This is a genomic window from Mycobacterium montefiorense, from assembly GCF_003112775.1.
Taxonomy (GTDB): domain Bacteria; phylum Actinomycetota; class Actinomycetes; order Mycobacteriales; family Mycobacteriaceae; genus Mycobacterium; species Mycobacterium montefiorense.
In genome coordinates this window covers 16,828-132,170 of sequence record NZ_BFCH01000008.1, presented here as the reverse complement: position 1 = coordinate 132,170, position 115,343 = coordinate 16,828, and the positions used below count along the sequence as shown (strand labels likewise).

Below are 115,343 nucleotides of genomic sequence, written 5' to 3'. Positions count from 1 at the left end.
ACATGGCGTTCTACGGGCAGGGCGGCGGCATCGCGCACCGGCTAGGGTTGCGACCGTCCTGGGTGCTCGACCTGAACAACGGCGGGTGTGCCGCGTTTGTGTTGGCGCTCAACGTGGCCCGCAAGCTGCTGTCGTCGGGTGAGGGGCGCACCGCGCTGATCGCGATCGCGCAGAACGCGGCCGGTCAATTCTTCGATCAGCCCACGATTCGCCGCAAGGCGCAGTCGGCGGTGCCCGGCGACGGCGCCGCGGTCGGACTGGTCACGGTGAGCGATCAGTCGCCGATTTTGGATGTCGAGTGCCGTACCTACGGCGAATTTGCGGGTGAGATGACGCTTTCCTACGACCCGCCGCGTAAGTGGTGGGAGGCGGGGCCGGGCGAGGGGAGCATCGGCTTCACCGAAAGCAAGATCACCAAGGTGCTGGCCCGTGGCAACCGGCAGGTTCCCGAGGTGGCATTCGCGGTATGCGACCGAATCGGCCTGCCCGCCAAGAACATCGATCTGATGGTGACCAACCAGCCCAACCGGGCGTTCCTGCGCAACTGGCGCGACGCGCTCGAGCTGCCGCCGGAACGACATCGGGACACCTTCGAAGAGTGTGGAAACCTGTTCGGCGCCGGGATCCCGATCAACCTGGATCGTGCGATATCCGACGGGCAGCTCAAGTCCGGTGATGTGGTGCTGATGGCGGGCTTCGCCCATGCCGGTGACTTCGCCGGTGCGGCGGCGGTGCGCTGGGGCGGGCGAGGCTGATGCAACCTTTGGTAACTTCTGTGGCGGCGGAGGTCGACGAGGCGATCGCGCCCGGGATCGACCCATTCGCCCTGTCGCTCAACGAGAATCCGTTTCCTCCGCTTCCGGCGGTGCGGTCGGTGTTGGTCAAGTCGATCGATGCGGCCAACAGGTACCCGGAGTTCCTGCCCGAGCGGTTGCGCAACCTGATCGCGAGTCGGATCGGGGTCGGCGCGGGTCAGGTGGTGCTCGGTGCCGGTGCGACGGGTGTGGTGCTGCAGACCCTGCAGGCACTGACGGTTCCGGGTGACACGATGGTGATGGCAACACCGACCTTCGACGGTTACCCGATCATCGCGCAGATGGCACGGCTGAATTCGGTGACGGTGCCCCTGGACACGGGCGGTCACAACGACCTCGACCGGCTGGCCGACGCGGCGGCGAGCGCCCGCGTCGTGGTGGTGTGCCGGCCGCACAACCCCACCGGCACCCTGGAGCCGGCGACGCACCTGTTTCGGTTCCTGCGCCGGGTGCGGCGCGAAACCATCGTGCTGCTCGACGAGGCCTACATCGAATTCGCCGCACCCGAACATCAGATTGACGTCTCGGCGCTGGCGCGGCGATTCCCCAACGTGGTGGTGGTGCGGACGTTTTCCAAGGCGTACGGGCTTGCCGGGCTGCGGATCGGTTACGGGGTGGCAGCCGACGAGTTGGCCGCGACGATGTGGTCTCACCAGTTGCCGTTCGGCGTCGCGATGACCAGTTTGCCCGCCGTTGCGGCGTCCTACAACGCTGAAGACGAACTGCTACAACGGATCCGAATGATCACCTCCGAGCGGCGCTATCTCCGGATGCGATTGAGCGCGCTCGGGGTATACACCACCGATGCGCACGCAAACTTCATGTACCTGCCGTCAAGGGATGGGCAGGATCGCCAGTGGAGTGAGATGTTCGCCGACAGCGGGCTTCGAGTGCGCTGCTATCCGGGTGGCGGCGCGCGGATTACCGTGGGCAGCCGCGCATCCACGCTGGCGGTGCTGGCCGCAGTGGGTAAATGATCACACGCTGAATCGGGCTGGGTTGACGCGTTTTGACCGCAAGTGCGGTATGAAAAGGCGTGGCCCCGGATGACAAGCGTGACCCGATCGCCGCGGCACGGACCAACTGGGACCGTGCGGGCTGGGGTGATGTCTCGCAGGGCATGGTCGCTGTGACCTCGGTGATGCGTGCGCATCAGATCCTGCTGGGCCGCGTGGAGGCGGCGCTGCGACCCTACGACCTGAGCTTCTCGCGCTACGAATTGCTGCGGCTGCTGGCGTTCAGCCGGACCGGAGCGCTGCCCATCGCCAAGGCGTCCGACCGGCTGCAGGTTCACGTCACCAGCGTGACCCACGCGATCCGCCGATTAGAGGCCGACGGGCTGGTCCAGCGGGTGCCGCACCCCACCGATGGGCGCACGACGCTGGTGCAGATCACCGACCTCGGCCGCTCCACGGTCGAGGACGCCACCGTCACGCTCAACGAGCAGGTGTTCGCCGATGTCGGCATGGGCAGCGCCGAATCGGAGGCACTGGTGGAGTCGATTGAAACGTTGCGCCGCAACGCCGGTGACTTCTGACTTAGCTGTTGCGCAGCATCTCGATGACGGCGCTGAAATCCTTGTCCGCGTGGGAGGCATCGGACGCGACGAACTCGGCGTAGATTTCGGCGGCGTGGCTGCCCAGCGGCGCGGTCGAACCGGTTGACGTGACCGCATCCATCGCCAGACCCAGATCCTTGTTCATCAGCGCGGTGGCGAAACCAGGCTTGAAGTCATTGTTGGCCGGCGATGTCGGAACCGGTCCGGGCACTGGGCAATTGGTGTGCACTGCCCAACAGTTGCCGGTCGCGCCGGTGATCACGTCGAACAGCGATTGCGCCGACAGGCCCAGCTTCTCGGCCAGCACGAACGCCTCGCCAATCGCGATCTGTTGCACCGCCAGCACCATGTTGTTGCACACCTTGGCGGCCTGGCCGGATCCGGCGTCGCCACAGTGAATGATCTTGCCCGCCATGGGTTCCAGCACCGGCCGCGCTCGTTGCACCGCGGACTCGTCGCCACCGACCATGAATGCCAGCGTGCCGGCGACGGCACCCTTGACCCCGCCGGAGACCGGTGCGTCCAACTGTGAAACTCCGTGCGACTGCGCCAGCGCATGCACCTCGCGGGCGTCGTTGACCGAGATTGTGGAACTGTCGATGAACAGCGCACCGGCGTGCGCGGCCGGCAGCACCTCGGCGTAACAGCGTTTGACGATATCCCCGTTGGGCAGCATGGTGATCACCACGTCGGCCTGTGCCACCGCGTCGGCAGCGCTGTCGAAGACCTCGACGCCGCCTTCGGCCGCGGCTGCCGCCGCCGCGGGCACCGGATCGAACCCGCGAACGGTGTGGCCCGCGTTTCCCAGATTCGCCGACATCGGCCCGCCCATGTGCCCCAGCCCTAAGAAGGCGATCTTAAAAGGCTCTGTCATTGCTGCCCTTCTAAGCGGTGACTCGAAATCGTCCGGCCTCGGCGCGACCGACCACGACCCGCATGATTTCGTTGGTCCCCTCGAGGATTCGGTGCACCCGAAGATCGCGGACGATCTTTTCCAGACCATACTCGCGCAGGTAGCCGTAGCCCCCGTGTAACTGCAAAGCCTTGTCCGCGACCTCGAAGCAGGTGTCGGTGACATAGCGTTTGGCCATCGCGCACAGCTCGACCTTGTCGGGGTCGTTAGCGTCCAACGCACTTGCCGCCCGCCACAACATCATTCGCGAGGTCTCCAGGCCGGTCGCCATGTCGGCCAGGGTGAAGCGGATGGTCGGTTCGTCGAGCAGTGCGGAGCCGAACGCCTGCCGATCCCGCACATACGCCCCCGCCTTGTCGAAGGCCGACTGCGCACCGCCGAGCGAGCACGCCGCGATGTTGAGCCGGCCGCCGTTGAGGCCGTTCATCGCGATGCCGAAGCCGGTGCCCTCGCCGTCGGCGCCGCCCAGCATCGCCCCGGCGGGAACCCGGACGCCCTCCAGAATCACCTGTGCGGTGGGTTGGGCGTGCCAGCCCATCTTGTCCTCGAGCGCGCCGAAACTCAGTCCTGCAGTGTCCTTCTCGATGATGAAGGCCGAAATCCCGCGCGGGCCCTCACCGCCGGTGCGGGCCATCACCACGTACACGTCCGAGGCGCCCGCGCCGGAGATGAACTGCTTGACGCCGTCGAGCACGTAGTCGCCGCCCTGCTTGACAGCGCGGGTGCTCAATGCGCTGGCGTCGGATCCGGCGCCGGGCTCGGTCAGGCAGTAGCTGGCGATGACATCCATTGGCGCCAGCCGCGGTATCCACTCTTTGCGCTGTTCGTCGGTGCCGAAGCTGTCGATCATCCACGCGCACATGTTGTGGATCGATAGGAAAGCGGCGGTGGTGGGATCGGCGATGGCGAGCTGCTCGAAGATCCGAACCCCGTCGAGCCGGCGCAGGCCACTGCCGCCGACGTCATCGCGGCAATAGATCGCCGCCATCCCGAGTTCGGCGGCCTCGCGCAACACCTCGGTGGGGAAGTGCTTGGCCGCCTCCCATTCCAGCGCATACGGAGCAATCCGCTTGGCGGCGAATGCGGCTGCCGTCTCGGTGATGACGCGCTCGTCGTCGTTCAGGGCGAACATGAACCTAATCCATTGTCGGGATGGAGAATTCGGCGCCATCCTTGATGCCGGACGGCCATCGCGACGTCACGGTCTTGACCTTGGTGTAGAACTGGATCGATGCCGGGCCGTGCTGGTTGAGGTCGCCGAAGCCGGAGCGCTTCCAGCCGCCGAAGGTGTGATAGGCCACCGGGACCGGGATCGGCACGTTGACGCCGACCATGCCCACCTCCACGCGCGACACGAAGTCGCGCGCGGCGTCGCCGTCGCGGGTGAACACCGCGACGCCGTTGCCGTATTCGTGCTCGGACGGCAGTCGCAACGCTTCTTCGTAGTCGTGGGCCCGCACAATGCACAACACCGGGCCGAAGATCTCTTCGGTGTAGATCGTCATGTCGGTAGTCACGTGGTCGAACAAGGTCGGCCCGATGAAGAAGCCGCCTTCGAGGTTGGCGTCACCGAATGTCAGGTCGTCGCTGCGCCGCTCGCGACCGTCGACCACGATCTCGGCGCCCGCCGCCACACCCTGGTCGATGTAATTGCGCACCCGCGCCAGTGCTGCCTCGGTGACCAGTGGGCCGTAGTCGGCCTTGGGATCCAGGCTGTGGCCGACCCGCAGCTGGTTGATCCGCTCAACCAGCCTGGCGCGCAACCGGTCCGCGGTCTGTTCACCGACGGGCACCGCGACGCTGATCGCCATGCAGCGCTCGCCGGCGCTGCCGTACCCGGCACCGATCAGCGCGTCGACGGCCTGGTCGAGATCCGCGTCGGGCATCACGATCATGTGGTTCTTGGCGCCGCCGAAGCACTGCGACCGCTTGTCGTGGGCCGCGGCCGTCGAATAGATGTAGTGCGCGATGTCCGAGCTGCCGACGAAGCCGACCGCCTTGATGTCGGGGTGGTGCAGGATCGCGTCCACGGCTTCTTTGTCACCATGGACGACCTGGAATACCCCGGGCGGCAGACCGGCTTCGAGAAAGAGCTCGGCCAGGCGCACCGGCACCGACGGGTCGCGCTCACTTGGCTTGAGTACGAATGCGTTTCCACAAGCCAGGGCGGGACCGGCCTTCCACAACGGAATCATCGCCGGGAAGTTGAACGGGGTGATTCCCGCGACCACGCCCAGCGGCTGGCGCAGCGAGTAGACGTCGATACCCGGGCCGGCACCCTCGCTGTATTCGCCCTTGAGCAGGTGCGGGATGCCGATAGCGAACTCGATCACCTCGATGCCGCGCTGAATGTCGCCGCGGGCGTCGGGAACGGTCTTGCCGTGCTCCAGGGACAGCAGCTCGGCCAGCTCGTCCATGTTCTTGTTGACCAGCTCGATGAACTTCATCATCACCCGCGCGCGGCGCTGCGGATTCGTTGCGGCCCAGCCCTTTTGGGCCTCAACCGCCGATGACACCGCGGCATCGATGTCGGCCGCCGACGCCATCGGTACCTTTGCCTGCACCTCGCCGGTGCTGGGGTTGAAGACGTCGGCCGTGCGAGTTGACTGGCCGGCGACGCGCTTCCCGTCGATGAAGTGCGGGATCTGTGTGGTCATGGGTGCCCTTGGGTGTCGTCGCGTATGAAAGCGGATACTTGCATATCCTAGTAACCGGGCTCTGACCTTGGCAAGGTGGGTTACCTGTCGCTACCGCGCGGGCTAGCGTTGAGGCTGGTATGCACATTATCGAAGCCGATTACCTGGTCATCGGCGCGGGTGCCATGGGCATGGCGTTCGTCGACACGCTGGTCTCTGAGACAGAGGCCAGCGTCGTCGTGGTGGACCGCAACGACGCGCCAGGTGGCCATTGGACCGCCGCTTACCCGTTCGTCCGGTTGCATCAGCCTTCGGTGTTCTACGGCGTCAACTCGCTTCGGCTCGGCCGCGACACCGTCGACCAGGCCGGTTGGAACGAAGGGCTTTACGAGTTGGCGACCGCCGGGGAAGTCTGCGCCTATTACGACCACGTGATGCGCCAGCAGCTGGTGCCGACCGGGCGGGTCCGCTATTTCCCGATGAGCGAATACCGCGGCGCGGGCCGATTCGTCACGCTGGCGGGTGGCGACTACACCGTTGACGTGGCACACCGGGTCGTCGATGCCACCTACATGCGGGTGACGGTGCCCGCGATGCGGCCGCCGCCCTACCCGGTCGCGCCGGGTATCGCCTGCGTCCCACCCAATGACCTGCCCAGCCGCACCGCCCACAAGCGCTATGTCGTGGTCGGGGCCGGCAAGACCGGCATCGACACCTGTCTATGGCTGCTGGGCCATGGCATCGCGCCGGAACGGCTGACCTGGGTCATGCCCCGCGACTCCTGGTTGCTGGATCGCGCGACAATGCAGCCCGGCTCGATGTTCGCCGATCGGATCAAAGCCGGCTTCATCGCACAGCTGCGCGCGATCAGGGACGCCACGTCATCCGACGATCTGTTCGCCCGGCTCGAGGACGCCGGCACCCTGCTGCGGATCGACCCGGCGGTCCGGCCCACCATGTACCGCTGCGCGACGGTCACCCAGGCCGAGCTCGACCAGCTGCGTCGCATCGACGACGTCGTCCGGATGGGTCACCTGTGCAAGGTCGAGAGCGACCAGATGATTCTCGAGGGCGGCGTACGGGCAATGGACAGGGACGCTCTCTACGTCGACTGCACCGCCGACGGAGCCGAAAAGCGCCCTGCTGCTCCGATTTTCGATACCGGCCACATCACGCTGCAAAGCGTGCGCGGATGCCAACAGATATTCAGCGCATCGCTGATCGCCCACGTGGAGGCGACGTACTCGGATGACCTCACCCGCAACCAACTGTGCGTGCCGTTGCCGCACCCCGACACCGACCTGGACTGGCTGCGCCTGGCCCTGGCCGACTACGGCAATCAACTGCGCTGGTTCCACGACCCCGGCTTGACGGCCTGGCTGTCCGCCTCGCGCCTGGATCTGTTCGGTCATCTGGTGGGCCAGCTGCTTCCGCCGGCCTCGGCCAAGCCCCGGGTGCGCGATCGGATACTAGGGGTCGCCAAAACCGTCCTGTCCGCCACCGCGGCGAAGCTCGACGAGCTGGTCGTCGACGAAGCATCCGTGTCGCACTAAAGCCGGCGCTTGCAAAGATAACTCGCGAGGTCTAACTAGCCGGACCCCGGAACTTTTGAAACTGGCTGACCGGCGACGCGGATCGCCACATCGCGGTCATCGGTGGCCCACTTGTGCTTGAGGTGAGACTTGCACAATAGCGCCGGCTTCTCCACCAAGAACCAGCTCAGCGCGGCTAGCGGCAGGGTAGTGATCACGCCAAGGACAAAGAACGCCAACGTATTCAAGCCGGCAAGCCCGCAGACGGCCAGCATCTGTTGAGCGGGATATGAGTAGATGTACATGCCATAGGACAGATCCGTACGCAGACTCAAGCGCCTGTTGTGGATGAGCGATCCCGAAACGACGATGGCGTACGCCAGCGGAATGGCAGCGGCTACCCGGTAATTGGGCAGCAGGCTCGACACCAAAACGATGAGCACGCTCACCGCGACGAGACACCACCGTGCGGGAATCAAGTCTTTCCACTGATACATGATTGCCCCGGCCGAAAACGTGATGGCGGAGCGCGCAATGAGCTGCGGGATGCTCCATTCCCCGGGGAATGCGAGAGGTGCCACCAATGTCGACCCGACCAGCGCGAGCACAAAGACTGCCGGAGAGATCCACCGGCGACTCGCGAGTCCGACGATGCCCAGGACGGCAACGGCGAGGTAGCACATCACCTCCCAGATGAGCGACCACAGGGCGCCATCCCAGATGCCCGGTTCCGGGACTCCGTGCGGTGTTCCGTCGACGCCACGCTGAAATATCGACACCAGGGTGGCGTTTTTCAGGACGTATTCGAACGGTGCGCTGGACAGCAGTAGTTTCGCGGGCGAACCGCCCTGAATGGCCACACTGACCGGGGCGAAGACGAACGCGATGAGGAGCAGGCAGACGTAGAGCCCGGGGAGGATGCGAAGCGCGCGAGCGACCAGATAGTCACGCAGTCGAGGGTCGCGCAGCCAACTCGAGGCGATGAGAAATCCGGAGATCGCGAAGAATCCGTCGACCCCGACGCACAAGAGGAGTTGTAGAACCGCCTCGGACGACACGGTGCGACCGGGGATCAGGTAGGAGTGAAACACGATGACTTCGATCGCCAGCGCGAGCCGAAACGCGTTCAACGCATTTCGTCGTGGATCGAACACCTCACCCAATTTCATCCGATTGCACACTCCTCGTGCGTCGTCCGCGTCGGCGCCAGGTCAAGCTAAGTCGATTAACTTTGCGGTGCAACACAATTGGCCAATCTCTAAGGGAGTGCCGGGGTCGACCCTGAACAGTTTTTGAGTTTGCTGTGTGCCGGATTCGTTCGGGTGACCCGCCGCCGGACACGCTCGACCCAGTGATGGTCGACGACGCCGCGAACTGTAAGCCGCCGCCTCGGTCGTCCGCGCCACATGGTCGACGGTCTTCACGTAGGCCTCCCGGCGTCGTGCGGTTGAGCACGCACGATAGGCCTGCCGCCGGGTTCGCGCAGCCGTAAGACCCTTTTGCTAGTCCAATGCATAGAGGACGCCGACGACGTTCGCTTGCCAGACCCCGACCCCGGGTGTAACCCAAGGGGATATTGATCGGTGAGGAGGCACGTGACGCCACACCACGAACCCGCGGACCCGCGCCCGCTGCGCGCGGTGCCCAACGACGGCTACACCGACTGGGAGGCCGTGTACCAGGACAACGCCGACTGGGTGTATCGGACGTTGTTCGCCCGGGTCGGTAATCGGGCGGACGCCGAGGACCTCACCGCCGAGGTGTTCCTCGCCGCGTTGCGGCCGTTGCGGCTGACCGCGAGCGTCGGCGAGGTGCGGTCATACCTGCGCGCCACAGCGCGAACCGTGCTGGCCGCGCACTGGCGTGAGACCCTGGGGCGGGAGATAACCTCGATTGAGGACGACATCGAGCAACCACCCGATTGCGAGGCGGCGATCAGCACCGCTCCAGCGCGTGTCGCCGAGGTTCTCGACAATCTGCCGGACCGCTATCGTCACATTTTGGAACTTCGTTTCCTGCAAGGTAATTCGATCAAAGAGTCTGCCGCGGAACTCGGAATCAGCGTCGCCAATGCCAAAGTGCTCCAGCATCGGGCTCTGCGATTGGCGGCGCAGGTCAATGATGGGGGTCAGTCATGAACGCGCGAGGGTTGCGCCGCTACGTCGACGATCTGTTGCGAGGCCGCCGGCCAAAACCGTTTGCGCCCGACGACTTTGAGGCCGCCCAGATCCGCACGGCGATCGAGCTACGCGCGGCCGGGCAGGGTGACGACGCCCCGCGCCAGGAATTCCTTGACGACCTGCACCGCCGTCTCGCCGAACAAATGGCCGGCGCACCCCCGCAACCGGAGCCCAAGCCGAACACAACGCGCCGCCAGGTCATCCTCGGCACGTCGGCTGCCGCGGCGGCCGCGGTCACCGCAGTGGCCGTCGATCGCGCCGTGACGAGAAGCGTCACCGAAGGCCCCGCCGTCGCAGGAGAATTGAAGCCCAATAACGGAAGCTGGCAGCGGGTCGCGGCCAGTTCGGACGTGCCGGACGGGCGCATGCATGCGTTCGATCTGGGGTCAGTCAGCGGATTCATTCGCCGTGTCGAAGGCAAGCCGCAGGCCGTCTCCGGCGTGTGCACTCATCAGGGATGCCGGTTGTGGTTCGACGCGCCCGATGACAGGTTGCGTTGCCCCTGTCACTCGACATCGTTCTCTCCCGCGGGGGAAGTACTTACCCATCAACTGCCGATCGCGCCAAAGCCGTTGCCCGCATTGATGGTTCGCGAGGTCGACGGGGTCATCGAGGTGTTCGCTCCGCCGAACCCTGAACGGTCTGCCTAAGCGGTCTCCGTGATGCCGTGGACACTAGGGCATCAGGTTCGGCCGGCCTCGGCGGTAGCCCACTTCTTCTTGAGTCGAGATTTGAGAGACATTGCGGGCTTTTCGATGACGAACCAGCTCAGTGCGGCCAACGGCAGGGTAGCTATCGTCGAAATGACAGCGAATGCAAACGGATTGAGATTGATCAGCCCGCTGATCACCAATACCTGCTGGACTGGGAATCCGTAAATGTAGAAGCCATACGACAGATCCGTTGGCAACCTCAAGTGCTTGTTGCGGATGAGCGCGCCAGGAACGACGACGGCATACGCCAGCGGAAGAGCGCCGACAAGACGATAGTCGGGCAGCAGGCTGGCCGCGAGAACGATAATCACACTTACTGCGACGAGCGACCATCGGGCGGGAATGATGTGTTTCCACTGGTACATCACGGCACCGGCGGCGAACATGAGGGCGAAGCGTGTCAGGACTTGGTAACCGTTGATAGCCCCGGGCGGGGTCGGCGGTAAGAGTTGCAAGAACGGAACGCATAACGTTGCTACTGCCACTATTGCCGCAGAAGTCCATCGGCGACTAGCCAGTCGCGCTATTCCGAGAGCGGCCACAGCGAGGTAGCACAGCACCTCAAAGAAGAGGGTCCACAGATTTCCGTTCCAATACCCCGACATCGGGATCCCTGTGGGCGTTCCACCGACGTCCAACTTCGTAATGAACACTGCGCTGTTCGCCGCCACGAAGTCGAATGGCGCGCTGGATCGGAGCAGCTGTCCGGCGGGTCCGCCCTGAATCGCCACGCCGATCGGGGCGAACACGAATGCGGTGACGACTAGGCAAACGTAGAACGCGGGGAGGATGCGCAGAGCCCGAGCTATGAGATAGTCACGGACTCGTGGGTGGTTGAGCCAACTTGCGGTGATGAGGAAGCCCGACAGCGCAAAGAATCCGTCGACGCCGACGTCAGACATGAGTTGTAGTAGTGGCGCGGGCGGAAGGACGTGACCGGGAAGCACGAAGGAATGACAGAAGATCACTTCGGAGGCCATGATCAACCGCATCGCATTCAATGCATTGCGGTGTGAATCAAATATCTGCCCAAGCTTCATCCGTCGTTACCAGCCTTCATTCGTTGTTACTGGCCGTCCCTGCCACCCGGGTAATCGTGCCCGCACCCATCCTCCGCCACCAGGTCAGTTCCCGAGTGCCTCAGACAGTCGATTCCGGCTTCGACGGTAAAAGCGGGTAGAGAGGCTTACCAGCTGCCCCGCTGGTGTCGGGTTCGGCGGCTTCGGAGAGCTGGGCCTCAGACCACCTCCTCGTGAGTCGAGATTTGAGAGAGAGTGCGGGCTTTTCGATCAGAAACCAGCTCAGTGCGGCCATCGGCATGGTCGCGATCGTCGCAATGATCGTGAATACGAATGGATTCAGACTGGCAAGACCGCAGATAGCCAGCAGCTGTTGGATCGGGAATGCGTAGATGTAGGTGCCATAGGACAGATCCGTCGGCAACCTCAAGTACTTGTTGTGGATGAGCGCGCCGGAAACGATGAGGGCGTACGCCAGCGGTATAGCGCCGATTAGACGGTAGTCGGGCAGTAGGCCGGCCGCGAGAACAACAACAACCACACTCACCGCGACGAGTGACCATCGAGCGGGAATCACGTCTTTCCACTGATACATGACAGCGCCGGCGGCAAACATGATGGCGAAGCGCGCAAGGCACTGCGGCATGCTCCAAGTTCCGGGGAATGTCATGGGCGGCAAACACGCAGCCAGTACCAGTGCCAGTGCCAATACCACCGCAGAAGTCCATCGGCGATGAGCCAGCCCCGCAATTCCCAGGAGTGCGACGCCGACGTAGCAAAGCACCTCGAAGATGAGGGTCCACAGAGATCCGTTCCACATGCCCGGATATGGGATTCCGGCCGGCGTTCCGCCCACGTCGAACTTGAGCACCACTATTGCGCTGTTTTCCAAGACGAATTCTAACGGCGCGCCGGACGATAGCAGCTTTGCGGCTGAACCGCCCTGAATCGCCACACCGATCGGCGCGAATACGAAGGCGACGACGATCAGGCAAACGTAGAACCCGGGAAGGATGCGCAGACACCGAGCTATGAGATAGTCACGGACTCGTGGATGGTTGATCCAGCTGGCGGTGATGAGGAAGCCCGAGATCACAAAGAACCCATCGACGCCTAACGTGAACAGCATTTGCCGTACCTGCACCGGCGCCACGACGTTACCTGTGATGCCGAAGGAGTGCCAGAAGATCACTTCGGCGGCTAGCATCAGCCGCAATGCATTCAGTGCATTTTTTCGTGGATCGAATATCCGCCCGAGTTTCATATGCCGGCACCAGCCATTTTGGCTCTCGGATTCAGCGCCGTGAATCTAGGCCTTGTCTTCAGTGCATCAATTCGGACATCGAAAACTTGAGCCCTTATCATCCACCCCGCCTCTATCCGTCGTCCCCCGCCGGATGAGTTTCGGCGCCGATCGTCGATCATATACGATCCGATCATCGTATACGGTCCTTGTCCCGGGGATCAACCACCGATCCCCAGAAGCGTTGCCCCTCCGGCCTAACGGTGTAACCACTCCTCCTATCTGTTGGCGACAGTTCCACAGCCCCCGGGAGGGTCGTTATGCCTATCTCCATGTTGCGAAAATGCCGGGCGTTGCTCGCGACCGGCCTGCTATTGCTGGCCGGCTGCTCGGTGACGAAGCCCGAGGCGCATCCGTCGGTCATGATGGCCCCGGATGCCGGTGCAACGCCGTTGATCACGGCACCGCCGTCAGCGGCGAATGGTGACGAGGTCGCTATCGATGGTTTCGCGTTTGCACCCGCGACCCTGACGGTCAGCGCGGGCACCACGGTCACGTGGACCAATCGCGACGAAGAACCCCACACGGTGGCTGCAAGCGACGGCTCGTTTCATTCGCCCGGCATGGGGACAGGGGCCACCTTCGCCCACGTCTTCTCCACCGCAGGAACTTTCGACTATGTCTGCTCGATTCACCCGATGATGCACGGCACCGTGGTGGTGACCCAATGAACCACGGCCCGAACGCGATGAATCGCCGCCAGTTGATCCGGCACACGGCATGGTTCGGCGCGGCGGTTGGGTTCGCCGTGGCCGCCGGTGAGGTGATCTCGCAGGTCGCCGGTGCCGAGGCGGCCGAGCGCGCAAAAGTCCTGCCCGCCTTGCGGTTCGCTCAGATCAGCGACAGTCACATCGGCTTCACCGGCGCACCCAACCCGGACGTGTCCGACACGTTCGGCCACGCAATCGACCAGGTCAACAACCTCGGCTACACACCGGATTTCGTGATTCACACCGGCGACCTCACCCACTTGTCCAGTCCCGGCCAGTTCGATCAGGTCAAGCAGATGATGAGCGGCCTGAGGACGCCGCACGTCTTCACCGTGCCGGGCGAGCACGACTCGGTCGACGATGCGGGGCAGAAGTACCGAAGCGCCTTCGGTGCGGGATCGGTGGGGGATGGTTGGTACAGCTTCGACACTGCCGGCGTTCACGTGATCGCGCTGGTCAATACGTTGAACCTGCGCAAGCTCGGGCACCTTGGGGTCGATCAGCTGGAGTTTGTCGAAAAGGATGTCGCGCGGCTGTCGAGCGATACACCGATCATCGTGTTCAGCCACATCCCGTTGTTCGCGATGTACCCGGATTGGGGCTGGGGTACCGACGACGCCACCCAGGTGCTTAGTTATCTGCGCCGATTCGCCTCGGTGACGTGTATCAACGGGCATGTCCACCAATTGTTTTCCAAGACCGAAGGCAACGTCTCGTTCTACAGCGGGACGACAACCGCCTATCCGCTGCCCCATCCCGGCGACGGGCCAGCACCCAAGCCGATCACGCTGCCGGCCGGAAAGCTGTACGACGCGCTGGGTATTCGCGAGGTCAGCTACACCAAGGGTGAGACCGCATTGGCTTTGAAAGAACGGCGGCTGCAATGAATCTCCCGCTCCGGATCGGCTTCGCCGTGTCTTTGCTCGGCAGCGCCGAAAGTCACGCGTACCTCTATGTCCATGGTTACCGGCACATTCCAATGATCGGCATGGGCTTTCTGGTCCAGGCCAGTGTCTCTTTCGCGGTTGCCGTGCTTATCGCGCTCGGCGGTCCGTGGTGGCTGCGCTGGGCTGCGGCGGCGGTGGCCGGCGGATCTCTGGTGGCCTTCGCTGCGTCGAGAACCGCCGGACTGTTCGGATTTACCGAGCATGGTTGGGACCCAACGCCCTACGCGACGATCAGCGTGGGAGCCGAAGTGCTGACCGTGCTGCTCTGGATGCTGGCCGATTACCCCTGGGGCGTCAGGTTCGGAAGGTTTCGGAGAGCTCGGGAGCCGACCACTTCGGCTTCGATGTGAGCCGGGATTTGAAAGACTGTGCGCGCTTCTCGATCAGGAACCAGCTCAGCGCGGCCAGCGGCAGCGTCGCGGTGGTGGCAATGACGAAGAACAGCAAGGGGTTCAAACCGGCAAGGCCACTTACGGCGAGCAACTGCTGAGTCGGTGATGCATATATGTAGGTGCCGTAAGACAGGTCCGTGCGTAATCTCAACCGCTCATTGCGGATCAGCGACCCCGAAACGATGATGGTGTACGCCAGCGGAAGAGCACCGACCACCCGATAGTCGGGCAGCAGGCTCGACACCAAAACGATGAGCACGCTCACCGCGACGAGTGACCATCGAGCGGGAATCACGTCTTTCCACTGATACAGCAGCGCCCCAGCCGAAAACATGATCGCAAAGCGCACGGCCAGCTGTAAGTTGGTCCATTCCCCGGGGAATGTGAGTGGCGGTAACAATGTCGCCCCAAGCACTGCGAAGGCGAAGACTGCAAGGGAAACCCAACGGCGATTTGCAAGTCCGATCAGCCCGATTCCCGCAACGGCGAGATAGCACAGCACCTCCCAGATCAGGGTCCAGACCGAGGCGTTCCAGACGCCGGCGTCGGCAACGCCCCTCGGTGTGCCGGCGACACCCAGCGCAAGCGCCGACAACAGTGTGCTGTTTTTCAAGACGTACTCGACTGGCGCACTGGACAATAGAAGCTTGGTCACCGGGCGACCCTGAATCGCCAGACTGAGCGGGGCGAACACGAACGCCGTTACCACCAGGCAGACATATAGCCCGGGCAGGATGCGCCGAGCTCGAGCCAGCAGATAGTCACGCAGTTGCGGGTTCCGAAGCCAACTCGATGTGATCAAGAATCCGGAAAGCGCAAAGAAGCCGTCAACCCCGACCGAGAAGAGAAGCTGGAGAACCGGCTTGGACGACACGCTATGGCCCGTGACGGGGAAGGAATGCCACAGGATCACCTCGGCCGCCAACGCCAATCGGAAAGCGTTCAGCGCGTTGCGTCTTGGATCGAATACCTGCGCCAGTTTCGTCTGCGGTCGCGCCACGGTCCCAGCCCCCATGTGACGCCATCATAACGTCACTTTAGGGATGGGTTCGGCGACCGCACAGAGGCTTTGGCACAGCAACGACAGCGACTAGGCGGGGCGCCTGACTTCGGTGAGCTCAGCGCCGGACCGCTTGCGCTTGAGTCGCGCTTTCAGCGACTGCGACGGCTTCTCTATCAGGAACCAGCTCAGTGCGGCCATCGGCATGGTAGCGATCGTCGCGACGATCGCGAACACGAATGGATTCAGACTGGCAAGACCGCAGATAACCAGCAGCTGTTGGATCGGGAATGCGTAAATGTAGGTGCCATAGGACAGATCCGTCGGCAACCTCAAGTACTTGTTGCGGATGAGCGCGCCGGAAACGATGAGGGCGTACGCCAGCGGAATAGCGCCAAGCAGACGGTAGTCGGGCAGTAGGCCGGCCGCGAGAACCATGACCATGCTCACCGCGACGAGCGACCAGCGGGCGGGAATCACGTCTTTCCATTGATACAGCAGTGCGCCGGCCGCGAACATGATGGCGAAGCGGGCAATGCACTGCTGATTGGTCCACGTCCCCGGGAATGTCATGGGCGGAAGCGACGCAGCCAAACACAACGCTAGTACGAACACCACCGCAGAGGTCCAGCGGCGACGAGCCAGTCCCGCAAGTCCGAGAAGCAGAACCGCGACATAGCACAGCACCTCATAGATGAGGGTCCACAGCGAACCGTTCCACAAACCCGGATACGGGATTCCGGTCGGCGTTCCACCGACATCGAACTTGAGCACCACTACCGCGCTGTTTTCCAACACGAACTCGAATGGCGCGCGGGACATGAGTAACTTTGCGGCCGAACCACCTTGAATCGCCACGCCAATCGGTGCGATGACAAACGCGGTCACCACCAGGCAGACGTAGAGCCCGGGCAGGATGCGAAGAATCCGAGCTATGAGATAGTCACGGACGTTGGGGTTGTTGACCCAACTCCGGGTGATGAGGAACCCCGAGATCGCAAAGAATCCGTCGACCCCCACCCCGAACAGTAATTGGCGTACCGGCGCGGACGGCGGGATGCGACCCGTGACGGCGAAGGAGTGCCAGAGGATCACCTCGGCGGCCATGGCTAGCCGCAACGCATTCAACGCATTTCTTCGCGGATCAAGTACTTGCCCGAGTTTCAAAGGCTGTCACCAGTCGTCCGTGTTCCCGGCGCTATTCGTCTTTGCATCTAAGCGTATTCGCCCCTTGTTTGCACTCGCGTCACCGGAGTGGCGCCGCCGTTTTCTACCGCGGCACCACCAGGATCGGCCGGACTTGGACTGTTCAGAGCCGAACCGGTTTCGTTTGAGTGCAGGCCGGCCGGGCTACCGTGTGCCATGGCTACCTGGAGTCGACTGCCCGGCAGTGGGGTCCGCCACCGAGGGGGCGTCAGCTTGGGGGCGGGCTCGAGCAGACCACTTCTGTTTAAGACGAGACTTCAGCGCCATCGAGGGCTTTTCGATGCTGAACCAGCTCATCGCGGCCAGCGGCAGGGTAGTGCAAAGTGCGACGACGAAGAACACGGCCGGGTGCAGGCCACCGAGCCCAAGCACGACCAGCAGCTGCTGAGTCGGAAATGCGTAGATGTAGACGCCGTAGGACAGGTCCGTACGCAATGTCGTGCGTGTGTTGCGGATCAGCGAACCCGAAACGATGACGGTATATGCCAGCGGAAGGGCGGCGACCACGCGGTAATCGGGCAACAGGACGCTCGCGGCGACGACGACGACCACGCTCGCAGCGACGAGGGACCAGCGGGCGGGAATCACGTCTTTCCACTGATACATCAGGGCGCCGGCGGAAAACATGATGGCCGAGCGCACCGCGAGCTGAGGGATGGTCCATGACCCGGGGAAGGTAAGCGGCGGCAAGAACATCGCTGCAACGACCGCGAGCGCCAGGATCGCCGGTGTAACCCATCGGTGATTGGCGAGGCCGAGGATGCCGATAACGGCAACCATGAAGTAACACAGGACTTCCCAGATGAGGGACCACAGCGAAGCGTTCCAGACTCCCGGCGATGCGACCTGCAGCGGCGTCCCGGCGACATCGAACTGAAGCACCGACACCAGAGTGGCGTTTTTCAAGACATATTCGAACGGCGCGGTGGACAGCAGTAGTTTCGCGGGCGAACCACCCTGAACCGCGACGCTGAGAGGGGCGAACACGAACGCGGTGATGATCAGGCAGACGTAGAGCCCGGGCAGGATGCGTAGAGCTCGGGCGGTGAGATAGTCGCGGACGCGCGGGTCGCGGAGCCAACTTGCGGTGATCAGGAATCCCGAGATCGCAAAGAACCCGTCAACACCGACCGCGAACATCAGCTGGAGCAGTGCGTGCGGCGGCATGTGGCCCGTGATCGGCCAGGAGTGAAACAGCATGACCTCGGAGGCCAGCCCCAACCGAAAAAGGTTCAGCGCGTTACATCGGGGATTGAAGACCTCCGCAAGCTTCATCTGCACTATCCGTATCTGTTGTCGACCCCCCGCGCAGTCGGGCAGATTTTCCGCACGGAATGCCCAAGGTAGCCGATGAACCCCCGACAATCTCGGGTTTAATACCAACCCGATGTCGCTGTTTCGCTAAGGGCGGGTGGCGACAACGTGGAAAGCCTGATGGCCGGTTGTCTTGCGTTATTCGTAGCGCTGCTGCCTCAGGCGTGACCGCGCAGGTCCGCGACAAACTTCTGCGTCTCGTCCCAGCTGGGCAGTAGACCCGCCGCGCGCACTTCGTCGAAGCTGGGGGCGGCGGCATCGCGGTCCGAAAAGCTGGGTGCGGCTCCATCGACCAGCGGCCAGTCGATGCCCAGCGCCGGGTCGGTGGCAAGGATGGTGTGTTCGCGTTGTGGGGTGTATTCCGCCGAGCACAAATACATCACCGTCGAATTATCCTGCAGAACAAGGAAACCGTGCCCAAGACCTTCCGAGACGTAGATCGTTCTGTGATCCTTGTCGTCGAGCAGCACCGCGTCCCACTGGAGGAACGTCGGAGAGCCCACCCGAATATCGACCACCACGTCGAATACCGCGCCGCTCACACAGGTCACATATTTGGCCTGGCTAGGGGGCACCTGGGCGAAGTGAATACCCCGCAGGACGCCGGCGGACGACACCGAGCAATTGGCCTGCTGCACATTCAACCCATGACCGGTGACGGAGCTGAAATCGCTGTCTTTGAGCCATTCGAAGAAGATGCCGCGGGAATCGCCGTGAACTTTCGGAGTGATCTCCCAAGCCCCGGGCACTTTGAGTTCGCGAACATCCATCTCACTGCCCTCGTTCTTCGTAACGGGCTTCCGAAGCGTCTTTGAGCGGACGCCACCAGGATTCGTTGGCCCGATACCAGTCAATAGTCTCGCGCAATCCCTCTTCGAAGTCGGTATGCTTTGGCGCCCAGTGCAATTCGTCATACAACAGGGACGGGTCGATGGCGTAGCGCAGGTCGTGACCGACGCGGTCGGTGACATGGTCGAAGTCGTCGGGTTCGCGACCCATCAGCGCAAGCACCGTGCGCAGCACGGTCAGGTTGTCGCGCTCGCCCTCGGCGGAGATCAGGTAGGTCTTTCCGATCTGACCCTTGTCCAGGATCTGCCAGACCGCACTGTTGTGGTCGTCGACGTGGATCCAGTCGCGGACGTTGGCGCCGGCGCCGTACAGCTTGCACCGTCTGTCGGTCAACACATTGGTGATCTGCCGCGGGATGAACTTCTCGATGTGCTGATACGGCCCGTAGTTGTTGGAGCAGTTGGACAAGGTTGCGCGCACGCCGTACGACCGTACCCAGGCCCGGACCAGCATGTCGGCGGCGGCCTTGGTGGCCGAGTAGGGGCTCGACGGGTTATAGGGCGTCGACTCGGTGAACCGCTGGGGGTCGTCGAGTTCCAGGTCGCCGTAGACCTCGTCGGTCGAGATGTGGTGCAGCCGCACCCCACGGCGCCGCACCGCCTCCAGGATTGTGTACGTCCCGACCACATTGGTGTGCAGAAACGGCTCGGGGTTGTCCAGCGCGTTGTCGACGTGGCTCTCGGCGGCGAAATGCACGACCGCGTCCGATTCGGCGATCAGCTGGGACACCAGCTCGGCGTCGGTGATGTCGCCCTCGACCAGCCTGATGGCATCGTCGACGTCGGCCAGCGACTCGCGCCGTCCTGCATATGTCAGGGCGTCGAGCACCGTCACAGAAACGTCGGGACGCTCGCGCACGGTGCTGTGCACGAAATTGGCGCCGATGAAACCGGCGCCACCGGTGACCAGCAGTTGCATGGTCAAACCCTATCCGAGGGTCGCGATCAGCTTGCGGGGGTCAGCCCAAGCGGCTTGGCAAGTTCACTCAGCGCAGGCAGCAGTGTCTCTTCGTTGTAGCCGCCCAGCACCTGGATCGCGACGTGGTCGGCGCCGGCCTCGAGGTGCTCGTTGAGTCGTTTCACGATGGTCTCCGGGGTGCCGTAGGCCACCACCGCCTCGATCAGCCGGTCGCTGCCCGGCTTGCGCACGTCGTCCTCGGTGAACCCCAGTCGCAGCCAGTTGTTGACGTAGTTACTCAGCCCCAGATAGTGCTCGACGAGCCCGCGGCCGGCGGCAAGCGCTTCGTCGCGGTCGGTCGTCAGCACCACCTTGTGTTCCGGGGCCAAGAACACCGAATTGCCCAGCTGTTTGCGCGCCTTGGCGGTGTGTTCCGGTGTGGTCAGGTACGGGTGAGCCCCGGCGCTGCGCTCCGCGGACAGCGCCAACACCTTGGGCCCGAGCGCGGCGAGCACCCGCCGGCTGGTCGGCACCAGCGCCTCGTCGAGAGCATCGAGGTAACCGACCAGCGCGGCGTAAGGCTTGACGTACTCCTGGGTGTGTTCGGGGTGGCCAACTCCGAGGCCAAGCAAAAACCTTCCGGGGTAAGCACTTTCGATGCGCTTGAAGGATTCGGCGACGGGTTTGGCGGCCGCCGTCCAGATGTTGACGATGCCGGTGGCCAGCTGCAGCGAGCTGGTCTGCGCCAAAGCCGGTTCCACCCAAGCCAGTTCGGCGTCCGGCGATCCGCCGATCCAAGCGCTCGGGTACCCGAGCGCTTCGATCTTGGCCGCCAGCTCGGGTGTCACCGAACGAGTGGGCAGCCACGCACCATAGCGGCCGAGGTTGGGCTTCAGTGCTGCGGCGTCGTTCATCGAGGTTCCCCTCCGCGGTTGGTTACGAGCGGTTCAGTCCAAGCGGCCCCGCCAATTCGGCAAGTGCCGAGACCAGGTTTTCATCTTTGGTCAGGACCTGCACAGGCACATGGTCGGCACCGGCCGCGACGTGCTCGTTAAGCCGTGCGGCGATCGCGTCGGGGGTGCCGTAGGCCACCACCGCATCGACCAGCCGGTCGCTGCCCGGCCGCACGACCTCGTCGTCGGCAAAGCCCGACCGCTTCCAGTTGTTGCGGTAGTTGACCAGGTTGAAGTACATGTCCAGGGCCTTGCGCCCGACTGCGCGGGCCGCGTCGGCGTCGGTCGTCAGCACCACCTTGTGCTCGGGCGCCAGAAACGCCGACGGGCCGATCAGCTCACGTGCGTGCGCGGTGTGCTCCGGAGTGGTCAGATACGGGTGCGCGCCCGCACTGCGTTGCGCCGAGACTCCCAGCACGCGCGGGCCCAGGGCGGCCACCACCCGGCGATGGGCGGGCACCCCGTAGTCGTCAAGGCGGTCCAAGTACTCCACCAGCGCGTCGTAGGGCTTCTGGTATTCGCTGATCACCTCGCGGTGGCCGACACCGATACCGAGCAGAAAGCGGTCCGGGTACGCCTTGTCGATCCGGTGGAACGACTCGGCTACCTCCTTGGCGGGCGCGGTCCAGATGTTCACGATTCCGGTGGCCACCTGCAACGTGGTCGTCGCTTTCAGGATGGGCTCCACCCACGCCAGCTCAGCGGGCGGGGAACCCCCTACCCAGACGGCTCCGTAGCCAAGGGACTCGATTTCTTTGGCCTGCTGGGGCGTTACGCCCCGTCCGAACGATCCGAACCGGCCGAGATTGGGTTTGCTTGCAGCTGCATCGGTCATGACGTCTCAAACCGCGCCGATCGTGACGCTATTCCTCGCTATTGCGAGTCGGCTTCCTCGATGTCGTCGTCCGTGGCGGCGACATCCGCAGCGGCCGGGCGCTGCAGCGGCAGCAGCACGATGAACCGGGTATCGCCGGGCTTCGATTCCACCCGCAGATCCCCGTGATGTTTCTTCACGACGATGTTGAAGGCGAGGTCAAGCCCGAGGCCGGTGCCTTCGCCGAACGGTTTGGTGGTGAAGAACGGCTCGAAGATGTGCTCGCGGATTTCTGCGGGGATTCCCGGCCCGGTGTCACAGATCTCGACCCGGGCCATGTTCTCGCCGTAGCGGCAGGTGCGGACGGTCAGCGTGCCACCCGTGTCACGCATCGCGGCGATCGCGTTGTCGATGATGTTGGTCCACACCTGGTTGAGATCTGCTGGATAGCAAGGGATTTCGGGAAGTGATTTGTCGATATCCTTGACGACGTTGATCGCCTTGGAGTCCTTGTCCGTGTCCTTGGTCAACCGGTCGGCGAACATCACCAGCGTGCTGTACAGCAGGTCGTGCACGTTGGTCACCTGGAATGGCGCCCTATCCATTTGCGAATACTGCTTGGCATCGGCGACCAGCGCCGAAATCCGCTTGCTGGCTTCCAGAATCTGGTTCATCAGCAGTTCGCCTTCGATGGTGTAGTTGATCCATCGGATCGCCTGCTCCAGCGATGTCGACGCGAGTTCCTCGGTAACCGTGGAAATCCGCTCCAGCCAATCGGTGTCGATGCCACCCTCGACGAACGTCGGCGCGATGTCCCAGCCGCCGTCGATGCCGTGGTCGTCCAGCCAGTCGCCGACGGCGTCTTCACGGTCGGAGGTCTCGATCGCGCTCAAGTGCTGCGACGCGACTTTGGCGACCTGCTCGGCGACCCGATCTTGCAGGCGCACCAGGGCGCTGAGCGCCTCGGGTGAGACGGTGCCGTCGGCAAGCATGGCCAGCTTGTGCCGCATATTGGCCACTCGCTCGCGCAGATCCGACGCGGCCCTAGAGATCGCCGCGGCCGGGTTGTTGAGCTGATGGGTCAGCCCGGCCGAGAGCCGGCCCAGCGCCAGGAGCTTCTCCCGGTTGTCGATGATCCGGCGGGTCCGGTCGGTGCCGACGGCGATGCCGTCGAGCAGGTGGACTGCCATCGGGAACTGGTCGCGCATGAACTGGGCGAAGACGGGCGCGTCCATCACGAAGAAGCGCGACGGCTTGGTCACGTGGACCGAGGCGTCGTAGTTCTTCTGCTTCCCGCCGGTGAACGCCCGCCACGCGCCGCAGTAGACGCCGCGCTGCGAGGTGCGATTGGTTTCGATGTCCTGCCCGCCGGAGAGCTTGGACATCATCAGCTCGCCGGAGATCATTACGTAAAAGCACGTCGCCGGTTCGCCTTCGACGCAGATCGGGCCCGGCTGGTAGTCCTCGATGTGGCCCTGGCTGCACAACACCGCGAGCTGTTCGTCGGTCAGGGCCTCGAACAGGAACAGGCTGCGCAGCTCGTCGGGCTGACACGGCATGTTGGCGGTCATGATTCCGCCAAGTAGCGGTGGACCAGCATCACGGCCATCGACCCTTCACCGACGGCGGCCGCCACCCGTTTGGCAGACGTGGAGCGGACGTCGCCGGTGGCGAACACGCCCGGCACGCTGGTTTCCAGGTGATGCGGTGGGCGATCCAATGTCCAGCCGCACACGTTGCGCAGATCCGGGCCGGTCAGGATGAAGCCGTGGTCGTCGCGGGCGAGCACCCCGTCCAGCCAGTCGGTGCGCGGGGCGGCGCCGATGAAGATGAACATCCGGGCGCAGGAGACTTCCTCGATTTCCTCGGTCCGGTTGTTGACCAGCGTCAGCTTCTCCAGGTGGCCGTCGCCGGTGGCGCGCTGCACCTCGGTGCAGGTCAGCACATTGATCTTGGGGTTCGCCTCGATCTGCTGGATTAAGTAGTACGACATCGACGCCTGCAACGACGGGGCGCGCACCACGATGTTGACCGACTTGGCCGTCCGCGACAGGTACATCGCGGCCTGACCCGCGGAGTTGGCCCCGCCGATCACGTAGACCTCTTCCTCCTCGCAGTCCGACGCGATGGAGATGGCCGCACCGTAGTAGACGCCGCAGCCGGTCAGCTCGTTGCACCCCTCGGCGTCGAGATTTCGGTAGGCGACGCCGGTGGCGAGGATGACCGCGTGCGCGTCGACGAAGCCGCCGTCGGCGAACCGCACGGTGCGCTTGGGTCCGTTCACCTCCAGGGCGATCGCCTTACGGGCGGTGATGAGCTCGGCGCCGAACTTCTCGGCCTGCCGGCGCGCCCGCTCGGCCAGCTGGCCACCCGAGACCCCGTCCGGAAAGCCCAAGTAGTTCTCGATCCGCGAGCTCTGTCCGGCCTGGCCGCCGGTCGCGGTGCGCTCGATGAGCACCGTGCGCAGGCCTTCCGACGCGCCGTAGACCGCGGCGGCCAGTCCCGCGGGACCGCCGCCGATGACGATTAGGTCGTAGAACTCCTGCGACGGCGTGGTGGTCAACCCCAGCTTGTCGGCCAGTTCCGCATCGGACGGTTCCACCAGCGGGTCGCCGTGTTCGGTGACCACGACGGGCAGCCGCAGGCTGTCGGCGCCGGCGGCGTTGAGCAGCCGCTCGCCCTCGGGTTCGTCGGCCATGAACCAGGAGTAGTGCAGCCCATTGCGCGCTAGGAAGTCGCGGACCTCCCAGGACCGCGCCGACCACCGATGCCCGATCACCTTGGTGTGCGGGATGGGGTGGTCGGGCGCCGCGCGCCAGGCTTCCAGCAGCGCGTCGATGACGGGGTAGAGCTTTTCCTCCGGCGGATCCCATGGTTTGAGCAAGTAATGGTCGAGATCGACGACGTTGATCGCATCGATCGCGGCGTGGGTGTCGGCGTAGGCGGTCAACAGGATGCGCCGCGCCGACGGGTACAGGTCCATCGCATGCTCGAGGAACTCGATACCCGTCATCTGCGGCATCCGGTAGTCAGCGACGAGTGCCGCGACCGTTTCCCCGCGCAGTTTGAGCTGCTTGAGGGAGTCGAGCGCCTCGGCGCCCGACTCCGCGCGCACGATGCGGTGATCCTCGCCGTATTTGCGCCGCAAGTCCCGGGCCACGGCGCGGGATACCGCGGGATCGTCGTCGACGGTAAGGATCACCGGTTTACGCGACTGCGCGGCGCCATCAAAGGGACGTGTCATCGGGGTCAAGTATGCGCTTGTCAGGCCCGGTATGGTGGGCCGAGGTGGGGCGCGCGAGCGCTCTGATCGCGGATTTTGGCCACACCGTTCCAGCGGGTAACATGGACCGACGGTGCGTCATTCCGCGCCGGCTTTTTTGTGTGTCCGTTCCCGAGGAATTTCCTGTCACCGGCTCACGTTCCAAAGTCGGTGTGAATGCTGTGCCGTTGTTGGCGCAGACGAACACGAAACTAAACGACGAGGATTTGACGAGAAGTTATGGCCAAGAAGGACGGCGCCATCGAGGTCGAGGGCCGGGTGGTCGAGCCGCTGCCCAATGCGATGTTCCGCATTGAGCTGGAAAACGGTCACAAGGTGCTTGCCCACATCAGCGGCAAGATGCGGCAGCACTACATCCGCATCCTGCCCGAGGACCGGGTGGTGGTGGAGTTGTCTCCCTACGACCTGTCCCGGGGCCGCATCGTGTACCGGTACAAGTAACCAACCAACAGACGAGAACAGGATCGAAAAGCCGTGAAGGTCAACCCCAGCGTGAAGCCGATTTGCGATAAGTGCAGGGTGATCCGTCGGCACGGGCGGGTCATGGTGATCTGCTCCGATCCGCGCCACAAGCAGCGCCAGGGCTAACAGCCAGGCTGAGCAATACCCACAACTGAATGCAGACCTCCCAGTACCACTGAGCGGCTGGCATCTATAGAGATGGACCGCTCACCCACGCCCGGTCGGAGGCCGGGCCCCGACACATCGGGAACGGACTGGGATAAGACCTCCGCCTAGAAAAAGAGGAAACGCCACCTATGGCTCGACTAGTAGGCGTCGATCTGCCGCGTGATAAGCGGATGGAGATCGCGCTGACTTACATCTTCGGTGTCGGCCGCACCCGTTCCAACGAGATTCTGGAAGCAACGGGGATCGACAAGGACCTGCGTACCAGGGACCTCAGCGACGACCAGCTGACCCATCTGCGTGACTACATCGAAGCCAACCTCAAAGTGGAGGGTGACCTGCGCCGCGAGGTGCAGGCAGACATCCGCCGCAAGATCGAGATTGGCTGCTACCAGGGTCTGCGGCACCGTCGCGGCCTGCCGGTGCGTGGCCAGCGGACCAAGACCAACGCGCGTACCCGCAAGGGCCCCAAGCGCACCATCGCCGGCAAGAAGAAGGCCAGGTAACCGACCATGCCACCAGCCAAGAAGGCAGCAGCGTCGGCCCCTAAGAAGGGGCAGAAGACCCGCAAGCGGGAAAAGAAGAACATCCCGCACGGCGCGGCGCACATCAAGAGCACGTTCAACAACACGATCGTGACGATCACCGACCCACAGGGCAACGTCATCGCGTGGGCGTCGTCGGGCCACGTCGGCTTCAAGGGCTCGCGGAAATCGACTCCGTTCGCGGCGCAGCTGGCTGCCGAGAACGCCGCTCGCAAGGCCCAGGAGCACGGAGTGAAGAAGGTCGACGTGTTCGTGAAGGGCCCGGGTTCGGGCCGCGAGACCGCCATCCGTTCGCTGCAGGCCGCGGGCCTGGAGGTCGGCGCGATCTCCGATGTCACCCCGCAGCCGCACAACGGCTGCCGCCCGCCCAAGCGACGCAGGGTCTAGGAGGAGAATCATGGCTCGTTACACCGGACCCATCACTCGCAAGTCGCGCCGGCTGCGCACCGACCTCGTCGGTGGCGACCAGGCGTTCGAGAAGCGTCCCTACCCGCCCGGCCAGCACGGCCGCGCGCGGATCAAGGAAAGCGAATACCTGCTGCAGATGCAGGAGAAGCAGAAGGCCCGCTTCACCTATGGCGTGATGGAAAAGCAGTTCCGCCGCTATTACGAAGAGGCCAACCGCGTCTCCGGCAAGACAGGTGAGAACCTGCTGCAGATCCTCGAGAGCCGGCTGGATAACGTCGTGTACCGCGCCGGGCTGGCGCGTACCCGCCGGATGGCCCGCCAGCTGGTCAGCCACGGCCACTTCAGCGTCAACGGCGTGCACGTCGACGTGCCCAGCTACCGGGTGTCGCAGTACGACATCATCGACGTGCGGGAGGGGTCGCTGAACACCGTGCCGTTCCAGATCGCGCGGGAGACGGCGGGCGACCGTCCGCTCCCGAGCTGGCTGCAGGTGGTGGGGGAGCGTCAGCGCATCCTCATCCACCAATTGCCCGAGCGGGCACAGATCGACGTGCCACTCACTGAGCAGCTCATCGTCGAGTACTACTCGAAGTAACACGACTTCCGCCACTGCACCCGCAGTGGCGGAACACCTAACGGCATCAAATAGCGGGTGCCGAGAAGGAGAAAAGAAACACCATGCTGATTTCTCAGCGACCCACACTGGCCGAGGAAATCCTCACCGACAGCCGGTCCCAGTTCGTCATCGAGCCGCTGGAGCCGGGATTCGGTTACACCCTTGGCAATTCGCTGCGGCGGACGCTGCTGTCGTCGATCCCCGGCGCGGCCGTCACCAGCATTCGCATCGACGGCGTGCTGCACGAGTTCACCACCGTGCCCGGCGTCAAAGAGGATGTCACTGACATCATCCTGAACCTCAAGGGTCTGGTCGTGTCGTCCGAGGAGGACGAGCCGGTCACCATGTACCTGCGCAAGCAGGGCCCGGGTGAGGTCACCGCGGGTGACATCGTGCCGCCGGCCGGCGTCACGGTGCACAACCCCGGCATGCACATCGCGACGCTGAACGACAAGGGCAAGCTCGAGGTCGAGCTCGTCGTCGAGCGTGGTCGTGGTTACGTGCCGGCCGTGCAGAACCGCGCTTCCGGTGCCGAAATCGGCCGCATCCCAGTCGATTCCATCTACTCGCCGGTGCTCAAGGTCACCTACAAGGTGGACGCGACCCGGGTCGAGCAGCGCACCGACTTCGACAAGCTGATCCTGGACGTCGAGACCAAGAATTCGATCACCCCCCGTGACGCCCTGGCGTCGGCGGGTAAGACCCTGGTCGAATTGTTCGGTCTGGCACGCGAACTCAACGTCGAGGCCGAGGGCATCGAGATCGGGCCGTCGCCGGCCGAGGCCGACCACATCGCCTCGTTCGCGCTGCCGATCGACGACCTGGACCTGACCGTGCGGTCCTACAACTGCCTCAAGCGCGAGGGTGTGCACACCGTCGGAGAGCTGGTGAGCCGCACCGAGTCCGACCTGCTCGACATCCGCAATTTCGGCCAGAAGTCCATCGACGAGGTGAAGGTCAAGCTGCATCAGCTGGGCCTGTCGCTCAAGGACAGCCCGCCGAGCTTCGACCCGTCGGAGGTCGCGGGTTACGACGTCGCCACCGGCACCTGGTCCACCGAGGGTGCTTATGACGACCAGGACTACGCCGAAACCGAACAACTCTAGAGAATTCCGTCCCGGCCCTACCTGATACGGGGGCCGGCCCCAATTAGGAGATAGCGCAATGCCCAAGCCCACCAAGGGCCCTCGCCTCGGCGGGTCGTCTTCGCACCAGAAGGCTCTGCTGGCCAACCTGGCCACGTCGCTGTTCGAGCACGGTCGCATCAAAACGACCGAGCCGAAGGCACGTGCGCTGCGGCCGTACGCGGAGAAGCTGATCACGCACGCGAAAAAGGGCACGCTGCACAATCGCCGAGAGGTGATGAAGAAGATCCGCGACAAGGACATCATGCACGCCCTTTTCGCGGAGATCGGACCATTCTTCGCCGATCGTAACGGCGGCTACACCCGCATCATCAAGGTCGAGGCGCGCAAGGGCGACAACGCCCCGATGGCCGTGATCGAGCTGGTGCAGGAAAAGACCGTGACGTCGGAGGCCGACCGCGCGCGTCGGGTGAAGTCTTCGAAGAAGACTGAAGCACCTGCCGCGGCGGCGGTACCGGCCGAAGAGGCTGAGGCCGAAGAGGCCGAGGTCGTGGAGGCCGAGGTAACCGAAGCCGAGTCCGAAGAGACGACCACCGAGGCAGCTGAGCCTGCCGCCGAGGCCGAAGCGGCCGAGGAGCCCGAGGCTGAGGCCGCCGACGAGGGTGACGAGTCCACCGACAAGTAGCGAAGACGTCCGTCTTAGGCTCGACATTGCCTACGACGGAACCGATTTCGCGGGCTGGGCAACTCAAGCCGGACAGCGCACTGTCGCCGGCGTTATCGACGATGCGCTGACGACGGTTTTCCGCACGCCGGTACGGCTGTGGGCGGCCGGGCGCACCGACACCGGAGTGCACGCCACCGGACAGGTGGCCCACGTCGATGTGCCCGCCGCCGCCTTGCCGAATGCCTATCCACGCTCCCCGCGCGCCGGCGATCCGGAATTCCTGCCGCTGCTGCGCCGCCTGAGCCGCCTTTTGCCCACCGACGTTCGGGTGCTCGGAATTGCGTGCGCCCCATCGGGTTTCGACGCGCGATTCTCGGCACTGCGGCGTCATTACGAGTACCGGTTGTCGACAGCGGCTTACGGCGTGCAGCCGCAGCAGGCGCGCTACATCACCGCCTGGCCCCGTGATCTGGACGTGGACGCGATGAGCGTCGCGTCACAAGACCTGCTGGGGCTGCACGACTTTGCCGCCTTCTGCCGTCATCGCCCCGGTGCCACCACGATTCGCGACCTGCAGCGACTGGACTGGACGCGCGAGGGCGATCTGATCACCGCTCACGTCAGCGCTGATGCGTTCTGCTGGCAGATGGTGCGCTCACTGGTTGGGGCGCTGCTGGCCGTCGGTGAGCGTCGGCGCACGCCACAGTGGTGTGGTGAATTGCTCAGCGCGACAAACCGATCCAGCGATTTCGCGGCCGCGCCGGCGCAGGGCCTGACGTTGGTGGGGGTGGATTATCCGCCCGACGACCAGCTCGCATCGCGCATCCTGATCACCCGGGATCTGCGCACCCGCTAGTCTCGGGCGTCCAGCAGGTGCTCGGCGTGCTTGTCGGTGGACAGGCACAGCGAACAGATGTATGCGTCGTGGGCCTGGCAAGCCAGCATGTCGGGGCGTTCGAAGTCGTGATTGCAGACGTGGCAAGTCAATTGATCGGCCGTCGGGTTACCGTGCTCGTCGTACATCGGCAGCTCGATGCCGTCGTGGGTGCGCCGCAGGTAGTAGCGGCCCCGGGTCGCGATCGCCAGGATCGGCGGCATCACCAACGCGACGATGATGGCCACCAACGGCGAATACGGTCGCAACGCCTCACCCAGGCCGCCGAAGAACGCGACGATCGAGAGCCCCGCGGCCAGCAGCATCGAGCCGAAGCCGACCGGGTTGACCGGGTACAACATGCCGCGGCGGAACTCGGGTGCCTTCGGCGAGAGCCCCAGCAAGTACTTGTTGAAGACGATGTCGGAAGCCACCGCCACCACCCACGCCATGCCGCAGTTCGCGTAGAAACCCAGGATCGTGTTCAGGAAGTCAAACATGTTGGCTTCCATCAGGATCAGCGCAATCGTCAGGTTCACGCCGAGGAAGACGACGCGGCCCGGATAGTGCTTGGTGATCCGGGTGAACGAGTTGGTCCACGCCAGCGAACCCGAATACGCGTTCGTCACATTGATTTTGATCTGGCTGAGCACCACCAGGATCACCGCCAGCGTCAGAGCCAGCCAGTCCGGCATGAAATTACCGTAGATCTCGTCGAATTGGTGCACCGGCTGATTCGCGATCGAAATCGAACCCGCCAAATGAAAGACCAGATACACGGCCAGGAACAGCCCGACGATCTGCTTGATCGCGCCGAACAACACCCAACCGGGGCCGGCCAACAGCACCCACGTCCACCAGCTGCGCGAGTTCTTTCGCGTGCGCGGCGGCATGAACCGTAGGTAGTCGATCTGTTCGGCGATCTGGGCGATCAGCGCCAGGCAGACACCGGCGGCCAGCAAGGCCGACCCGGCGTCCACGCCGCCGTGGCCTTGCTTACCGGTGTAGGAGAAGAACTCGCCGACGGATTCCGGATGGCTGGTGACCAGATAGATGAACGGGGCGACCATCAGCAGCAGCCACAGCGGAGTTGTCCAAAGCTGCAGCTGCGAAAGGACTTTCATGCCGTAGATCACCAGCGGGAAGATGACCAGCGTGGAGCAGGCGTAACCGAGCCACAGCGGAACATGCAAACCCAGCCGCAGACCTTGCGCCATGATCGAGCCTTCGAGTGCGAAGAAGATGAACGTGAACGTCGCAAATATCACGTTGGTCACCACGGAGCCGTAATAGCCGAAACCGCTGCCGCGGGTGATCAGATCCAGGTCGATGTTGTAGCGCGCGGCGTAGTAGGCCAGGGGGAGTCCGGTCGCGATGATCACCACCGCGAAGATCCCAATCCCGCACAACGCATTTGAGGTGCCATAGGTGATGCCGAGATTGGCGCCGATCGCGAAGTCGGCCAGATACGCGATGCCGCCCAGCGCCGAGATCCCGACCACCGCCGTAGACCACCGGCGGTAGCTACGCGGAGCGAAGCGAAGTGTGTAGTCTTCGAGCGTTTCCCGGGTGGCCGGCAATGTGTCGCGATCGGTCGCGGCGGTGGTCGTCACGACAGTATTCTGCGGTCACGCGACCGCCACCGCCACTTGGGGCGTCTTAGAATTGCCTGTGCGCCTGTGGATCACGGCTACAGCTTGCCGGCAGCGAAGGCCGCCGCCTGATCCACCAGCCCGGAGTCGATGTAGGAGGGCTGCAGATGCGAGGCCCATACCGCCTTGCCGGTGCCCGAACAGATCGGGTCGCCGGGCGCGCACTCCTCGATCGTCTTACCGGCGAAGGCGGGGCTGAAGCTGGGGACCGGGCCGAGTACGCGCTGAGTGCCGTTGCCGAACAGCGCGACGGCCGCGACGTGTTGATCCATGCCCGGCGGCAGCGGGTTCTTGAACCCGAACGAGGGCTGCGTCACCGCGACCACCAGGTCGGCCGACACGGCCCCGAGCGAATAGCCGCCGAGCACCTCGCGGGTGTTGGGGCAGTGTTTCGCCATGTACTGAACATGAGAGCTCATGTCGATGGCGCCCTTGGCGGGATCGACGTCGGCGGGGTAGTTGACCCCGTAGACGCCGACCGGCAGCTGCGTCTTGGAGCGCAGCGAATTGGCGAACGCGTCGCCCACCAACCCGGCGCCGGGCGGTTCCTCACGGCCCCGGGCGAACACCACTTCGGCGCCCGGACACGCCGGCCCGGCCGATGCGACCGGAGCCAAAGCCACGGTCGGGGCAATCATCAACGTCCCGGTGAGCGCAGCGGCACCCGCTACTCCGGCAAACTTGCTACCCATCTGTCCAACCCCCATCAGCCGATGGTACGCATTTTCGTCGGGCGCTAGTGAACGGCTGTGACCACTGTGCGACCCCGATGTGACCGGATCTTTGCGTCGCTACATCTTGCCGGCGACGAAATGTGCGGCTTGGTTGGTCAATCCGGGCACGTAGCCGAGGTGGGCTTGCCATGAGTTGCCGTCGGAGCAGATCGGGTCGCCCCGGTTGCACAGGTTGATGATCTTGCCGCCGAAATCCGGGCTCAGCGCGCTCATCAGACCGCCGGCCCGCCCCGACGGGTTCCCGAACAGGGCGACCGCGGCGACGTGATCGGCGGCGTTGGCCGGCAGCGGCTCGTGAAAGCCGAGGGCGGGCAGCGGGGCGGCGGTGACGATGTCCATCACCGCGGCGCCCTGGGAGTAGCCGCCGAGCACCAGCGTGGTGTTGGGGCAGGCGTCGGCCATGTGCTGGATGTGGCCGCTGGCGTCGTTCGCGCCGTCGGTGGCGGCCAGGAAGTCGTCGTTGGCGGGGTAGTTGACCCCGTATGCCCCCACATTTCGGCTGGTCTGCTGGCGCAGGGAGTTGATGAAGGCTCCGCCCACCTTCCCGACGCCGGGCGGCTCGTTGGTGCCCCGGGCAAATACCACCTCGACGTCCGGGCACGATGCGGACGCCCGCGGGATCAGCGGGGCTGCGAACAGCATGGTGGCCGCCGCGAGCAGTGCGATGGCCGCCAAGCTGGGGTATCTGTGCGCCCGCGGTCTTTTTGCGGCAAGGCTCATGCCGCGATGGTACGTGTTACTGACTGTGCGTCAGTGAACTGCAGCAACCACGTCGGTCTGCGGCGAGGTCGGGCCGGGTACCGACGGGGTGGGCGTCTGCGGGCCGTATCCCGGGGTCAGCGGGCCAGGAGTCTGCGGGACGGGGCCGGGCGCTTGCCCGGGCGTCTGCGGGCCGTAGCCGGGGGTCTGCGGGCCAGCGCCCGGGACCGACGGCCCGTATCCGGGCACCGATTGTCCGGTGCCGACCAGTTTGGATGCGACGAACGCCGCGGCCTGAGTGGTGTAGACGGGGACGTAGCCCTCGGTGTGCCCACTCCACTCGTTGCCGGGGCCGGAGTGGCAGATCGGGTCGTTGGGGTTGCACAGGTCGATCGCTTTGGAGCCCAGCATCGCGCTCTGGCTGGGCAGCGTCCCGCCGGCGCGGTCGGCCACGTCACCAAAGGTGGCGACGGCGACGATGTTGTTGGCGTACTGCGCCGGGAGCGCGCTGCCCCAGCTGATGCCGCCGATCGGGACGCCGGCCACGATGTCCATCACCGACGCGCCCTGGGAGTAGCCGCCCAGCACGATCTTGGTGTTCGGGCAGGTCTCCACGCTCTTCTTGACGCGGTCGATGGTGTCGTTGGCGCCGTCGCCGCCGTGCAGCTGCAGCTTGCTGGCGGCATAGTTCACGCCGTAGGGCAGGATGTTCAATCCGCCGGTCTGCTGGCGCAGCGAGTCGACGAAGGCGTCGCCGACGCGGCCCAGGCCGGCCGGCTCATTGGTGCCGCGGGCGAAGATGGCCTCGACGTCGGGGCAATCGAAGGCGTGCGCGGTCGGGGGACTCGGCGTGGCGAGCAGGCCCGAGGCCGCGACCAGGGCGGCAGCGCCCAGGCCGAGCCAGCGACCGGCTAACCGCACGCTGCCCGCCCGACGGGTACGAATGCGGTGAAAAATCACGCGGTAATTTTACTGCGGTGAAAAATCACGCGGTAATTTTACCCATTTTGAGACCTTCCGAAACGTGTGCGCCTGTGAATAACCGGCGACGGGGGTGCCGATTAGCGGTTTAACGTGGCACAACGATTCGCGGATCTTGGGAGGTCAGTGCCCCACCAACCGACGACTTGGGTGCACGTCAGCGGTTACCGATTCCTGCTGCGTCGCATCGCGCGCGCATTACTTAGCGGGGATACCTGCGCGTCCAGCGAACCCCTTCGGTCGCGAACCGGGCCCCTGAATGTTGGCTGCGTGCTGGCGGCCATCGGGCTGGCGGGATGTGCGTTTGTTGGGGTGCTGCGGCCCCAGGTACAGCTGGATCACGCTCAGATCGTCGTCGGCAGGGCAACCGGAGCGCTGTATGTGCGAGTCGGCGATATCTGGCACCCGGCGATGAATCTGGCCTCGGCGCGGTTGATCGCGGCGACTGATGCCAATCCGCAGCCAGTGTCCGAGTCAGAACTGAGCCACACCAAACGCGGTCCGCTGCTGGGCATTCCGGGCGCACCGCAGCTTCTCGGCCCGCTGCTATCGGGCGACGAAGCGGCCTGGACGATCTGTGATACTGACGGCGGAGCGGCCACGACCGTCGTCGTCGGGTCGACTCGGGGGTCGTCGGCCCATCGTCTAGGCCGCGATCAAGCCCTCCTGGTCACATCCGGGACAGGTCCGCCGGCCTACCTTCTCTACAACGGGCTGCGCGCCGTGGTGGACCTTGCGGACACCGCCGTGCTGCGTGCCCTACGACTGGAGGGTCGCGGGCCGACCGTCGTCTCCCAGTCATTGCTGAACGCGGTTCCGGAGGCGCCGCCAATCACGGCTCCACGGATTCGCGGCGCGGGCGGCAAGGCGGCTGGACTTCCCGCCTTTCCGGTCGGCAGTGTGCTGCGCGTCACACGCGCAGATGGTGACGAGTATTACGCCGTCCTGAGCACCGGGGTGCAGCGGGTGGGCCAGGTAGCCGCGGATCTAATGCGTTTCAGTGACTCAAGGGGCGTCGCCAACGTCATCGCGGTGGCGCCAGACGTGCTCCGGGGCGCGCAGATCTCGAACACGCTTCCGGTGCAGACGTTTCCCGAGCGCGCTCCCGGGGATGGCAGTTCGAACGGCACTACTACCACCGTGTGCGCGAGTTCGGCGCCCACGGCGTCCGGCCCGGCCGGAGTCGCGTTCGTTGTCGGGAGTGGTCTGCCGCTGCGGGCCGACCAAACGCCGGTGGTTCTATCGCAAGCCGACGGTCGCGGTCCTGCACTCGACGGCGTCTACGTGCCGCCCGGCCACGGCGCCTACGTGCGGGGGAATAGCGGGGCCGGCGCGCGCTATCTCGTCACTGACACCGGTGTGCGGTTCGCGATTCACGACAACGACTCCGCACATGACCTCGGTCTGCGGACGGAAGCAGTACCGGTGCCATGGCCGATGCTCGCGGTGTTGCCATCCGGACCGGAACTCAGCAGGGCGAATGCGTCAGTTGCCCGCGACGTTGTCCCTTGACTTCCGTAGCTGCCGCTTGGCTGCACCGGCGACTAGCGCGCACATCAGGACGACCAGACACAGGGCTGCGCCGCGCAACGCGGTGTCGCGCGCACCAGAACTCGTGGGCGTGCGGGGCGGCGGTGCGCCGATCGGCACATGTGCCGGCGGTGGCTTGGCGATGTTGCCGGGAGCACTCGAGTCGGTGCTTACCGCCGCTAGGGCATCGACTGTGCCGTTGCCGACCAACGAATTCCATCCCGCGGGTGGGTGATGGGCAGTCGACTCGATGCGCTGCATCACCTGCCGCGCCGTCAGCACCGGAAACCGGGCCCGGATCAGGGCGGCGAGCCCGCTGACGACTGGCGCGGCGTAACTGGTGCCGGACAACGATGTAGAACTCAGTGACATCACCGCCTCGCCGGTCGCCGCGACGTCGACCCACGGGCCGGCCAGAGTGAACGCCGACGGTGCCCCTTCGGCGTTTACCGAGCCGACGGTCAGCACGTAGTCGTCATACCAGGCCGGACTGACCGCGACCGAGATGGTCTGCCAAGTCGCATCCGGGCGCTGCGGCGGGCATTGCCCGCCGCCACCGGTATTTCCGGCCGCGGCAACGACAACGGCATTCTTGACGTCCACCGCGTAGGCCAGCGCGGCGCCTAGCGCCCGGTCGTCGAGCGCTGAGGTAGCCAAAACGCAGGCCACCGACGAAATATTGATGACCGACGCGCCCAGGTCCGCGGCGGTGCGGACCGCTCTCGCCATGGTGTCGACATCACCGATCCCCGGCCTTGACGGGTCGGTTGCGGGTGCAAATTTCCCGCTGGACTGGCGGATGCTGATCAACGTGACATCGGGCGCCACACCACTGAAGGTATCGGCTTTGGAATCGGCTGCGGCGGCGATGATTCCGGCGACCAAGGTCCCGTGCCCGTCGCAATCCTGGGTGCCGTCGCCGGTGAACACATAGTCGCCTCCCGCCACTACATCGGGCAGCCGGCGGTTTCGCGACACACCGGTGTCGATGACCGCGACCCGTTGGCCCGCGCCGCGGGTGAGCTGCCAGATGCGCGGAAGGTCGAAAGCTGCGAGCTGGTTACGGCCGGGGCCCGGGTCTCCTGTCACCATCGTGCAGACCTCGCGTTGCGCCGTCGGCCACGGAGGTGCCGGCAACGCCGGCTTGGGCAGCAACCTATCGTCGATCTCTGGCGGCGAAACCGCTTGTGCCCAGGGAGTTCCGAATTGTGACAGCACAGTCAGCGCCAATACCGCGACCAGCCGCACCACACGCGAAGTGCTCAACTCCATGTCGGATGCAGACCGCGAGCGGTGTCATAGAAGCCGCATATCCAACAAGTCAACGGAACCATCGCGATCAGGACCAAACACTCCAACAGCTCGGCACTCTTTCGCGCGATGGGTGAGAAAGATATGCCAGGAGCCACGAACCCCAAGTAGACGGTTGTAGCGACCAATAGCGTGGTCGCTGCAGCAATCCACGGGCCGTGCTCTGGGGCTCTGATCGCGGCGAAGCCGACCGTCGTGCCGATAGTCACCACCGCGCCGATGAAGCACACCAACGTTCCATTTCTATCAACCGCATTGGCGCGCAGCAGCAGTAGCACGCCGGTGGCCGCCGAAAAGGTGCTGCAACCAGACCGCGGTATGCCCGCCAATACGGTGACGATCGCTCCGACGGCTCCCGAGGACGAGAATGCGGCCAGCAGAATCGACAGCCAGGCATCCGCGCGGAGCGCATTGGCGGTGAGGTCTTCGACAGCGTTATCGCAGTTGGACTTTGGTGACAATCCGGCCAGGACAACGGCAGCGGGTGCAGATACGCCCAGCAGGCCAAGCGAAACCACCGCCGATACCGCGCCGATCACATACGGCGGGACGCCGGTGAGCACGCCTCCGAACGCGGCGACGGCGACGACCGCCGCGAAGCACGACACCGCAGTCAACGTGATTTCCCCACAGCCTGATACGCGCATCGTCAGCGTCGCCGTGACCGCCGCCGAGCTAGCAGCCAGAAGCACGTTGGGCAGACCCGGGGCGCCCGGCACCGCCAGAAATCCCGCGGTCGCGGCGAACGCCGTGCTAGTCAGGCCCAGCGTGAGCCCCGCCATCGCGTCACGATATGCGCGCTGCGCCAGCGCCGACATCATCGCGGCGGCAAATGCGACACTTACCGCGATTCCTGCGGTCGCGCCACGGTGTCCCTCCGCACCGGCCATGAAAGTGTTTCGAATGAGGGCGAGGCTCCCGATGCCGGCAAGGTAGCCCGCCGCCAGCGAGGCACTAAGCCGCATTACCCTGCGAATCTGGGATGGACTCGAGGTCCGCTCGTTCAGGATCTGTGACACGGCTTGGGCTACATCGTCGTGACGAAAAGCCGGTGGCGGTGCTGCGGACCTGCTCACCACGAGGACATCGCCGTCACGGATACCGTTTTGTACCAATGTCATTGATGAATCCAGTGCGGCAGCGCCGGGGATCGATAGCTGGTAGGAAACCCCGGTCAGATCGCTGACGCCGTGGGCTTTGAGGATGTCGACGATCGGTGGGAGCAACGCCGCGACAGGCATCCTGCAAGGCAGAGCCAAGTCGGCGACGGCAGTGCCGGCGTGCACGGACACGCGGCGTAACCCCTGATCGGATACAGACAACGTCACCCTCTTCAGATTCGGATGAGCGGGACGCTAACGCGATTTCAATCCATCTGTATTCGCCTGTCCACAGGTGAGTTGCGGACGATTACGTCGCCGTTTAACGTCGTCGCACGCTGGGAGGGCCCGGGATGACTCAGAGGTTCGTGCCTGCCGTGCGGCAGCTGCCATTGCAAGTCGCGACCGCAGACATCATCGTTGCCGCGCCGCCTCAGCTGCCGGATTCCCCTCCAAATCTGTTGGTGCGCATGCTGCCAGTTGGCATGTCGATCGCGACCTTGGGCGCCACGGCCGTGATCTTCCTGTCCGGCTCGGCCGTGACCCGCAACCCCGCATTCTTAGTGTTCCCGATGATGATGCTGGTTTCGATGGTGCTGACCGCGATCACCCAAGGTGGCCGCCGGCGCAGCGGCGAGATCAGTGCCGACCGAGCCGACTACTTGGGCTACCTGGGTCGCCTGCGTGTGCTGGTTACTGAAACCGCTGTGGCACAGCGTGCATCACTTGACTGGACGCACCCCGATCCCGCTGCCCTGTGGACATTGATAGGCGGCCCGCGGATGTGGGAGCGACGAACGACCGACGCCGACTTCTGTCGGGTTCGTATCGGGGTCGGCAGTCAGGAACTTTCGACCCGGTTGGTGGGACCCGAAATCTGCACCGAGGAGCGTTCGGATCCAGTCACCGTCGCGGCTGCGTATCGGTTTATCCACACACACGCGACGATCGCGGATGTGCCAATTGCGATTGATCTCAGTGCAACGCTATCCGTGACAGTCAATGGCGATGCTGCCGAGGTCCGCGGACTGTTGCGCGCGATGATTTGCCAGCTGGCCGTGCTACACCCTCCGGATCAATTGCTGATCGTCGGCGTGATCGAGAGCCAGAATCGGGCACACTGGGATTGGTTGAAGTGGTTGCCGCACAATCAACATCCGGCTGCCAGTGACTCGTTAGGGTCCGCCCGCATGGTGTATCACAGCGCGGGGGAGGCGCAGACCGCACTGGCCGGTGGCGGACTGCCGCCGCGGGTGGTGGTGGTATGCGACCTACCGGGGCGCGTCGACTTTGATAGCGCCGGCGCGCTCACGGATGCGACGGTGCTCGAGGCCGTCCCGTGCCGCAGCGGCTCCCCGATGACGATCACGCACGGCGACACGGTTCGCGAGTTGGCGCACCCCGACAAGATGGATCGGCTGGACGCCCAGATATGCGCACGCCGGCTTGCCGGTTACCGGGCCGGCGCGGCGTCTGAATCGGATGGCGGTAAAGGCTGGCTGGGCCTAGTCGGACTCGGTGCTGCCCATTCTAGCCCAATCGCGGTGTGGCGCAGTCAAGACCGTCGCGGTCGACTTTGTGCGCCGATTGGGCACACGGTCGACGGAATGCCTCTCGAGCTGGATATCAAGGAGGCCGCCGAAAATGGCATGGGGCCACACGGGCTTTGTGTGGGCGCAACCGGGTCGGGCAAGTCGGAGCTGCTGCGCACCGTCGCACTTGGCATGATGGCGCGAAACTCCCCGGAAGTACTGAACCTACTCCTCATTGACTTCAAAGGCGGGGCAACATTTCTCGATTTGACGCACGCGCCGCATGTCTGCGCGGTCATCACCAACCTCTCGGAGGAAGCGCCGCTGGTAGCGCGGATGCGAGACTCACTGGCCGGTGAGATGAACCGTCGGCAACAGTTGTTGCGGACGGCGCGCTGCGCCAGCGTGGCCGCATACGAGCAAGCTCGCACGGCCGGCACGCAATTGACCGCCTTGCCAGCGCTGTTCATCATCGTCGACGAGTTTTCCGAACTTCTCAGCCAGCATCCCGATTTCGCAGACATGTTCGTCGCGATCGGTCGACTGGGCAGATCACTGGGCATGCATCTATTGCTCGCTAGCCAGCGGCTCGACGAGGGCCGGCTGCGCGGACTGGAAGCACACCTGTCTTATCGGATGAGCTTGAAGACTTTGTCCGCGAGCGAATCGCGAATCGTCCTGGGAACGCCCGACGCCTACGAGCTGCCGAACACGCCCGGGGCGGGCCTGCTGCGTTCCGGTAGCGGCGAGTTGATTCGGTTCCAAACCGCGTTCGTGTCGGGACCGCTTGAGGCAGAAAGGGCGGCTCCTGCCGGCGTACCAGCACACCACAACACGCCGGCAGCGGTGCGGATGTTCACCGCACAGGCCGTCGGACCGATCACGCGCGCCGACGAGCCAGATGGGTCGGCCGCCCCGACGATTTTGCGGACCGTGCTGGACCGCCTGTCCGGACACGGGCCGCCTGCGCACCGCGTCTGGCTGCCCCCGCTGGGCCTGGCCCCACCACTGCAGAGTCTGTTGCGCGATGCGGTACCGGCTCCGCTGGCGGTACCCATCGGAATTGTTGATCGCCCGTTCGAGCAATGCCGGACACCGTTGGTGGTCGACGTATCCGGCGCTGCAGGCAATGTCGCGATCGTGGGTGCACCTCAAACGGGCAAGTCGACAGCGCTGCGGACGTTGATCACCGCGTTGGCTGCCGCTCATGGTCCGGACCGGGTGCAGATCTACTGTCTGGACTTCGGTGGCGGAACGCTGGCGTCGCTACGCGAATTGCCGCACGTGGGTGCGGTCGCGGGCAGGGCCGAGCCGCAGCTCGTCGGCCGCATGATCACCGAGATCGATTCCATCGTGCACTCCCGGGAGGCCCTCGGTTGCGAACTGGGCGACGGAAGCCAGATCGGTGACGTCTTTCTGGTCATCGACGGCTGGGCGAGCCTACGCCACGAGTTCGGGGAGGTTGAGGAAGCGATTGCTGCCATTGCGGCCCAAGGGCTTTCGTTCGGAGTGCACGTGGTGCTTTCGGCTTCGCGCTGGGCAGAGATCAGACCGTCACTAAAGGATCAGATCGGCACCCGCATCGAGTTGCGGTTGGGCGATCCCGCTGATTCAGAGCTTGACCGCAAACGTGCCAACGAGGTCCCCCGCGACCGACCCGGCCGCGGTCTATCCCGCGACGGACTGCAGATGGCCATCTCCCTGCCTATTGACGTAAGCGAGCTGCGATGGCGTGCCGATGAGTTAGCCGCCCCGCCCATACTGCTGCTGCCCACGCATATCGACCACCGGGTCGTCGTCGACCAGGCGGGCGGCCAAGGCGAGCCACAAATGCTCCTCGGCCTCGAGGAGCGTCGACTGCATCCGGTCAAAGTCGATTTCGAGCGGAATTCGCATCTGTTGGTTCTCGGCGACAACGAATGCGGGAAGACCACCGCGTTGCGCACCTTGTGCCGCGAAATTGCTCGGACGAAGACGGCTGCGCAGGCGCAAATACTGATCGTCGACTATCGGCGCACCCTGCTCGGTGTCGTGGAGTCAGAACATCTCGGCGGCTACGCCATGTCACCGACTGCGCTCAGGTCGCTGATGCCGGATCTGCACGATCTGCTGCAACGGCGGATGCCCCCCTCGGACGTGACTCAGGCACAGCTGCTGGCCAGGTCTTGGTGGTCAGGTCCAGACGTTTACCTGGTGGTCGACGACTACGACCTGGTCGCTACGCCGTCGGGAAACCCGCTGCTATCCGTGCTCGAATACTTGCCGTATGCCCGCGATCTGGGTTTGCACCTAGTCGTGGCGCGGCGCAGCGGGGGCGCGGCCCGCGGCCTCTTCGAGCCAGTGCTGGCGGGCCTGCGTGAGATCGGCTGCCTAGGACTGATGATGAGTGCGCGTCCGGATGACGGCTGCCTGGTGGGTTCGGGCCGTCCGGAGCGGTTGCCCGCGGGGCGTGGCGTATTGGTCAGTCAGGCCGGCGACGAACAGGTAATTCAGGTGGGCTGGAGCCCCGCGCCGTGAGCGCGCATCGCACCATCATTGGGACCGGTCCGGGGACGATCCGTCGGTTATGTTGCGGTACCGGAAAAGTTGCGGACGACATGTCCGAGGTATTTCGCGCGGCACTAGAGGCAATCGACGATCAAGTGGCGTTGGTGGATGGGCGACCGGTAGATGTCGATTCGTTGTGGCCCGTTGTGCTGCGGTCGTTGGACTGCGGGAAATCACACGTGCACAGGGCAATTCAGGTGGTCTACCCGTCGTGGTGGCCGTCGTCGCGGGTCGGCGTAGTTGCCGCGGCGGCAGCAACCCTGCCCGGAGATATTCAGCTGCGCCCGCGGTCGTGGTTGCTCAGGCAGGTAGCCAATGCACAGCCGGAAGCGCCGGTTGTGGAGATCGCTGAGCGGTTGGTGGCGATCTCGATTGACGATGTCGTTGCGGTGCCGCGCGCAGCAGACCCGGACGCTCTTGCCGAGAATATTTCGCGCCTGATCGGCGAAATAGAAAGTGGTACAGCGTCTTCCATTTTGATCGATGCCTCCGGCGCGGTTGGCGGAGCGCGAGCGCTTGCGCAGTTGATCGCCGGTCGAGTCCGCCGAAACGGTCATTCTGTAGTGGCGATCGATGACGCCGGGCTGTCACGGCTAACGGCCTCGATGCTTGCCAAGCCCAAGGGTGCGGCGCGATTGCCGCCATCCGTTGTCGATGCTTCTCACGTGCGATCACGCGTCCGGATACGTGCTGGGTTGGTAGCCGCTGCCATCGTGCTGGCCGCGACGGGGCCGGCGGTGGCCGCGGGTGGTCGGCGTGCGATCCCGCCCCTGGAGGCGGCGCCGACGACCTTTCTCGTGGAAGGCCGAGTTGCGCTGACGGTGCCGGCGAATTGGCGGACAGAGCGCGTGGTCGTGGGGCCGGGTTCGGCGCGGGTGCAGGTGAGTTCGCCGTCAGATCCTGAAGTGGCGCTGCACATCACACAGTCGCGGATTCCCGATGAGACGCTCAGCGCCACCGCCGAGCGATTGAAACGTGCGATCAATACCGAACCCGGCGGTGTGTTCGTGGACTTCAATCCGTCCGGAGTAAGCGCCGGCCGGCCCGCGGTGACTTATCGCGAAGTCCGCAGCAGTCATCAGGTGCGATGGACGGTGGTGGTTGATGGATCGGTTCGGATCAGCGTCGGATGCCAGAGCCGGCCTGCTGGTGAGGAGGCCGTCCGTGTCCCGTGTGAGCAGGCGGTGCGGTCCGCCCACGCGATCGGATGAGTATCGGGTACGCACCGAAAATCGGACGGAACCGAATGGGGTCGGGCGTGGTCGTACTTGGTATCAGGAAGGAAGGAGAAGGGTGACTACGCCGCAAGGTGCGAACACGCTGAGCACCGACTTTGATCCGATGCGTTCGGTCGCAGGCACCACGGACGCCCGCAACGAAGAGATCCGGGCGATGTTGCAGGCATTCATGGGCCGCATGAGCAGTGTGCCGCCGTCGGTGTGGGGTGGGCTTGCCGCTGCCCGGTTCAAGGATGTGGTGGATCGCTGGAACGCCGAGTCGTTGCGGCTCTACCACGTGCTGCACCAGATCGCCGACACGATTCGGCACAACGAGGCCACGCTTCAGGAGGCCGGCCACAACCATGCACACCACATCGGCGCCGCCGGCGCAGATCTGTGAGAGGACGTTCCTGTGGACCCCGTGCTGTCCTATAACTTCGGCGAAATCGAACATTCGGTGCGCCAAGAGATCCACACCACGTCGGTTCGTCTCAACGCCGCGCTTGATGAGTTGAGGTCTCAGATCGCCCCGTTGCAGCAGCTCTGGACCCGCGAAGCGGCAGCCGCGTACCAGGCCGAACAGCTCAAGTGGCACCAGGCGGCGACCGCGTTGAACGAGATCCTGATGGATTTGGGACATGCGGTCCGCGATGGCGCCGACGAGGTGGCGAGCGCCGATCGCCGGGCAGCCGGTGTCTGGGCAAGGTCGCCGCAACCATGAGCCCCTGTGTGGTCCCGGCGGAAGGAGAGCCGGCGGGACCACACAGTCATTTTGACCTGCGGGGATATGGGTCGGTAAGCTGCTCGGTTGGCGTGCGGTACGCCGGGGACTCGGGTCAATGTCGGTCGCCGAGACCAAACCCCAACCGTGGACGCCTGACCGGCACCCGGCTCGAACCGGGATCCACCCGAGAGAAAAGAAGGTAAGCGCTGTGCCCACCTACGCGCCAAAGGCGGGTGACACCACGAGGTCGTGGTACGTCATCGACGCCACGGACGTAGTGCTTGGCCGCCTTGCCGTCGCGGCAGCCACCCTGTTGCGCGGCAAGCACAAGCCGACGTTCGCACCCAATGTCGATGGCGGCGATTTCGTCATCGTCATCAACGCCGAAAAGGTCGCCCTGTCCGGCGACAAACTGAAGAACAAGCTGGCCTACAGCCACTCGGGGTATCCCGGCGGTCTGCGTAAGCGCACGATCGGCGAGCTGCTGGAAAAGCACCCCACCCGCGTCGTCGAGAACGCGATCGTCGGCATGCTTCCGCACAACAAGCTCAGCCGTCAGATCCAGAAAAAACTCCACGTCTACGCCGGCCCGCAGCACCCGCATGCCGCGCAACAGCCGGCTCCGTTCGAGATCAAGCAGGTGGCCCAGTGACCGAAACCAACGACGAAACGACCGAAGCGGTCGCCGAAGTGGTCGTCGAGGTGACCACCGAGGAGGCTCCGGCCGAGACCCCGGCTGAGGCCGCTGTCGAGACTGCGGCCGAGCCCACTGCGGAGGCAGCTGCGGCCCAGCCCAGCGCGCCGGTCGTGCTCGATCGGCCCATCCAGACCGTCGGCCGCCGCAAGGAGGCCGTGGTGCGGGTGCGCCTGGTGCCCGGCACCGGCAAGTTCGACCTCAACGGCCGCAGCTTGGAGGCCTATTTCCCCAACAAGGTGCACCAGCAGCTGATCAAGGCTCCGCTGGTCACCGTCGACCGGGTGGAGACCTTCGACGTCTACGCGCTGCTGCACGGCGGTGGCCCGTCGGGGCAGGCCGGTGCGCTGCGTCTGGGCATCGCCCGGGCGCTGATCCTGGTCCAGCCCGAGGACCGGCCTCCGCTGAAGAAGGCCGGATTCCTCACCCGTGACCCGCGTGCCACCGAGCGCAAGAAGTACGGCCTCAAGAAGGCCCGTAAGGCACCTCAGTACAGCAAGCGCTGATCAGCGATCACTTTCTGGCCGCGACCGCGTATCTTTGTGCGACTTATGTCCGCCGTCTTCGGCGTGTCGTCGCGTAAACGTGCGCGGTTGCGGTCACAAAAGTAAGTGCGCTTTGTGCGCATGACATCACTGTGAGAGGTTTGTGCGATGGGTCGACTATTCGGCACCGACGGTGTGCGTGGGGTCGCGAATCGCGAGTTGACCGCCGAGCTGGCCCTGGCCTTGGGCACCGCCGCGGCGCGGCGCCTGGCCGGGCCGGGAAAGCTGGGGCGACACGTTGCCGTGATTGGCCGCGATCCGCGGGCCAGCGGCGAGATGCTGGAAGCCGCGGTGATCGCCGGCCTGACCAGCCAGGGTGTTGACGCGCTGCGGGTCGGGATCCTGCCCACCCCCGCGGTGGCCTATCTGACCGGCGCTTATGACGCCGACTTCGGCGTGATGATCTCCGCGTCGCACAATCCGATGCCCGATAACGGCATCAAAATCTTCGGGCCCGGCGGCCGCAAGCTGGACGACGACACCGAGGATCAGATCGAACAACTCGTCGCGGCCGGTCCGGGATTGCGTCCCGTCGGCGCCGGGCTCGGTCGCGTTATCGACGCCGAGGACGCCGCCGATCGCTACCTGCGCCACGTCGGCAAGGCCAGCACCCAGCCGCTCGACGGCCTGACCGTGGTCGTCGACTGCGCCCACGGTGCGGCATCGTCGGCCGCACCGCGCGCCTACCGGGCCGCCGGCGCCCGGGTTATCGCGATCAACGCCGAGCCCAACGGCCTCAACATCAACGACGGCTGCGGATCGACGCACCTGGGCCCGCTGCGCTCGGCGGTGCTCGCGAACCGTGCCGACCTGGGCCTCGCGCACGACGGCGACGCCGACCGGTGCCTGGCCATCGACGCCGGCGGCGAGCTCGTCGACGGCGACGCCATCATGGTCGTGCTCGCGCTGGCGATGCAGGAAGCCGGCGACCTGGCTTCCAACACGTTGGTCACCACCGTGATGAGCAACCTCGGGCTGCATCAGGCCATGCGCGAGGCGGGGGTCACGGTCCGCACCACCGGGGTCGGCGACCGCTACGTCTTAGAGGAGCTGCGCTCCGGCGAGTACAGCCTGGGCGGTGAGCAATCCGGCCACATCGTGATGCCCGCGCATGGTTCCACCGGCGACGGCATCGTCACCGGGCTCTGCTTGATGACCCGCATGGTGCAGACCGGCTCGTCGCTGGCCGACCTGGCCGCGCCGATGCAGTCGTTCCCACAAGTGCTGATCAACGTCGAGGTCGCCGACAAGGCCACCGCGGCCGCCGCGCCCTCGGTACGCAGCGCGGTCGACGAGGCAGCGGCCGAACTCGGCGATACCGGTCGAATCCTGTTGCGCCCCTCGGGAACTGAGCCGATGATTCGGGTCATGGTGGAAGCGCCCGAAGAAGACATCGCGCAGCGGGTGGCGACTCGCGTCGCCGAAGCGGTCAGCGCGGCGCGCTAATCCATTCGGGCGGGAACCCCGGCGGGGTGTCCGGCGTCGGATTAGGCATGGGAGTACCACACGCTTCTTTTGACCGCACCGGAATCGACGTCGCGGCGGTGCATCGGGTTGCCGACCAATTGCGGGCCGCCGCCGAACTGATCGACAGCGCTGTCTGTGATCACCTGGCGGCGTTGGCTTTTTGCGGAACCACGGCCGGGCGGGCTTATACCGCACGCGGCGATGCGTTACGCGCCGAGCTGGAGCGACTGACGGCGCAGTTGTCGCAGTGGTCGCGGGCTTCGGTCGCGATCGCCGTCGCGCTGCGGTCCGGCGCGCAGCGTTATGCCGATGCCGAGCTGTATGCCGCGGCGCGAATCGCCTGAGCTGTGGCTGACCGGCTGGACGTCGCCGAGCGCCTCGCCGAGGGCAGGGTTGCCGTCGAGCACACCCAGGCCTACGTACGGGCTTGCCACACAATGGGATACGAGCATCCGGACCTGACGTCACACCCGAGCCAGATTCGTGACTGGTTCGACAGTGAGGACGGCCTGGACCTTCACGTCCTCGACCGCGACTGCGCGCAACTGCGGGCGGCGGCCGCCGTGGCCTCAGAAGGCCTGCGGATTCAGCATGCCCAGGTTTCCGATCTGACTGCAGCATGGACCGGGATGGGCAGCGACGCCGCGGTCGCGTTCTTGCAACGCCATTGCGATGCCGCCAACCTCGTCGCCACCGAGGTGCGGGCGGCCGCGCAGCGGTGCGAATCGCTACGCGACAACCTGTGGCATCTGCTCGACTCGAAGGTCGGTACCGCCATCGCGATCGACGATCGCAACCAGGCGCAGCGGTCGACGTGGTTGGCCGCCGCGGCGGCGGTGACGGCCGGGGCGGGTGAGCGGTCGACGGCCGATCAGATCGTCCAGGAGCAGATAAAACCTCACGTGAACAATGACATTCGCAACGATTGGTTGGCGGCCATGCGCTCATCGCTCGCCGCGTTCGGGACTGCCTACGACATGGTGAACGACCGGATGGCTGCCGCTCCCGCGGCGTACTTCGACATGCCCGGCGACCTCGGACCGGGTTGGCAACCGTCCCCGCCTGGGGCGCCGTCAGTTGCTTGGGCGCCGTCGACGGCTTCGGCGGCGACGCAGCCGGCCGCTGCGCTTCCCGGCGTCGCGGCGGGCCCGGCGCCCGCGCCGCCGGCTTCCATCCCGGCTGCGCCGTCGACACCCGGTGCGCCACTGCTGTCCGACTTGGCGTACGCGCCCGGAGATGCTTCTGCCTTGCCGACGGGAGCCGGCGGCCTGGGCGGGCTCGGCGGACTCGGCGGGCTGGCCAGCCAGATTGTCGATGCAATGAGCGGTCTGCTGGGTTCGGTGACCGACGGGTTTGGCGATTCGGCGGGGCTTGACGATCCGGCGGGCAAAGATCCCTTCGGCGAAGACAGCTCCGATGACGATCCGTTTCACCCCGACGACCGCCATGACGGCGCCGATGATGAGCGTGATGCTGCCGACGCTGAAAAGACTGATGAGCCAAAGGAAGCCGTGCAGGCTCAGCCTGTCGGCGCTGCGCCGCCTGCCGACACGCCACCCCTGCCGGTTGACGGTCCGCCGCCCGCCAACGCTGCACCGCCCGCCGACGCTGCACCGCCCGCCGACGCGGCTGCCCCGGCGGTCACGCCCGCTCCCGCCGCCGCGCCGGCGCTGGCGGCCGAGGGGTCAACGCCGTGTGAGATTGCCGCAGACCAGGTTCCGCAGGCGGGGCAGTGACGTCTTAGGCGCCGCGCAGCTCGAGTACTTCTTCGACGAAGCGCACGGCCTCTTTCGGGTCGGCCGCCGCGGGGCTGACCAACAGCGTCGTGACGCCCGCCTCGGCGAAGGCGGCGATGCGTTCTTTGATGAAACCGCGTGGGCCGATCAGCGACATCCCGCGCACCAGCTCGTCGGGCACCAGGTCGATGGCCTCACTCTTGCGGCCAGACAGGTACAGCTCCTGGATCTTGTCCGCAACCCCTCCGTAGCCGTAGCGCGTCGCGAGGTTGTGATAGAAATTGCGTCCCTTGGCGCCCATGCCACCGATGTAGAGGCCCAGCTGCGGCTTAACCCAGGCCAGCCGATCCTCGACGTTGTCACCGATCGCCGTCGACGCGTGCACCATGATGTCCAGCGGCCCCAACGCCGGATCCCGTTTGGCGGTCCCGGCGGCCAGCGCCTCGCCCCAGACGGTGCTGGCCTTCTCCGGAAGGTAGAAGACCGGCTGCCAGCCCTCGGCGATCTCGGCGGTGAGCTCGACGTTCTTCGGGCCAAGCGATGCGATCGTTATCGGAATACGTTCGCGCACAGGGTGATTGATCAGCTGCAGCGGTTTACCCAAACCGGTACCGCGATCCGCGGGTAGTGGCAGCTGGTAGTACTTGCCGTCGTATTGGACCCGCTCGCGGCGCCACACCTTCCGGCAGATCTCCACGATCTCGCGGGTGCGGCCTATCGGGGCGTCGAACTCGACGCCGTGGAAACCCTCCATCACCTGCGGCCCGGACGTTCCGATGCCCAGGTGGAATCGGCCGTCGGACACGAAGTCCAAACCCGCGGCCGTCATCGCCAGCAGCGACGGCGTGCGGATGTAGATGGGGAACACCCCCGAGGCCAATTCGACGGTGTTTGTCTTGGCGGCCAGATAGCCGAGCTGGCTGACAGCGTCGAACGAATACGCCTCGGCCACTACGGCGATGTCGATGCCGGACTTCTCGAGTTCGACGATGCGGTCGACGGCTTCGTGGAAGCCGCCCGAATAATCCAGGGCGATACCGATTCGCATGAACGCCACTTAATCACGGCGAGTGTGACGCGTGGCTGTGTGGTGCCCTGTCTGGAGTTCAGGGCCGTACGTAGCGTTTTGCTACACTTGTTACATATTGCTACAGATGGAGGAGAAATGGCTGACAGCGCTGGTCGGGTGACCCGCTTCGCCGCTGACCTGGTCGACAGCGCCGCGGCTGAGGGGGCGCGGCAGAGCCGTTCGGCCAAGCAGCAACTCGACCACTGGGCCCGGGTCGGGCGCTCAGTGTCGAGCCAGCACTCCGCTGCACGTCGCCGGGTTGAGGCGGCACTGGCCGGGGACCTGGAACTGGGCGAGCTGAGTGTCGAAGAAGGCGTCGTCTTCAACGCCGAAATCTCCGCGGCGATCCAAGAAAACCTCAACGAATCCCACTACGGGGAGCTCTTGGCCAACCGTGGTGTCACCACTGTGGCCCTTAACCAGGCCGGCGAGATCGTCGAATACCGGCCCGATGGTGAGTCGGTGGTATTGAGTTCCAAGCCGCGACCCAAACGACGCAAGAAGGTGAACGCCGGGGCCCGATGAACCGGCTTGACCTGGTCGTCGGCCCGAACGGAGCGGGCAAATCGACCTTCGTCGAACTCACCCTCGCTCGGCTGCTGCCGAAAAGCGTTTTTGTCAATGCCGACGAGATAGCCAGGCAACGGTGGCCCAGCGACTCGGCGGCGCATTCCTATGAGGCCGCCCGGGTAGCCGCCGACACCAGGGCGAGGCTCATTGAGCTGCACCGATCGTTCATCGCCGAAACGGTGTTCTCCCACCCGTCCAAACTCGAGCTGATCGACAGCGCACACGCGGCGTCCTACACCATCGTTCTGCACGTACTGCTCGTTCCCGAAGAGCTGGCCGTCGAGCGGGTGAAGCACCGAGTCGCGGCGGGCGGGCACCTGGTGCCCGAGGACAAGATTCGTCAGCGGTACCAACGCCTTTGGCCATTGGTCGCCACCGCGATCACCCGGTGCGACTCCGCGACCCTCTATGACAACAGTGCACTCAAAGGACCTCGCATCGTCGCTGAGATGAGCGTTGGCCAGCTTGTCGGCGCGCCTACTTGGCCAGCGTGGACGCCAAGCACTTTGACGTCGCGCTGGCCCGCATAGGCGCGCTACTTCAGCAGCGCGACGATCTTCTCTTCGAGCGCGACGGGTGGATCCTCGAGATCGACCGGAATCGTCTTGGGCAGCACTACATCTGGATCGGCGAAGTCGCGATACGTTTTGTCGCCGGCCAGCGTAGCGAGCAGATATCCAGTCAGCAGGGCACGAACCGACCGCTGGGTACGGCGGTCGGAGCCGGGTAACCCGAACACCGATGCCAGTCGCCGGCCCTCGCCCAACCCCCTGGGTTCGGCCTTGCTAACGATGCGCAGCGTGGCCGAAGTCCACGCGAAGGAGAGCGCCAGCGCGTTGGCGTTCAACGTCTTTGAGTCTCCCGGTGCGGCGAGGATCAAGCCGGGCACCTTCAGCGACGTTGCCGGCTGTTCGGCCGGGGGAGCGGTGACGGTCGGGAACACCGCGGCCACCGCCGCCAGTGTGGTCGGCATTCCAGCCGCCGCGAATACGGCGGCCGAGGCCCCGAAACCATGGCCCACCACCCCGAGCTTGGCGGGGTGCACGCTGATGTTGCCCGGCCCAAGGCGTACACCGGCCACGATGTCGAGGGCGGTGCCGAGATCGGAAGCCGCATTGAGCACCGAAGGCGCCAGGCCCCGCTCGGTGTCGGGAGCGCCGGCCACGATGCCCCACGACGCGAGATGCTCAAGCAGACCCGCATAACGGGCCGTGCCGGTGAGCCAATCGTGACCGAAGGCGATGCCGGGAAGGTTCAGCCCCGATTCGGGGGTGTAGACCACGCCTGGCAAACCGGCAAAAGCCAGGTCACCACGCAAAACCCGGTGCGGGCCACGGCGGCTGAGGGCGGCGACGAGCTTGCGGGTGCGGGCCACCCGTTGACGTTAGCGGGGATGGGTCCGATGCGTCCATGTGACGCCGTCCCAGCACCGCTGCCGCAGGCCGACCGGCCTGTCGGGGCGTTGGGGTTCCCAGACAAGGCCGGCAGGTCCGGCCTTGCGCCGGCGGGTCAAAAACCGCCTAGAGCGCACGCTCGATGCGGTTTGACCAGGGGTTTAGCGCCTGATCGCCTCGCCACAGGCCGGGCTGAACCTCCATCTGCACTACCCTGGTCATGATGTGCGGAATTGTCGGCTACGTGGGGCAGGCCCCTGCCTGCCAAGTCGTCATGGACGCACTGCGCCGCATGGAGTACCGCGGCTACGACTCGTCGGGCATCGCGCTCGTCGATGGCGACGGCAAACTGACCGTGCGCCGTCGCGCCGGCCGGCTGGAAAACCTGGACAAAGCGGTAGCCGAGATGTCGCCGGAGCACCTGCGCGGCACCACCGGCCTGGGCCACACCCGCTGGGCCACCCACGGCCGTCCGACCGACCGCAACGCCCACCCGCACCGCGATGCCGCCGGCAAGATCGCCGTCGTCCACAACGGCATCATCGAGAACTTCGCCACCCTGCGTCAAGAGCTGGAATCGGCCGGCGTCGAATTCGCCAGTGACACCGACACCGAAGTCGCCGTGCACATGGTCGCCCGCGCGTATCGCGAGGGTGAGACGGCCGGCGACTTCGCCGCGTCGGTGCTGGCGGCGCTGCGCCGACTCGAGGGCCACTTCACTCTGGTGTTCGCCAACGCCGACGAGCCGGGCACCATCGTGGCGGCCCGACGGTCGACCCCGCTGGTGGTCGGTGTCGGTGACGGCGAGATGTTCGTCGGCTCCGACGTCGCCGCGTTCATTCCGCACACCCGCAACGCCGTCGAGCTCGGCCAGGACCAATGCGTGGTGCTCACCGCAGACGGCTACCGGATCACCGACTTCGACGGTAACGAAGACGTCGAATATCGCGAGTTCCATATCGATTGGGACTTGGCCGCCGCCGAAAAGGGTGGCTACGAGTACTTCATGCTCAAGGAGATCGCCGAGCAACCTGTCGCGGTCGCTGACACTCTGCTCGGCCATTTCGTGAACGGCCGCATCGTGCTCGATGAGCAACGGCTCTCCGATCAGGAACTGCGCGAGGTCGACAAGGTATTCGTGGTCGCCTGCGGCACCGCATATCACTCCGGGCTGCTGGCGAAGTATGCGATCGAGCACTGGACGCGCTTGCCGGTGGAAGTCGAGCTGGCCAGCGAATTCCGGTACCGGGACCCGGTTTTGGACCGCAGCACGCTGGTGGTGGCCATCTCGCAGTCCGGTGAAACCGCGGACACGCTGGAAGCGGTCCGGCACGCCAAGGCGCAGAAGGCCAAGGTGCTGGCGATCTGCAACACCAACGGCTCGCAGATCCCGCGCGAGTGCGATGCGGTGCTCTACACCCGCGCCGGGCCGGAGATCGGTGTGGCCTCGACGAAGACCTTCCTGGCTCAGATCACCGCCAACTACCTGGTCGGCCTGGCGCTGGCGCAGGCCCGCGGCACCAAGTACCCCGACGAGGTCGAGCGCGAATACCGTGAGCTGGAAGCGATGCCGGACTTGGTGTCCCGGGTGCTCGCGACGATCGGGCCGGTATCCGCGCTGGCTCATCGCTTCGCCCAATCCTCGACGGTGCTGTTCCTGGGTCGCCATGTCGGCTACCCAGTGGCGCTGGAAGGCGCGCTGAAACTCAAGGAACTGGCCTATATGCACGCCGAGGGTTTTGCCGCCGGCGAGCTCAAGCACGGCCCGATCGCCCTGATCGAGGACGACCTGCCGGTCATCGTCGTCATGCCCTCGCCCAAGGGATCGGCCACGCTGCACGCCAAGCTGATGTCCAACATCCGCGAGATTCAGACCCGCGGTGCGGTGACCATCGTGATCGCCGAAGAGGGTGACGACACGGTGCGGCCCTACGCAGACTACTTGATCGAAATCCCTTCGGTGTCAACACTTCTGCAGCCTCTACTGTCGACTATCCCGCTTCAGGTGTTCGCCGCGGCGGTGGCCCAGGCGCGCGGCTACGACGTCGACAAACCGCGAAACCTGGCGAAGTCGGTCACGGTTGAGTAGCCGGCGCTCGAGACTCGGCATCGCCGGTGTCGTGCTGCTCGTTGCGGCCTATGTCGTCTCGATCGCGCTCTACATCGGCAGCGGTATGGGCCACCGCAATGTGGCGGTTCGCGGTTTCACGGCGCCCGATGTTCCCAAGGTGACCATCGATGTGCAAGAAGTTCAGACGAACAACAGTCTGCTTATCGCCGACGTCAGTGTTGCGCCTGGACCCTCGATGCTGGACCCGCAAACCCACAGCCTCAAGGAAGACCTCACCATCGCGGTCACCTCCGCGGTGACGGCCAGCAAGCGCACATGGCCGAAAGGCACACTGCCCGACGTATTTCGCGTATCGCTGGCGGTGGCCGGCGAAGTCGCGGAATGGCCCTTCGACGAATACCATTCGGGGCCCATCGTCGCCGAACTCTTGTCCGGCTCGTCGAACCTGCGGCTGGCGGCGACGGTCACCTTGGTCGACCGCATCCTGGGCTGGGATATCGAGGTGAATCGCCTCGACGAAGCCGATCTGGTCAGCCCCTATCAAGTGGACGTGATGCGGGCGCCGAGCACCGTGGCGTTCGGGGTCGTCATCCTCGCGGTGCTGATCGCACTTGCAGCCTTCGGCGCGTTCGTCGCGGTGCAGACGGTGCGGGATCGACGGCAATTCCAGCCACCGATGACGACGTGGTACGCGGCCATGCTGTTCGCGGTGGTGCCGCTGCGAAATGCGCTGCCCGACGCGCCTCCATTCGGAAGCTGGATCGACATCACGATCGTGCTCTGGGTGATCGTCGTCTTGGTGATCTCGATGGGGCTCTATATCTCGTGCTGGTGGCGGCATCTGCGGCCCGAACCCGAACAGCCCGCCGCTCTCGAGTAGCAGGGCCGCGATCGGACTGCTGGTGGCGAACCGTGAGAGAACACGCGCACAAGCCGACTTAGCTTCTGGCAATGGTGTGTAGCACGGGTTTACTATCTGTGGCCGGGCTCGCATCTCAGACGACCCAGTCAACGGGGAGGCAATCTTGTCGTCGCGCGGCGTCGCTAGGGGCAATCGTCTGACGAAAGTTTCGATGCTTGGCCTGGTGGTCTTTTTCGTTGCCACGTACATCACCACGATCGCGCTCTACGCCAGATCCGGTTGCGGCTGCCCGCTTCAACTCACCCAGGGCGCACCGGCGGCCGACGGGACCACGGTGACGATCGACTTCCTCGAACTTCAATCGATGCAGGGCGCGCTGCACGCCAACGTCACTATCACCCCCGGGCCCGGGCTGGTGGATCCGGTAACCCGCGGTCTGAACGCAGACCTCGCTGTCGTGGTCCACTCCGCCGTCACACCGAGCAAGCGCTCCTGGACAAAAGGAATGCTGCCCGGCGAGTACCCCGTCCCGCTGACCATCAGTGGTGACCCCTCGCAGTGGCCGTTCGATACTTTTCAGTCCGGGCCAATCACGGTTGACCTGATCTATGGCTCCCAGCGACCCGAACAGGTGCCGGTCAAATTCGTCGACCGCGTTTCCGGCTGGGCACTTGCCGTGGCCGGCGCCGGCAGCCCGCAGTCGCCGTACCGAGTGGAACTGCGGCGAGCGCCCAGCATTGCGGCGTTCGCGGCCGTCGTCATCGTGGTGATGCTCGCGCTCGCCGGGGCTGCTTCCTTCGTCGCCATTCAGACGGCGCGCAACCGTCGAAAATTCCAGCCGCCGATGACAACGTGGTATGCGGCAATGCTGTTCGCGGTGATACCGCTGCGAAATGCGCTGCCCGACGCACCCCCGATCGGATCGTGGGTTGACGTCACAATCACGCTGTGGGTCATCGTCACCTTGGTGATGTCGATGCTGCTCTACGTCTATTGCTGGTGGCGGCACCTAAGACCTGAACCGGAAAATTCGGCATAAAGTCTGCCGAAACGACCGGGCATGCGAAAGTTGACGCCGTGGCGGATGGATCGGTGCGGGGGAGACTGCGGAGCCTGGCGCTCGCGGTCTGGCATTTTGTCAGCGGTGCGCCGTTAACCTACGGCTGGCTGTTGGTCCTGATGGCTACGACGATCGTCCAAAACCAGCTGTCCGGGCGGCAATTGCACTCGGTTTTACTGCACCGCTCCACCAACATTCACGAGTTGGGAACTGATCCGCTCGCCGTGCTGTTTTCCAGCCTGCTGTGGATCGACGGCAAAAGCCTGGAGCCCTATCTGCTGCTGTTCACCCTGTTTCTCGCGCCGGTTGAACACTGGCTCGGCCACCTCAATTGGCTCATCGTCGGATTGACCAGTCACATCCTTGCGACGTATATCAGCGAAGGCATCCTGTACTTCGCGATCGAGGAACACGACGCATCCGAACGGCTGGTGCTCTCGCGCGATATCGGGGTCAGCTATTTCCTTGCCGGCATTATGGCCGTGCTGACTTATCGCATCGTGCGACCATGGCGCTGGCTTTATCTCGGCGTGCTGCTCGTCATCTTCGGCTTCCCGCTGATCACGATGAGCCGGCACGGCATCAACTTCACCGCGATAGGTCACTTCACGTCGATCCTCATCGGACTCTGCTTCTATCCGATGGCCCGCGCCAAGCAGGACAAGCCATGGAGTCCGGCGCGGGTCAGGGCCGCTTTCCGGCGATACCGTTACGGGTAATTTGCACGGCGAAGTGCTCGGTGGCACGCGACGCGCTGACCGGTGACGCGACTCGGAAGGCTGAAACGATGGGACAGGTGCGCGAGGTCTACGGCGCGTCACTGTCCCCGGATGCAACCGCGTTCGCCCACATCGTCGACGACGGCGGCTATCCCCGCGCGGTGCAACGCTTTTTGCGCGGTTGGCGGGCCAGCTCTTCGCGCAATGTTGAGCTCCCGGTCGAGGGTCCGGTCTCTCGCGTCATCCACTCCGCGGACGGCCAGTGGCTGGCATGTGAGGTGACGCCGGACGGGAGCGGATCTCGCAGCCAAATCTGGTTGGTCACCACCGATCCCGATGATCGAATGGCCCGGCGCATCGACGACCAAGAGGCCGGGACGGCTGAGCTGATCGCGTGGGACGGCACCCTGGTGGCGGCGATCCTGACCGGTGAGGACGGGGTCGGGCGGTCTTGCCTGATCGATCCGGCAGACGGTCGCCACATCGTGCTGGACAGCCGATCAGGCGGCCGGCTGGTCGACGCCTGGGCCGGGGCGGCACTGATTCGGGTCGGCCCGCGTGGCTACCACGAAATGATCATGCTGTTCGGAGAGACCGAAATCGCCTTGCTGCCTTCCGATCCCGGATCCACGACCGCGGACGGGATCATTCTGGACGACCACCAGCCCCGTCGGCTGCGCTACGGACTCACCGGCGAGCAGACGAAGCTGTACAACCCGGGTGTCGGCGCGGACGGATACGTACGGGCACTGATCCGCAGTGACCATGGCTGCGAGCACGCCCGCCTGCTGGAAGTGGCCGTCACGCTGGACGGCGTCAAATACTCCGTAGTGGCCGAGCGTCCGGACTGCGATCTCGCCGAGTTCGCCGTCAGCGACGACCTGTCCACCGTCGCGCTACTGTGGAACCTGCAGGGCCGCAGCGAATTACAGATTCTGGAATACTCCGATTACACGCTGACAGCGCCCATTGGATTGCCCGGGCCGGTCGCGCGCGAGCTGTCGATCAGTGCCGGTGGCTCGATGGTCGCGATGACCGTCGAGGGACCCGCCCTGCCGCGAATCGTTGAATTGGTGGACCCGCGTTCGCGCGAATGGGAAGTCGTCGACACCGAACGCGACCGCGGCGCGGAGATCCCCGGTATCTTCGCCCAGTCGCAATCGATTACGGCGCGCGACGGGCTGAGCCTGAACGCCTGGCTGTATCGCCCGATGGAAGCCAGCGCTCCGGCGGGCGCGGTCGTGTTTCTGCACGGCGGTCCCGAGGGTCAGGCCCGGCCCGGTTACAACGACATCTTTGCGCAACTGGTCAACGACGGGTTCAGCGTGCTTGCACCGAATGTCCGCGGCTCCGGGGGTTTTGGAAGGACTTTCGTCCACGCCGACGATAAGGAAAAGCGGTTCGCCGCCATCGATGACGTCGCCGACTGCGTGCAATTCCTGGTGGACAGCGGCCTCGCCGACCCGCGCCGCGTTGCCTGCGCGGGCTGGTCATACGGCGGCTACCTGACGCAGGCGGCGCTGACGTTTCATCCCGCATTGTTCGCAGCAGGAATCAGCATCTGCGGAATGAGTGACCTGAGCACGTTCTATCGCAACACCGAACCGTGGATCGCGGACTCCTCTTATCCCGAGTACGGCCACCCCATTGGCGACCGCGAACTACTTGAGCAGTTGTCGCCGTTGCGGCGGGTCGATGCGTTGGTGGCCCCGTTGTTGGTGGTGCACGGGGCCCATGACACCAATGTGCCGGTCAGCGAATCGGAACAGATCGTCGAGGCGCTGCGCAACGTTGGTCGCCGCGTTCACTACCTGCTGTTCAGCGACGACGGACATGAGATCGTCAAGCGCGAGAACCGTGCGGCGCTGGCCACGGCGATGAGCGAGTGGCTGACCGTGGCATTCGACGCCAGCGCCGTTTCGCCGCCGTCTCGCGCGGTGGGCGAAGTCGGCAGCGCTTAGCTTCGCGTGGCGGTGATGTAATGCATCGCCGACAGCGTCTCTTCCTTGTCGACCGGCTCGGCCGGCCCGGGCGGCAGCGAAAGACCGTAATTCACAGCCAATTCCGGCACCGTGGCGGCGGATGTCGTCCAGCCGAGCGAGCTCAGGTACTCGACCACGTCGTTGCGGTCGCCGGCATACCAGAGATCCGTCATCTCGATGTCGAAGCCGTGCTCGCGCCACTGCTCGGTGACTACCCGGATCCGGTCGGCCATCGTTGCTACGGCATCGCTGGCGCCCTGCAGGTTTTCGGTGGCCAACTGACTTCCCGGCGCACTGAGCTCAGTGATGTTGTCCAGCAGCCGATCCTGGGCCTCAGGCGGCAGGAACGGCATCAGACCCTCGGCGCTCCAGGCGGTGGGCTTGCCGGGGTCCAGGCCCGCGGCGCGCAGCGCGGCGGGCCAGTCGTGGCGAAGATCGACGGGTACCGCCCGGCGATCGGCGGTCGGGGTGGCGCCCAGCTCGGCCAGGGTCGCGCTTTTGAACTCGATCACCTGCGACTGGTCGATCTCGAACACCGTGGTTCCGCCCGGCCAGGGCAGCCGATAGGCGCGAGCGTCCAGCCCCGACGCCAGGATCACCGCCTGGCGGATCCCCGCCGCGCCCGCGGCCACGAAGAAGTCGTCGAAGAACCGGGTGCGCAGGCCCATCATGGCGCCCAGGCCCACCATCCCGAAGTCGCCGTTGTCGTCGACCGTGGCGGGATCCAGCTCGCCGCTGGCCAGCCGGGTGAAGAAGTTCACGCCGACCGCGCGCACCAGCGGTTCGGCAAACGGGTCGTGGATCAGTGGGTTGGGCGCACGGCCGGCCAGCGCGCGTCCCACCGCGACGCCGGTTGCGGTGGCTCCCACGCCATTTGCCAGGTCCCAGGTGTCGTCGTCCGTCCGCGTCATCGTCCCTCCATTCGCCGCTACAGCCGAATGTACGGACGGCTCCTTGACGCGTGCTGTGCGCAAACACAGATGAGCATGGAATGCTGAATTCGATGCGGCATTACTACTCCGTAGATGCGATCCGCGACGCCGAAGCACCGCTGCTGGCCAGCCTGCCCGATGGCGCCCTGATGAAGCGTGCCGCCTTCGGGCTGGCCACCGAGATCATCGGTGAGCTGAGGACCCGCACCGGCGGGGTCGCGGGCCGTCGGGTGTGTGCGGTCGTCGGGTCGGGCGACAACGGTGGTGACGCACTGTGGGCGGCCGCTTTCCTGCTACGCCGCGGCGCGGCGGCGGACGCGATATTACTCAGTCCGGACCGCACCCACCCCAAGGGACTGGCAGCCTTCCGGAAGGGCGGCGGCCGCATCGTGGAGAGTGTCTCGCCGACAACCGATCTCGTCATCGACGGCGTGGTCGGCATCTCCGGCTCCGGTCCGCTGCGGCCGGCGGCGGCTGAGGTATTCGCGGCTGTCGATGCGCAGGGAATCCCGGTGGTCGCCGTCGACCTCCCCAGCGGTATCGACGCGGCGACCGGTGCGATCAGCGGCCCCGCGGTGCACGCCGTGTCGACCGTCACGTTCGGCGGCCTCAAGCCCGTACACGCGCTCGCCGACTGCGGCGACATCACGATGGTCGATATCGGGCTGGATCTCGCCGAAACCGACGTGCTGGGTTTCCAGGCCGGCGACGTCGCGGCCCGCTGGCCGGTGCCGGGTGCACGCGACGACAAGTACACGCAGGGGGTGACCGGCATCCTGGCCGGCTCGTCGACGTATCCGGGCGCCGCCGTGCTGTGCACCGGCGCCGCGGTAGCGGCCACCTCGGGCATGGTCCGTTACGCGGGCAGCGCGCACAGCCAGGTGCTCGCGGTATGGCCCGAGGTCATCGCGACGCCCACCCCTGCGGCGGCCGGCCGGGTGCAGGCGTGGGTTGTCGGTCCGGGGCTGGGCACCGATGAGGCGGGTGCCGCCGCGTTGTGGTTCGCGCTGGGCACCGACCTGCCCGTGCTGGTGGACGCCGACGGGCTGACCATCCTGGCCGCGCACCCCGACCTGGTGGCCAACCGCCGGGCGCCGACACTGCTGACACCGCACGCCGGTGAATTCGCCCGGCTGGCGGGCGCCGCGCCCGGCGACGACCGGATCTCAGTCTGCCGCAAGCTCGCCGACACGTTCGGCGCCACCGTGCTGCTCAAGGGAAATGTCACCGTCATCGCGGACCCCGGTGGCCCGGTCTACCTGAATCCGGCCGGGCAGTCCTGGGCGGCGACCGCCGGGTCGGGCGACGTGCTGTCGGGAATGATCGGCGCGCTGCTGGCGGCGGGACTACCGCCGGCCGAGGCCGCCGCTGTCGGCGCGTTCGTTCACGCCCACGCCGCCGCGCTCTCGGCCGCCGACCCGGGCCCGGGCGAGGCACCCACCTCGGCGTCACGAATCGCCGGCCACATCCGCGCCGCCCTAGCCGCCCTTTAACAGCTCACGAGAGGATCCGCCATGACCGGCAGCCATCCATCCGTTCCCGGGCACTCGATCGCCCCGGCTTACACCGGCCGGCTGTTCACCGCACCGATCCCCGCGCTGCGGCTGCCGGAGGAATCGATGGATCCGGATGCCGCCTACCGCTTCATCCACGACGAGCTGATGCTGGACGGCAGTTCGCGGCTGAACCTGGCCACCTTCGTCACCACCTGGATGGATCCCCAGGCCGGGCGACTGATGGCCGAGACCTTCGACAAGAACATGATCGACAAGGACGAATACCCCGCGACCGCGGCTATCGAGCAGCGCTGCGTGTGCATGGTGGCCGACCTCTTTCACGCCGAGGGCCTGCGCGACGACGACCCGTCTAGCGCGACCGGGGTATCCACCATCGGGTCCAGCGAAGCGGTGATGCTGGGCGGGCTCGCGATGAAATGGCGCTGGCGCGAGAAGGTCGGCAAAGACTGGAAGGGCCGCACCCCGAACTTGGTGATGGGCTCCAACGTCCAGGTTGTCTGGGAGAAGTTCTGCCGCTACTTCGACGTCGAACCGCGCTACCTGCCGATGGAGGAGGGGCGCTACGTGATCACGCCCGAGCAGGTCCTCGACGCCGTCGACGAGGACACCATCGGCGTGGTGGCGATCCTGGGCACCACCTACACCGGCGAGCTCGAACCCGTCGCCGAGATCTGCGCGGCGTTGGACAAGCTGGCGGCCGGCGGCGGCGTGGACGTTCCGGTGCACGTCGACGCGGCCAGCGGCGGATTCGTGGTGCCGTTCCTGCACCCCGAGCTCAAATGGGATTTCCGGCTGCCGCGGGTGGTGTCGATCAATGTCAGCGGCCACAAGTACGGGCTGACCTACCCGGGTGTCGGGTTCGTCGTCTGGCGCAGCACCGAGTACCTGCCCGAGGACCTGGTGTTCCACGTGAACTACCTGGGCGGCGACATGCCGACGTTCACGCTGAACTTCTCCCGCCCCGGCAACCAAGTGGTCGGCCAGTACTACAACTTCCTGCGGCTGGGCCGCGAGGGCTACACCCAGGTCATGCAGACGCTGTCGTCGACCGCGCGCTGGCTGGGGGAGCAGCTGCGCGTCGGCGACCATTGCGAGCTGATCTCGGACGGTTCGTCGATCCCGGTGGTCAGCTTCCGGCTCGCTCGCGACCGCGGATACACCGAGTTCGACGTCTCCCACGAGCTGCGCGGCTACGGCTGGCAGGTGCCCGCCTACACGATGCCCGACAACGCGACGGACGTATCGGTGCTGCGCATCGTGGTGCGCGAGGGTCTGTCCGCCGACTTGGCCCGAGCGCTGCACGACGACGCCCGCACCGCCCTGGCCTCGCTGGACAAGCTGAAACCGGGCGGGCACTACAGCAACGAACATTTCGCGCACTAGCTTTGTGAGCGCAGACTCTTGGGTATATCCAGTTCCGTACTGCGGGACGACAGGAGGCGGGCGTGAGCGGCGAGGTCAGCGAAGGCAAGGACGCGGTCCAGCGGGTTAATTGGCCGGGGACGGCCGCGACTGGGGCGGAATCCACCGAACTCAGAGAGTTGGACCTTGTCGAGCTGGCGCTGGAGTCCTATAGCGCCGAGATACATCCGGCCCACGACCAGATCGATCTGGAGACTTATGGTGGCGGATTCGATCTCACCAGGCGCGCCACCGCACCGAGGCTACGGGTGGGCGCGGACAAGTGGTTCAACCTGCTTTGGCTGATCCCGATCGGCTTCGCGCTACTGGTTGCGGCGGTGGCGATCGGCAAGGGCCTGCACAACATGCCGGCGGTGCAGGCATTCATCCAGCGGTACCCCGGCACAGATAGTCGCGGTGTCAGCCCTGGCATGCATGCCTGGGAAGGGTGGACACACTTTTTCAATCTGTTCCTGATGACCTTCATCATTCGGTCCGGGATTCAGATTCTGTGTGACCATCCGCGGCTGTACTTCAGCCGCAACTGCACCCCAGGTAAGGACGAGTGGCTGCGAGTGGGGCCGCCGGTGCCGGAGGGATATTGGACCGCCAACGATGACACCGTCGCCTTGCCGGGACAGTTCGGCCTGCCCGGCTTCCGGCACTCCATCGGGCTGGCGCGCTGGTGGCATCTCGGAGCTGACGTGCTGTGGCTGCTCAACGGGCTGGTTTTCTACGTGTTGCTGTTCACCACCGGGCAGTGGCGTCACCTCGTGCCGACGAGCTGGGACGTCTTCCCCAACGCCGCGTCGGTGGCGATCCAGTACCTGTCGCTGGACTGGCCGACCACCGACAACGGTTGGGTTGCCTACAACGGTTTGCAATTGCTGGCCTATTTCACGGTGGTCTTCGTCGCGGCGCCGGCAGCGCTGATCACCGGGTTGGGGATGTCTCCGGCGCTGTCGATGCGTCTGACGGTCATCAGCAAGCGATTGAGCATCCAGGCCGCGCGCTCGCTGCACTTCCTGGTGCTGTTGTTTTTCATCTTCTTCATCGTCGTGCACGTCACGTTGGTGTTCGCCACGGAGGCATTGCGCAACCTCAACCACATGTTTGCCGCGAGTGACGACAACGGTTGGGTGGGCTTTGGCGTGTTCGTCATCGCCATGGTGGTGACGGCCGTGGGCTGGGTGGCGGCCACCCCGTTCACCATTCGCCACCCCCGGGTAGTGCAGCGGGTCGGAGACGCGCTGATCGGACCCCTGCAGCGAGTGCTGGAAAGGATGAATCCGGAACCCGGCGCCTTCACCGAGAAGGACATCTCGTCCTACTTCTGGCACAACGGCCGCTTACCCGACACCGTCGAGTACAAGGACCTTGAGGCGAACGGCTTCCGTGATTGGCGACTGCGGGTATACGGCCTCGTCGAAAACCCCAGGCAGTTCTCGCTCGACGAGCTAAAGGCGCTGAACTACCACGACCAGATCACGCAACACTTCTGTATCCAGGCCTGGTCGGGCGTCGCCAAATGGGGCGGTATCTCGATGCAGGCGATCATGGACATCGTCAAGCCACGACCAGAAGCGAAATGGGTGGCGTTCTACTCGATGGGCCTCGGTGCCACCGGCGGCATCTACTACAACGTGCATCCGATCGAGCAGATGAGCCATCATCTGACGATGCTGGCCTACAGCATGAACGACGAACCACTGAGCTATGGTCACGGCGCACCCTTGCGGCTGCGCAACGAATTGCAGCACGGCTTCAAGCAAGTCAAGTGGATCAAAGGGATCGAGTTTCTCGCTCATTACTCCGAAATCGGGAGCGGGTATGGCGGTTACAGCGAGGACCACAAGTACTTCGGACGCCACCAGACGATCTGAGCGGCCACGGGATCAGTGTGCTCGGGAGGTTCTGGGACAATGGCGTCCGTGGCAGCTACGCCGATATCCCTGACACCGGGCATCCTCGCCGAGGCCCTGGTGGACCTGGGGGCAATCGCGCACAACGTCCGAGTGCTGCGTGAACACGCCGGTTCTGCGCAGGTGATGGCTGTTGTCAAGGCCGACGGCTATGGCCACGGCGCCATCCGTGTTGCCCACACCGCATTGGCGGCCGGCGCCGCCGAGCTGGGTGTGGCCACCGTCGACGAAGCCTTGGCGCTGCGCGCGGACGGAATCACCGCGCCGGTGCTGGCCTGGCTACATCCGCCCGGCATCGACTTCGGGCCCGCGGTGATGGCCAACGTGGAGATCGCCGTGTCCTCGGCGCGCCAGCTCGACGAGCTGCTGGATGCCGTGCACCGAACCGGCCGCACCGCAACGGTGAGCATCAAGGTCGACACCGGGCTGAATCGCAACGGTGTGGCCCCGGGCCAGTACGCAGCGATGCTGACCGCGGTGCGCCAGGCTGTCGCCGACGAGACGATCCGGGTGCGGGGACTGATGTCGCACATGGTGTTCGCTGACCAGCCGGACAACTCCGTCAATGACGTTCAAGCGCAACGGTTCAGCGAGATGCTTGCCCAGGCGCGCGAGCAGGGGGTGCAATTCGAGATTGCCCACCTGTCGAATTCGTCCGCCACGATGTCTCGTCCCGACCTGGCCTTTGACATGGTGCGGCCCGGGATCGCGGTGTACGGGCTGAGCCCCGTTCCTGAGCTCGGCGATATGGGCCTGATACCGGCGATGACGGTGAAATGTGCTGTCGCATTGGTGAAGTCGATTCGTGTCGGCGAAGGCGTGTCTTACGGACACACCTGGATCGCGAAACGCGACACCACCGTGGCGTTGCTGCCCATTGGATACGCCGACGGTGTCTTCCGATCCCTCGGTGGACGCCTCGACGTGCTGATCAACGGCAGACGACGCCCCGGCGTGGGGCGGATCTGCATGGATCAATTCCTCGTCGACCTCGGTCCCGGCCCCCTCGATGTGGCAGAAGGCGACGAGGCGATTCTGTTCGGTCCCGGCACCAGTGGCGAGCCCACCGCTCAGGACTTGGCCGATCTGCTCGGCAGCATCCACTACGAAGTGGTCACCAGTCCGCGGGGGCGGATCGTCAGGACCTATCGCGAGGCCGGAACCGTTGAGCGATGAGGAAACTCGCCGGCGCCAGCGGGGGAGGGTCTGGCTTGCTGGAGGTGCGGGGCTGACCGCGGTTGCCACCATCGTGGGCGCCTCGGTCCGCCGGTCGATGACGCAACGCGTCACCCTGACCGAAGATCCTTACGCCGATGAGGATTTCGAGCAGTTGGACTGCGACCGCAGCTATGTGGTGACCACGCCCGACGGCGTGCCGCTGGCGGTCCGCGAAGTCGGCCCGCTGGACGCCCCGCTGACCATGGTCTTCGTGCACGGATTCTGTCTGCGGATGGGGTCGTTCTATTTTCAGCGCAAGCGGCTCGCCGAGAAATGGGGTCCGCGAGTGCGCATGGTGTTCTATGACCAGCGCGGGCACGGGCGTTCCGGGGAGGCCTCGCCGGAGACTTACACGTTGACCCAGCTGGGCCAGGATCTGCAAAGCGTGCTGACCGAGGTCGCGCCGCGCGGGGTGATCGTGTTGGTCGGCCACTCGATGGGTGGGATGACGGTGTTGTCGCACGCCCGGCAGTACCCCGCCCAGTACGGCGGCCGGATCGTCGGCGCGGCGCTGATTTCCTCCGCGGCCGAAGGCGTTACCCGATCACCGCTGGGTGAGATACTGAAAAACCCTGCGGTGGAGGCACTTCGATTCACCGCACGGTCGGCCCCTAAGCTGATGCACCGCGGCCGCAATGTGTCCCGGTCGCTGATCGGCCCGATTCTGCGGGCCGCCTCCTACAGCGATCTACATGTCAGCCGCAGCCTGGACGCGTTCTCCCAGCGGATGATGAACGGCACCCCGATTCCCACCCTGGTGGGCTTCCTGCGCGCCCTGGAAACCCACGACGAAACCGCCGGGCTGTGGACGCTGCTGCGGGTCCCGACCCTGATCGCTTGCGGCGACCACGATCTGATCACGCCGGACGAGTACTCGAGAAAGATGGCGGCCTCGCTGCCGCGATCGGAGCTGGTCATCGTCGGCGGGGCCAGCCACCTGGCCCTGCTGGACAAGCCCGAGGCCATAAATGAGGGCCTGGTACGGCTGATCAATCGGGCCATTCCAGGCAAAATGACCCTGTGGTACCAGCGGACCCGAGTACGGTTGCGGCGCCGTGGCTGAGCTGAGACTGGGACCGGGCACGGCCAGCTGCGAGCGCGTCCAGGACACCATTGCGCTCGGCTCGCAGTTGGGGCAGCAGCTGCGCGCCGGCGACGTCGTGGTGCTCTCCGGTCCGCTCGGAGCCGGAAAGACCGTACTGGTCAAGGGGATTGCTGCGGCGATGGATGTCGACGGTCCAGTCACCTCGCCGACGTACGTGTTGGCCCGGGTGCACCCGCCGCGACAGGCGGGTACACCGGCGATGATTCACGTCGACGTATACCGGCTGCTAGACCACCAGGGCACCGACCTGCTGGGCGAACTCGACTCGCTGGACCTCGACACCGATCTCGAGGACGCTGTCGTGGTGGTGGAATGGGGCGAGGGCCTTGCCGAACGCCTTTCCGAACGTCACCTCGACATCCGGCTGGAGCGGGTCAGCGGATCCGACGTGCGGATCGCAACCTGGGAATGGGGCCGCTCGTGAGCCTGATCCTGACGCTGGATACTTCCACGCCGGCGGTGACGGCGGGCATTGTGCGGCTGCCCGATCACGACGTCCTGGCCCAGCAGGTCACCGTCGACGCTCGGGCGCACGCCGAACGGCTCACTCCCAACGTGCTCGGCGCGCTCGCCGAAGCCGCAGCGACGATGGGTGACCTCGATGCCGTCGTGGTCGGCTGCGGCCCCGGGCCGTTCACGGGTTTGCGGGCCGGGATGGCTAGCGCCGCGGCGTACGGGCATGCGCTGGGCATCCCGGTGCACGGCGTGTGCAGCCTGGACGCCATTGGCGTGCTGACCACTGGGGAGGTGCTGGCGGTCACCGACGCCCGCCGTCGCGAGGTCTATTGGGCGCGCTACCGCGACGGAGTCCGCACCGACGGCCCGGCCGTTAACGCGCCCGCCGACGTCGACCCCGGAGCGGCCGAAGCAGTCGCCGGCTCACCCGAGCATGCCGCGCTGTTCGGCCTGCCGCTGCGCGAGCCCGTGCACCCGACACCGGCTGGACTAGCGGCCGCGGTGTCCGACTGGTCCGCCGACCCGGCGCCGCTGGTGGCGCTGTATCTGCGCCGGCCCGACGCCAAGCCGCTGGCGACCCGCCAATGACCGCCGGCAGCGAGCCGGTGACGATCGGTGATTTGAACCGCGCCGACGCGCAGCGGTGCGCGCAGCTGGAAGCTGCGCTATTCGACGGCGACGACCCCTGGCCTGCGGTAGCGTTCTGCCGCGAATTGGCCAGTGCCCACAACCATTACGTCGGCGCGCGCACCGCGAGCACGCTCGTCGGCTACGCGGGCATCTCCAGGCTGGGCCGCAAACCGCCGTTCGAGTACGAGGTACACACCATCGGCGTCGACCCGGCCTACCAGGGCCAGGGCATCGGCCGCCGGCTGCTCGCCGACTTGCTCGAGTTCGCCGAAGGCGGTGTCGTCTACTTGGAAGTGCGCACCGACAACGAGGCGGCTCTTGCGCTGTACCGCAGCATGGGTTTCGAGCAGATCGGTCTGCGCAAGCGCTATTACCGAATCAGCGGTGCGGATGCGTACACGATGCGGAGGCTGGCCTTGTGAACCACATTTTGGCCATCGAAACCTCTTGCGACGAAACAGGAGTCGGCATCGCGCGGCTCGACTCCGATGGCACCGTCACGCTGCTGGCCGACGAGGTGGCGTCCAGCGTCGACGAGCATGTGCGGTTCGGTGGCGTGGTTCCCGAAATCGCGTCCCGCGCACACCTGGAGGCCCTCGGCCCGGCCATGCGCCGCGCGCTGTCGACCGCAGGCCTGGCGCGACCGGACATCGTCGCGGCCACCATCGGACCCGGGCTGGCCGGCGCCTTGTTGGTAGGAGTGGCTGCGGCCAAAGCGTATTCGGCCGCGTGGGGCGTGCCGTTCTATGCGGTGAACCATCTGGGCGGGCACCTGGCCGCCGATGTGTACGAACACGGGCCGCTGCCCGAGTCGGTGGCACTGCTGGTGTCCGGCGGACACACGCACCTGCTGCACGTGCGTTCGCTCGGTGAGCCGATCGTCGAGCTGGGCAGCACGGTCGACGACGCCGCGGGCGAGGCCTACGACAAGGTGGCGCGGCTGCTGGGTCTGGGCTATCCGGGCGGCAAGGTGCTCGACGACCTGGCCCGCACCTGCGGCCGGGACGCCGCGGAGATCCCTGTGTTCCCGCGCGGCATGACCGGCCCGCGAGATGACCCGTTCGCGTTCAGCTTCTCCGGGCTCAAGACCGCCGTCGCGCGGTATGTGGAGGGCAATCCGGACGCGCAGTCGGCCGACATCGCCGCCGGGTTTCAGGAGGCCGTCGCCGACGTGCTGACGCGCAAGGCGGTGCGCGCGGCCACCGGGCTCGGCGTGCAGACCTTGCTGATTGCCGGGGGAGTGGCCGCCAACTCGCGGCTGCGGGAGCTGGCGACGCAGCGCTGTGCCGAAGCGGGCCTGACGCTGCGTATCCCCAGGCCACGGCTCTGCACCGACAATGGGGCGATGATCGCGTCGCTCGCCGCGCACCTGGTTGCCGCGGGTGCGGCGCCGTCGCCGCTGGACGTGCCCAGCGACCCGGGGCTGCCGGTGGTAAAAGCCCAGGTGAGCTGAGCTCAGAGCGTAAATACGCGGGAAGCAGCAGGGCGGTCTTGAGTGCTAGCACTCTCGTGTATAGAGTGCTAGGTGGCAATCGGACGATCCCCTGTGTCGGCTCCCGCGACGACGGCTCAAGGGCCCGGCCGAATGCCGAATCATCTGGTAATTGGACGGTTCGGGCAACCCCTGGATCGACCGCCAACTCCAGTCCGGGCGAGCGTCCCGGACCCGATCCAAATAGTGGAGGGCTCCAATCGTGGCGAAGGTGAAGATCAAGCCACTCGAGGACAAGATTCTCGTGCAGGCCAACGAGGCCGAAACCACGACCGCGTCCGGTCTGGTTATTCCTGACACCGCCAAGGAGAAGCCGCAAGAAGGCACCGTCGTCGCAGTCGGCCCCGGCCGGTGGGACGAGGACGGCGACAAGCGGATCCCGCTGGACGTGTCGGAAGGTGACACCGTCATCTACAGCAAGTACGGCGGCACCGAGATCAAGTACAACGGCGAGGAGTACCTGATCCTGTCGGCACGCGACGTGCTGGCTGTCGTATCCAAGTAAAGAACCGTGTCCCGCCCCGGCGATCCCCGTGTGCAAGCACGGGTGATTTCCGGGGCGGCATGCGTTTAAAGGAGCCTGATGAGCAAGCTGATTGAGTACGACGAAACCGCGCGCCGCGCGATGGAGGCGGGCGTGAACAAGCTCGCCGACACGGTGCGCGTCACGCTGGGCCCCCGCGGCCGGCATGTGGTGCTGGCCAAGGCGTTTGGCGGTCCCACTGTGACGAACGACGGCGTGACCGTCGCGCGGGAGATCGACCTGGAAGACCCGTTCGAGAACTTGGGTGCCCAGTTGGTGAAGTCGGTGGCCACCAAGACCAACGACGTCGCCGGCGACGGCACCACCACCGCGACTGTGCTGGCGCAGGCGCTGATCAAGGGCGGCCTGCGTATGGTCGCCGCCGGAGCCAACCCGATCGCCCTGGGCGTGGGCCTGAGCAAGGCCGCCGACGCGGTGTCCGAGGCGCTGTTGGCCGCGGCCAAGCCGGTGTCCGGCAAGGACGCCATTGGGCAGGTGGCGACGGTCTCTTCGCGTGACGAGCAGATCGGTGCGCTGGTCGGCGAGGGCATGAACAAGGTCGGCACCGACGGCGTCGTCAGCGTCGAGGAATCTTCGACGCTGAACACCGAGCTGGAGTTCACCGAGGGTGTCGGGTTCGACAAGGGCTTCCTGTCGGCATACTTCGTCAACGACTTCGACTCCCAAGAGGCCGTGCTCGACGAGCCGCTGATCCTGCTGCACCAGGACAAGATCAGCTCGCTGCCGGACTTGTTGCCGATGCTCGAGAAGATCGCCGAATCGGGTAAGCCGCTGCTGATCGTCGCCGAGGACGTCGAGGGCGAGGCGTTGGCGACGCTGGTGGTCAACTCGATCCGCAAGACGCTCAAAGCGGTTGCGGTCAAGGCGCCGTTCTTCGGCGACCGTCGCAAGGCCTTCCTGGAGGATCTGGCGATCGTCACGGGCGGCCAGGTGATCAATCCCGACGCCGGCCTGGTGTTGCGTGAGGTGGGCGCCGACGTGCTGGGCTCGGCCCGCCGCGTGGTGGTCAGCAAGGACGACACCATCATTGTCGACGGCGGCGGCTCCAAGGATGCGGTGGAAAAGCGCGTCAAGCAGCTGCGTGCCGAGATCGAGGGCAGCGATTCGGAGTGGGATCGCGAAAAGCTGCAGGAGCGGGTGGCCAAGCTGGCCGGCGGCGTGGCCGTCATCAAGGTGGGGGCCGCCACCGAGACGGCGCTCAAGGAGCGCAAGGAAAGCGTCGAGGACGCCGTCGCGGCTGCCAAAGCGGCCGTCGAGGAGGGCATCGTCGCGGGCGGTGGATCGTCGCTCATCCAGGCCGGTAAGTCGCTGGCGAAGCTGCGTAAGTCGCTGTCCGGCGACGAGGCCTCGGGTGTCGACGTGTTCGCCGACGCCCTTTCCGCGCCGCTGTACTGGATCGCCGTCAACGCCGGGCTCGACGGCGCGGTCGCGGTCCACAAGGTCAGCGATTTGCCGGCCGGGCACGGCCTGAACGCCAGCACGCTGACCTACGGCGACCTGATCAAGGACGGTGTCATCGACCCGGTCAAGGTCACTCGGTCGGCGGTCCTGAACGCGGCGTCGGTGGCCCGCATGGTGCTGACCACCGAGACAGCGATCGTCGAGAAAGTAAGCCAGGACGATGATGACGACGGCCACGGCCACGGCCATCATCACCATCACTAGAAACGCGCAGCCACGGAACGCCCCGGATCTATGGTCTGGGGCGTTTCGTATCTACTGACCGGCCGACGCGGGCGCGTCGGGGCGCCATTCCCAGGCCCGGCAGAACGTGGAGGCGGGCGGAAGGCAATCCTGCCCGTCTCGTAGGGCCCGATGTCACGCAAACCGCGACGTGCCAGGCGTGGCGGCGCCGGGTGGCGGAGAACGCTCCGGACGGCCGGAGGCCAAGCTTGTCGCTAGTGCCTTAGGGCGATCATCTTCGACGGATTCCGACACCTGGGCGATACTCTTCATCGTGAGAAGGTCAGGCGCAAAGTGTTGGTAATCGTATCGGTTTTTGACTGCACGTACAAAATGAGATGGCGATAGGTGCTGGACTATAGGAAGACTAGTATTATCGCGTTGCTTCGCGCTAAGTCGTGTCCGAGACCGCCTGTATACGGAGGCGTCTTAAAAAATAGTCACGGAATCTGCTGATGGAAGAATTCCAAAATGAATTTACCCCGCTGGAGTTTCGGGGAAGTTCGATGAATATACATAAGCATGAAAGCTTGACTAAAGTCGAAGTAGTGGTGGTCTTCGTCCATGGGTTGATGGGTTCCGGATATGATACATGGGTCGACTTTCCGAAGTTTATCTTTGAGAGTAGCATAAAGCCAATATGTGACGTTGCAGTATTCGACTACTGCAGCGGCTACCGAAAATGGATCGGCGTTCGACCAAGTCTCCGAAAAGTGTCCGAATCGTTGGCGGAGCGGCTTGGGTATTTAGCTGAGAAGAATTACGAGCATATCTATATCGTGGCACACAGCATGGGAGGTCTGATATCGCTTCACGCCGTGAAGCATTATCTCGATCACCGTGATCGAGCCACAAAGAGGCTTAAACAAATAGCGGGGATTATGCTTTTTGGTTCTCCCTTGGATGGGTCTCGATGGTCTCTTGCGGCACTCGTGATACTGTTTCGTGAGGCGGGTTATCTGTGGGTTCACGCTCCACATTAGCGCAGGCTGCGTAGATATTTCGATAATCGTGTCGAAACCAGGAATCTTGACATTTATGGCCAGTCTGACTATCGGATTGCTTTGTATGCGGGCACCGGCGATCATGACGTATTTGTGACGAGTGAAAGTGCCACGTTCGGTATAAATGATGAACAGCACCGGCCCTTCGTTGAGGATCATTTGAGCCTAGTGAAACCGGGTTCAGCAGATGCGGATCAAGTTTCTTGGGTGGAGAAAATGGTCCGAGATGTAACCCGTAATCGAGGTGCCATTCTCATCAGTATTAATGAAACTCTCGATGCAGCTCGACCTCGTTTACCGAAGACGGCAATTGGCAACGACAACGATTCAACACTGGTTACGGATTTGCTCTGTGAAGTCGATGGTCACGAATGGTGGGCGATCTATAACACAGTAGTGGCAAGCGCATCGACAGGGATCGTCACGGTTTGCGATCGCTCCGATTCTCGGTCGCGGTAAAAAAATTCAGAGTTGCTATTTTGTGTGGGTGATTCCGTTCATTTGATCAGACAGCGTCCGTCGACGATTGAAATGCTCGCGACAGCAAGGAACGCATATATCGAGAACGATGTCGATGTTCGCATAGTCGCCGTCGGCGACGAAACTGCCGCCGCCCGTGATGCACTTATGGCAGTTATCGATCCAGGCTCTTTGTCAAGGAAGACGCGCGCGTTGTTCGTAAACGCGGTAGTAGATGGCATTGGCCTGTCTCAGCAATTGCAAAGATATATCGCGGTTCTTATCGCACAGATGGAAGACCGCCTACGCGATCGTTCGGATATCAGCAGTGATGTGCGAATAGAAGGGCTCGAACATTGAACCTAGCTTGGCTTGCTGCGGTGTTAAGTCCATTCGAGATAGCCGCCCATCCAAATTTCGGGTCGTCCGGTGGCTTTCGGCCCGAAGAGGATCTTGCAGCTATAGTGCTCGGACGAATTCCGTCCTGGGAGCAGTTTGAGAGGCGCATCGCTCCTCCGGAAGAGGAGGGTCCACCCGTCGATGAGGCTGTTCGGCTTGTGTATGACGCGATATACAAGGGTGGATCCGCTATCGAGCAATTCTTCGAGACCGTCCTAATCATTGATGGTGGGGATGTCGCCCGCTCGACTGCGCTGACCCTTCTGGCATGTGTTCTAGCAGGGATGGACGATAACCATGATCTGTGCGAGCGTCTCGTATCAAATGCGTTGCAGATGCTTGCAGTCGAGGACGGCGAATCGGTTCTCTGTCGAGCCGCTCTCCTCCAGCAGCGCGCGTTGAGACGTCGCGATGTAGGTCAACAGTCAGAGGACGACTCAATTGAAGTGGCGTCGACGCTCGAAGCGCTCGATGTGAAGAACTTTGAGACATTCTCGACGAACGGAGTGACGACGAGATCGTGTAGCGCGGTGCTAGACGATATCAGAAAGACTTTGATAAGGGCCTCATGGAGCACTGTATCGAGCAGCTTCTTTAGTGAAGGTGAGGCCGTAGGGCCAATACCATCTAGGAGAGATCAGCTTTTCGTTGAACCCACAGAACGTCTAACAAAATTAGAGTCTTACGAGTTGGAGGAATATTACCGATACGTAGAGCGTGCTTATGACAGGCTTCTACGGCAAATCCCGCAAACTGTGTGGGGAGGTAGGCCTCCGGACATTTTTTTGAAGTTCTTGCTTACGAGCTTTATGGTTATGCTGGCGTCGCCCATAATCGTAAACAATTAGCCATGATGAGAGTGGCTCAGGCGTTTCCAGCGCTTGAAAGCATAAACGGTGCGGACTGTCTACGGCTGCTGCGTCAGGCAGGTGCCGAATCCGAACTTCGTCAGTTGATCGGACAATTGGTTCAGAACGGTCCGTTGGACTTCATTTTGATAGATGCGCGTCGTATCCTTAAGCGCCGCCGCCACCCCAGCTCAATGCGAGTTCTGGAATTAGCGGTGTTGGAGGCCGCAGCTGACGTCTTGCCATCTTCCGAGGCCTCCGAGGTGCTTGATTTAGTGCTCGAGGTGCTAGATGCCGGTGGACCAGAAGATCCGCCCGGGCGATGGCAAGCTTTACCAAAGCGACTAGAGAGTACTTGGGAAGCTGCTGCGGCGGTCGCCAACGCGGCCGGCGCGGCTGGCCGATTCGCTGACTATCTATTGAACTCACTCGACAGCACAAATATAGATGACGAGTTGTGGGATAGAGCATACGCCCGTGCTATCGGAAAGATTGAGTGGGAATCGGTTCCTGATCCAGTAGCGTCTGCGTGGCGTCGCACGCTGCAAGAATTAGAACCGGCTGCCAAGATTTCTCGTTCAGTTTTCATCGATGAAATTGGCGGCGGAGTCAGTGAATTGCCGGCGTCGGGATCATTGGCTGAGCATGCTGAGGCCATTAACTGGTATCTGCGAAACGGGAGAAAAATTCCTGATGAGCTCGTTAGTACGGCATCAGGACTGGCAATTGAAGGCGTTGGTAAAGTCAGAGCGGAGGCGCAAGGACGTAGGTATTCCAGAAGTTTGACGGATCCAGGTGAGATCCTGGCAGTGTTGCTCATCGAGGCCGGTAGACCGGAAATGTCGCGTCCGATGCTTGAGTTGTTGGCGGATTCCGAAGTGGCCCACGCTGCACGTGCCCGGGCCTTCGATTTGTTATCGGAAAACAAAGTGTCGCTCGTGGCCGATAAGATTGACGAGTTTCGTCGCTCTTTTCAGCGAGCGGTGTTGCAGCCAGACCGTTTCGCTTGGGACAGTTCACGGCGCTCGGAACTATTCGCTTCTGCGATGCGCTTTGGCGCCGTTTACGGAATACTGAACGAGTATGAGGCATTTAGCTATGTTGCTACCTTAGCCGCGTCAAATGATCGCTTTTTTAAGCTTGAAGCCAGTAAAAGTATGCGGGCTTTCGTGAAATCTACGAAGTTTGACTGGCTGTTGCCGATGGCGCTTCAGCTGAGTTTTGAAGTATTTCCGGATGTCAAGATTGTGGCAGTTCAGTCTCTTGCTGAATTAGCCAAAAATGGCGGCCGGCAAGCAAACGCAGCGACTGATCGCTTGAGCCAACTGCTTAACGATGGGGGAATTACAGTTCCCATGGCGGTTCTTCGCGCAATCAAGACTTTGAAAGTAGTGCCAACGCCGCTTCGAGATCAGGCAATCGCCATGACATCAAACCATCTCTCAAGACGTGTTCGGCAAGAGGCCGCCGGTATCGCCCTATAAAGGGTGGTCTGACGTTATTCTGTTGGCCCGGCGGGACCGAGTTGGTGTCGTTCCCAATGTCCGATTCCGCTGCTGATATCAACCCTTGCAAGAAGCGCGCTGCACGACTGATTTCGGCCTTGGAAACCAATGCCTTCTTGCTCTGGAACTCCACAACGGTGGGGTGCGGGTTTCGAAGCTGACGGGGAATGTCGAACGAGCGCATGGCGGTCAAGGCCTCGAAGTCTGGCTCCAGATAGACGGCCACTCCCAAGACGGGATCCATGCGCGTTGATTCCTGGGCAAGCCGCTGACCGTCGGGCAGGTGACCCGATTTTTCGAGACTGACCCGCATCCGCTGGATGTCGTCACTATCAGCATCAGGCCCGAGGTCGAGGCGACCACCTGCTGCGATGACATCGTGCAGCAACTCTTCGGCGCGGTCGCGGAGTTGCTGTTGTTCGCGTTCGCGCGCCGCCCTGGCTTGTTCCTCTCGGCGGGTGCGTTCTCGTTCTGCATCGATGCGTTTGGCTTCTTCTTGAAGGCGTCGGGTTCCTTCGGATGTGATTTGGGCAGCCCAAGTCTTTCCGCTGCCTGTGACGTGAAGGAAGCCACGGTTGTGGAGCGCACGCGCAGAGACGCGATGCGAGCTACCTTCGTATGCACCGTCTTTGCATCCGGTAGCGACCCACCGCAAGAGATCGAATTGGGCCACGCTCAGATAATTAGTGGCTCGTCCCACCCGCCATTCCCCTCGTTCAAAGCCAGGAGATCATCCTCGCCGAGGACCGTCCTGACGATCTCTGAGGCCGTCAGGCGTGACGGTACCGCCGCCAGGCGAAGACTCTAGGCCAACAATTTCCCCGGCTGAGTGCCACGTCCGCTCCCCACCCTTGCGACTGCGGCGCGAAGACTTGGCATGATGCGGTTCGTGGAGTTACACCCGTCGCGCAGCGACGCGCAGCAAGAGGTCTCGAACGACGAACAATCGACTTAGGCAGCGGCGTACGAGTCCAAATCGATGGTGTATCGGACGACTTCTCCGTCCTGGTGGAGGTATACGCCCACGTAGGTGTATTGAAGGCGGCGCATAAGAAGAAGCTAGCCACAGATGCATTCAAGCTTGCCTGACTCGGCTCGCGCCTCAACTCATCGCGGCTTGTGCTCGCGGTCCTTGATGTTCCTGCGGAAGCGTACTGCCGTAGTCCAAAGACTTGGTTGAGTGCCGCGCTGCTCGATCGCCATGTCGAGATTGTTCGCGTCGAGCTCACAAGCGCAGACTTCGCCAAGATTGCCGCCGCTCAAGTGCGCCAATATCGATAAAGAGCCGCTCCGTCTCAAAACTAAAGCGGGCGACCACAAACGAAGCGTGGCAAGAACTGCTGAACGCTAGTGGTTTGTGAGGAGTACGCGATTCCTTGATGAAATCGCCAGAACTCCTCAAGCGTGCTCCCACAGAACTCCATGGTCAGCAGGTCTGCTGCGCCCCCACGCCCCTATGTGATTCCGGGCTTGCGGGCAAGTCAGAGACGTGACACCCAGCCTGGACGGCTTAAGCTTGCCTGAGGTAATTCTTTGGGGGGTGAGCGTGCCGAACTCTACGGTCAAATGTCTGGACTGCGCCGTCCGATTTGACCCCAGGCCAAGTGGTCACGGGAAGGCGCGAAGCCGCTGCAAAGAGCACTCGCGCCAGCACCTAGCCCTAATGAAACGCGCCAGGAGAATGCTGCGGCGGGCGCAAGAATTCGGCGTAGAAGCTGAACTGGTCATTCCAGAAGAGGTCTTTGCGCGTGACAACTGGACCTGCAAGGTGTGCGGAAAGAAGATTCCGCCGCGGTCGCGATCTTTGAAAAATCGAACCTACTCGCACGAATACGACCCGTTGTCCCCTTCAATAGACCACGTCATTCCGCACAGTGCAGGCGGACCACACACCTACGACAACTGCACCACCGTCCACCGTCGATGCAATTCGTTCAAGAGTTCCGCACAGGACTATGTTCACGACGATCCCAATCGGACACGCAGGATAACGCGCGAACTTCCTCTGGATGTCGAGGCCGTAAGGGCGCGGTTGAAGTCCCAAACCGTCCGGCAAGAGGTGTCAGAACGTGGCCGCCAGCTTTATGGACTGAAGGACGACTGCCTGCTCTGGTCCGGGACCAAACCAAATGCCAGGGGCTATGCCGCTATGTACTTGGTTGGCGGGAAGGTGCGACTTGTCCACCGGGTGGCCTACGAAGTCGCCCACGGTGAGGGATCGATCGAAGGTCTCACAGTCGACCATCTCTGTGGTGTCCCCCTGTGCTGCAATGTCAAACACTTGGAAGCGGTGTCGAACGAGGAGAACGTCCGGCGAAGATCGTTATGGATCACTCATTGCGTCAATGGTCACGAATTCACCGAGGAGAATACTTACTACTTCCACACGGACGGGCATCGACGTTGTCGCCAATGCAACCGAGACGCCTACCATCTCCAAACGCTCGGCCACGAATTCGTACTGGACCAGGAAAACGCCCCCTCCAAGCGTGCACGCTGCCTTACCTGCCGGCTGGAAAAGGAATCCACGCCGCAGTTCTGCCCCTATGGTCATGAATACACGGCAGACAACGACAACGACAAGCGCGACAAACAAGGCAAGCGGATGTGCAGTCAGTGCCGACGCGACGACTACCACCTTAAAGTTCTCAATCACGAATTCGTACTTGACCGATCAAATCCGAGCTTGAAGCGCCAGCGATGCTTGATCTGCTACGAGGCTGCCGAGAATGCCACACACTGTCCCCGCAGCCACGAATACACCGAATTCACGATGGAGTACTCCGTGGATGGTTATCGCAAATGCGCGCAGTGTCGACTCGACCTTTTGCATTTTCCCAGGTATGGGCACAATTTCGAGATTGATACCGGCTACACCGGAAAGAAGCGCCGGTGTCTCGAATGCATGAGACAAAAAGAGGCATCGATTCCGTCTCACTGCAAGAATGGTCATGAATTCACCGCTGAAACAACGACTTATCACCGAACACGAGGCTCTCGAATTTGCGTTCTATGCGAACTCAACCGTAGTCACGTGCCCGCAACCGGTCACGAGTTTGTGATTGACCCCAACCACACCGGGGAGCTGCGGCGCTGCTTGACGTGCAAACAACAAAAGGCCGCGAGTCGGACGCACTGCGCTAATGGACATAAATTCTCTCCAGAAACGACCTTCTATCACACCTACACCGGCGAACCGCGCTGCGTCATATGTAAAATGAACTACCGGCATGTACCGACTTTCGGACACGAGTACGTTATCTACCCCACCGCCAACGGCAGGCGCTGCCTAACTTGCATTGAGAACAAGCAAAAGGAGAGCGAAAGCCGCGGACCTCTTAGCGCGAACACGCGAGGCTACTGATTCCGGTTCAGCGAGAGTGCGGGCGCGATGCCCGCACACTTTCATTGAAGAAGGTCCGCCCGGTGCCATCGTGCCGATCGGGCGAATACCCCGGCTGCCCCGCCACTCGGAGTACGCCACACGGGTTTGCACACACCGCCGCCCCAGGCGCCGCACGGCGCATTCCTACGTCACCGGCCCGGCCTTAAAGACGGCCAGCATCCACGCTGCCGAACGAATCTCCATCTGGGGTACACCCCCATGCTGGGCAACGGCCGCTAGTTCCTCACGTGTCCATCTAGGGTAGATTGCCGGATTGTTTGACAACTGCCCATCGACTTTTCAAAGTCTATCTGGACAGATGGGATCGGAGATAATGGGCCAGCGGATCGGTTATCAGCGTGTCAGCACAGTCGACCAGAACGCGGATCGGCAGCTCGACGGGGTCGAGTTGGACAAGATGTTCGTTGACAAGGCCAGCGGCAAGGACACGCAACGTCCTCAGTTGGCCGCCTGTCTCGATTACATCCGCGAAGGTGACATCTTGGTGGTCCACTCGATGGACCGACTGGCACGCAACCTCGAAGATCTGCGCCGGATCGTTCGGGAACTCACCTGCCAGGGCGTTAAAGTCCAGTTCGTCAAAGAAAACCTGACCTTTGCCGGCGACGACTCGCCCATGAACACGCTGCTGCTGTCGATGCTTGGAGCAGTCGCGGAATTTGAGCGTTCGATGATCTTGGAGCGTCAACGCGAGGGAATTGCCCTCGCCAAAGCTGCCGGGAAGTACAAGGGCCGGAAGGCGGCCCTCACCGATAAGCAGGCAGACGAGCTTCGCGCTCGCCTGGCTGCGGGGGAGCCTGTGACAGCACTCGCCAAGGCTTTCGGCATCAGCAGACAAACGGTTTACAACTATGCGGCTTGATCTCTCAAATGATGCCTAGCTGGCGCATCAGTTCTTCGTCTTCGTAGCGGCGACGGTCCTCGTCGTAAGCATCATTGACGCCGTCACGAGCGGTATCTCCTCGTGGACGAGCACGCTCCTCGCCGATGCGGTCCTCAAGTCTTACCCGCCTTCCCAGGCCACCGCGCTCCATGGCCAGTATCTGTGCGGTGTCGACGACGTCGGCGGGCACGGAGTACGCCGTGCCTTCCTTGTCCAGCAACCTGACCTCGACCAGAGTTCTCAGAGCATCGCGCGCTGCGTCACGTCCCATCCCACCCGCGGCGGCGACTTGGGATGCCTTGCGGAAACCTACATCGACCAGATCGAAGACGTGAGACGCACGGCCCGTCAGGCCGTCGCTTAACCAGACATCATGAAGTGGATCAACCTGCAGCCCCTTAAGGGGGGCTGCTTCCTTACTTATATCTGTAGGCATTTCCCCCACTTTGGGGGTGTACTCGCGGGTGCCCTCGTCGGTGCTTCTCAAGACATGCAGATGGGCAGATTCGATCAATCTCCGCAGGGCGCTACGGACGGTCTTCGTCTCAAGTCCGGTTTCGAGGACGAAGTCCCGGAAGCTGACGGCGGGCGTCGTCACCGAGCCCAGTGATGAGCAAATGGACACCACCGCGAACATCACCTTGCGGTCGGACGCCTTACTCCAGTGGCCGTACCGTACGTCGTGCTTAGCCAAACGCAGGCACTCGTCCACATACCGCGACCGAGGCCGATGCATTGGCGCAGACGAAGTCGCAGCCTTCCTCGCCGCGCTGGCGATCATCTGCTCGAGCTCCTCGGTGTCGTCGCCCGAATACGCGCACCTGAGCATGTCCGCGCCGTCGTTGCCTGCGCCTCGCAGAATTGGAATGGCGACCTCGGTGAACACAGCATTGCGTTCACTCGGCCCAGCAGCAGCCCACTTTTGCACTAACGCCGCGACGGCTCCGGCAGCCTCGTCGGGGTCCACCGATGGGGATTTTTGGGACGGTTGACCCTTATCGATGGCGGCGATCAAGGCCAGCGGTGCAGATGCCGGCTCGATGTCGTTTGCCAACGTGTATTTGCGGTCTATCCCATCGTCGCAGCGGACGATGCTGCCTGGGAGCATCACGGCGTCGGGAATGTCGATTCCGGTGCCGAGCGGCCGGTTTGTAGCAACGACAACGTCACTCGGAATGGTGAAGATCAGGTGTGCGCCAGGTCCAGCGGGGTGTTGGGTGACTGTGTGGACGGTCCTCGTGTCGGGCAGGGCAGCAAATCGCTGCCGCAGTGACTCCACGGACCCGCCGTTCTTCGGGTCGACGTCTACAATCAGAAGCCCGCCGGTGCCATTCCGCACCTTGGCGTTCCCCTTGAGCATGTCGGTGTTCCGTTCGGTGTCCCGCCACGTCCAACTGCCGCACCCCTTGCGGGTGTTCTTCGTCTTACCCCAGCCGGGAATGACGACGCATTTCCGGTCTAGGTAGAACTGGAGGTACTTCATCGCGGGCATATGGCCTCACCCAATCACGATTCGGCCCCAGGTGATGCATGAGGTCCACCTCATGTTGACGCATCTGCCTTACCACCGAAAAGGGTTGTCATCGTGTAGTGCTGTATTGCACGCGGGGCATGCTGTGGGCTTGGGTCCCCACTCGTCGGTCCAATTGAGATAACACAAGCGATATTTCGCCTTATTGTGCGCGAGGTTTTGGTTCACGCGGTCCGCATTCGCGTGCCAGTCGTGGACACGGGCGGCATAGACATCGGCATCGGTGAGTCCTTGCTCGGGGTGGTAGTAGGACGCTTCAAACAACGGTCGGTGGCGATGCCGAAGATTGTCTGTGTCCCAGCTGTCCGATGGCCGCACGCAGACCCGGCGGATCGCGGATGTCGCGCCGGCCCCACGCATCTCATGGACCCAGGCAGTCGCATGCTGGACCGCTTCCTCGAGGTCATCGAATCTCTCATGCGAGCTCAGCATCGCCATGTTGTCGCCCCAAGCTAAGGCGTATCGGGCGGTTGCCAGGTAGCTGTTCTTATTGCTTCTTCCCACGGCTGCGGACTCTAATGATCTTTGCGTCGTTCCGTGTCAAGGCTGTGAGCTCGAGCTATTCGACTGGTGTGAGCGCGATTTCCCCGTCCGATCCGATGGTCATGCCCTGGATGCCCCGCTCGCGCATCGCTGCGAATAGCTGCTGCCAGTTGGCAACAGCCCCTCTGGGTTGCATATGTTCAGTCAGCTGGTGAATATCTCCGAGATCGAGGCGCAACTGGTCTCGGGTGACATCAAGCCGCACGTTCATTGACCTCAGCCATATGTTGCGCCCTTCAACGTCTTGCCGATCCCACCAATCGCCGAATGTCCCACCCGTCGGCTTCCACATCCACCCAGCGGGTTTGACTGCTCTCTCTGACAACTCCGCTTGGCGGGCAGAGAGATTCGCGATTCGCTCATCTAACGCGGCACGTTGCGGCGTTCCGGTGCGGAACGCGACGGTCCCTAGTTGGCTGGCGAGATCCACCAACGTCGCGTCGATGTCTGCGAGCTCAACCGAATGATCGGTGCCCATGTCCCAAACACGTTCTTGCCGTTCGGATTTGCCGAGGAGTGTTGGGACCAGGCGCAAAACAATTTCGTCGGCAGTGTCGAGCCTGACGGTTCGGTTCCCACAGGACCTGCGTTTCTGGATTGATCGGCATCGGTAACGGGGAAACTGACTGTGACTACCGCCGTTGAATCGGTAGAAAGGTTCCCCGCAAGTTCCGCAATAGATGACACGCAGCAGTAGCGACGTCGAGCGCTTGGTGGGCTCTCCGCGATTACTTCGGTTCAACAGCTCGACCGCGAGCCGCTCGAAGACCTCACGAGTCAGGATTGGCTCAGCACGGATCACCGGGGAGCCATCGTCATTCCGTACTGACGCTCCGTTAGAGACTGCGTGCCCGAGCATGGCTGGTGATATCAGCGATCTCTTGAGTTGTGTTGAACTCCAAGGAAAGTCCTTCACATCTCGCCTCTGCGCTTTGGCGAAACTGTCCTTTGGTGTGAGGACGCGACGACTGGTCAGGTCCTCGGCTACCCGCTGTAGCGGCTCTCCGTCGAGGACACGCCTTACAACCTCTCGAATTGTGCCGACTTGCTCTCCGTCCTGGACCAACCGCCATGTTCCCGACGCGTCGTCAGGCAGGTAACCCCAAGGCGGCACGCCACCGCGCCAGCGGCCGGCCTTGATGTTGTGCCTCGCCGCCGATGCGTTGCGCTCGGAAATAGCAGCCAGTTCCATCTCGGCCACTTTGGCCACCAAGAGCGCGATGATGTCGCCAAATTGAGTCGACAGATCGAAGTGTTGTTCGGTGGCCGACACCAGTGTGACGGAATGTTCTCGTGACCAGCGGATTAGATCGGACAGGTCGAACAGTCGTCTAACGATCCGGTCGACACGGTAGAAGACGATCACCTCGTACTCGCCACTGCGTCCTGGGTCGACCTTGCCGTCTCCGATCCACTGCCGCAAAGCCGGCCGCTCGAACGGACTGGTCTTGCCTGCCGATACATCCAAATCCTCGGCTATCCCCACGACGTTGTAGCCCCGTTGGCGGCATAGTTCCTGGCAGATCTCCAGTTGCAGCTCAGGCGAATTCGTGACCTCGGTGACTCTGGAGAGCCGGATCACGATCAGCGCACGCATGGCTGCAATCTAACACTACCGAGACGGCGGTTGTCGACAAGCCCGCCAATGAAGACGACGACCACGGCCACGGTCACGGTCATGGTCATGGCCACCATCATCACTGAGTGAGTTTGTGCAAAACGCCCCCGGTCATTCGGCCGGGGGCGTTTTGTTTGCCTCGACCGCGACGATTGTTAGGCTGGCGCACCACGGCGTTGGGGGGCACGAGCATGAGCTATCCGCAGCAGTGGCCGCCGCCGCAGCCACCGCAGCAATGGCCCCCGCCGTACCCACCGCCGGGACCGTATCCGCCTTATTCGCCAGCGCCGCGCAAGACCAATCGCGTGTTGATAGTTGTGCTCGCGCTCGCAGCGACGGTCGTTCTGGTACCGGTGGCGTTGGTCGGGCTTTTCGTGATCCGCGACATTGTCCACGACGGTCTCGACGGGCGCGGAGGCGCTAAGAAGGCAACCTCCCTCTCGGACTTCGATGTGGTCTGCGATGGCGGGTCAATCACTAACGCCGCCGCGTACGGGAAGCCGTACAAGATCGCCGCGTTCGCTCCCTACGACGAGCCCAACCCGATGCGCGAAATGACAAACGCCCGCTGGAGCGAAGTCATGCTCGACTCCCGTGCCGACTACCGGGCGAACCCCGGCGACTTCCTGTCGACGAATGTCGTTGCCTGCCTTACCCGCAAACCCGGAACCGAGGTGAAGTCACTCACCTGCAGCCTCAGGACCGACACGGGTGAACACGTGACTGTCGACTATTACGCCGTCCAATACAACATCGAACTTCGCGAGGCGAGGACCGGCAAGCACATCGCACAACTCGGAACGGTGGACGGCCCCGCGGTCAGCTGCCCATTCCTCGTATGGGTCAACAAGCGCGACCCCAAGACGTACGCGGGACCGGATACTGCGGCAGTCGATGCCAAGCTCGCTGAATTCGCGCACAGCTGATACATGGTCAATTCGGGCGGCTACTGGGCCACCGGCTGGATCGACACCAGCCGAAAGCCATCGGCATTGGCGTCATCGGGCACGAACCGGACGACTGTGGTGTTGGGGGGAAATTGGGTGGCCAGTCCATTCAGCTCTCTTGGCAGGAAGGCTCGGGACTTGGCTTGCCCGTACCAATCCGGACCGGACGGGATGGCGTCGTTCACGCGGTCAATCGCGGCATCCCAGCGTTGGACTGGGTCCGGTGGCGAATTCCCAAACCCGGCTGACCGAAGGTACGCATCCAGTTGTCCCGCGAGGGTAATTGGAGCCACGCCGCCGACTGGGACCCCGGTGATCGTCCCGTCGATGGTGTTCGCGGTCACCGAGGTCAGCCTGACGCTGCATACGTTGTCGGCGCCGGTGGTGGCCGAGTTGCAGACGTCGGGCAGCGGGGCGGCGTGAGCCGAGGCAATGCCGACGACGGCAGGAATCAGGACGGCAGATATCGCGGCAATCACGCTAGTCCGATCGTCAGGCATCGAGTCCCCTCGACGGCGAGAGCGACACCAATAGAAAGCTGATGAACCCTTCTTGTGCCGCCGAGGCCTCGTGATCGGCCGCCGCGATCGGAGCGAGTTTGCGGCCGGCACTCCACGCTGCGGCCAGAGCAGGTCGAGCAGAAACGGGACCAACCCCAGCCTGAACAACACCGTCTGCATCTCCGAACACTATGGGCGTGCGGCCGCGTGCGCCTGGGAATGCTCTCAAGTCGTGATCGCTAGCCGGAAGCGCTCCCTACGGCACGACGGCGCGCACGAAGTTCTCGGCGAATACGTCGCAGGTGGTGTCGATGTCGGGCAGCTGCAAGCCGGGGACATTCGGCAGCAGCGGCCGGGTGAGCATGTGAATCAGGATGGGGCCCAACAGTTGTTGGGCCAGTAGCGGTAGGGGCATGTCGCGGATATGTCCAGCATGAATTTCGGTGTCGAACCAGCGACCGAGTGTGCCCAGTAAGCGCGGTGGGCCGTAGGCCGCCAGCGACTGCACGGCGGGACTGCTAGGTCGTGCGAAGGCCTCGGCGAATATAGCCGGCGCAACGCGGGGTTCGCGGCTCAGGGCATTCGCCACCGTTCGGTAGAAGCCGCGCACCATCTCGAGCAGGTCATCGCTGGGACGCGCCAGGTATTCCTCGATATCCAGGATGGGGCTGTAACGCTCGAAGACCGCCCGCATCATTTCGTCGCGCCCGCCGAAAACCGCGTGCAGGCTGTAAACCGAGCAATCGGCGCGGGCGGCGACGGCTTGCAATGTTGCCGCGGCAAGGCCGGATTCGCTGATCAGGGTCGCGGCGGCAGCCACTGCCCGGTCGCGGACGGGGGGCAGGCCGCCGGGGTCGACGCCGGCCGCGCGGACGGCGTCGTTCAGGGCGGTGCGCGATCCGTCGAAGCGCCGCAGCAGGGTGCTGCGCGAGATGCCGGCCTCCGCGGCGATCAATGCGACCGGAACGTCGGCGACGTCCTTGCCCAATTTCTCCGCGGCGCGCAGTGCGGCCTCCACCACCTGTGGCGTCGACACCGGTCGGGCCATACCGTCTCCTTCCAACATGTGATACATTACCTTATGTATGCTGCAATTGTATTCCACAACTGCACGAGGAGCACACCATGACACAAGTTCTGCAGACCCAGGTCTGCGTTGTCGGGGGCGGGCCCGCCGGCCTGGTTCACGCCCTGCTGCTCGCTCGCGCCGGAATCCGGGTCGTCGTCCTGGAAAAGCACAACGACTTCCTGCGCGACTTCCGCGGCGACACCGTGCACCCAAGCACCCTGCGGATCATGGACGAGCTCGGATTCATCGACGAGTTCCTGAAGCTGCCGCACACCAAGATCGACCGACTTGCCTTCGACACCGGTGGCTCGATTCGCACCCTCGGCAACTTCAAGGTGCTCAAACGGCTGGGCTTCAAGCAGCCCTATATCGCGATGATGCCGCAGTGGGACTTCCTGGACTTCCTCGCCGAAAAGGCTTCCGCCTACCCGGAATTCACCTTGATCCGCAATGCCGAGGTGACCGACCTGATCTGCGACGGCGATCGGGTGGTTGGGGTGCGCACGCCGGATCTAGAGGTGCGGGCCGAGTTGGTGGTGGCCGCCGACGGGCGAAAGTCGGTGGTGCGCGCGGCGGCGGGATTGCGGACCGCCGCGGCGCACTCCCCGATGGACGTGCTGTGGTTTCGGCTGAAATGGCGGCCAGGGGACCCCGAAGAACTGTTCGGGGTGGTCCGCAAAGGCCTGCTGATGGCGATGATCTACCGGGGCGACTACTGGCAGGTCGCCTATCTGATGCCGAAGGGCGCCAGCCCCCTGGGCGGATCGCCGGAGGAGTTCAAGGAGCGAATCGTCACCGCACAACCGCGGCTGCGTGAGCACGTCAACGATCTGACGTCGTGGGACGACACCAGCGAGCTCGACGTGCGGGTCGACCGGCTGCAGACGTGGTGGCGCACCGGCCTGCTGTGCATCGGCGATGCCGCACATGCGATGTCGCCGGCCGGTGGGGTCGGTATCAACCTCGCGGTCGCCGATGCCGTGGCCGCGGCCAATATCTTGTGCGCCCCGCTGCGCGAAGGCCGGCTGACCGACGCCGACCTGGCCAAAGTGCAGCGCCGCCGCGAGCTGCCGACTCGGATCATCCAGGCGGGTCAGGTGCTGGTGCAGGACAAGGCGGTCGCGCCCAACTTGAGCGGTGACCTGTCGCCGATCCAGATTCCGAAGATCATCGGTTGGGGCCCGCTGCAAGCGCTTCCGCCGATCTTCGTCGGGCGCGGTTTCCGCCCAGAGCACGTACGGACTCCTGACATACACGCCTGGGCTGATTCGCGGTAACTCGGCTAGGGTGAATTGCCATGTCGCCGAGTGACAGTGATTCCCTGGTAACGGCTCACAGCGCGATCCGCGCCTTCTGGGAGCAGGAGGGTGCGCGGTATGACCAGAAGGACGCGCACGGCATCTTCTCCGATGCCGAACGGCAGCTGTGGACAACGACTTTGGGCGCGATCCCGCCCCGCTCCCGGGTGCTCGACATCGCCACCGGCACGGGATTTCTCGCGCTGCTATTGGCCGAACTTGGTCACCAGGTGACCGGATTCGACGCGTCGCAGGCAATGCTGGGCAATGCTCGCGCTAAGGCCGCCGAGCGCGGGATGTCCATCACCTTTGTGGAGGGTGTCACCGAACGGCTGCCGTTTCCCGATGCCAGTTTCGATGCCGTGACGGCCCGGCACTTTATCTGGACCCTGCTCGAACCCGACAAGGCTTTCGCGCAATGGCGCCGCGTCTTGACTCCAGGTGGGACGCTGATCGCCGACTCCTCACTCAATACCCAAGTGGCAGCGCATCATTACTCCGATGACGTTGCGGCGGCGTTGCCGTTCAGCGGAGTCGGTGACCCCGCTCCGATTGTCGACGCCCTTCGGTCCGCGGGCTTCGGGGAGGTTGACGTCGATATCCACGATGACGAGGGTGAGCGCCGGCGTGCGGTGCTGCTGGCTCGGGCGACTGTTGGACGGTGAGGACATTTTGGTCAGTCGGCTCGAGGAAAACCGATCCCTGTATCTGGCGTATCTGAAGTGCTGTAACGAGCACGATTTCGATGCAATGACGTCGTTCTATACCCCGACCATCAAGGTCAACGACGCCCCAATGGATCCCGCTGCCGTTGCGGCGCAATTCGCGCCGATCGTCTTCGCCTTCCCGGACTGGCATTGGGAGATGCGGCACATCGTCGTCGATGACGACTACATCGCGGTGCACTTCACCGTCACCGGAACCCATCGCGGCGTCTTCGGGGGCATAGCGGCGACCGATCGCCGGGTGAGCATCTCGGAATTCACTCTTTATCGCGTCGAAGGGGGCAAGTTCGCCGAGGTTTGGGACCTCGCCGACATGGGCGCGGTGCTGGCGCAGATCGGCCGGGGCTAGCCGCCCGCCCAGGTGTGTGGAAGCATCGGCGTCGTCGGGCCTCCGCCGAATTCGTTGCCGGCCAACGTGGTCAACCCTGCCGCATCGCTCACCGTCTTTCTGGTAACTGTGTCGGCGAACCCCAGGTTCCCGGCGGAGGACACGATAATTTCTTCGCCGGGTGCAGCGCCCCAGTCCGGTGCGACCTCGATATTCATGTCCATGAATTCATCGCGGTATCCGCGCGTACCTGCGCGTCGCCGTCGGCGCAGCATGGCCTGCTCTCGGGCGGCCGCTGCGGTGACCGCGGACGCCGGTGCCGAGGCGACAGCGGACTTCGGCTCGCGCGCTTTGGCTTCGATGACTGCCCCGGCCCTTATGTTCAGCCCGCCCACAATGTAGGGGAAACCGCCTGGACCCGTAGTCGGGGGCGGACCCCCCACCACGGGGGCCGCGGCGGGCCCGGACACGTGAACCGGACCTGACGCCGGCGCGGTGACCGGCGCGGCGGCCGGGGCAGGTACTGGGCTTGCGGAAGTGGGAGCCGTCGATATCGGCACGGTGGTTGGCATCGCGACGGGTGCGGCTCCGGTGGGTATCCCGGCCAGCCCGGCCAGTCCCGGCAGGCCACCGGCAGCTCCGAGGCCGGCCACTGCGCCGACGCTAGCGGCCATTACCGGAAGCGCGACCGTCAGCAACTGTGGAAGCAATTGAGGAAGGAACTGAATAAGTTCGAAAAGTTCGACTAGCCGCCAGAAAATGAATTGGCTGAGTTCGGACAGTAGGACCGCGAAGATCTGCGCTGGTGTGTGCGCATTCGCGAGGGCCTGCGGCAGGTAAACAAAGAGCCCGAGGTAGGTCTGGTACAGCCACGTCGACGGAGGGCCGCCGAAGTTAAACCCGGCATCCCTCCACGCCCCGATCAGGAAGTACCACAAGTCGTAAAAGAACGACGTACTCGGATCGGGAGGGCTGCTTGCCGCGAAGCTCGTGGCATCGGCAGTCGCAGCAGCACGTAGCACAGTTGGGGCGGTAGTTGTGACAGGCGTCGCCGCCAGCGCGGTGCTCGACACCGTCTGATAGACGGTCATCGTGGTCGCGGCCTGGACCCACATCCTGGCATAATCGGCTTCGTTGACTGCAATCGGAATGGTGTTAATACCAAAGAAATTCGTTGCCAGTAACGCTGCGTGGATGGTGTGGTTGGCGGCAAGTTCGCCCAACGTCGGCATCGCCGCCAACGCACTGACATACGCCGCTGCCGCCGTCTCGTGCTGAGCCGATGCGCTGGCACTGTCAGCGCTGGCCTGCATCAGCCACATCAGGTACGGCACATGCGCGTCGACGTACTGTTGCGCGCTCGGGCCGTCCCACGTCCCCGCTCGCATCTGTCCCAACAGCGCGCCGAGCTCGTCGGCGGCCGAAGCATATTCGGCGCTCAGCGATGACCACGCACCTGCCGCGGCTAGCAGCGAACCTGATCCCGGACCGACAGACAACAGCGCGGAATGCACCTCCGGAGGGAAGGCGATCCAGATGGGTACCGTCACCGTCGACCGCCCTCAGCAGGATGCGAAGTTGCCAGCTGATCGATCACAGGCGAAATCGGCAGGGCCGCATGGTCTTCCGTATTCGTCGTCAAGCCTGCGCTTGCATACAGTGAACCCCACACGTTGGTACTAGTCGGCGGATTGCCAAGACAAGTTCCTCGAGAAAGGACTGGCATCACGCGATAGCGACTCGAATCTAACGAATATCCTTGTAGCATAACATATTTCATGTTCCGACCTATCGGGACAACACATGATGTCAGCGGCTTGTGTCAAACGCTGGTGAGTGCTTAGGGTGCCGCGCTCAGGTTCCGGGCGGCAGGCTGGGTGGAGTCGTTCCGGTCGTCGTCGGTATCGACGCGACGGCCGGCGTGCTGGTGACCGTGCTGGTACTGACCGAGGGCGGGGGCACGATAGCAGTGGTGGTCGCCGTCGTGACGCTGCTCGTCGTCGCGGTGGACGACTTTCGCAGTTCAGCCGCGGTCAGCAAGTTGGTGGTGGTGACGGGTCTAGCCGATCCATCGGAGCGCACCTGCAAAGCGGTCAGGTCGCCACTGGCGGGAAAACCCGAGTGTTCCGCGGCAGGGTAGACGCTCCCGGCCGATTCGAAGCCTGGCGCCGCGCAGTTGCCCACTGGCGCATGCGTCGGACCGGCGGACCGGGGATCATTCCGTTGGAGCTGGCCGGCAACGCGGTCGAGGGCGTCTCGCTGCTGAGGTTCTCAATGGCACCCGCGTCGCCGAGAATGCGCGGCGCGCACGAATCGCGGCTGTCACCGCAACGATGTGGCGACCCGGACCTCCGAGGTGAGGGTCTGATGGACGGGGCAGCGTTCGGCGATGAGCAATAACCGATCCCGTTGCGCGTCGTCGAGGGCGCCGGTCAACTCGATTTTCCGATCGATGTGATCGACCCATCCGGTTTTGGTTTCGCAGTCGGCGCAGTCTTGAGCGTGAATCCGCGAGTGCCGCAACGTGACTCGAATACTCTCGAGTGGCCAGCCCTTGCGGTTTGCGTACATCCGCACTGTCATCGAGGTGCATGCACCGAGGCGGCAAGCAGCAGATCGTAGGGATTGGGCCCGGCGTCGTCGCCGACCGGTCGTGGCTCATCGGCGATGAATTGGTGGTGGCCGGCGGTGATCTGCTGCGTATACGTTCCCGCGCCCGTCTCCGCGACGGTCACCGTGCCCTCGGCCGGCACCGCGTCCTGGCCAGTCTCCTGTGTGGTCATGCGACCGATCGTCGCACGACTGTGGGTAGCGCTTGGTCAGCTCCCGAGGCCGGCGGCGGACGCAAATGCCGTGAGTTCGCGCTCGATGTCGGATCCGGCTGGCTGGTAGACGATCTCGGTGACTCCTTGAGCGGCGAGTCCGGCAATCTTCTCTGTCAATTGCTCGGCGGTACCGGTCAACGCCATCGAGCTCGCGAACGGGATCAGGTCGGCAACATGCGGCTCGTCACACGGATTGGCTTTGACCAGATGTCCTTGGTGGATCGCGAAATGCCGCTCGTCTTCGGGGTAGGCCTCGATCTTCTCCCGCCAGCCCTGCCCACCCGGCAGAGCGTCGACCGCCGCGGCGCCGCCGCCACGCTCGTAGACGGCGTGGTAGAGCACCGCCGCGGCCGGCCGCGCGGCATCGGTGACGCGCGGCGACGTCAGGTCCTCTGCTTCGTCGAGCACCGTACCGAAGCACAGCAGCGCCCGCCAGTCCGCCGCTTTCGCGGCATCGGGCTGTGGCACGGCCGCGGAGAAGACGCCGTCGCCGAGCTCCGCCGCAACGGCGAGGCCCTTGGGGCCGTCGGCGCCGATCAGGATCGGCACTTCGATCGGCCGCGGCGCCCCGAAACCGGGCAGCTGCAGCATCCGGATCTTCGCCCCTTCCCATTCCGCGGCTTCGCCGGCTAGCAGAGCCTTCAAGCACCGCACGTATTCGGCGACCTGCCGCCACGGCATGGCTCGTTGGCCCAGGGCGTTTCGGCCGGTAAAGCCTGAACCGATTGCCACCGTGACGCGCCCCGGCGCCTGGCTCACCAGTTCGGCGATCGCAGCGGCGTTGACAATCGGATGCCGCAAGCTGGGAACGAGTACACCGGGACCGAGGCCGATGCGCGACGTGCGCTCCGCGCAGCGGGTGAGAACCATCCACACGTCGGGATACAGGGCCGGAGAGTCGTAGAGCCACGCCCGCTTGTAGTGCAGAGTCTCGGCCAGCTCCACGTGGGCCGGGGTGTTCGACGACGTTGCGAACGCGCACGAGAAGTCCATGCTCGAACTCTAGTGAGGATGTCGCAGTTTTCCGTGTAGTTGATCACCGATAGCCGAAAGCCAACGAGGTCAGGCGAATTGACAACGTGCGATATCAATGCGGCCTTGCAGTGCGGGCTCGTTCGAGGGCCGGCCGTCCGTCCGGGAATAGTAGCGTTCAATACAGTATTATATGATACGAATAGCAAAGTTCCGGATGGTAGGTAGGCGATCATGGACGTATACGAGGCAGTCACAAGTCGGCGGGCAGTGCGCGGATACACCGACCAGCCAGTGCCGAGAGAGGTGCTTGAGCGGGTGCTGTCCGCCGCGGCGCGGGCACCGTCGGGCTCCAACATTCAGCCGTGGAACATCTACGTGGTGACCGGTGCGCCGTTGGCCGCGCTGAAAAAGCGCGCGGTCGAGCGGGTGGCCGCGGGCGTCGCGTGGGACGAGCGGGAGTACGAGATGTACCCGCAAGCGCTGAAGTCCCCGTATCGCGACCGGCGGTCCGCGTTCGGCAAGGAGCGCTACAGCGCACTCGGTATTGCGCGCGAAGATTGGGAGGCACGGCAGCGGGCGGCCATTGCCAACTGGGATTGTTTCGGCGCCCCCGCAGCCCTGTTCTGCTACATCGATCGCGACATGGGCCCGGCCCAATGGGTCGACCTTGGAATGTATTTGCAGACGGTCATGCTGCTCCTACGCGCCGAGGGCCTGGACAGCTGCCCGCAGATGGCGTGGTCGCAGGTTCGCGAGACAGTCGCGGAGACACTTTGCCCCCCGGGCCGGCTGATGCTCTTCTGCGGCATGTCAATTGGCTACGAGGACCCGGCGGTCAGTTACGTCCGTACCGGGCGGGCGCCGCTGGACGAAACGGTGACATTCGTCGACGACGAGTCGCCCGAATTCCAAGAGACCGGACCCGACCCGGTTTTGGGTCTCGCTGAAACTCTCCGAGCGTCATGACTGGTGACGCCCGCAGGCGCGGGGCCGCCGCGCGTGCGACCGACCGCCCCGGCGATCCGTCGCCATTCGCGCTCGGTTTGTTGCTGCGCCGGGCGCACTGGCATGCGGCCGCGGTGATGTCAGAAGCGCTGCGGCCGCTGGGCATCGAGTTGCGACATTTCGCCGTGCTGCTCGTACTCGTCAACCGCGGGCCCACGGAGCAGCGGGATTTGGTCGATGCGACGGGCTCGGACAAGGCGGGAATCATGCGGGTCGTGGACGACCTGGAGCGCAAGAAGCTCGCGGTGCGCAAATCGGTGCCCGGGGATCGGCGGGTGCGTGCTGTGGAGATCACCGCCAAGGGAATTGAGCTTTTCGACGCCGCTCACCTCGCCGCGGAGCCACTGGCTGAGCGACTAGTGTCGGCAATGCGGCCGGGCGAGGCGGCGCAATTGTCCGATCTGCTCACGCGATTCGCTGCTGCCGCCGAGCGGTAGGCGAGATTTCTTCGATGCTGACTAGGCCGAGCGGCGGATACCGCGGTTGCGGCCGATGTCGCCCTTCAGCAGCATGTCGCGTTCCGATTCGGACAGGCCGCCCCACACTCCGTAGGGCTCAGCGACATCCAGTGCGTGCGACCGGCACTGCTGGATCACCGGGCATTGCCGGCACATCTCCTTGGCGCGCTGCTCACGCTGCATGCGGGCACGGCCACGCTCGCCGTCGGGATGAAAGAACATCGACGAGTCAACACCGCGGCACAGTCCCTGCAGTTGCCAGTTCCAGATGTCCGCGTTGGGCCCGGGTAGCTGCTCCGGCTGTGGCATGGCTAGTTCCCTCTCTGCACGGCACGCCCAAGTGAGGTTAGGTTCGCAAAGTGAGTGTGCAACTGATTTAAGGGTGGTGTCACCGATGACTACCCGTCATTGCTAGAACTTAGGTGGGTTGATGAATTTCCGTCAATAGGCGTTTAGTGTGACAAAATATGTAGCGGTTTGAAGAGAATTAACTCTACGTTCATCTGCAACGCATTTCGGGTAGGAGAACGGTGCTACCAGGCACTTGACCGAAGTAAGATTTCCCAGCTCAGAGTACAAGGACTAGTAGAAGCCATTTATTACACAGATGATTGTGATTAACATTTCGGTAACATCATCACCATGAACTGTTTACTTCTATCACCGTGATTGAAACTCCCCATACTTCGATGATTGAGTCGGCCCTGGCTGCGGCCGCGTTCGGCGATCAGCCCGCACGCTGGCCTCTGCCGACGGCGACCACAGCAAACGAGTTGTGGCTGCGAGCTGTTGCGGCCGGCGGGCAGGGCCGTTACGGCAGCGCCTACCGAGACCTGGCGGCGCTGCGCCGCGGCAATGCCTCGGGTCGGCTCGTCTCACTGGCCCACAGCACGCACGGATCGTTTCTGCGCCAACTCGGTTGGCACGCGCGCGCCCGCGGCTGGGACGGCCGTGCCCTCGCGCTCGCCGGCACCGACCCCGAAGCTCGCGCCGACGCCCTGATTGGATTGGCGGCCGACGCTTTGGGCATCGGCCGCTTCGCTGCTGCGGCGGCGTTGTTGGCGTGGGCGGACTCGGCGTTGGCGGCCGCCTCTGTGCCGGATCGGTTGCCGGTGCGCCGGCGATGGGTCGGTGCCGAGTTGGCGATGGCTCGCGGTGATGGCGCGGTCGCGGTCCGTGAAGCCGAGCAGGCCGTCGAGCTAGCGCAGGCCATCGGGCCAGCATCGGAGCGGCACCGGGTGAAGAGCGAAGTGGTGCTCGCCGCCGCGCTATGCAGCGCCGGCGACACCGAGCGGGCCCGCGCCGTGGCCGATGCCGCGCTGGACGGCACCGAACGATCGGGGCTGATACCCCTGCGCTGGGCGGTGGCTTGCTTGCTGATCGATATCCGAAGCGTCACATTTTCGGCACAAAAGCTGGCCGAAATTCGGGATGTCTGCGCAGGCCAGGTGCGGCGCGCCGGTGGAACCTGGCCTGCCGCCTGAAACGGCTTGCGGCCGTTATGGTCATTGCGAGAGTTAGCCCGCGATGTGTCCGGTTTGTAACGTTGGAGATACCGCCGTCGATGACAATTCAAGGTGAACGTCTCGACGCTGTGGTTGCAGAAGCCGTAGCGGGAGATGGGAACGCCCTACGGGAGGTGCTGGAGACCATCCGTCCGATTGTGGTGCGATATTGCCGGGCGCGAGTCGGCACAGTCGAGCGGGGGGGCCTGACAGCCGACGATGTGGCTCAGGAGGTGTGCTTGGCGACTTTGACGGCACTGCCGCGTTATCGGGATCGAGGACGCCCGTTTCTGGCCTTCCTGTACGGCATTGCGGCACACAAGGTGGCCGATGCCCATCGCGCCGCTGGCCGCGATCTCGCCTACCCCTCCGATTCCGTTCCCGAGCGCTGGTCGTCCGAGGCAGGCCCTGAACAGCGAGCCCTCGAAGCCGATTCGGTCAGTCGCATGAACGAATTACTCGACATCCTTCCCGCCAAGCAGCGCGAGATTCTGATCCTTCGCGTCGTCGTCGGCCTGTCTGCCGAAGAGACTGCCGCCGCCGTTGGCGCAACGCCAGGAGCCGTCCGGGTAGCTCAGCACCGAGCTTTGTCGCGGCTCAAATCCGAGATGGTTGCAGCAGGTGACTATGCCTGAATTTGGTTTCTCAGACCGACCAGGGCTCGACGAGTTGAGCCGGACCGATCTGCTCCTGGATGCGCTCGCCGAACGCCAACGGATCGACGTCGACGATCCCAACGACGATGCGTTGGCCGCCCTGCTGGGGGATTGGCGCGACGACTTGCGGTGGCCGCCGGCCAGCGCACTGGTTTCGCCGGAGGAGGCCGTGGGGGCGCTGCGCGCCGGGATGGCCGAGCAGCGGCGTGGCAGGCGCGGACTGGCGGCGATCGGCTCGGTGGCGGCGACATTGTTGGCCCTCAGCGGGTTCGGCGCCATGGTGGTCGAGGCCCGACCCGGGGGGACCCTGTACGGGCTGCACTCGATGTTCTTCGACGAGTCGCGGGTCAACCAGAACCAGACCATGTTGTCCGCCAAGGCCGACCTGGCGAAAGTCAAGCAACTGATCGACAAGGGGCAGTGGACCCAGGCCGAGAATCAGCTGGCGGAAGTCAGCAGCACCGTGCAGTCGTTGAACGACAGCGCCGGTCGAAAAGAATTGCTGGACGAGATCGATCTGCTGAACGCGAAAGTCGATTCACGCGACCCGAATGCGACGCTCCCGCCGGCCGCGCCGCCGCCAAGCTCGGTGGTGCTTCCGGCTCCGCAGTCGCAAATTTCCGCGACACCAAAGGCAATCAGCCCGAGCGCAACCCTATTGGTGCCCAGTCAAAACCCGAGTCTTGCTGCGAGCCACAGCCACCATCGACACCAGTCATCGGTCGCGCCAAGCAATACGCCCTAGAAAGCGGGCCGCTCAAACACTCAGTGTCGCCGGTGAAATCCGTCGGCGTCTGACGTCGCTTCGTTGAGCGAGGCGTCGGCGTATCCCCGGCAGTAATCCCACGTGACGTAGGCATCGGGCTCCGGGTCGTAAGCAGGCTCATGGGGGCGGACGGTGCCGTCGATCAGCAATTGCAGCAGGTTGGACCGCAGCATGTCCCAGTCGTGATAGTGGTCTTGCTGACACTCGTCGCAGCACACCACAAGTCCGCGAATTCCCTTGTGCGCCAACAGTGCTTCGTAAACGGCCAGATCGGCCAGGTCCGCTTCGACCGCCATCCGTTCTTGCTGATCCAGAGGCTGTCCAGGCTCGACAGCGTCCAGCGCCGCCGACGGGTCACACGGGTCGTCCGCGAACGGGTCGGGTGGCAAACCCGGGGGGAGGTGGTCACGCACGCCCCTAGCCTACGCAGGCGGGCCGTGCTAACGCCAGCAGGTAGACGCGCGTCGCCCGCGGTCCGATTTGGGGCGGGCGGCACGCCAGCAGGTGCAACTCCTCGACGGTCGGGACCGATAGGATGGGGTGGTCGCTCCGCGCGCGTATGGAGGGTTTCACCGATGTCCCGTGGCACGTCCCATCTCGAAGACAGCTCCGACCTGGTCGCAAGTCCCTACCTGCGCGTCGGCGGTTTGACCGACGATCCGGTGCCGACCGGGGGAGATAACCCGAACAAGGTGGCGATGCTAGGCCTGACCTACGACGATGTGCTGCTGCTGCCGGCGGCGTCCGATGTGGTTCCCGCGACTGCCGACACCTCCAGTCAGCTAACCAAGAAGATCCGGCTGCGAGTGCCGCTGGTGAGCTCGGCGATGGACACCGTCACCGAGTCGCGGATGGCCATCGCGATGGCCCGCGCCGGCGGCATGGGTGTGCTGCACCGCAACCTGCCGGTCGCCGAACAGGCCGGCCAGGTCGAGATGGTCAAGCGCTCCGAAGCCGGCATGGTCACCGACCCGGTCACCTGCCGCCCGGACAACACGCTGGCCCAGGTTGACGCGCTGTGCGCCCGGTTCCGAATCTCCGGCCTGCCCGTCGTCGACGACTCCGGCGCGCTCGTCGGGATCATCACCAACCGCGACATGCGGTTTGAGGTCGACCAGACCAGGCCGGTCTCCGAGGTGATGACCAAGGCCCCGCTGATCACCGCCCGCGAGGGCGTCAGTGCGGACGCGGCACTGGGCCTGTTGCGCCGCAACAAGATCGAGAAGCTGCCTATCGTCGACGGCCACGGCCGGCTGACCGGGCTGATCACCGTCAAAGACTTCGTCAAGACCGAACAACACCCGCTGGCCACCAAGGACAGCGATGGCCGGCTGCTGGTGGGCGCCGCCGTCGGTGTCGGCGGTGACGCCTGGGTGCGCGCGATGATGCTGGTCGACGCCGGCTCCGACGTGCTGATCGTGGATACCGCGCACGCGCACAACCGCACCGTGCTCGACATGGTCGGCAAGCTCAAGGCCGAAGTCGGCGAGAAGGTCGAGGTGATCGGCGGCAACGTCGCCACCCGCTCGGCCGCCTTGGCACTCGTCGAGGCCGGGGCCGACGCCGTGAAGGTCGGGGTGGGGCCGGGTTCGATCTGCACCACCCGCGTGGTTGCCGGGGTAGGTGCACCTCAAATCACCGCGATCCTGGAAGCCGTCGCGGCCTGCGGACCGCACGGTGTGCCGGTCATCGCAGACGGCGGACTGCAGTATTCCGGCGACATCGCCAAGGCGCTGGCGGCCGGCGCATCGACGGCCATGCTGGGCTCGCTGCTGGCCGGCACCGCCGAGGCGCCCGGCGAGCTGATCTTCGTCAACGGCAAGCAGTTCAAGAGCTACCGCGGCATGGGGTCGCTCGGCGCGATGGCAGGCCGCAGCGGCGGCAAGTCGTACTCCAAGGACCGCTACTTCGCCGACGATGCGCTCTCCGAGGACAAGCTGGTGCCCGAGGGCATCGAGGGCCGGGTGCCGTTCCGCGGCCCGCTCTCGTCGGTGATACATCAGCTGACCGGCGGTCTGCGCGCCGCGATGGGCTACACCGGCTCGCCGACCATCGAGGTGCTGCAGCAGGCGCAGTTCGTCCGGATCACCTCGGCCGGACTCAAAGAGAGCCACCCCCACGACGTCACCATGACCGTCGAAGCGCCGAACTATTACGCGCGGTGAGCAGCGAACTGAACATGGTCGAGATCGGGATGGGCCGCGTCGCCCGTCGCACCTACGAACTCAGCGAAGTCAGCATCGTGCCGTCCCGGCGCACCCGCTCGTCGCAGGACGTCTCGACGACCTGGCAGTTGGACGCCTACCGATTCGAGATCCCCGTGGTGGCGCACCCGACCGACGCGTTGGTGTCGCCGGAGTTCGCGATCGAGCTGGGCCGGCTCGGTGGACTGGGCGTGCTCAACGGCGAGGGGCTGATCGGCCGGCATGCGGACGTGGAGGCCAAGATCGCGCAGCTGATCGAGGCCGCCTCCAAGGAGCCCGAACCCTCGGCGTCGATCCGGCTGCTGCAGGAGCTGCACGCCGCGCCGCTGAACCCGGACCTGCTCGCCGCCGCGGTGGCTCGCATCCGCGAGGCCGGTGTGACCACCGCGGTACGAATCAGCCCGCAGAACGCCCAGTCGTTGACGCCGGTATTGCTGCAGGCCGGCATCGACCTGCTGGTCATCGGGGGGACCATCGTCTCGGCGGAGCGGGTCGCCTCCAACGGCGAGCCGCTGAACCTGAAGAGTTTCATCTCCGAGCTCGACGTGCCGGTGGTGGTGGGCGGCGTGCTCGATCACCGCACCGCGCTGCACCTGATGCGTACCGGCGCCGCGGGTGTCATCGTCGGCTACGGCTCTACCCGGGGCGTGACCACCAGCGACGAGGTGCTGGGCATCAGCGTGCCGATGGCCACCGCGATCGCTGACGCCGCGGCGGCGCGCCGCGAATACCTCGACGAGACCGGCGGCCGCTACGTGCACGTGCTCGCCGACGGTGACATTCACACCTCCGGTGAGCTGGCCAAGGCCATCGCCTGCGGTGCCGACGCGGTGGTGCTGGGCACGCCGCTGGCCGAAAGCGACGAGGCGCTCGGCGGCGGGTGGTTCTGGCCGTCCGCCGCGGCACACCCGTCGCTGCCGCGCGGGGCGCTGCTGCAGATCGCCGTCGGTGAGCGACCGCCGCTCGAGCAGGTGCTCAACGGGCCGTCCGACGATCCGTTCGGCAGCCTCAACCTGGTCGGCGGTTTGCGCCGGTCGATGGCCAAGGCCGGCTACTGCGACCTCAAGGAATTCCAGAAGGTCGGCTTGACCGTCGGCATCTAGGGCTTTGGGGGCATTAACGGACCCCTAGCTCATTACTGGCCGGTAAGTTCATACTGGTGGGGATGAAGCCAGATTTCGATGTCCTGATCATTGGTTCGGGTTTCGGCGGCAGTGTCAGCGCGCTGCGGTTGACCGAAAAGGGTTACCGTGTAGGCGTATTGGAGGCTGGCCGCCGCTATTCTGACGCGGAATTCGCCAAAACGTCGTGGGATCTGCGCAAGTTCCTCTGGGCTCCCAGGCTGGGCTGCTACGGCATCCAGCGGATTCACCCGCTGAAAAACGTGATGATCCTGGCCGGCGCCGGAGTGGGCGGCGGGTCGCTGAACTACGCCAACACGCTGTATGTGCCGCCGGACCCGTTCTTCAACGATCAGCAGTGGTCGCACATCACCGATTGGCGCGGCGAGCTGATGCCGCACTACCTGCAGGCGCAGCGGATGCTGGGTGTGGTCGAGAATCCGACGTTCACCGATGCCGACCGGATCGTCAAGGAAGTGGCCGACGACATGGGGTGCGGGGACACGTTTGTGCCGACCCCGGTCGGAGTGTTCTTCGGCCCCGACGGAACCAAGACGCCCGGAAAGACGGTGCCCGACCCGTTCTTCGGCGGCGCGGGCCCCGACCGCACCGGTTGCTTGGAATGCGGCTGCTGCATGACGGGCTGCCGCTACGGTGCCAAGAACACGCTGCTCAAGAACTACCTGGGGCTCGCGGAATCGGCTGGGGCACAAGTCATTCCGATGACAACGGTAAAGAGCTTCGAGCAGGGGTCCGACGGGTTGTGGAAGGTCCGCACCGTCCGCACCGGAAGCTGGCTGCGCCGGGATCGGCGCACCTATACCGCAAGCCATGTGATCCTGGCCGCGGGCACTTGGGGGACTCAGCATCTGCTGTTCAAGATGCGCGACAAGGGCCGGTTGCCGCGTCTTTCAACGCGTTTGGGTGTTTTAACCCGGACCAATTCGGAATCGATCGTCGGCGCCGGACGGTTGAAGGTCTCCCCGGATCTGGACTTGACGCATGGGGTGGCGATCACGTCGTCGATTCACCCGACGTCGGACACTCATGTCGAACCCGTCCGTTACGGCAAGGGCTCCAACGCGATGGGGCTGCTGCAGACCTTGATGACCGACGGCCCCGGCCCGCAAGGTACCGACGTGCCGCGCTGGAGGCAGTTGCTCGACACCGCGGGTGCGGACCCGCGCACGATGTTGCGGTTGCTCAATCCCCGTCAGTGGAGCGAACGCACGGTGATCGCACTGGTCATGCAGCACCTGGACAACTCGATCACCACGTTCACCAAGCGCGGAAAGCTGGGCATCCGCTGGTACTCCAGCAAGCAGGGGCACGGCGAGCCGAACCCGTCGTGGATCCCGGCCGGCAACGAGGTCACCCGCCGCATCGCCGCCAAGATCGACGGCGTTGCCGGCGGTACCTGGGGCGAGCTGTTCAACATTCCGCTGACCGCGCACTTCCTCGGCGGTGCCGTGATCGGCGACGGCCCCGAGCACGGCGTCATCGACCCGTATCACCGCGTCTACGGCTATCCGTCGCTGCTGGTGGTGGATGGCGCGGCGATTTCGGCGAATCTGGGCGTCAACCCGTCGCTGTCGATCACCGCGCAAGCCGAGCGGGCCGCCTCGCTGTGGCCGAATAAGGGCGAGATCGATCAGCGGCCGCTGCAGGGCGATGCCTACCGCCGGCTGGACCCGATTGCACCGCAGCACCCGGTGGTGCCGGCGGACGCGCCCGGCGCGCTGCGCTGGTTGCCGATCGACCCCGTCACCTCGGCGAGCTGACCCCTCGCTAGCTCGCGATCACCTCGAGCGGTGCGCCCTTGACCACCCGGCTGCGCTCGCCGTGCACGTTGACCGGCACGTCGCCCATCAGCGTGACTCGGTGCATCAGCCGCGGCTGGTCATCGTAGTCGTCGACCGCCCGGTGCTGGGTCGCCCGGTTATCCCAGATGGCCACATCGCCGGCTTCCCAGTTCCAGCGAATAGTGTTCTCGGGCTTAGTGATTCGCTGCTGTAGTAGTTCGAGCAGAACGTTCGACTCGTGGCTGTCCAGGCCGACGAAGTTGCGCACGAAATTGCCGGCGATCAGTGTGCGCTCGCCGGTCTCGGGGTGCACGCGGACCACCGGGTGCTCGGTCTGGAAGTCCTGTCTCTCGAACGCCTGGCGGAACGCTTGCTGCGCGTCGCTCATCGCCAAGGTCGCCTCGGCGCTCACGTAGTCGTGACGGTTGGTGTGCAGCGCCCACAGGTTCTCGACGAGGCGTTGAAGTGGCGCGGGGAGATCCAGATAGGCCGCGGCCGTCGAGGCCCACAGCGTCGATCCGCCGTAGCTGGGCAGGGTGACGGCGCGCAGGATCGACGCCGCCGGGTAGTTCGCGGCGAAGGTGACGTCGGTGTGCCAGCGGTTGGCTTTGCTGTACTCCGAGTCGATCGGCGTGATGACCGGGGCGCCTTTAGCCGCGAGCGCACCTGCCGCCGGGTGCCCGACGGGCGTGCCCAGCAGTCCGCCGAATGCGAGCTGCTTTTGGTCATCGAGGTGGTGCTGGCCGCGGAAGAAGATGACCTTGTGGGTCAGCAGCGCCCCGCGGATCTCCTCGACGGCGGCGCGGTCGAGGTCGCCGTCGAGTTGCACCCCGTCGACCCGAGCGCCGATCCGGCTGCCCAACTTGGTGACGGTCATCTGGTCTGTCATGGCTGTAGTCCCCTTGCTTGAACATCGCGTGTAGTCAATTGACTAAGCCCGAGTGTAGTCGCTTGGCTACAGTTTCGGCAACCCCGTTTGACCTGGCCTTACTGGCCTCCGAGCTGATGGGCCTGGGCGCGTCGGTGAGTGGGCTCGCATCCTGGCGGCTGCGGCGGCGGCGGCAACAGTGCCTTGCGCTGACGGACCGCGATGGTCGTCGGTGAATCCGTCTTGAGCAGGACTTCCTCGCCGGCGTGCCGGATGGCCAGTTCACCGGTGTCCCCGTCGCTGAGGGTGTAGGTCACGTCGGCGTGGTTGGCGTCGACCATCAGCCGGAACTTGCGCCACCGCACCCGAAACCGCAGCCGGGTGATGCCGTCGGGCAGCGCGGGATCGATTTCCAGGATGCCGTCGTCGTCGCGCAGGCCGCCGAAGCCCGCGACGATCGCCATCCAGGCGCCGGCCAGCGATGCCATATGTAACCCGTCACGGGTGTTGGAGTGCAGATCGCGCAGATCGATCAGCGCGGCCTCATACGCGTAGTCGTGCGCGAGCTCTAGATGTCCGACCTCCGCACACATCACGGCCTGACAGCAGGCCGACAGCGACGAGTCGCGCACCGTGCGACGCTCGTAGTAGTCGACGTTGCGGGCCTTCTGTTCGGCAGTGAACGCGTGGCTCTGCCACTGCATGGCAAGCACCAGGTCGGCCTGCTTGATCACCTGCGCCGGGTAGAGCCGCACATACGGCTCATGCAGCAGCAGCGGGTATTTGTGCCGGTTCTCGAAATCCCACTCGGCGAACTTGGTGAAGCCTTCGCACTGCTGGTGGACACCCAGCTCCTCGTCATAAGGAATGTTGACGGAATCGGCCGCGTCGCGCCAGGAGGCCGTCTCCTCGTGGGTGACACCCATCGCCTCGGCTGCCTCGGGGTGGCGGTTGCAGGCGTCGGCGGCGACGACCAGGTTGTGCGCGGCCATCAGATTCGTGAAGACGTTGTCGCGCACGATCGCCGTGTACTCGTCGGGGCCCGTGACGCCCTCCAGGTGCCAGACGCCGTGGCGGTCATGGTGTCCGAGCGACATCCACAGCCGGGCCGTCTCGATCAGCACCGTCAGGCCGCAGTCGGCCTCCAGCGACTGGTCGCCGGTGACGACGCGATAGCGCTCGAAGGCCATCGCGATGTCGGCATTGATGTGGAAGGCCGCGGTGCCGGCCGGCCAGTAGCCGGAACACTCTTGGCCACGGATGGTCCGCCACGGGAAGCTCACGCCCTCGAGGCCGAGTTCTTTCGCGCGGTCCCTGGCCATGTCCATCGTCGACGCCCGCCATCGCAGCGAATCGGCGACCGCGTGCGGCAGCGTGTAGGTCAGCACCGGAAGCACGAAACCCTCGGTGTCCCAGAAGGCGTGGCCGTCGTAGCCTGTTCCGGTCAGCCCCTTGCTGGGGATGGCGCGGCGCTCGGCCCGCGCGCTGGCCTGCACCAGGTGAAACAGCCCGAACCGCACCGCTTGCTGGGATTCGGAGTCGCCTTCGACCTCCACGTCCGCGTTGTCCCAGAAGTCGTCGAGGAACTCCCGCTGGGCTTTCACCAGCCCGTCCCACCCGCTGTACCGGGCGCCGTGCAGCGCGGCGGCGACCTGGTCGCGCAGCGCGGGCCGGGAGCGCTGGCTGGACCAGCCGTACGCCAGATATTTGACGATGCGCAGCGTCTGCCCGGGGCGCAGCCCGCAGATCACGGTGGTTCGCGCCAGGTCGGGCCCTGCGTCGTTGGTGACCTCGACCCGCCCGGGAACTTCGACGATGTGATCCATCCCCGCGGCCATCATCAGCTGGCTGGCCCGGGTCCGGTGCATCAGCAGCGCCCCGCAGTCGGTCTCGTCGTGTTCGACGGCCTCCAGCGGCTTTTCCAGAATGGCCGCCACCCGGGGGTCCGCCGACGTCGTCGGCTGGTCCTCGTTGGTGACGAGTTCGGATTGCACCGTGACGCGGACGAACTCGTTGACCGCCTCGACGCAGTACTCGATGGCGGCCACACTGCGGTGGGCCAGCGACACCAGCCGGGTGGAGGTGACCTTGATTTCCTTGCCCACCGGCGAACGCCAGTGCGCGTTGCGGGTCAGCGTCCCGGCCTTCAGGTCGAGGACACGTTCGTGCGAGATGAGCTCGCCGTACCGGACGTCGAAGGGCTCGTCCTCGACGAACAGGCGAATGATCTTGCCGTTGGTCACGTCGACGACGGTCTGGCCGGCCTCCGGGTAGCCGTAGCCGGCCTCGGCGTAGGGCAGCGGCCGGATCTCGTAGAAGGAGTTCAGGTAGGTGCCCGGCAGGCCGTACGGTTCGCCCTCATCGAGGTTGCCGCGCAGCCCAATGTGCCCATTAGACAAGGCGAATAGCGATTCGGACTGGGCGATCAGGTTCAGGTCGAGCCGCGTCTCGCGGATCACCCACGGTTCGACGGGGAAGGCCTCCTGGGTGATCATGCCTGGACCCCGGTTGAATTCCCTAGCAACTCGGCGAGGTCGGTCACCACGACGTCGGCGCCGTTTTTGCGAAGATCTTCGGCCTGGCCCACTCTGTCGACACCCACCACGTAGCCGAAATTACCGGCACGGCCGGCCGCCACTCCCGACAGCGCGTCCTCGAACACCGCGGCCGCGTCGGGGGCGACGTCGAGCAGTTGCGCCCCCCGCAGATAGGAGTCGGGCGCCGGTTTGCCTTTGATGTGTTCCTCGCGCAGCGTCACCCCGTCCACCCGCTTCTGGACGAACCGGTCCAGCCCGGTGATCTCGAGCACCTCCCGGGTGTTCGCGCTCGACGACACGACGGCGATGCCCAGCCCCGCGTCCGTGGCGGCCTCCAGGTACCGGCGCGACCCGTCGAACACCTCGACGCCGTCGCGGTCGAGGACCTTTTGGAACATGTCGTTCTTGCGGTTGCCCAGGCCGTAAACCGTTTCGGCGTCGCCGGAGTCGTCGGGACTGCCGTCGGGCAGCTCGATTCCCCGGCTCTGCAGAAACGACCGGACCCCGTCTTCCCGCTTCTTGCCGTCGACGTATTTGCGATAGTCCGCGGCGGCGTCGAAGGGGACGAACTTCTCCCCGGTGCGCTCGGCTCGCTGGGACAGATAAGCGTCGAACATGGCCTTCCAGGCCTTGGTATGCACGCTCGCGGTATCGGTGAGCACACCGTCGAGGTCGAACAAGCAGGCGCGCACCTTCTCTGGCAGACCCAGCACAGAGCATCCCCACTGTAGGAGTGGTCGGGCGATAACCACTTCATCATGCTTGCCTGTATGCCGCCAGCGAACGCTCATGTTGTTCAACTCGCCCGCGCGACTCCTTGGATGACCCGCAGCCGTCCGTCCGACAACGCAGCGGTCAGGTTTTCGGCCTTGCGAGCGAAATCGGCCACGAATGTCTGCAGACCCAGCGGGTTGGCCGGCTGTGCCAGGAGTGTTTGCATCAGCGCGCTCGCCGGTTCGGTGAGGTCGTTCCAGTGTTCGACGGTGAAGCCGGCGGACTCGAGGACGGCGCGCAAGTCGTCGGGGCTGACCAGATGGCTGTGTGCCGACCGATCGGCCCACGGCAGGGGATAGGAGAGTTCGCGATTGTCGCCAATGGTGATGTCCCACAAGGCAAGGCGGCCCCCGTTTACCAGCACCCGGCGAGCCTCGGAGTACAGGCGGACCTTGTCGGCCACGTTCATCTGAACATGCTGGCTGATGGCGATGTCGAAGCCGGCGTCGGCGAAGGGGAGTGCGGTGACGTCGCCCTGATGAACCGATATCCGGTGGTTTAGGCCGACGAGTCGATTGAGCCAACGGTGTGTTTCGCAGTATTCGTCGGTGAGGTCGACGGCGGTGACGGTGCAGCCGAAGCGGTCGGCGATGTAGCGCGCGGTGCCGCCGACTCCGCTGCCCGCGTCCAGCACCGAACTGTCGCTGGTGATTCCAGCCAGGTCGACCAGTTGAGCGGTCGCCATGCGGCCCATGGTGTGGAAGTCCTCCACCAGGTCCAGGTCGGCGGGTACCAGGTGCTCGAGGTCCTTTCCGGCGGTGAGCAACGCCTGCTCGATGTTGTGCCGCGAGAGGCCGGTCGAATACTGGGTTCCGATCGCAGTCATGCCCTTTCCCTTTCTAAGTGACGTGCTTTTTCCAATTCACGAGCCGGCAACAGCCCCGCGACGACGATTGCGGCAGTCAGTGCGATGCCCGCGCACACCAGTGAGCCCACTTGCAGGCCGTCCAGGAACGCGTGGTTGACGGCGTCGCGCACCGGACCGGCGTGCTGCGCGGGTAGCTGTTCGATCACCTTGTACGCCACAGCCATTGAGTTGCGCATCGCTGAGCGCACCTCGGCCGGCAATGCGGCCAGCGACGGTGCCGAGCCGATCTGAGCGGAGTAGACCGAGGCGAAGACGCTGCCCACGATCGCCACGCCCAGGGTGCCGCCGAGCTCGCGCGTGGTGTCGTTGACGGCGGAGCCGATGCCGGCCTTGTCGGCCGGCAGCGACCCCATGATCGCCTCGGTGGCCGGCGCAAACGTCAGGCCCAGGCCACCGCCGAGAAACAGCATCTGCGTGGCGATTTCGACGTAGCTCGTCGCGGCATCGGCGGTGGACGCCCAGGCCAGGCCGGCCGCGAACACGGTCAGGCCCCCGGCCACGACGGCGGTGGTGCCTATTCGCTCCACCAACCGCGGCCCCAGGATGCTGGCCAGCGCGATCGATATGGCGACCGGCAGCAATCGCACACCACTCTGAAATGCGTTGTATTCCTTGATGAATTGGAAGTACTGGGTGATCACGAAGATGAAGCCGAACAGCGTCAGGAAGCCGGCGGTCACCGCCAGGCTGCCCCCGGAGAACCGGCGGTTGGAGAACACCGTGATGTCCAGCATGGGATGCGTGCTGCGCTGCTCGGCCAACGCGAACCCGATCAGCAGGGCGGTGGCCACAGCGAAGCCGATCGCGGCCCGGGTGCTGGTCCAACCCCACGACGGCGCCTCGATGACGGTATAGACCAGCGCGGTGACGCCGGCGGCCGACAGCAGCAGCCCGGGGACGTCGACGCGTGGTGCGGCGGGATCGCGGGAGGTCGGGACGAACAACACACCGCCGATGATGGCGACCGCCGCGATCGGGATGTTGACCATGAAGATGGCGCCCCACCAGAAGTGTTCGAGTAACCAGCCGCCGCTGATCGGTCCCACCGCCACCCCGACACCGACCATGGCTGCCCATAGTCCGATCGCCTTGGCGCGGGGGGCCGGGTCGGTGAAGATGTTGGTGATCAGGCCCAGCGTGGTCGGGAAGATCACCGCCGCGCCGACACCCATCGCGGCACGTGCCGCGATCAGCTGATCCGCGGAATTCGCCTGTGCCGCAAGCCCTGACGTGATCGCAAACAGCGCGAGCCCGGCATTGAGCCAGCCGCGTCTGCCGAATCGGTCGCTGAAGCTGCCGGCCGACAACAGCAGTCCGGACATGACCAGTGTGTACGCGTCGACGATCCATTGCAGCTGGGCGGTATCGGCATTGAGTTCGCGCGACAGCGTAGGCAGAGCGACGTTGACGATGGTGGCGTCGACGCTGATGACGAAGACGCCTAGGCAGATGACGGCGAGCGCCAGGATCCTTCGCATGGACAAGACGGTAAATCTGATAGACAAGGAAATCAAGTAATAGATGGAAAAATATGTCTTCCGCGGTAAGGTGGGGTGGTGCGGACTCGCAACTACAACCAGAACTGCCCGATCGCGCGTGGACTTGACGTCCTCGGTGAGCGGTGGACGCTGCTGATCCTGCGCGAGTTGGTCGGTGGAGCCCACCGCTATTCGGACCTGCGCGCGCAACTGCCCGGCATCGCAACCAATTTGCTCGCCGAGCGACTCACCGAGCTGCAAGACGCCGGGCTGGTTGACCGGGCGGACTTGCCGGCGCCGATCGGGCGCACCGTCTACACCCTCAGCGACCTGGGCTGGCAGCGGGTGCTGCCCATCCTGCAGACCCTCGCATGGTTCGGCCTGGATCGGCTGGATCCGATCGACGACGGGCCGGCATCGCCGCTGAACGGGTTTCTTGCCGGCGTCCTGCTCGGCTTCGACTCGGGTAGGGCGGCGGGGTTAGAGGCGACCTGCCGGGCCGAGATCGACGGCCGGCGTTTCGACTTCGCGGTCACGCAGGGGCGCCTGGCCGGCGCTCAGGGCGAACCATTGGTGACGATCACCGCCGCCGCGGCGGATCTGGTGACCGCCCGTCTGGGCCGAAGCGATGCCAAACGGAAGGCGGCGCTGCGGCGCATCACCGTGACGGGCGACCCGGCCGCCGTCGACGCGGTGCGCGCGAGCTTTTCGCTATAGCGGGTCCCCGGTCAGCCCCGGGATTCGACCAGGGCATCGATGAGTGCCTGGGCGATGAACTTGCCGTAGCGGCTGGCCGACCAACCGCGTTCGAGGACGAGAAGCTCGTAGAGCTCGGGTGCGTGATAGGTCCACAGGACATCGCGGGCTTCTTTGGCGCTGACTCGTAGCTGTCCCGTCCCGGCGAGACCGGATGCGAACATCGTCATGCCAGCCAGCGTTTCCTGCCGGATCTGCTTCCAGACCTCACCGGCGTCTGGCGACGACGCGGCACCATCGCGCGCGAGTAGCTGGACCGGCGCGCTGTGCGGCATGGTGGCGGCCAGGTGCTCGGCATACATCTCCAGCTTGCGAGTCGCTTCGGCCTCATCGGCCACGTTTTTTATCACGTCTCTTTGGACCATCGGAATCGGCTCGTCGTCGCCGGCGACCGCCACATCGAAGACCGCTTTCAGCACGCCCGCCTTCGTCGCGAAGGCCTTGTACACCGTTTCGACCGACACGGTGGCGTCCCGCGCGATTTCGGCGATCGTCGTCGCCGCATAGCCCTGGGCCAGGAATCGCTGCCGGGCCGCCGCGAGCACCGCGTGCCGGTTCTGCTGGGCCTGTTGGCGCCGACGGGTCGAGTCGTAGCGGCGCGGAGGCAGGCTATTGACAGATCCCATAATTAAGTACAATCTCCTGTATTGAATATAAGCTACTGTATTAGAGTAGGAAACGTGACATGACAAGTGCAACATGCTCCGCCGCCAGCCTGTCGGACGGCGACCCCATCGCGGTAGCGCGTGCCCTGGTGCCCGAGATCGCGCGGCGCGCCGACGAGGCCGAGGCGCTCGGAACATTGCCGCTGGATCTGGTCGAGCGCCTGCGCGCGGCCGGCATCTTCCGCGCGGTACAACCGCGCTCGCTGGGCGGATTTGAAGTGCCCCCGGTCGAGTACATCCAGATGATCGAGGAATTGGCGCATGCCGACGGTTCGACGGGTTGGATCGCTGCCATCGGCGGCGGTGCGCCGACGTTCAGCGCCTGGCTCGAACCGACTGTCGCCACGGAATTGTTTGGTTCGGACGCCGACTTTTTGTCGGCCACGGTGTTCTCGCCCACCGGGCATGCCGTCCCGGACGGTGGCGGCCGGTTCGACATCGACGGGCGGTGGCCGTTTGCCAGCGGTTCCCGGCATGCCGAGTGGATGCTGGGCGGGATGTTCGTCTTCGACGATGGCACGCCGCGAATGCTCCCCGAGCAGGGCCCCGACTGGCGCCTCGCGTTCTTCCCGCGCGCTGACGCCGAGATCGACGACAACTGGGATGTCCTGGGGCTGCGCGCCACTGGCAGCAACGACGTGGTCGCCCGAGGCCTCAAAGTCCCCGAAGAACACACCATCAGCCCGTTCTTCCAGCCGGCCCGCCAGGACGGCCCGTTGTGGAGGATTCCGTTCTTCACGCTCGTCGGGATCGGGATGGTCGGTGCCCCGCTCGGGATCGCGCGACGCGCACTCGACGAATTCGCCGGTCTCGCGCCGACGAAGACACGTGCCGGCACGGTCCAGCTGCTGGCCGAGGACTCCGCCGTCCAGGTCGAGTTCGCCAGGGCTGAAGCCGGTTTGGCCTCGGCGCGAGCCTTCGTTCTCGATGAGGCCAATGCACTGACCGAAACCGCCTGCGCCGGCGATCCACCATCGCTGCAGCAGCGCGCCCGCTTCCAGCTTGCCGCCCAACAGGCGATGCGTGCGGCACGTCAAGCGGTCGATACGACGTTCGACTTGACCGGTGGGAGCGCGGTGCGCGCGGGTCACCCGCTGCAACGCTGCTTTAGGGATCTGCACACCGCCAGCCAGCACGTGTACTTCAGCCCGTCGGCCCTGAAGCGCTACGCCAACACCCGATTCGGCATTGCGCAACCGACCCACCTGATGTAACACCGGCGAAGGTACGGCCCCACCCGGGCAGTCGTGCCAGCCACTAAGCTGGCTGCCGTGCAAGCACCCTCGCCGCGGCCCGTATTGGTGGTCGACTTCGGCGCGCAGTATGCGCAGCTGATCGCCCGTCGTGTTCGCGAAGCGCGAGTCTTTTCCGAGGTCATCCCGCACACCGCCTCGATCGACGAGATCAAAGCCAAGGACCCGGTGGCGCTGGTGCTGTCCGGCGGGCCGGCCAGTGTGTACGCCGAAGGCGCCCCGCAACTGGATCCCGCGGTGTTCGACCTTGGCGTGCCGGTGTTCGGCATCTGCTACGGGTTCCAGGCGATGGCGCAGGCGCTGGGCGGGACCGTCGCGCACACCGGCACTAGCGAATACGGTCGCACCGAACTGAAAGTGATTGGTGGCGAGCTACATTCGGGACTGCCCGCGGTGCAGCCGGTCTGGATGAGTCACGGTGACGCGGTCACGGCGGCGCCCGCGGGTTTCGACGTGGTGGCCAGCAGCTCCGGCGCGGCGGTCGCCGGCTTCGAGAACCGGGCCCGGCGGTTGGCCGGCGTGCAGTACCACCCGGAGGTGATGCACAGCCCGCACGGACAGCAGGTGCTCAGCCGGTTTCTGCACGACTTCGCCGGTCTCGGAGCCCAGTGGACTGCCGCCAACATCGCCGAGGCGCTGACCGAACAGGTGCGCGCCCAGATCGGCGACGGCCATGCGATCTGCGGGCTGTCCGGCGGGGTGGACTCCGCGGTGGCCGCGGCGCTGGTGCAGCGCGCCATCGGAGACCGGCTGACGTGTGTCTTCGTCGACCACGGGCTGTTGCGCGCCGGTGAGCGCGCCCAGGTGCAGCGCGACTTCGTCGCCGCCACCGGCGCCAACCTGGTCACCGTCGACGCCGCCGATACCTTCCTCGAGGCGCTGGCGGGTGTGACCAACCCCGAGGGCAAGCGCAAGATCATCGGCCGCCAGTTCATCCGGGCGTTCGAGGGTGCGGTTCGAGACATCGTGGCCGCCGACGGCTCGGGTGTCGACTTCCTGGTACAGGGCACGCTGTATCCGGACGTGGTGGAGTCCGGCGGGGGCAGCGGGACCGCGAACATCAAGAGCCACCACAACGTCGGTGGTCTGCCCGACGACCTGAAGTTCAAGCTCGTCGAGCCGTTGCGGCTGCTGTTCAAAGACGAGGTGCGCGCCGTTGGACGGGAGCTGGGGCTGCCCGAGGAAATCGTTGGGCGCCAGCCCTTTCCGGGCCCGGGACTGGGTATCCGGATCGTCGGCGAGGTCACCGCTAAGCGGCTGGACACGCTGCGGCGCGCCGACTCGATCGCCCGCGAGGAGCTGACCGCCGCCGGCTTGGACAACCTGATCTGGCAGTGCCCGGTGGTGCTGCTGGGCGAGGTGCGCTCGGTCGGCGTGCAGGGCGACGGCCGCACCTACGGGCACCCGATCGTGCTGCGGCCGGTGTCCAGCGAGGATGCCATGACGGCCGACTGGACCCGGGTGCCCTATGAGGTGCTCGAACGCATCTCGACCCGGATCACCAACGAGGTGGCCGAGGTCAACCGAGTGGTGCTGGACATCACCAGCAAGCCGCCCGGCACCATCGAATGGGAATAGCGGCGGCGTTCGGATAGCTACTCCACGAATTCGCTTCTGCCATAAGCAATGCCGGCCGCGTTCCAGTCGCCGCCGGATTCGACGACCAGTCGTCGGGCCACATCGCGATCGCCGTTTACAGCGACCAGGATCAGGGTGTGGTCGGTCGCGGTGACGGATGCGCCCCGCAGCCGATTGCGGGCCGCCGGGTCGGCCGCCAGCGCGGTGCCAATGCGCTCGATGTCGACGCCCAGCACGGTGATGAGGATCGCGTTCTGCTCCGCCGCATGCTGCGGCAGGTAGTCGAAGGACAGCACCGATTCCTGGTCGAACTGACGGCGCACGGCCTCGGCGGCGGTGTGCAGGGCGGGCTCGTCGGCGCCGCACAGATGAAATTCGCGGGACCGTTCAAAGATGACCCGCTGCTGCGCGTCCGACCAGTACACCCCGTCGAGCGGGGTCGACCCCGTTACCGCGACGCCGCCCTGGGTGATCGTCATGTCGGCCTGCGGCTCGAACAGCGGATCGGCGTTGTCGGTGACGAAGAACTCTGCCGGTTGGCAGGGCGCGGCCTGGCTCGGCGCCGGAAAAGCGACACCAAAAAGCACCAGGAGCCACAGCAGCACCGAGCGCATAAAGCAGCCTCTTACGTTTCTTGACGCTGTCGGAGGGTGGGTGTTTACTCTCGAACATACATTCCAAAAAGATTGAAGATATGCTGGTAGGAGGCTTGTATGACGGCGGCTGTCGCCTCCAACCAGGATCGCACCGAACAGCTCGAATCGCTACGCCGGCAGATCGCGGTGTTGTCCGGAAAGTCGCCCGAGAAGGCGCCTGTCGCCCGCCTCGATGACCTGCTGCCGGAATCGGAATCCCAACTGCCGGTCCCGCAGTGGCTGGCCGACGCGCTGCCCACGCAGTTGCCCCGGGGGACGGTGGCGGTGCTATCGGGGGCGCGGTCACTGCTACTGAGCATGGTCGCCGCGGTGACGGCGGCCGGAGGAAACGCGGCCATCGTCGGCCAGCCGGATATCGGACTGCTGGCCGCGGTGGAGATGGGGGCGGACCTGAGCCGGCTCGCGGTGATACCGGATCCCGGAACCGATCCGGTGGAGGTGGCCGCGGTGCTCGTCGACGGCATGGATTTGGTGGTGCTCGGTCTGGGCGGGCGCCGGGTGCCACTGAGCCGGGCGCGGGCAGTGGTGGCTCGCGCCCGGCTCAAGGGCTGCACCCTGCTGGTCACCGACGGCGACTGGCAAGGAGCGCCGACGCGGCTTGTCGCCCGGGTCTGCGGCTATGAGATCACTGCGGGTGACCGGGGTACCCCCGTCTGCGGATTCGGACGAATCAGCGGAGTGCGGCTGCAGGTCAGTGGGGTGTGCGCGGGCAGACGGGTGATCGGCCGAACGCGAACCGGGTGAATTCGGATGTCTTCCCGGGTGCTGGCCATCTGGTGCATGGATTGGCCTGCCGTCGCGGCGGCAGCAGCGGCGGGCCAATCCGTGACGACCCCGATCGCGGTCACTTTGGCCAACCGGGTGATCGCCTGCTCGTCGGCCGCGCGTGCAGCCGGTGTGCGGCGGGGGTTGCGACGCCGGGAGGCCGCGGCCCGCTGTCCCCACTTGCACGTCGCCACCGCCGACGCGGACCGCGACGCCCGCTTTTTCGAAGGGGTGGTTGCGGCGGTCGACGATTTGGTGCCCCGGGCCGAGGTGCTGCGGCCCGGGCTCCTGGTGTTGCCGGTGCGCGGAGCGGCCCGTTATTTCGGGTCCGAGGCCACCGCCGCCGAGCGGCTGATCGACGCGGTGGCCGCGGCCGGCGCCGAGTGCCAGGTCGGGGTCGCCGACCAGTTGTCCACCGCGGTCTTCGCCGCAAGGGCCGGTCGCATCGTCGCGGTGGGCGGCGATGCGAAATTTCTGTCGGTGCTGTCGATCCGGCAGCTGGCCACCGAGCCGAGTTTGTCCGGTCCGGGGCGAGAAGAGCTCACGGATCTGTTGTGGCGGTTGGGGATTCGAACCATCGGGCAGTTCGCTGCGTTGTCTGCTACCGACGTGACTTCCAGGTTCGGCATCGACGGGCGCAGCGCACACCGGTTCGCCCGCGGCGAACCAGAGCGGGGACCGTCCGGGCGGGAGCCACCGGCCGAGCTCGAGGCCGTGCTGGACTGCGATCCGCCGATCGACCGGGTCGACGCCGCGGCATTCGCCGGGCGTTCGCTGGCCGGCGCGCTGCACCAGATGCTGATGTCCGCCGGACTGGGCTGTACCCGGTTGTCCATTCATGCCGTCACCGCCAACGGCGAGGAATTGACCCGGGTGTGGCGGTGCGCCGAGCCGTTGACCGAGGACGCCACCGCCGATCGAGTGCGCTGGCAACTGGACGGGTGGTTGAGCAGCCGGGCCGCCCGCAACCCCCGCCCGACGGCGCCGGTGACATTGCTGCGGCTGCAGGCGGTGGAGGTGGTGTCGGCCGGGGCGCTGCAGCTGCCGTTATGGGGTGGCCTCGGCGACGAGGGCAGGCTGCGGGCACGCCGGGCGCTGGTACGAGTGCAGGGCCTGCTCGGCCCGGAGGCGGTACGGGTGCCGGTGCTGTCCGGAGGCCGCGGGCCGGCCGAACGCATCACCTTGACCCCGCTGGGCCTAATAGATCCTGAGCCGGGGCCGCACGCTGACCCGGGACTGCCGTGGCCCGGCCAGCTGCCGGATCCGTCGCCGGCGGTACTGCTCGATGACCCGGTGGAATTACTTGACGCCCAAGGTAACTCGATACGGGTAACCGGCCGGGGGATGTTCTCCGCCGCCCCCGCGCGCCTGGTCGCCCGCGGCCAGGACGACCCACTGCGCTGGTGGGCCGGGCCTTGGCCGGTCGACGAGCGGTGGTGGGATACCGACCGATCGGCAGGCCGCACGGCCCGCGCCCAGGTATTGCTGGAAAGCGAACGCGCGTTGCTGCTGTGCTATCGCCAGCGGCGGTGGTACCTCGAAGGGATCTACGAGTAAGGCGGTGTCAGTACCGGCCGAAAGCCACGGCCACGTTGTGGCCTCCGAATCCGAACGAGTTGTTGATCGCATACCGGTAGTTGCCCGGCCACGGCTTGCCCGACACCACGTCCAAGTCGATCTCAGGGTCGAGATTCTCCAGGTTCAGTGTCGGCGGAACCACCTGATCCCGCAGCGCAAGCACGGTCAGGATCGACTCCACCGCGCCAACCGCGCCCACCGAGTGACCCAGCGCGGCCTTGGGTGCATACAC

At 64.7% G+C, this 115,343-nt stretch carries 110 protein-coding genes and 3 pseudogenes (1 of these 113 running past the window's edge); 68 read left to right on the top strand and 45 right to left on the bottom strand.

Features of this window, described 5'->3' with window-relative positions:
- The 3 genes in view from DB708_RS06440 to DB708_RS06430 are tightly spaced (at most 59 nt apart) and all read left to right on the top strand, a layout consistent with a single transcriptional unit that may run on beyond the window.
- Positions 1 to 755: the 3' portion of a 3-oxoacyl-ACP synthase III family protein gene (locus DB708_RS06440; protein ID WP_108921116.1), read on the top strand. It extends 265 nt beyond the left edge of the window; 755 of the gene's 1,020 nt are visible here — the last part of the coding sequence; the start codon falls outside the window, past its left edge; it ends in the stop codon at positions 753 to 755.
- Positions 755 to 1,792 (top strand): pyridoxal phosphate-dependent aminotransferase, encoded by a 1,038-nt coding sequence (locus DB708_RS06435; RefSeq protein ID WP_108921115.1) that lies wholly within the window; start codon positions 755 to 757, stop codon positions 1,790 to 1,792. The genes DB708_RS06440 and DB708_RS06435 overlap by 1 nt, the downstream gene beginning before the upstream one ends.
- A gap of 59 nt (positions 1,793 to 1,851) precedes the next feature.
- The gene (locus DB708_RS06430; RefSeq protein WP_108921114.1) at positions 1,852 to 2,352 is read left to right on the top strand and encodes a MarR family winged helix-turn-helix transcriptional regulator; all 501 of its coding nucleotides are present in this window, start codon (positions 1,852 to 1,854) and stop codon (positions 2,350 to 2,352) included.
- A gap of 1 nt (position 2,353) precedes the next feature.
- Here DB708_RS06430 and mmsB read toward each other — a convergent pair whose 3' ends face one another.
- Genes mmsB through DB708_RS06415 form a run of 3 tightly spaced genes read right to left on the bottom strand, consistent with a single transcriptional unit; the run spans position 2,354 to position 5,943 of the window.
- Positions 2,354 to 3,247: a 3-hydroxyisobutyrate dehydrogenase gene (mmsB, locus tag DB708_RS06425; protein WP_108921113.1), complete on the bottom strand. Its 894-nt coding sequence runs from the start codon at positions 3,245 to 3,247 to the stop codon at positions 2,354 to 2,356.
- 10 nt (positions 3,248 to 3,257) lie between these two features.
- Positions 3,258 to 4,418: an acyl-CoA dehydrogenase family protein gene (locus DB708_RS06420; protein ID WP_108921112.1), complete on the bottom strand. Its 1,161-nt coding sequence runs from the start codon at positions 4,416 to 4,418 to the stop codon at positions 3,258 to 3,260.
- Between the two features lie 4 nt (positions 4,419 to 4,422).
- The gene (locus tag DB708_RS06415) at positions 4,423 to 5,943 is read right to left on the bottom strand and encodes a CoA-acylating methylmalonate-semialdehyde dehydrogenase (RefSeq protein WP_108921111.1); all 1,521 of its coding nucleotides are present in this window, start codon (positions 5,941 to 5,943) and stop codon (positions 4,423 to 4,425) included.
- A 119-nt stretch (positions 5,944 to 6,062) separates the two neighbouring features.
- Here DB708_RS06415 and DB708_RS06410 point away from each other — a divergent pair, with 119 nt between their 5' ends.
- On the top strand, positions 6,063 to 7,475 hold the full coding sequence (locus tag DB708_RS06410) for an NAD(P)-binding protein (protein ID WP_108921110.1): 1,413 nt from the start codon (positions 6,063 to 6,065) through the stop codon (positions 7,473 to 7,475).
- Positions 7,476 to 7,510: 35 nt separating this feature from the next.
- On the opposite strand, the gene DB708_RS06405 is transcribed toward DB708_RS06410, so the two are convergent.
- A complete protein-coding gene (locus DB708_RS06405) occupies positions 7,511 to 8,623 on the bottom strand; it encodes an acyltransferase family protein (protein WP_108921109.1) in 1,113 nt (370 codons plus the stop codon).
- A gap of 426 nt (positions 8,624 to 9,049) precedes the next feature.
- Here DB708_RS06405 and DB708_RS06400 point away from each other — a divergent pair, with 426 nt between their 5' ends.
- Entirely contained in the window at positions 9,050 to 9,592 is a 543-nt protein-coding gene (locus DB708_RS06400) for an RNA polymerase sigma factor (RefSeq protein WP_108921108.1), read from the top strand.
- Positions 9,589 to 10,284 carry a Rieske (2Fe-2S) protein gene (locus tag DB708_RS06395; RefSeq protein WP_108921107.1) on the top strand — a complete coding sequence of 232 codons (696 nt, stop codon included), beginning with the start codon at positions 9,589 to 9,591 and terminating at the stop codon, positions 10,282 to 10,284. The genes DB708_RS06400 and DB708_RS06395 overlap by 4 nt, the downstream gene beginning before the upstream one ends.
- Before the next feature lie 32 nt (positions 10,285 to 10,316).
- Here DB708_RS06395 and DB708_RS06390 read toward each other — a convergent pair whose 3' ends face one another.
- Positions 10,317 to 11,387, bottom strand: a complete 1,071-nt coding sequence (locus tag DB708_RS06390; protein WP_108921106.1) for an acyltransferase family protein — start codon at positions 11,385 to 11,387, stop codon at positions 10,317 to 10,319.
- 100 nt (positions 11,388 to 11,487) lie between these two features.
- Positions 11,488 to 12,630, bottom strand: a complete 1,143-nt coding sequence (locus tag DB708_RS06385; protein WP_108921105.1) for an acyltransferase family protein — start codon at positions 12,628 to 12,630, stop codon at positions 11,488 to 11,490.
- Positions 12,631 to 12,929: 299 nt separating this feature from the next.
- On the opposite strand from DB708_RS06385, the gene DB708_RS06380 reads away from it, so the two are divergent.
- Genes DB708_RS06380 through DB708_RS06370 form a run of 3 tightly spaced genes read left to right on the top strand, consistent with a single transcriptional unit; the run spans position 12,930 to position 14,676 of the window.
- Positions 12,930 to 13,340, top strand: a complete 411-nt coding sequence (locus DB708_RS06380) for a cupredoxin domain-containing protein (RefSeq protein WP_108921104.1) — start codon at positions 12,930 to 12,932, stop codon at positions 13,338 to 13,340.
- Positions 13,337 to 14,266, top strand: coding sequence for a metallophosphoesterase family protein (locus tag DB708_RS06375; RefSeq protein WP_108921103.1), 930 nt, complete (start codon positions 13,337 to 13,339; stop codon positions 14,264 to 14,266). Before DB708_RS06380 ends, DB708_RS06375 begins: the two co-directional genes overlap by 4 nt.
- Positions 14,267 to 14,298: 32 nt before the next feature.
- Positions 14,299 to 14,676: a hypothetical protein gene (locus DB708_RS06370; protein WP_409347563.1), complete on the top strand. Its 378-nt coding sequence runs from the start codon at positions 14,299 to 14,301 to the stop codon at positions 14,674 to 14,676.
- Here the strand turns inward: DB708_RS06370 and DB708_RS06365 are convergent.
- The 9 genes from DB708_RS06365 to DB708_RS06325 form a co-directional block, all read right to left on the bottom strand.
- Entirely contained in the window at positions 14,621 to 15,733 is a 1,113-nt protein-coding gene (locus tag DB708_RS06365) for an acyltransferase family protein (RefSeq protein WP_108921101.1), read from the bottom strand. The genes DB708_RS06370 and DB708_RS06365 overlap by 56 nt on opposite strands.
- A gap of 75 nt (positions 15,734 to 15,808) precedes the next feature.
- A complete protein-coding gene (locus DB708_RS06360) occupies positions 15,809 to 16,885 on the bottom strand; it encodes an acyltransferase family protein (protein ID WP_108921100.1) in 1,077 nt (358 codons plus the stop codon).
- Between the two features lie 183 nt (positions 16,886 to 17,068).
- Positions 17,069 to 18,199: an acyltransferase family protein gene (locus tag DB708_RS06355; RefSeq protein WP_108921099.1), complete on the bottom strand. Its 1,131-nt coding sequence runs from the start codon at positions 18,197 to 18,199 to the stop codon at positions 17,069 to 17,071.
- A gap of 197 nt (positions 18,200 to 18,396) precedes the next feature.
- Complete coding sequence (gene rfbC / locus DB708_RS06350; RefSeq protein WP_108921098.1) at positions 18,397 to 19,008, bottom strand: dTDP-4-dehydrorhamnose 3,5-epimerase; 612 nt, start codon at positions 19,006 to 19,008, stop codon at positions 18,397 to 18,399.
- Between the two features lies 1 nt (position 19,009).
- Positions 19,010 to 20,005 (bottom strand): dTDP-glucose 4,6-dehydratase, encoded by a 996-nt coding sequence (gene rfbB, locus DB708_RS06345; RefSeq protein ID WP_108921097.1) that lies wholly within the window; start codon positions 20,003 to 20,005, stop codon positions 19,010 to 19,012.
- Between the two features lie 26 nt (positions 20,006 to 20,031).
- Complete coding sequence (locus DB708_RS06340; protein WP_108921096.1) at positions 20,032 to 20,898, bottom strand: LLM class F420-dependent oxidoreductase; 867 nt, start codon at positions 20,896 to 20,898, stop codon at positions 20,032 to 20,034.
- Between the two features lie 22 nt (positions 20,899 to 20,920).
- Positions 20,921 to 21,772 carry an LLM class F420-dependent oxidoreductase gene (locus tag DB708_RS06335; RefSeq protein ID WP_108921095.1) on the bottom strand — a complete coding sequence of 284 codons (852 nt, stop codon included), beginning with the start codon at positions 21,770 to 21,772 and terminating at the stop codon, positions 20,921 to 20,923.
- Between the two features lie 38 nt (positions 21,773 to 21,810).
- The gene (locus DB708_RS06330) at positions 21,811 to 23,322 is read right to left on the bottom strand and encodes an ATP-binding protein (protein ID WP_108921094.1); all 1,512 of its coding nucleotides are present in this window, start codon (positions 23,320 to 23,322) and stop codon (positions 21,811 to 21,813) included.
- The gene (locus tag DB708_RS06325) at positions 23,319 to 24,995 is read right to left on the bottom strand and encodes an NAD(P)/FAD-dependent oxidoreductase (RefSeq protein WP_108921093.1); all 1,677 of its coding nucleotides are present in this window, start codon (positions 24,993 to 24,995) and stop codon (positions 23,319 to 23,321) included. Before DB708_RS06325 ends, DB708_RS06330 begins: the two co-directional genes overlap by 4 nt.
- Before the next feature lie 258 nt (positions 24,996 to 25,253).
- Between DB708_RS06325 and infA the strand changes: the two genes are divergently transcribed.
- The 8 genes from infA (at position 25,254) to truA (ending at position 29,838) form a co-directional block, all read left to right on the top strand.
- Positions 25,254 to 25,475 carry a translation initiation factor IF-1 gene (gene infA / locus DB708_RS06320; protein WP_003418601.1) on the top strand — a complete coding sequence of 74 codons (222 nt, stop codon included), beginning with the start codon at positions 25,254 to 25,256 and terminating at the stop codon, positions 25,473 to 25,475.
- A gap of 33 nt (positions 25,476 to 25,508) precedes the next feature.
- The gene (gene rpmJ / locus DB708_RS06315; RefSeq protein ID WP_003879483.1) at positions 25,509 to 25,622 is read left to right on the top strand and encodes a 50S ribosomal protein L36; all 114 of its coding nucleotides are present in this window, start codon (positions 25,509 to 25,511) and stop codon (positions 25,620 to 25,622) included.
- Between the two features lie 170 nt (positions 25,623 to 25,792).
- Complete coding sequence (rpsM, locus tag DB708_RS06310) at positions 25,793 to 26,167, top strand: 30S ribosomal protein S13 (RefSeq protein WP_066818322.1); 375 nt, start codon at positions 25,793 to 25,795, stop codon at positions 26,165 to 26,167.
- 6 nt (positions 26,168 to 26,173) lie between these two features.
- Positions 26,174 to 26,593, top strand: a complete 420-nt coding sequence (gene rpsK / locus DB708_RS06305; protein ID WP_108921092.1) for a 30S ribosomal protein S11 — start codon at positions 26,174 to 26,176, stop codon at positions 26,591 to 26,593.
- Positions 26,594 to 26,603: 10 nt separating this feature from the next.
- On the top strand, positions 26,604 to 27,209 hold the full coding sequence (gene rpsD / locus DB708_RS06300) for a 30S ribosomal protein S4 (RefSeq protein ID WP_108921091.1): 606 nt from the start codon (positions 26,604 to 26,606) through the stop codon (positions 27,207 to 27,209).
- An 83-nt stretch (positions 27,210 to 27,292) separates the two neighbouring features.
- Entirely contained in the window at positions 27,293 to 28,336 is a 1,044-nt protein-coding gene (locus tag DB708_RS06295) for a DNA-directed RNA polymerase subunit alpha (RefSeq protein ID WP_108921090.1), read from the top strand.
- A gap of 58 nt (positions 28,337 to 28,394) precedes the next feature.
- A complete protein-coding gene (rplQ, locus tag DB708_RS06290) occupies positions 28,395 to 29,000 on the top strand; it encodes a 50S ribosomal protein L17 (protein ID WP_108921089.1) in 606 nt (201 codons plus the stop codon).
- Positions 28,918 to 29,838 (top strand): tRNA pseudouridine(38-40) synthase TruA, encoded by a 921-nt coding sequence (gene truA / locus DB708_RS06285; RefSeq protein ID WP_108921088.1) that lies wholly within the window; start codon positions 28,918 to 28,920, stop codon positions 29,836 to 29,838. The genes rplQ and truA overlap by 83 nt, the downstream gene beginning before the upstream one ends.
- On the opposite strand, the gene DB708_RS06280 is transcribed toward truA, so the two are convergent.
- The 4 genes from DB708_RS06280 to DB708_RS06265 form a co-directional block, all read right to left on the bottom strand.
- The gene (locus DB708_RS06280; protein ID WP_108921087.1) at positions 29,835 to 31,469 is read right to left on the bottom strand and encodes a purine-cytosine permease family protein; all 1,635 of its coding nucleotides are present in this window, start codon (positions 31,467 to 31,469) and stop codon (positions 29,835 to 29,837) included. The genes truA and DB708_RS06280 overlap by 4 nt on opposite strands.
- A 77-nt stretch (positions 31,470 to 31,546) precedes the next feature.
- Complete coding sequence (locus tag DB708_RS06275) at positions 31,547 to 32,215, bottom strand: cutinase family protein (RefSeq protein ID WP_409347561.1); 669 nt, start codon at positions 32,213 to 32,215, stop codon at positions 31,547 to 31,549.
- 84 nt (positions 32,216 to 32,299) lie between these two features.
- Positions 32,300 to 32,962 carry a cutinase family protein gene (locus DB708_RS06270; RefSeq protein ID WP_108921085.1) on the bottom strand — a complete coding sequence of 221 codons (663 nt, stop codon included), beginning with the start codon at positions 32,960 to 32,962 and terminating at the stop codon, positions 32,300 to 32,302.
- 30 nt (positions 32,963 to 32,992) lie between these two features.
- Positions 32,993 to 33,862 carry a cutinase family protein gene (locus DB708_RS06265; protein ID WP_108921084.1) on the bottom strand — a complete coding sequence of 290 codons (870 nt, stop codon included), beginning with the start codon at positions 33,860 to 33,862 and terminating at the stop codon, positions 32,993 to 32,995.
- A gap of 186 nt (positions 33,863 to 34,048) precedes the next feature.
- On the opposite strand from DB708_RS06265, the gene eccB reads away from it, so the two are divergent.
- Positions 34,049 to 35,434, top strand: a complete 1,386-nt coding sequence (eccB, locus tag DB708_RS06260; protein WP_108921083.1) for a type VII secretion protein EccB — start codon at positions 34,049 to 34,051, stop codon at positions 35,432 to 35,434.
- Here eccB and mycP read toward each other — a convergent pair.
- Positions 35,408 to 36,724 (bottom strand): type VII secretion-associated serine protease mycosin, encoded by a 1,317-nt coding sequence (gene mycP, locus DB708_RS06255; RefSeq protein WP_108921082.1) that lies wholly within the window; start codon positions 36,722 to 36,724, stop codon positions 35,408 to 35,410. The two genes, eccB and mycP, sit on opposite strands and share 27 nt — an antisense overlap.
- On the bottom strand, positions 36,715 to 38,049 hold the full coding sequence (gene eccD / locus DB708_RS06250) for a type VII secretion integral membrane protein EccD (protein ID WP_261859475.1): 1,335 nt from the start codon (positions 38,047 to 38,049) through the stop codon (positions 36,715 to 36,717). Before eccD ends, mycP begins: the two co-directional genes overlap by 10 nt.
- A 167-nt stretch (positions 38,050 to 38,216) precedes the next feature.
- Here eccD and eccCa point away from each other — a divergent pair, with 167 nt between their 5' ends.
- The 9 genes from eccCa (at position 38,217) to DB708_RS06205 (ending at position 48,328) form a co-directional block, all read left to right on the top strand.
- On the top strand, positions 38,217 to 41,912 hold the full coding sequence (gene eccCa / locus DB708_RS06245; protein WP_108921081.1) for a type VII secretion protein EccCa: 3,696 nt from the start codon (positions 38,217 to 38,219) through the stop codon (positions 41,910 to 41,912).
- Positions 41,909 to 43,153: a type VII secretion-associated protein gene (locus DB708_RS06240; protein ID WP_108921080.1), complete on the top strand. Its 1,245-nt coding sequence runs from the start codon at positions 41,909 to 41,911 to the stop codon at positions 43,151 to 43,153. The genes eccCa and DB708_RS06240 overlap by 4 nt, the downstream gene beginning before the upstream one ends.
- Positions 43,154 to 43,235: 82 nt before the next feature.
- Positions 43,236 to 43,562 (top strand): WXG100 family type VII secretion target, encoded by a 327-nt coding sequence (locus DB708_RS06235; protein ID WP_108921079.1) that lies wholly within the window; start codon positions 43,236 to 43,238, stop codon positions 43,560 to 43,562.
- 12 nt (positions 43,563 to 43,574) lie between these two features.
- Positions 43,575 to 43,883, top strand: a complete 309-nt coding sequence (locus DB708_RS06230; protein ID WP_108921078.1) for a WXG100 family type VII secretion target — start codon at positions 43,575 to 43,577, stop codon at positions 43,881 to 43,883.
- Positions 43,884 to 44,094: 211 nt separating this feature from the next.
- The gene (gene rplM, locus DB708_RS06225; RefSeq protein ID WP_108921164.1) at positions 44,095 to 44,538 is read left to right on the top strand and encodes a 50S ribosomal protein L13; all 444 of its coding nucleotides are present in this window, start codon (positions 44,095 to 44,097) and stop codon (positions 44,536 to 44,538) included.
- A gap of 50 nt (positions 44,539 to 44,588) precedes the next feature.
- Positions 44,589 to 45,086 (top strand): 30S ribosomal protein S9, encoded by a 498-nt coding sequence (gene rpsI, locus DB708_RS06220; protein ID WP_272889548.1) that lies wholly within the window; start codon positions 44,589 to 44,591, stop codon positions 45,084 to 45,086.
- 147 nt (positions 45,087 to 45,233) lie between these two features.
- Positions 45,234 to 46,571, top strand: a complete 1,338-nt coding sequence (gene glmM / locus DB708_RS06215) for a phosphoglucosamine mutase (protein WP_108921076.1) — start codon at positions 45,234 to 45,236, stop codon at positions 46,569 to 46,571.
- A 47-nt stretch (positions 46,572 to 46,618) separates the two neighbouring features.
- Positions 46,619 to 46,936 (top strand): type VII secretion target, encoded by a 318-nt coding sequence (locus DB708_RS06210; protein WP_108921075.1) that lies wholly within the window; start codon positions 46,619 to 46,621, stop codon positions 46,934 to 46,936.
- A gap of 3 nt (positions 46,937 to 46,939) precedes the next feature.
- A complete protein-coding gene (locus DB708_RS06205) occupies positions 46,940 to 48,328 on the top strand; it encodes a hypothetical protein (protein WP_108921074.1) in 1,389 nt (462 codons plus the stop codon).
- Positions 48,329 to 48,332: 4 nt separating this feature from the next.
- On the opposite strand, the gene DB708_RS06200 is transcribed toward DB708_RS06205, so the two are convergent.
- A complete protein-coding gene (locus tag DB708_RS06200; protein WP_108921163.1) occupies positions 48,333 to 49,376 on the bottom strand; it encodes an LLM class F420-dependent oxidoreductase in 1,044 nt (347 codons plus the stop codon).
- A 117-nt stretch (positions 49,377 to 49,493) separates the two neighbouring features.
- Here DB708_RS06200 and DB708_RS06195 point away from each other — a divergent pair, with 117 nt between their 5' ends.
- Entirely contained in the window at positions 49,494 to 49,922 is a 429-nt protein-coding gene (locus DB708_RS06195) for a TA system antitoxin ParD family protein (protein WP_108921073.1), read from the top strand.
- Positions 49,919 to 50,497 (top strand): zeta toxin family protein, encoded by a 579-nt coding sequence (locus tag DB708_RS06190; protein ID WP_108921072.1) that lies wholly within the window; start codon positions 49,919 to 49,921, stop codon positions 50,495 to 50,497. The genes DB708_RS06195 and DB708_RS06190 overlap by 4 nt, the downstream gene beginning before the upstream one ends.
- A gap of 5 nt (positions 50,498 to 50,502) precedes the next feature.
- Here the strand turns inward: DB708_RS06190 and DB708_RS06185 are convergent, their stop codons facing one another.
- Positions 50,503 to 51,342 (bottom strand): dienelactone hydrolase family protein, encoded by an 840-nt coding sequence (locus DB708_RS06185; protein ID WP_108921071.1) that lies wholly within the window; start codon positions 51,340 to 51,342, stop codon positions 50,503 to 50,505.
- A gap of 242 nt (positions 51,343 to 51,584) precedes the next feature.
- On the opposite strand from DB708_RS06185, the gene glmS reads away from it, so the two are divergent.
- From glmS to DB708_RS06160, 5 genes are all read left to right on the top strand, one after another.
- Positions 51,585 to 53,450, top strand: a complete 1,866-nt coding sequence (glmS, locus tag DB708_RS06180) for a glutamine--fructose-6-phosphate transaminase (isomerizing) (protein ID WP_108921162.1) — start codon at positions 51,585 to 51,587, stop codon at positions 53,448 to 53,450.
- Complete coding sequence (locus DB708_RS06175; RefSeq protein WP_235616653.1) at positions 53,443 to 54,312, top strand: DUF4436 domain-containing protein; 870 nt, start codon at positions 53,443 to 53,445, stop codon at positions 54,310 to 54,312. Before glmS ends, DB708_RS06175 begins: the two co-directional genes overlap by 8 nt.
- A 193-nt stretch (positions 54,313 to 54,505) precedes the next feature.
- Complete coding sequence (locus DB708_RS06170; RefSeq protein WP_108921070.1) at positions 54,506 to 55,333, top strand: DUF4436 domain-containing protein; 828 nt, start codon at positions 54,506 to 54,508, stop codon at positions 55,331 to 55,333.
- Positions 55,334 to 55,371: 38 nt separating this feature from the next.
- Positions 55,372 to 56,073, top strand: a complete 702-nt coding sequence (locus tag DB708_RS06165; RefSeq protein ID WP_235616652.1) for a rhomboid-like protein — start codon at positions 55,372 to 55,374, stop codon at positions 56,071 to 56,073.
- Between the two features lie 68 nt (positions 56,074 to 56,141).
- Complete coding sequence (locus DB708_RS06160) at positions 56,142 to 58,034, top strand: alpha/beta hydrolase family protein (protein ID WP_108921159.1); 1,893 nt, start codon at positions 56,142 to 56,144, stop codon at positions 58,032 to 58,034.
- On the opposite strand, the gene DB708_RS06155 is transcribed toward DB708_RS06160, so the two are convergent.
- Entirely contained in the window at positions 58,031 to 58,966 is a 936-nt protein-coding gene (locus DB708_RS06155; protein ID WP_108921069.1) for a class I SAM-dependent methyltransferase, read from the bottom strand. The two genes, DB708_RS06160 and DB708_RS06155, sit on opposite strands and share 4 nt — an antisense overlap.
- A gap of 92 nt (positions 58,967 to 59,058) precedes the next feature.
- On the opposite strand from DB708_RS06155, the gene DB708_RS06150 reads away from it, so the two are divergent.
- The 15 genes from DB708_RS06150 (at position 59,059) to DB708_RS27035 (ending at position 75,149) form a co-directional block, all read left to right on the top strand.
- Positions 59,059 to 60,480, top strand: coding sequence for an NAD(P)H-hydrate dehydratase (locus DB708_RS06150; protein WP_108921158.1), 1,422 nt, complete (start codon positions 59,059 to 59,061; stop codon positions 60,478 to 60,480).
- A gap of 21 nt (positions 60,481 to 60,501) precedes the next feature.
- Entirely contained in the window at positions 60,502 to 61,887 is a 1,386-nt protein-coding gene (locus tag DB708_RS06145; RefSeq protein ID WP_108921068.1) for a glutamate decarboxylase, read from the top strand.
- Positions 61,888 to 62,045: 158 nt separating this feature from the next.
- Positions 62,046 to 63,788, top strand: a complete 1,743-nt coding sequence (locus DB708_RS06140; protein WP_108921157.1) for a molybdopterin-dependent oxidoreductase — start codon at positions 62,046 to 62,048, stop codon at positions 63,786 to 63,788.
- A 48-nt stretch (positions 63,789 to 63,836) separates the two neighbouring features.
- Entirely contained in the window at positions 63,837 to 65,003 is a 1,167-nt protein-coding gene (alr, locus tag DB708_RS06135) for an alanine racemase (protein ID WP_201263437.1), read from the top strand.
- A complete protein-coding gene (locus tag DB708_RS06130) occupies positions 64,993 to 66,108 on the top strand; it encodes an alpha/beta fold hydrolase (RefSeq protein WP_108921066.1) in 1,116 nt (371 codons plus the stop codon). The genes alr and DB708_RS06130 overlap by 11 nt, the downstream gene beginning before the upstream one ends.
- On the top strand, positions 66,101 to 66,574 hold the full coding sequence (gene tsaE, locus DB708_RS06125) for a tRNA (adenosine(37)-N6)-threonylcarbamoyltransferase complex ATPase subunit type 1 TsaE (protein ID WP_108921065.1): 474 nt from the start codon (positions 66,101 to 66,103) through the stop codon (positions 66,572 to 66,574). Before DB708_RS06130 ends, tsaE begins: the two co-directional genes overlap by 8 nt.
- Positions 66,571 to 67,194: a tRNA (adenosine(37)-N6)-threonylcarbamoyltransferase complex dimerization subunit type 1 TsaB gene (gene tsaB / locus DB708_RS06120; protein ID WP_409347560.1), complete on the top strand. Its 624-nt coding sequence runs from the start codon at positions 66,571 to 66,573 to the stop codon at positions 67,192 to 67,194. The genes tsaE and tsaB overlap by 4 nt, the downstream gene beginning before the upstream one ends.
- Positions 67,191 to 67,658, top strand: a complete 468-nt coding sequence (gene rimI / locus DB708_RS06115; RefSeq protein WP_108921063.1) for a ribosomal protein S18-alanine N-acetyltransferase — start codon at positions 67,191 to 67,193, stop codon at positions 67,656 to 67,658. Before tsaB ends, rimI begins: the two co-directional genes overlap by 4 nt.
- A complete protein-coding gene (gene tsaD / locus DB708_RS06110) occupies positions 67,655 to 68,689 on the top strand; it encodes a tRNA (adenosine(37)-N6)-threonylcarbamoyltransferase complex transferase subunit TsaD (protein WP_108921062.1) in 1,035 nt (344 codons plus the stop codon). Before rimI ends, tsaD begins: the two co-directional genes overlap by 4 nt.
- Positions 68,690 to 68,930: 241 nt before the next feature.
- Positions 68,931 to 69,233, top strand: coding sequence for a co-chaperone GroES (gene groES, locus DB708_RS06105; protein ID WP_036466886.1), 303 nt, complete (start codon positions 68,931 to 68,933; stop codon positions 69,231 to 69,233).
- 78 nt (positions 69,234 to 69,311) lie between these two features.
- The gene (gene groL, locus DB708_RS06100; protein ID WP_108921061.1) at positions 69,312 to 70,937 is read left to right on the top strand and encodes a chaperonin GroEL; all 1,626 of its coding nucleotides are present in this window, start codon (positions 69,312 to 69,314) and stop codon (positions 70,935 to 70,937) included.
- A 473-nt stretch (positions 70,938 to 71,410) separates the two neighbouring features.
- On the top strand, positions 71,411 to 71,938 hold the full coding sequence (locus DB708_RS06095) for an alpha/beta fold hydrolase (protein ID WP_108921060.1): 528 nt from the start codon (positions 71,411 to 71,413) through the stop codon (positions 71,936 to 71,938).
- 504 nt (positions 71,939 to 72,442) lie between these two features.
- Positions 72,443 to 72,778, top strand: coding sequence for a hypothetical protein (locus tag DB708_RS06090; RefSeq protein WP_133250985.1), 336 nt, complete (start codon positions 72,443 to 72,445; stop codon positions 72,776 to 72,778).
- Complete coding sequence (locus tag DB708_RS06085) at positions 72,775 to 73,665, top strand: hypothetical protein (RefSeq protein WP_133250984.1); 891 nt, start codon at positions 72,775 to 72,777, stop codon at positions 73,663 to 73,665. The genes DB708_RS06090 and DB708_RS06085 overlap by 4 nt, the downstream gene beginning before the upstream one ends.
- An 11-nt stretch (positions 73,666 to 73,676) precedes the next feature.
- Positions 73,677 to 75,149, top strand: a complete 1,473-nt coding sequence (locus DB708_RS27035; protein ID WP_133250983.1) for a hypothetical protein — start codon at positions 73,677 to 73,679, stop codon at positions 75,147 to 75,149.
- Here DB708_RS27035 and DB708_RS06080 read toward each other — a convergent pair.
- Positions 75,040 to 75,843 carry a hypothetical protein gene (locus DB708_RS06080; RefSeq protein ID WP_235616651.1) on the bottom strand — a complete coding sequence of 268 codons (804 nt, stop codon included), beginning with the start codon at positions 75,841 to 75,843 and terminating at the stop codon, positions 75,040 to 75,042. The two genes, DB708_RS27035 and DB708_RS06080, sit on opposite strands and share 110 nt — an antisense overlap.
- Positions 75,844 to 76,833: 990 nt before the next feature.
- Here DB708_RS06080 and DB708_RS06075 point away from each other — a divergent pair.
- Positions 76,834 to 78,534, top strand: a complete 1,701-nt coding sequence (locus DB708_RS06075; RefSeq protein WP_108921057.1) for an HNH endonuclease — start codon at positions 76,834 to 76,836, stop codon at positions 78,532 to 78,534.
- Between the two features lie 355 nt (positions 78,535 to 78,889).
- Entirely contained in the window at positions 78,890 to 79,438 is a 549-nt protein-coding gene (locus tag DB708_RS06070; protein WP_108921156.1) for a recombinase family protein, read from the top strand.
- A 4-nt stretch (positions 79,439 to 79,442) separates the two neighbouring features.
- Here the strand turns inward: DB708_RS06070 and DB708_RS06065 are convergent, their stop codons facing one another.
- On the bottom strand, positions 79,443 to 80,951 hold the full coding sequence (locus tag DB708_RS06065; RefSeq protein WP_108921056.1) for a bifunctional DNA primase/polymerase: 1,509 nt from the start codon (positions 80,949 to 80,951) through the stop codon (positions 79,443 to 79,445).
- Between the two features lie 598 nt (positions 80,952 to 81,549).
- Positions 81,550 to 83,130 (bottom strand): recombinase family protein, encoded by a 1,581-nt coding sequence (locus DB708_RS06055; protein WP_108921054.1) that lies wholly within the window; start codon positions 83,128 to 83,130, stop codon positions 81,550 to 81,552.
- Positions 83,131 to 83,342: 212 nt separating this feature from the next.
- Between DB708_RS06055 and DB708_RS06050 the strand changes: the two genes are divergently transcribed.
- Positions 83,343 to 84,077: a hypothetical protein gene (locus DB708_RS06050; RefSeq protein WP_235616650.1), complete on the top strand. Its 735-nt coding sequence runs from the start codon at positions 83,343 to 83,345 to the stop codon at positions 84,075 to 84,077.
- Between the two features lie 20 nt (positions 84,078 to 84,097).
- Here DB708_RS06050 and DB708_RS06045 read toward each other — a convergent pair whose 3' ends face one another.
- The 3 genes and pseudogenes from DB708_RS06045 to DB708_RS06035 form a co-directional block, all read right to left on the bottom strand.
- Positions 84,098 to 84,598: a hypothetical protein gene (locus DB708_RS06045; protein ID WP_108921053.1), complete on the bottom strand. Its 501-nt coding sequence runs from the start codon at positions 84,596 to 84,598 to the stop codon at positions 84,098 to 84,100.
- A pseudogene (locus DB708_RS27550) lies at positions 84,591 to 84,725 on the bottom strand (hypothetical protein); the annotation flags it as partial. The pseudogene DB708_RS27550 and the gene DB708_RS06045, both read right to left, overlap by 8 nt.
- 129 nt (positions 84,726 to 84,854) lie before the next feature.
- Positions 84,855 to 85,646 carry a TetR family transcriptional regulator gene (locus tag DB708_RS06035; RefSeq protein WP_108921154.1) on the bottom strand — a complete coding sequence of 264 codons (792 nt, stop codon included), beginning with the start codon at positions 85,644 to 85,646 and terminating at the stop codon, positions 84,855 to 84,857.
- A gap of 77 nt (positions 85,647 to 85,723) precedes the next feature.
- Here DB708_RS06035 and DB708_RS06030 point away from each other — a divergent pair, with 77 nt between their 5' ends.
- The 3 genes from DB708_RS06030 to DB708_RS06020 are packed head-to-tail and all read left to right on the top strand — an operon-like array spanning position 85,724 to position 88,039.
- Positions 85,724 to 86,944, top strand: a complete 1,221-nt coding sequence (locus DB708_RS06030; protein WP_108921051.1) for an FAD-dependent oxidoreductase — start codon at positions 85,724 to 85,726, stop codon at positions 86,942 to 86,944.
- A 20-nt stretch (positions 86,945 to 86,964) separates the two neighbouring features.
- A complete protein-coding gene (locus DB708_RS06025) occupies positions 86,965 to 87,630 on the top strand; it encodes a class I SAM-dependent methyltransferase (RefSeq protein ID WP_108921050.1) in 666 nt (221 codons plus the stop codon).
- Positions 87,581 to 88,039 carry an ester cyclase gene (locus DB708_RS06020; protein WP_165839750.1) on the top strand — a complete coding sequence of 153 codons (459 nt, stop codon included), beginning with the start codon at positions 87,581 to 87,583 and terminating at the stop codon, positions 88,037 to 88,039. The genes DB708_RS06025 and DB708_RS06020 overlap by 50 nt, the downstream gene beginning before the upstream one ends.
- On the opposite strand, the gene DB708_RS06015 is transcribed toward DB708_RS06020, so the two are convergent.
- The 5 genes and pseudogenes from DB708_RS06015 to DB708_RS06000 form a co-directional block, all read right to left on the bottom strand.
- The gene (locus tag DB708_RS06015) at positions 88,036 to 89,568 is read right to left on the bottom strand and encodes a PPE family protein (protein ID WP_108921048.1); all 1,533 of its coding nucleotides are present in this window, start codon (positions 89,566 to 89,568) and stop codon (positions 88,036 to 88,038) included. The genes DB708_RS06020 and DB708_RS06015 overlap by 4 nt on opposite strands.
- Positions 89,569 to 89,872: 304 nt before the next feature.
- A pseudogene (locus DB708_RS27545) lies at positions 89,873 to 90,235 on the bottom strand (superoxide dismutase family protein); the annotation flags it as partial.
- Between the two features lie 105 nt (positions 90,236 to 90,340).
- Complete coding sequence (locus DB708_RS28165) at positions 90,341 to 90,601, bottom strand: OsmC family protein (protein ID WP_338103947.1); 261 nt, start codon at positions 90,599 to 90,601, stop codon at positions 90,341 to 90,343.
- Complete coding sequence (locus DB708_RS28160) at positions 90,598 to 90,801, bottom strand: OsmC family protein (protein ID WP_338103946.1); 204 nt, start codon at positions 90,799 to 90,801, stop codon at positions 90,598 to 90,600. Before DB708_RS28160 ends, DB708_RS28165 begins: the two co-directional genes overlap by 4 nt.
- A gap of 36 nt (positions 90,802 to 90,837) precedes the next feature.
- Positions 90,838 to 91,836 (bottom strand): LLM class flavin-dependent oxidoreductase, encoded by a 999-nt coding sequence (locus tag DB708_RS06000; RefSeq protein ID WP_108921047.1) that lies wholly within the window; start codon positions 91,834 to 91,836, stop codon positions 90,838 to 90,840.
- Positions 91,837 to 92,049: 213 nt separating this feature from the next.
- Here DB708_RS06000 and DB708_RS05995 point away from each other — a divergent pair, with 213 nt between their 5' ends.
- Positions 92,050 to 92,784 (top strand): nitroreductase, encoded by a 735-nt coding sequence (locus DB708_RS05995; protein WP_165839749.1) that lies wholly within the window; start codon positions 92,050 to 92,052, stop codon positions 92,782 to 92,784.
- Entirely contained in the window at positions 92,781 to 93,260 is a 480-nt protein-coding gene (locus tag DB708_RS05990) for a MarR family winged helix-turn-helix transcriptional regulator (protein ID WP_108921045.1), read from the top strand. Before DB708_RS05995 ends, DB708_RS05990 begins: the two co-directional genes overlap by 4 nt.
- Positions 93,261 to 93,281: 21 nt before the next feature.
- On the opposite strand, the gene DB708_RS05985 is transcribed toward DB708_RS05990, so the two are convergent.
- Entirely contained in the window at positions 93,282 to 93,590 is a 309-nt protein-coding gene (locus DB708_RS05985; protein WP_108921044.1) for a WhiB family transcriptional regulator, read from the bottom strand.
- A gap of 356 nt (positions 93,591 to 93,946) precedes the next feature.
- On the opposite strand from DB708_RS05985, the gene DB708_RS05980 reads away from it, so the two are divergent.
- From DB708_RS05980 to DB708_RS05970, 3 genes are all read left to right on the top strand, one after another.
- Positions 93,947 to 94,765 (top strand): hypothetical protein, encoded by an 819-nt coding sequence (locus tag DB708_RS05980; RefSeq protein WP_235616649.1) that lies wholly within the window; start codon positions 93,947 to 93,949, stop codon positions 94,763 to 94,765.
- Positions 94,766 to 94,845: 80 nt separating this feature from the next.
- Positions 94,846 to 95,421: a sigma-70 family RNA polymerase sigma factor gene (locus DB708_RS05975; RefSeq protein WP_201263433.1), complete on the top strand. Its 576-nt coding sequence runs from the start codon at positions 94,846 to 94,848 to the stop codon at positions 95,419 to 95,421.
- Entirely contained in the window at positions 95,414 to 96,187 is a 774-nt protein-coding gene (locus tag DB708_RS05970) for an anti-sigma-D factor RsdA (RefSeq protein WP_108921041.1), read from the top strand. Before DB708_RS05975 ends, DB708_RS05970 begins: the two co-directional genes overlap by 8 nt.
- A gap of 20 nt (positions 96,188 to 96,207) precedes the next feature.
- Here DB708_RS05970 and DB708_RS05965 read toward each other — a convergent pair whose 3' ends face one another.
- A complete protein-coding gene (locus tag DB708_RS05965; RefSeq protein WP_108921040.1) occupies positions 96,208 to 96,621 on the bottom strand; it encodes a DUF5319 domain-containing protein in 414 nt (137 codons plus the stop codon).
- A gap of 162 nt (positions 96,622 to 96,783) precedes the next feature.
- Between DB708_RS05965 and guaB the strand changes: the two genes are divergently transcribed.
- The 3 genes from guaB (at position 96,784) to DB708_RS05950 (ending at position 101,314) form a co-directional block, all read left to right on the top strand.
- Positions 96,784 to 98,373: an IMP dehydrogenase gene (guaB, locus tag DB708_RS05960; RefSeq protein WP_108921039.1), complete on the top strand. Its 1,590-nt coding sequence runs from the start codon at positions 96,784 to 96,786 to the stop codon at positions 98,371 to 98,373.
- Positions 98,374 to 98,387: 14 nt separating this feature from the next.
- Entirely contained in the window at positions 98,388 to 99,515 is a 1,128-nt protein-coding gene (locus DB708_RS05955; RefSeq protein WP_108921153.1) for a GuaB3 family IMP dehydrogenase-related protein, read from the top strand.
- Positions 99,516 to 99,577: 62 nt separating this feature from the next.
- Positions 99,578 to 101,314, top strand: coding sequence for a GMC oxidoreductase (locus tag DB708_RS05950; protein ID WP_108921038.1), 1,737 nt, complete (start codon positions 99,578 to 99,580; stop codon positions 101,312 to 101,314).
- A gap of 7 nt (positions 101,315 to 101,321) precedes the next feature.
- On the opposite strand, the gene DB708_RS05945 is transcribed toward DB708_RS05950, so the two are convergent.
- From DB708_RS05945 to DB708_RS05925, 5 genes are all read right to left on the bottom strand, one after another.
- The gene (locus DB708_RS05945) at positions 101,322 to 102,224 is read right to left on the bottom strand and encodes a TauD/TfdA dioxygenase family protein (protein ID WP_108921037.1); all 903 of its coding nucleotides are present in this window, start codon (positions 102,222 to 102,224) and stop codon (positions 101,322 to 101,324) included.
- 98 nt (positions 102,225 to 102,322) lie between these two features.
- Positions 102,323 to 104,698 (bottom strand): glycoside hydrolase family 65 protein, encoded by a 2,376-nt coding sequence (locus DB708_RS05940; RefSeq protein WP_108921036.1) that lies wholly within the window; start codon positions 104,696 to 104,698, stop codon positions 102,323 to 102,325.
- Positions 104,695 to 105,492 carry a beta-phosphoglucomutase family hydrolase gene (locus DB708_RS05935; protein ID WP_235616648.1) on the bottom strand — a complete coding sequence of 266 codons (798 nt, stop codon included), beginning with the start codon at positions 105,490 to 105,492 and terminating at the stop codon, positions 104,695 to 104,697. Before DB708_RS05935 ends, DB708_RS05940 begins: the two co-directional genes overlap by 4 nt.
- Positions 105,493 to 105,536: 44 nt before the next feature.
- A complete protein-coding gene (locus DB708_RS05930) occupies positions 105,537 to 106,340 on the bottom strand; it encodes a class I SAM-dependent methyltransferase (RefSeq protein WP_108921034.1) in 804 nt (267 codons plus the stop codon).
- Positions 106,337 to 107,860 carry a DHA2 family efflux MFS transporter permease subunit gene (locus tag DB708_RS05925; protein ID WP_108921033.1) on the bottom strand — a complete coding sequence of 508 codons (1,524 nt, stop codon included), beginning with the start codon at positions 107,858 to 107,860 and terminating at the stop codon, positions 106,337 to 106,339. The genes DB708_RS05930 and DB708_RS05925 overlap by 4 nt, the downstream gene beginning before the upstream one ends.
- Before the next feature lie 78 nt (positions 107,861 to 107,938).
- Between DB708_RS05925 and DB708_RS05920 the strand changes: the two genes are divergently transcribed.
- On the top strand, positions 107,939 to 108,577 hold the full coding sequence (locus DB708_RS05920; RefSeq protein ID WP_108921152.1) for a winged helix-turn-helix transcriptional regulator: 639 nt from the start codon (positions 107,939 to 107,941) through the stop codon (positions 108,575 to 108,577).
- Between the two features lie 11 nt (positions 108,578 to 108,588).
- On the opposite strand, the gene DB708_RS05915 is transcribed toward DB708_RS05920, so the two are convergent.
- Positions 108,589 to 109,242, bottom strand: a complete 654-nt coding sequence (locus DB708_RS05915) for a TetR/AcrR family transcriptional regulator (protein WP_108921032.1) — start codon at positions 109,240 to 109,242, stop codon at positions 108,589 to 108,591.
- 59 nt (positions 109,243 to 109,301) lie between these two features.
- Between DB708_RS05915 and DB708_RS05910 the strand changes: the two genes are divergently transcribed.
- Positions 109,302 to 110,495: an acyl-CoA dehydrogenase family protein gene (locus tag DB708_RS05910; protein ID WP_108921031.1), complete on the top strand. Its 1,194-nt coding sequence runs from the start codon at positions 109,302 to 109,304 to the stop codon at positions 110,493 to 110,495.
- Positions 110,496 to 110,552: 57 nt separating this feature from the next.
- Positions 110,553 to 112,112: a glutamine-hydrolyzing GMP synthase gene (gene guaA, locus DB708_RS05905; protein ID WP_108921030.1), complete on the top strand. Its 1,560-nt coding sequence runs from the start codon at positions 110,553 to 110,555 to the stop codon at positions 112,110 to 112,112.
- Positions 112,113 to 112,129: 17 nt separating this feature from the next.
- Here guaA and DB708_RS05900 read toward each other — a convergent pair whose 3' ends face one another.
- Positions 112,130 to 112,726 carry a hypothetical protein gene (locus DB708_RS05900; RefSeq protein WP_235616647.1) on the bottom strand — a complete coding sequence of 199 codons (597 nt, stop codon included), beginning with the start codon at positions 112,724 to 112,726 and terminating at the stop codon, positions 112,130 to 112,132.
- Positions 112,727 to 112,825: 99 nt separating this feature from the next.
- On the opposite strand from DB708_RS05900, the gene DB708_RS05895 reads away from it, so the two are divergent.
- Positions 112,826 to 113,512, top strand: a complete 687-nt coding sequence (locus DB708_RS05895; protein ID WP_108921029.1) for a hypothetical protein — start codon at positions 112,826 to 112,828, stop codon at positions 113,510 to 113,512.
- Positions 113,513 to 115,090: a DNA polymerase Y family protein gene (locus tag DB708_RS05890; protein WP_108921028.1), complete on the top strand. Its 1,578-nt coding sequence runs from the start codon at positions 113,513 to 113,515 to the stop codon at positions 115,088 to 115,090.
- A 7-nt stretch (positions 115,091 to 115,097) separates the two neighbouring features.
- On the opposite strand, the pseudogene DB708_RS05885 reads toward DB708_RS05890, so the two are convergent.
- Positions 115,098 to 115,343 (bottom strand): annotated as a pseudogene (locus tag DB708_RS05885) (beta-ketoacyl-ACP synthase); the annotation flags it as partial.

Coding starts and splice junctions, on each gene's coding strand:
- DB708_RS06195 (WP_108921073.1), top strand. CDS start 49,494: ATGGCTGACAGCGCTGGTCGGGTGACCCGCTTCGCCGCTGACCTGGTC.
- DB708_RS05945 (WP_108921037.1), bottom strand. CDS start 102,224: ATGACAGACCAGATGACCGTCACCAAGTTGGGCAGCCGGATCGGCGCT.
- DB708_RS06150 (WP_108921158.1), top strand. CDS start 59,059: ATGCGGCATTACTACTCCGTAGATGCGATCCGCGACGCCGAAGCACCG.
- DB708_RS06030 (WP_108921051.1), top strand. CDS start 85,724: ATGACACAAGTTCTGCAGACCCAGGTCTGCGTTGTCGGGGGCGGGCCC.
- DB708_RS05930 (WP_108921034.1), bottom strand. CDS start 106,340: ATGACTGCGATCGGAACCCAGTATTCGACCGGCCTCTCGCGGCACAAC.
- DB708_RS28165 (WP_338103947.1), bottom strand. CDS start 90,601: ATGACAGTGCGGATGTACGCAAACCGCAAGGGCTGGCCACTCGAGAGT.
- DB708_RS06390 (WP_108921106.1), bottom strand. CDS start 11,387: ATGAAGCTTGGGCAGATATTTGATTCACACCGCAATGCATTGAATGCG.
- DB708_RS06045 (WP_108921053.1), bottom strand. CDS start 84,598: ATGCCTGACGATCGGACTAGCGTGATTGCCGCGATATCTGCCGTCCTG.
- guaB (WP_108921039.1), top strand. CDS start 96,784: ATGTCCCGTGGCACGTCCCATCTCGAAGACAGCTCCGACCTGGTCGCA.
- DB708_RS06155 (WP_108921069.1), bottom strand. CDS start 58,966: ATGACGCGGACGGACGACGACACCTGGGACCTGGCAAATGGCGTGGGA.
- DB708_RS06050 (WP_235616650.1), top strand. CDS start 83,343: ATGAGCTATCCGCAGCAGTGGCCGCCGCCGCAGCCACCGCAGCAATGG.
- DB708_RS06065 (WP_108921056.1), bottom strand. CDS start 80,951: ATGCCCGCGATGAAGTACCTCCAGTTCTACCTAGACCGGAAATGCGTC.
- rpsK (WP_108921092.1), top strand. CDS start 26,174: ATGCCACCAGCCAAGAAGGCAGCAGCGTCGGCCCCTAAGAAGGGGCAG.
- DB708_RS06330 (WP_108921094.1), bottom strand. CDS start 23,322: ATGACCGCCAACATGCCGTGTCAGCCCGACGAGCTGCGCAGCCTGTTC.
- mmsB (WP_108921113.1), bottom strand. CDS start 3,247: ATGACAGAGCCTTTTAAGATCGCCTTCTTAGGGCTGGGGCACATGGGC.
- glmS (WP_108921162.1), top strand. CDS start 51,585: ATGTGCGGAATTGTCGGCTACGTGGGGCAGGCCCCTGCCTGCCAAGTC.
- DB708_RS06335 (WP_108921095.1), bottom strand. CDS start 21,772: ATGACCGATGCAGCTGCAAGCAAACCCAATCTCGGCCGGTTCGGATCG.
- DB708_RS05990 (WP_108921045.1), top strand. CDS start 92,781: ATGACTGGTGACGCCCGCAGGCGCGGGGCCGCCGCGCGTGCGACCGAC.
- DB708_RS06190 (WP_108921072.1), top strand. CDS start 49,919: ATGAACCGGCTTGACCTGGTCGTCGGCCCGAACGGAGCGGGCAAATCG.
- DB708_RS06025 (WP_108921050.1), top strand. CDS start 86,965: ATGTCGCCGAGTGACAGTGATTCCCTGGTAACGGCTCACAGCGCGATC.
- rfbB (WP_108921097.1), bottom strand. CDS start 20,005: ATGCAACTGCTGGTCACCGGTGGCGCCGGTTTCATCGGCGCCAATTTC.
- DB708_RS06170 (WP_108921070.1), top strand. CDS start 54,506: ATGCTTGGCCTGGTGGTCTTTTTCGTTGCCACGTACATCACCACGATC.
- DB708_RS06145 (WP_108921068.1), top strand. CDS start 60,502: ATGACCGGCAGCCATCCATCCGTTCCCGGGCACTCGATCGCCCCGGCT.
- mycP (WP_108921082.1), bottom strand. CDS start 36,724: ATGGAGTTGAGCACTTCGCGTGTGGTGCGGCTGGTCGCGGTATTGGCG.
- DB708_RS06095 (WP_108921060.1), top strand. CDS start 71,411: ATGGAAGAATTCCAAAATGAATTTACCCCGCTGGAGTTTCGGGGAAGT.
- DB708_RS06435 (WP_108921115.1), top strand. CDS start 755: ATGCAACCTTTGGTAACTTCTGTGGCGGCGGAGGTCGACGAGGCGATC.
- DB708_RS06355 (WP_108921099.1), bottom strand. CDS start 18,199: ATGAAGCTTGCGGAGGTCTTCAATCCCCGATGTAACGCGCTGAACCTT.
- rpsD (WP_108921091.1), top strand. CDS start 26,604: ATGGCTCGTTACACCGGACCCATCACTCGCAAGTCGCGCCGGCTGCGC.
- eccCa (WP_108921081.1), top strand. CDS start 38,217: ATGACTCAGAGGTTCGTGCCTGCCGTGCGGCAGCTGCCATTGCAAGTC.
- DB708_RS06210 (WP_108921075.1), top strand. CDS start 46,619: ATGGGAGTACCACACGCTTCTTTTGACCGCACCGGAATCGACGTCGCG.
- DB708_RS06410 (WP_108921110.1), top strand. CDS start 6,063: ATGCACATTATCGAAGCCGATTACCTGGTCATCGGCGCGGGTGCCATG.
- DB708_RS06365 (WP_108921101.1), bottom strand. CDS start 15,733: ATGGGGGCTGGGACCGTGGCGCGACCGCAGACGAAACTGGCGCAGGTA.
- DB708_RS05995 (WP_165839749.1), top strand. CDS start 92,050: ATGGACGTATACGAGGCAGTCACAAGTCGGCGGGCAGTGCGCGGATAC.
- DB708_RS05925 (WP_108921033.1), bottom strand. CDS start 107,860: ATGCGAAGGATCCTGGCGCTCGCCGTCATCTGCCTAGGCGTCTTCGTC.
- DB708_RS06070 (WP_108921156.1), top strand. CDS start 78,890: ATGGGCCAGCGGATCGGTTATCAGCGTGTCAGCACAGTCGACCAGAAC.
- infA (WP_003418601.1), top strand. CDS start 25,254: ATGGCCAAGAAGGACGGCGCCATCGAGGTCGAGGGCCGGGTGGTCGAG.
- DB708_RS05970 (WP_108921041.1), top strand. CDS start 95,414: ATGCCTGAATTTGGTTTCTCAGACCGACCAGGGCTCGACGAGTTGAGC.
- DB708_RS06035 (WP_108921154.1), bottom strand. CDS start 85,646: ATGGCCCGACCGGTGTCGACGCCACAGGTGGTGGAGGCCGCACTGCGC.
- groL (WP_108921061.1), top strand. CDS start 69,312: ATGAGCAAGCTGATTGAGTACGACGAAACCGCGCGCCGCGCGATGGAG.
- DB708_RS06295 (WP_108921090.1), top strand. CDS start 27,293: ATGCTGATTTCTCAGCGACCCACACTGGCCGAGGAAATCCTCACCGAC.
- DB708_RS06055 (WP_108921054.1), bottom strand. CDS start 83,130: ATGCGTGCGCTGATCGTGATCCGGCTCTCCAGAGTCACCGAGGTCACG.
- DB708_RS06325 (WP_108921093.1), bottom strand. CDS start 24,995: ATGACACGTCCCTTTGATGGCGCCGCGCAGTCGCGTAAACCGGTGATC.
- DB708_RS05975 (WP_201263433.1), top strand. CDS start 94,846: ATGACAATTCAAGGTGAACGTCTCGACGCTGTGGTTGCAGAAGCCGTA.
- DB708_RS06160 (WP_108921159.1), top strand. CDS start 56,142: ATGGGACAGGTGCGCGAGGTCTACGGCGCGTCACTGTCCCCGGATGCA.
- DB708_RS06380 (WP_108921104.1), top strand. CDS start 12,930: ATGCCTATCTCCATGTTGCGAAAATGCCGGGCGTTGCTCGCGACCGGC.
- DB708_RS05950 (WP_108921038.1), top strand. CDS start 99,578: ATGAAGCCAGATTTCGATGTCCTGATCATTGGTTCGGGTTTCGGCGGC.
- DB708_RS06075 (WP_108921057.1), top strand. CDS start 76,834: ATGAAACGCGCCAGGAGAATGCTGCGGCGGGCGCAAGAATTCGGCGTA.
- DB708_RS06385 (WP_108921105.1), bottom strand. CDS start 12,630: ATGAAACTCGGGCGGATATTCGATCCACGAAAAAATGCACTGAATGCA.
- DB708_RS06200 (WP_108921163.1), bottom strand. CDS start 49,376: ATGCGAATCGGTATCGCCCTGGATTATTCGGGCGGCTTCCACGAAGCC.
- DB708_RS06415 (WP_108921111.1), bottom strand. CDS start 5,943: ATGACCACACAGATCCCGCACTTCATCGACGGGAAGCGCGTCGCCGGC.
- DB708_RS05900 (WP_235616647.1), bottom strand. CDS start 112,726: ATGCGCTCGGTGCTGCTGTGGCTCCTGGTGCTTTTTGGTGTCGCTTTT.
- rpsM (WP_066818322.1), top strand. CDS start 25,793: ATGGCTCGACTAGTAGGCGTCGATCTGCCGCGTGATAAGCGGATGGAG.
- DB708_RS06270 (WP_108921085.1), bottom strand. CDS start 32,962: ATGAGCCTTGCCGCAAAAAGACCGCGGGCGCACAGATACCCCAGCTTG.
- rplQ (WP_108921089.1), top strand. CDS start 28,395: ATGCCCAAGCCCACCAAGGGCCCTCGCCTCGGCGGGTCGTCTTCGCAC.
- DB708_RS05985 (WP_108921044.1), bottom strand. CDS start 93,590: ATGCCACAGCCGGAGCAGCTACCCGGGCCCAACGCGGACATCTGGAAC.
- rimI (WP_108921063.1), top strand. CDS start 67,191: ATGACCGCCGGCAGCGAGCCGGTGACGATCGGTGATTTGAACCGCGCC.
- DB708_RS06340 (WP_108921096.1), bottom strand. CDS start 20,898: ATGAACGACGCCGCAGCACTGAAGCCCAACCTCGGCCGCTATGGTGCG.
- DB708_RS06375 (WP_108921103.1), top strand. CDS start 13,337: ATGAACCACGGCCCGAACGCGATGAATCGCCGCCAGTTGATCCGGCAC.
- DB708_RS06275 (WP_409347561.1), bottom strand. CDS start 32,215: ATGGGGGTTGGACAGATGGGTAGCAAGTTTGCCGGAGTAGCGGGTGCC.
- rfbC (WP_108921098.1), bottom strand. CDS start 19,008: ATGGATGTTCGCGAACTCAAAGTGCCCGGGGCTTGGGAGATCACTCCG.
- DB708_RS05910 (WP_108921031.1), top strand. CDS start 109,302: ATGACAAGTGCAACATGCTCCGCCGCCAGCCTGTCGGACGGCGACCCC.
- DB708_RS05940 (WP_108921036.1), bottom strand. CDS start 104,698: ATGATCACCCAGGAGGCCTTCCCCGTCGAACCGTGGGTGATCCGCGAG.
- DB708_RS05915 (WP_108921032.1), bottom strand. CDS start 109,242: ATGGGATCTGTCAATAGCCTGCCTCCGCGCCGCTACGACTCGACCCGT.
- DB708_RS05895 (WP_108921029.1), top strand. CDS start 112,826: ATGACGGCGGCTGTCGCCTCCAACCAGGATCGCACCGAACAGCTCGAA.
- DB708_RS06405 (WP_108921109.1), bottom strand. CDS start 8,623: ATGAAATTGGGTGAGGTGTTCGATCCACGACGAAATGCGTTGAACGCG.
- glmM (WP_108921076.1), top strand. CDS start 45,234: ATGGGTCGACTATTCGGCACCGACGGTGTGCGTGGGGTCGCGAATCGC.
- DB708_RS06000 (WP_108921047.1), bottom strand. CDS start 91,836: ATGGACTTCTCGTGCGCGTTCGCAACGTCGTCGAACACCCCGGCCCAC.
- DB708_RS06420 (WP_108921112.1), bottom strand. CDS start 4,418: ATGTTCGCCCTGAACGACGACGAGCGCGTCATCACCGAGACGGCAGCC.
- DB708_RS28160 (WP_338103946.1), bottom strand. CDS start 90,801: ATGACCACACAGGAGACTGGCCAGGACGCGGTGCCGGCCGAGGGCACG.
- DB708_RS06395 (WP_108921107.1), top strand. CDS start 9,589: ATGAACGCGCGAGGGTTGCGCCGCTACGTCGACGATCTGTTGCGAGGC.
- DB708_RS05955 (WP_108921153.1), top strand. CDS start 98,388: ATGGTCGAGATCGGGATGGGCCGCGTCGCCCGTCGCACCTACGAACTC.